The organism is Vibrio sp. HA2012, assembly GCF_002812955.1.
Lineage (GTDB): Bacteria > Pseudomonadota > Gammaproteobacteria > Enterobacterales > Vibrionaceae > Vibrio.
On record NZ_PFXK01000009.1, the window covers coordinates 1 to 115343 of the forward strand.

Below are 115343 nucleotides of genomic sequence, written 5' to 3' on the forward strand. Positions count from 1 at the left end.
GCAGTAGTGAATTGACCTACTTCATAGAAGAAAGGTGCGTTCCAGATGTGGTGCAGACCGAATGGGATCAGAGAACGTTCAACGATACCGTAGATACCGAACGCCACTTCAGGAGACTGGTAAGCCGCCCACTCAGAGAATGCAGCGATACCGGCACCGATTGGTTGCCAGATAACAGCCAGAATACCAGCAACCACACACGCAGCCAGAGAGGTCACGATAGGAACGAAACGTTTACCACCGAAGAAACCAAGATAGGTTGGCAACTGGATAGTGTGGTATTTATTGAACAGCTGAGCGGCAACCAGACCCATGATAACGCCACCGAAAACACCCGTTTCAGTACCCGGAGCGACAACGCCCAGAACACGAACCATGGTCAGGTAACCCAGACCAGCAGCAAGAGCGGCTACCCCATCGTTTTTAGTAAAACCAAGTGCCACACCGATAGCGAACAGCAGTGACATGTTAGCAAATACACCCAGACCAGCTTCGCTCATAACCTGAGCGACAATATCAGGCAGGAATTTAGCGACTTCTGAGTTACCACCGATACCCAGCAGGATACCAGCAGCAGGCATACAGGCAACAGGAAGCATCAGGCTGCGTCCCATTTTCTGCATAGTACCAAATATGTTCATACGAACCTCCGATAATTAATCTTACTATTGACTAATAAGTAATATTTTAAGGATTTTTAAATAGGTTATTTTTAATTATCAGTGTGCTTAAATAAATTGCTTAGAGGGGGTACTAAGGAATAAAAATGTTCAATCACACCGAAAATAAATGAATTTAAATTAATGTCTTCTTGACGATAAGTATATTAATAGCTAGTGAGAAATTTTTTCGGGTTCCTCGTCACGTCGAACGTAACATAACGTAACATAGCGCAAGTCTTGCGTAAGAACATGGTAAAGTGCCTGTAAATTTCTATATTTGCTACCTATGAAAGCCTTACCAATGTTGGGTTTATATACTCAGGTAACCTCAGGATACTTATACAGGTAAGATTATTCTTTCTCGGGCAAGAAATCGGGCTCAGATCACAAAAAGAATTGTCTATCTCATTATTCGGAAACGAAATGAGTGAAAAATGGTGCCATTTATTAGATTCTTGACCCCATTGTAATCATTCAAGAAGTAATCAGGATGAACGGAAATATACATACCAATAAACGCATTCTTGTGGTTGATGATGATCAGGAGATCAGAGAGCTGCTGGATGAGTATCTGACCAAAGCAGGTTATACTGTGGTACTGGCATCAGAAGGCGAAGAGATGAAGCAGCGTCTGCTGGAAGGTGAACCGGATCTTATCCTGCTGGATGTGATGATGCCGGGGGATGACGGTTTTACACTATGCCAGTATGTTCGTAAATCTTCGAATGTTCCGATTATGATGCTGACCGCTGTGTCAGAAGAGACGGATCAGATTGTCGGTCTGGAAATCGGTGCGGATGACTATGTTGCAAAACCTTTTAGTCCACGCCAGTTAACTGCACGGATAAAGGCTCTTCTGCGTCGTACACAGGTGACGGAAGTGCCACAAAGCCGCCCTCAGATCATAAAGTTTGCCAATTGGCAGTTACATGTCCAGTCACATACGCTGAAAAATATGGATGATGGAGAAGAATTTGAGCTCTCTGGTAAGGATTTTACTCTGTTGATGCTGTTTCTGGAGCATCCGAATGAAATACTGGATCGGGATTCTATTTCACAGGTAATGAAAGGTCGTGATGCACTGCCGATGGAACGTGGTATCGATGTCCAGCTAAGTCGCTTGCGTAACCGGCTGGGAGACAGTGGTAAAAGTCCTAAACTGATCAAAACCATGCGTGGCGACGGATATATTCTGGCGGCTGATGTCACCTATGAAAATTGAGGATTATACCGAATGGTATCCAGAGGGATGGCGGCTGATAAAGGAACAGCTGGCACCGCTGATTCCCCGTTCTCTGGTCTCCCGAACCTTATGGCTGACACTGTTATCTGTGATCTTAGCTCAGTTGATCGCTACCGGGATCTGGTATACCCAGACCAAATACCGCGAACTGGAGGGCTTACGTTCGACTTCTGCCAGTATGGCGAACAACTTTGCTTCGACGGTTAACTATTTTCAGTCCCTGCCGACGGAATACCGGCATATTATTCTGGAACAGTTGCGTAATATGGGCGGTACCCGTTTTTTCGTCTCCTTTAATAAAGAGGAGATCGATATTGAGCCTATACCCAATAATGAGATGAAGCAGGCGGCTATTGAAGTATTTCAGGATGTACTGCAGGAAAAACTGCCCCGCCTGAAACATATCAATGTGGAATTTTCTCTTCCGGAAAGTCTGCATGTTCTTAGTAACGATATCTTGTTGAGTGACCTGCCTAAATCCTGGGCGCATTATACTCTGAGCCTTGAGCCACTTAATCCGCCGATATTGGTGGTACAGATTGAGCTGGCTAAGGATGAATGGTTTTATATTGCAGCCCTGTTACCGTCTCCTTATGTGATGATGGAAGATGAAGTTATTTCCAACCAACAGATCTTCTTTATTCTGTTTATTACCGCGTTGTTGATGATCTTTACCTATACTACGGTACGCAATCAGATTAAGCCGCTGAAACGTCTGGCTCAGGCAGCCAATGCGTTGAGTATGGATATCGATCAGCCGCCACTGAAAGAAGAAGGCGCTTCCGAGCTGATCACCGCAACCCAGGCTTTTAACCGGATGCAGATGCGCTTACGGCGTTATATCGAAGACAGAGAACGGCTATTCAGTTCAATTTCACATGACCTGAAAACCCCTATTACCCGTTTACGGATCCGGGCGGAGCTGATTGAAGATGAACAGCGGGCCGTGAAATTTAACCGGGATCTGGATGAACTGGAAATGATGGTTAAAGGGGCTCTTCAGGCAGTGAAAGATACGGATATCCACGAAAATATAGAAGAAGTCGATGTAATGGAACTGCTCTCTGGTATTGCCGAATTGCATAATCGTGAACAACCGAGAGTTCATGTTCATCCGGCTCTGCTTTTTCCATTCAGTTGTAAGCCATTGGCTCTGAAGCGCTGTTTATCTAATCTGATTGATAACGGTGTGAAATATGGCTACTACGTTACCGTGATCCCGTACGATACTCCGGAAGCTCTGGAACTGGTTATTAATGATGAAGGTCCAGGGATACCACAGGAGCAGATGGAGGATGTATTCAAGCCACATTTCCGTATAGCCACAGATAAAGATGGCCATGGCTTAGGGATGGGAATTGCAAAAAGTATAGTGCATGCTCATGGCGGTGAACTGACGATCCAGAACCGTAAGGAAGGTGGTCTGCAGGTTAGAGTCAGCCTGCCGAGGGCGGCATTAAGTTAATTTTTTTATTTTTTTTCAGGTAAGTTGAGTATGTTTGTCAGATTATTATTCCGGTTAGGTATCACACTGTTCAGCCTTTCCGTTTCAGCCAGTGAGCTGGAGGTTCTGCACTGGTGGACCTCCGGAGGGGAGGCTCGCTCGGCGCAGTTACTTAAGAGCACGATGGAGGCTCAGGGACATGTATGGAAAGATTTCGCTGTTGCCGGGGGCGGGGGTGAAAGCGCCATGTTGGTATTAAAAGCCCGGGCTGTTTCCGGTAACCCTCCGACAGCAGCACAGATCAAAGGGCATGATATTCAGGAGTGGGCAAAACTGGGTTTTTTAACCAGCCTGAATGATATGGCTCAGACTGATCAGTGGGACAGCCTGTTACCTGAAGTCGTGTCCTCTACGATGAAATACCAGAATAAATATGTGGCAGTTCCGGTCAATATTCACCGAACCAACTGGCTGTGGGCAAATCCGGAGATATTTCGCAAAGTCGGTGTCTCTCTTCCCCGTTCACTGGATGAATTCTTTGCTGTTGCCGATGCGATTAAGGCGGCCGGTTATCTTCCTCTGGCTCACGGCAGTGAGTCCTGGCAGGATGTGACTCTGTTTGAAGGTGTCGCTCTGGCGGTATTGGGAAAAGAAGGATACCGGAAGGCTTTTGTTGATCTGGATATGGAAACGCTCTCCAGTCAGAAAATGACGGAGGTATTTCGTTATTTTCTAAAGTTTCGTGACTATATCGATCCACAGGCACACGGCAGAGACTGGTCTGTTGCAACCAATATGGTTGGCAGTGGTCAGGCAGCCATGCAACTTATGGGAGACTGGGCCAAAGGTGAATTTACTGCCACCGGAAAAATAGCCGGTAAGGATTATGTTTGTATTGCGGCTCCGGGAACCGAGGGACTGTTTAGTTATAACATTGACAGTTTTGTCTTCTTTAAATCCCCGGAAGGGATCCAGAAAGAGGGGCAGGAGGCGTTGGCTCAGTCGATTATGGCACAGCCTTTTCAACGGGAGTTTAGTGCAGCTAAAGGTTCTCTTCCGGCCAGAACAGATGTTCCGGAAGAAAGCTTTGATCTTTGTTCCCGATCTTCTGTTTCCGCATTTCAGCAGGCATATCAGCATGATGGTCTATTGCCCAGCCTGTCTCAGAGTATGGCAACCACCAGTTACGTGCTGAGTGCCATTTCTGATGTGGTAACGAATTTTTTCCACGATGCAGATGCGGATCCGGAAAAAGCGGCAGATCGCCTGGCTCGTGCCATTAAAGCCGCTTTGTAAAAAAGCGTAATGTTGGAAACTGCAATTGCTGAACCACCAGTCCGCTAATAATCAGAAATAGTCCGCTAATGGTGGACGGGTGAATCGTTTCCCCGATGATCTGTGCCAGCAGAAACAGGGAGATAAAAGGCGATACAAAAATCAGATTACTGATCCGGGATGTATTTCTGGTTGATTTTAATGCGGTCAGCCAAAGCACAAAAGTGATGCCCATTTCGAACAATCCAACATAACTGACGGCTGCCCATTTGCTTAATGCGGATGGCCAGCCTGCCCCTTCATACAGGGTTAGTGCTACCGCAAACGGCAGTGCCAGACTGAACCCCAGCAATACGCTTACCAGCGGATCCGCCGTGTTTTTAGCATTGAGGATCCAGTAACCGGCCCATAGCAGGGTAGAAAGCAGAGCGAGTCCGACACCTAACGGGTTGTCGAAATGTAATGACAGAAGATGGCCTTTTGTTGCAATAATGACAACACCAGAATAGCCCAACAGGCAGGCCAGCCAGTCCTGTTTACGGATTTTTTGTCCCAGAAACAGCGCTGCCATGATGGTAAGGGTAACGGCCCAGCTGTAATTGATGGGCTGGGCCAGTGAAGCAGGAAGCAGCGTATAGGCTTTAAACAGGATCAGGTAGTAAGCTAACGGATTAATTAGGCCCAGCAACAGAAAATACAGAGGTCTGGCGGTGAATGTGGGAACTACCTGTTTCAGTTTTCCCTGCATGAAACAGAGTATCCCCAGTGTGAGAACCGATAGGGTACTGGCGACGGTCAGCATCTGAACCGGTGTGAACGCTGTCAGTGTGAGTTTAAATGCTGTCGCAACAGTTGACCACAGCAGTACTGCTGTAAGCGCAAAGCCGAATGCCCGGCGTTCATTGATCATCGATTTCTCCTTATGTGGATAAATCAGTTTAACGCTTTGATTCAAACAGTCTAGCATCCGTACTGAAGACACTCTGGTATAGACTCGATAAAAACTGGACATCCATCCAGTACATTAATACCATCAAACCAGTAACAACAGATGCAGGCTTAAATGATGCAATGGATGAGTGAATATCAGGACATCGTTCTGAGTGTACTGGCAGGCGGAGTTTTTTCTGCACTGTCCGTAGGATGGTGGATAAAACAGAAAATGCGCTTTCAGTATCAGTTGCTGGAGCAGCAGGCCGAGGCTGAGCAAAGGCTACTGCTCAGCAAAGTGACCACACTGGAGACATCTTTAGCGGAAGCTGAGGCAGAGCTGCATCAATTGGATGAAGAAAGGGATAGATCTGCCTTTGAGTTAAAGCAGTCACACGGCAACCTGATGGCTGCAATGGAAAAACTGCGCCATTTTGAGAATGTAGCTCAGGAACGCAGACAATTGTCAGAGCTGCTGGATATCGCCAGAGAGGATATCGGTCAGCTAAAAGCGGATCTTCGTGAGCAGGAAGCCCGACATCAGGAAGAAGCTAAAGCCAGCAGGGAAAAGTTGCAACTATTGGAGCAGGCGGAACAACGGCTGAAACAGGAGTTTGAGCAACTGGCAAATCAACTGTTTGAAGCGAAGACAGCCCGGGTTGATGAGCAGAATAAACTGAGTCTGGAACGCTTGTTGTCCCCCCTGAAAGAACAGTTGGAAGGGTTTAAAAAGCAGGTTAGTGATAGTTTCGGGACAGAGGCAAAAGAACGTCATACTTTGGTACATGAGATCCGTAACCTGCAAAAACTGAATGAACAGATGACTCAGGAAGCGCTGAATCTGACACAGGCACTGAAAGGTGATAATAAGCAGCAGGGTAACTGGGGTGAGGTGGTACTTGCTCGTGTGTTGGCCGAGTCCGGCTTGCGTGAAGGGCACGAATATGAAACTCAGGTCAGTTTACAAAACGAGGCTGGTAAACGTTATCAGCCGGATGTTATTGTTCATTTACCGGATAATAAGCAGGTCGTGGTCGATTCTAAAATGGCGTTGGTCGCGTACGAACGTTATTTTCATGCTGAAAATGATACCGAACGACAGCAGGCGTTGAGTGCTCATCTTAGTGCATTGCGGGCACATATCAAGGGTCTGAGCCTGAAAGATTATCAGCAGTTGAAGGGGATCCGCAGCCTGGATTATGTGCTGATGTTTATTCCGGTAGAGCCGGCTTTTCAGCTTGCGATTGAAGCAGACCCGAGCCTTGTTCGGGATGCGATGGACAGCAATATTATACTGGTCAGCCCAACGACTCTGTTAGTGGCTCTGCGTACGATCGATAATCTGTGGCGTAATGAGCGGCAGAATCAGAATGCTCAGTTGATTGCGGAACGAGCCGCCCGTTTGTATGACAAACTGCGTCTGTTTCTGACGGATATGGAGCAGATGGGAACGGCTTTGGATAAAGCCGGGCAGTATTATCAGGGAGCGATGAATAAATTGTCCACCGGACGGGGTAATGTGCTACGTCAGGCGGAAGGTTTCAAAGAACTTGGTGTGGAGATTAAACGTCCTATCCCGGATAATTTATTCCGGGAAGAAAGGGCTCAGTCTCGGCCACCGGCATTAAATCCTGTGCTTGCAGAAAGACATCCGGATGAGGATACAGTAAACTGAATACGCAATCCTTTGATGTCGCTGAAACAAAGGCAAAGGGATTTTAGTGAGGATAAAAATGACGGATATAAGTTTAGATTCAGGGGTCGTAGTTCAGACTGAGGAAACGACTCACTTTGGGTTTCAGACCGTAGCAAAAGATAAAAAAGCAGAAAAAGTGGCGGATGTATTTCATTCTGTTGCCGGTAAATATGATCTGATGAATGATCTGATGTCTGGTGGAATCCATCGGATCTGGAAGCGTTTCACTATTGATTGCAGTGGAGCCAGACCCGGTCAGCGGATGTTGGATCTTGGTGGTGGAACCGGGGACTTGACCGCTAAATTTTCCCGTATTGTCGGAGAAAAAGGACAGGTTATTCTGGCTGATATTAATAATTCGATGCTGAATGTCGGGCGTGACAAGTTGCGGGACAGCGGTATCGTGGGTAATGTGCATTATGTGCAGGCAAATGCGGAAGAGCTGCCTTTTCCGGATGACTATTTTGACTGCATTACGATTAGTTTCTGCCTGCGCAATGTGACGGATAAGGAAAAGGCGCTGCGTTCTATGTTCCGGGTATTGAAACCGGGTGGTCGCCTGCTGGTTCTGGAATTCTCCAAACCAAAATTTAAAACCTTATCTAAAATTTATGATGCCTACTCTTTTCATTTATTACCGAAAATAGGCAAACTGGTTGCCAACGACTCAGACAGTTACCGTTATCTGGCGGAGTCAATCCGCATGCATCCGGATCAGGAGACACTGAAAAATATGATGGATGAAGTCGGGTTTGAAAATACTAGCTATTACAACCTTACGGGTGGTATTGTCGCCCTGCACCGCGGCTTTAAATTCTGAGATTAACAGCCAGAGAGCACCTTATGCCTATAGAGCCCTTTGCAACCGGAATAATTGAGACAGCACTGAATACGCTGATTAATGACAATCCTGAATATCGCAGGCGGCTCTTGCGGCTGAAAGGACAGGTGTTGCAATTGTACATCCAGGACCTGAACCGGACTTTGACCTTTGTTTTCAGTCATCAGGTAGATGTACTATCCCGTTATGAGGGAGAGGCGGACTGCGTACTGTCTCTGAGTATGACGGTGTTGCCGGAATTTCGTCAGCGACCGGATATTACCCGTTTGATCAAAGAAGATAAGCTGGATTTACAGGGTGATCATCAGTTAGCCCAGCAGTTTGCTCAACTGATGGCTGACTGCAAACCGGATCCGGAAGAGTGGTTGTCGCGGGTAACGGGTGATGTGGTTGCCCATACTCTGGTGCGGGGAGTGAAAGATATAAATTGTTGGGTAAAACAACAGGCAGAAAAAAAGCAGGCGCATCTGGCAAAGGCATTGACTGAGGAGTGGAAACTTGCTCCGGCTCCACTTGAGATTGCTTATTTCTGTGAGCAGGTGGATGAGCTTGGTAAAGCCGTCCGGCAGGCTGAAGAGCATCTGAAGGCATTATCAGATCTGGCCGGCAAACAAGCATTAAAACCACAGAGTAACCAAAGACAATGACGCTTACAGAATTTCGTCGCTTATGTCGCATTATCAATGTTCAGCTTGAATACGGGCTGGATGAACTATTGCCACAGCATCAGTTAACTAAAACCCCCTTACTGCTCCGAAAAGCCCTGTTCTGGATAAAAAACCGGCATCAGGATAAACCCTTAGGGGTTCGCCTGCGTCTTGCCTTACAGGCTTTAGGTCCTGTCTGGATCAAATTTGGCCAGATGATGTCTACGCGGCGCGATCTGTTTCCTCCGCATTTGGCTGATCAACTGGCGTTGTTGCAGGATCAGGTCGAAGCATTTGACGGTGAACTGGCCAGACAGTACATGGAATCCGCGTTAGGGGGAAAGCTGGAGAACTGGTTTACCGATTTTAACATAATTCCGCTGGCATCGGCTTCGATTGCACAGGTTCATACAGCCCGTCTGAAAGAAAATGGTCGGGAAGTGGTATTGAAAGTGATCCGCCCGGATATTCGTCCGGTGATTGATGCCGATATTAAGCTGATGTATCGTCTGGCTCGTATCGTTTCCAGAGTCTTACCTGCCAGCCGGCGTCTGAAACCGGTTGAGGTGGTGTATGAATATGAAAAGACTCTGCTCGATGAGCTGGATCTGCGCCGGGAGGCGGCCAATGCAATTCAGCTGCGCCGTAATTTTACCGGTAGTGAAGAGCTCTATGTGCCGGAAGTGATTTCTGAATTCAGCAGTGAAACCCTGATGGTTTCAGAACGTATTTACGGGATTCAGGTATCGGATATCGAGGGGCTGAAGGCCAACGGTATCGATATGAAGCTGCTGGCAGAACGAGGTGTTTCCGTTTTCTTTACTCAGGTATTTCGCGACAGTTTTTTTCATGCAGATATGCATCCGGGTAATGTTTTTGTTAATCCGGCGAATCCGGATAATCCGCAGTGGATTGGTCTGGACTGCGGTATTGTCGGTACCCTGAACAGGGAAGATAAACGATATCTGGCAGAGAACCTGCTGGGATTTTTTAATCGCGATTACCGAAAGGTTGCACAGCTGCACGTTGATTCCGGATGGGTGCCGGCTGAGACTAATATTGACGAATTTGAAGCGGCTTTACGGATCGTTTGTGAACCTGTTTTTGCCAAACCTCTGGGCGAAATATCCTTTGGCCATGTTTTGCTGAATTTATTCAGTGTGGCTCGTCGCTTCAATATGGAAGTTCAGCCACAATTGGTGCTGCTGCAAAAAACATTACTATACATTGAGGGACTGGGACGACAGCTGTATCCAGAGCTGGATTTATGGGAGACCGCTAAACCTTTTCTGGAAAAATGGATGGCAGATCAGGTCGGTCCGCAGGCTGTACTCCGGGCGATCCGGGAGAAGGCTCCTTTCTGGGCTGAGCAGTTGCCTGAGTTGCCGGAATTGCTCTATGACAGCCTGAAACAGAGTACTGTCATTAATCAGAAGATGGCAGAGTTCTATCATGGATATCGGGAAACAAAAAAACAACAGGCGACGGGTAAGCTGTTGGCAGGAATGGGGTCAACGTTAGTTATCTGTTCTGCAATATTGGCAACAACCTCTTATAGTCAGTTTACTCTGGGCTGTGGTATTGTCGGGCTCACACTTTGGCTATTTAGCTGGCGGATACTCAGGAAATAGTCGTAAGATAATGGTTACTAATGGATAAATAAATTCTCAGAGGTGAATGACATGGGTGGGATCGGTATTTGGCAGCTTCTTATTATTGCCGTCATTGTTGTATTGCTCTTTGGCACTAAAAAATTGCGTAATATTGGTGGTGATCTGGGATCTGCTGTAAAAGGATTCAAGGATGCGATGAGTGATGATAATGAGGATAAAAAAGACGCAGATTTCGGTCAGAGTCATATTGAGACAAAAAAAGTATCCACATCTGAAACTGAAAGTAAGAAAGACAAAGAACAGGGCTAATCCGTGTTTGACATCGGTTTTTGGGAGCTGGTACTGATATCTGTTATTGGACTGGTCGTGCTGGGACCGGAACGTCTTCCGGTGGCAATTCGTACTGTTGTGCGTTTTATTCATGCTGCACGAACAATGGCAAACGGAGTCAAAGATGAGCTGTCCCATGAATTGAAAATTCAGGAATTACAGGACAAGCTGAAACAGGCACAAAAAGAGGCTACAGAGCTTGATCCTGAGCTGCAGTCTTCTGTTGATGAAGTGAAGCAGGTTGTTCTCCGTGCAGAAGATACACTCCATCATCCAACTGTTTTTAAGCCGAAAGAAGAAGGAGAAAAGGTTCGTGCTGAGGAAGACGTGGATAACAAACCGGGATCATTCTGATCAGACCGCCATGCGATGTTGTGTATTATGAGGTTCTAATATGTCGTCCGTTGAACAGACACAACCATTGATCAGCCATTTGCTGGAATTGCGTAACCGTCTGCTTAAAGCTCTGGTAGCGATTCTGGTGGTATTTCTCGGGCTGATTTATTTTGCCACGGATATCTATGACTTTATTTCCGCACCTCTGGTTGAACGGTTGCCGGAAGGGGCAACCATGATTGCAACCAATGTTGCTTCACCTTTCTTTACTCCATTGAAACTGACGCTGGTAACCTCTGTTTTTGTTGCTGTGCCGGTTATTCTCTATCAGGTATGGGCATTTGTCGCTCCCGGGTTGTATAAGCATGAGCGCAGACTGATTATGCCGTTAATGTTTTCCAGTTCGCTGCTGTTTTATTGCGGCGTCGCTTTTGCTTATTTTGTGGTTTTTCCACTGGTGTTCAGTTTCTTTACGGCTATTTCTTTGGGGGGGGTGGAATTTGCTACTGATATCACCAGTTATCTGGATTTTGTACTGGCTTTGTTTCTGGCTTTTGGTATCGCTTTTGAAGTTCCGGTGGCTATTATACTGCTGTGCTGGACAGGTGCAACAGAACCGAAAAGCCTGGCGGAAAAACGGCCGTATATTATTGTCGGAGCCTTTGTTGTCGGTATGATGCTGACACCTCCGGATATCATTTCTCAGACGCTTCTGGCTGTTCCTATGTGCCTGTTGTTTGAAGTCGGGCTGTTTTTCTCCCGTTTTTATGTGCGCAAAGATAACAGAGAGGCAGTTTAAAGACGGAATAAGCGTTTCGCATTCTCCGTTGTGATCTTATCGACTTCTTCCGGACTGATTTCTTTCAGCTCAGCAACCCTGTGTTGTACCAGTGCTGTATAGGCTGGTTCATTGCGTTTGCCTCTGTGTGGAGTCGGAGCCAGATAAGGGCTGTCGGTTTCCAGGATAATATTGCGCATATCCAGATGAGGAATGACCTTATCCATACCGCCGTTTTTAAATGTAGTCACTCCTCCCAGCCCAAGATGAAAGCCAAGATCTGTAATGGCTTTTGCTTCTTCTGTACTGCCGCCAAAGCAGTGAAACACACCGGTTAATTGCCCGTTTTGTTCCTGACGGAGCAGAGACAGGGTTGCATCAATAGAATCCCTAGTGTGGATCACAACAGGAAGACCCATATCTTTAGCCCAGTTCAACTGGGCAATAAATGCTTCTTTCTGTTCGGAAAAATAGGTCTTATCCCAGTAAAGATCGATACCAATTTCACCGACTGCAATAAATGTATGTCGCTCAAACCATAGATGCATTTCTGATAGTGTTTTTTGGTAATCAGCATTTACATCACAGGGATGCAACCCCATCATGGAATAACAGATCCCCGGGTATTGTGTTTCCACATCCAGCATGGGATGGATTGAGTCCAGATCGATATTGGGCATCAAAATCTTTTCTATACCGGTGGCTAAAGCGCGCTGTATGACTTCGTCTCTGTCATTGTCGAACTTATGGTTATAAATATGAGCATGGGTATCGATCATTGTGCTTTCCGTTATTTCCAGAGAGAGGACAGAGCGGAGTATATCGGATTTTGTGCTCTGAAACCTCGAATATGCTCAAGGTGGTGATATGATTAATTCAAATCAAAAGAAAGATTAGGAGAAAGATTGTGACAGTATCTGTTCAGGGACAATTCCCGGCACGCCGTATGCGCCGGATGCGTAAACATGATTTTAGCCGCAGACTGATGGCAGAAAACCAGTTGTCGGTCAGTGATTTGATCTATCCGATGTTTGTCCTGATGGGAAAAAATCGTCGTGAAAAGGTAGACTCTATGCCTGGTATTGAACGTCTTTCTATCGATCTGGTGATAGAAGAGGCACAATTGCTGGCTAAGTTGGGTGTACCGGCAATCGCACTATTTCCGGTGGTAAATCAGGATGCTAAAACCGTGGATGCGGAAGAAGCATATAATCCGGAAGGATTAGTGCAGCGTGCTGTTCGGGGTTTGAAAGAGCATGTGCCGGAAATGGGGGTAATTACAGATGTAGCGCTGGATCCATATACAACCCATGGTCAGGACGGCATTATTGATGAAAATGGTTATGTGCGGAATGATGAAACGACCGCCGTATTGATTAAACAAGCGCTGTCGCATGCGCAAGCCGGTGCCGATGTGGTTGCACCGTCCGATATGATGGATGGCCGTATTGGTAAAATTCGCGAGGCTCTGGAAGATGCGGGTTATATTCATACACAAATTATGGCGTATTCTGCTAAGTATGCTTCGCATTACTATGGTCCTTTCCGGGATGCAGTCGGTTCCGCCTCTAATCTGAAAGGTGGAGATAAGAAAAGCTATCAGATGGATCCGGCTAATAGCGATGAAGCCATTCATGAAGTTGCCATGGATATCAGTGAAGGTGCTGATATGGTAATGGTGAAACCAGGTATGCCGTATCTGGATGTGGTTCGTCGGGTGAAAACAGAGCTGCAAGTGCCGACGTTTGCTTATCAGGTGTCCGGAGAATATGCAATGCATAAGGCTGCGATTCAGCACGGCTGGCTGAAAGAGAAGGAGACAGTACTGGAGTCATTACTCTGTTTTAAGCGTGCCGGAGCCGATGGTATCCTGACGTATTTTGCTAAAGAGGTAGCACTCTGGCTGGCAGAGGATGCCGCCCAGAATAAAGAAACCGAAGAGTAAGAAAATTAAATGAGAAAAAGTCTCATTTAATGCTTGACCCGCAAATGAGAATTGTTATTATTAATCCGTCTTAGGGAATCAGTGAAAGGTTCAGAAGATAGCTTTTTCGGTTTCTTTTTACCTGACACGGTATTCTTGAATGACACGACATTGCTCACATTGCTTCCAGTGTAATTTAATAGCTTACCAGGCTAGCTGATACATTCTCCGATGTTTCAGTGATTGCCATTCTGCTAGGCGACATCGAAAGATGTCGCTTTCTTTTATCTGGTGATTTGATTCCTGTTGATGTTATTAGCTTTAGGATCATTATAATCTTTTCCACATCACCAGATCGTTAACAGATCTTTTCAAAAAGGATCCTTGTTTGTTTAACTCATTGTATTTAAATGGCTTTGTTTTTAGATTTCTCTCTTTTTTTCTGTTTAATAATTAGACGATCATAAAATACAAACAGACTTATCCACAGATGGCCGATGACTTTTTCTTTATCTGTGCAGGGTTTGTGACTCATCTGATGTAAGCTTGCATGGAATCAAAACCGGGTTCATGGCATCCTAAACAGAATTTTTATAGCATCGGATAGCAACACCCATGGCAAGTATTCCTGAAAATCCACTTATTCTTATCGATGGTTCATCATATCTGTATCGTGCATTTCATGCCTACCCCGGAACGATGAGTAACGGCGACATTCCAACCAATGCTGTGTATGGTGTGGTGAATATGATTCGCAGTATGATGCGCCAGTTTCCGGTTGAACGTATCGCGGTTATTTTTGATGCCAAAGGCAAGACTTTTCGTGATGACCTCTATCCTGCCTATAAGGCTCATCGTCCTCCGATGCCCGATGATTTGCGCTGCCAGATAGAACCTCTGTATCAGGTCATTAAGGCAATGGGACTGCCTTTGATTTCTGTTCCGGGTGTTGAAGCTGATGATGTGATTGGCACGCTGGCGACACAGGCGTCAAAAGCGGGTATACCCGTTCTGATCAGTACTGGCGATAAAGATATGGCTCAGTTGGTGGATGAGAATATTACCCTGATCAATACCATGACTAATGTTGTAATGGATCGGGAAGGTGTAGTGGAAAAATTTGGTATTCCTCCCGAGCTGATTATTGATTACCTGGCTTTGATGGGGGATAAAGTCGATAACATTCCTGGTGTGCCGGGGGTGGGTGATAAAACAGCAACAGCACTGTTGCAGGGGATTGGCGGACTGGATCGGCTTTATGAGAATCTGGATGATATCGCTCCGCTTGGTTTCCGTGGTTCCAAAACCATGGCAAAGAAACTGCAGGATAACCGGGAAAATGCTTTTCTTTCCTATCAACTGGCAACCATTAAATTGGATGTGGTGCTGGAAGAAACCCCACAGTCATTGCTGAAAGCTCAGCCGGACAGAGATGAGTTGATTAAACTCTATGGACAACTGGTGTTTAAATCCTGGCTGAACGAATTACTGGAGGGGGGCGATGGCAGAGTGCAGGCAGATGAACAATCCGGGCGTACAATTTCTTCTGTTGTATCTTCATCATCAGTCGCGGTTGCCGATACCTCGGCTGTGACGATTGATCGCAGCCGGTATGTTACCATTCTGGACAAAGATACCTTTAATCAGTGGCTGGATAAACTCATAACAGCAGAGCTGTTTGCCTTTGATACCGAAACCGACAGCCTGGATTATATGGTTGCGAATCTGGTTGGTGTTTCGTTTGCTACGGAAGAAGGAGAGGCCGCTTATGTTCCTGTGGCTCATGATTATTTGGGGGCACCTGAACAACTAGACAGAGACTGGGTACTGGAGCTGCTGAAGCCTCTGCTGGAAGATGAGCAGAAAGCCAAAGTCGGACAAAATCTGAAATATGATGCCAGTATCGTCGCCCGCTATGGTATAGAGATGCGTGGTATGCGGCATGACACGATGCTGGCTTCTTACGTTTATAATAGTGTTGGCGGAAAACATGATATGGACAGTCTGGCACTGCGTTTTCTGCAGCACAGCTGTATTTCCTTTGAATCTGTTGCCGGAAAAGGTAAGCAACAACTGACGTTCAATCAGATTGACCTGGAACAGGCCGGACCATATGCTGCTGAAGATGCGGATGTGACCTTACGTCTGCATCATCGTTTGTTCAGTAATATTGAGCAGGATGAGAAGCTGCAAACTGTCTATAAAGAGATAGAAATGCCTTTAGTGCCGGTACTTTCCCGAATGGAGCGTAATGGTGTTCTGATCAATGATATGCTGTTGGGCGCTCAGTCTCAGGAAATTGCAGTTCGTCTGGATGAGCTGGAACAGAAAGCGTATGACATTGCCGGTCAGGAGTTTAACCTGAGCTCACCGAAACAGTTACAGGCTATTCTGTTTGAACAGATGGGGCTGCCTGTGATCAAGAAAACCCCTTCCGGAGCACCGTCGACCAATGAAGAAGTTTTGCAGGAACTGGCACTGGACTATCCGTTACCCAAGTGTATTCTGGAATATCGCGGGCTGGCAAAACTGAAATCTACCTATACGGATAAATTACCGAAGATGATCAATCCGGAAACTGGCCGGGTGCACACCTCGTATCATCAGGCAGTAACGGCTACGGGACGTCTTTCATCAACCGATCCTAACCTGCAGAATATCCCGATCCGCAATGAAGAAGGACGCCGTATTCGTCAGGCATTTGTTGCTCCTCACGGCTGGAAGATTTTGGCGGTGGATTATTCGCAGATTGAGCTGCGTATTATGGCACATTTATCCGGTGATAAAGCTTTGCTGGATGCCTTCAGGGAAGGAAAAGACATTCACGCCGCGACAGCAGCAGAGGTTCTGGGGCTGGGTATTGAACAGATCAGTAGTGAACAGCGCCGCCGGGCAAAAGCGATTAACTTCGGACTGATTTATGGAATGAGTGCATTTGGACTGGCCAAACAGTTGGGTATTCCTCGAAGTGAAGCCCAGTCTTATATGGAGACCTATTTTGAACGGTATCCGGGAGTGATGCAGTATATGGAAGATACCCGCTCTCAGGCATCAGAGCAGGGATATGTTGAAACCTTGTTTGGTCGTCGCTTGTATCTACCTGAAATTCAATCCCGTAATGGTATACGCAGAAAGGCGGCTGAAAGGGCAGCCATCAATGCCCCTATGCAGGGCACCGCTGCTGATATTATTAAAAAAGCCATGCTACTGGTAGATGAGTGGATTCAGACCGAAGGTGACGGGCGTGTTCGTTTGTTGATGCAGGTGCACGATGAACTGGTTTTTGAAGTGGAGGCTTCGGCACTGGCTGAAGTTGAAATAAAAGTACAGAAACTGATGGAGTCAGCTGCTTCATTGAACGTACCGTTGGTGGCCGATGCCGGACATGGTGATAACTGGGATCAGGCACACTAGACATTTTTGAACTTAAAATTGCAAAATAATATGAGCCAGCGCACAGTCGCTGGCTTTTTATTGTAAAAAATAAAGTCTCTTTTTCTTCAGTTGGTTATGTATTTTTTGATTAAAAGTGTGAAAAAAAATTACAAAAAGCCTTTGCAACATCGGGTAATTGTTGTACATTAACTCTCGTAGGGTACAGAGGTAAGATGTTCTATCTTTCAGACCTTTTGTTTCACGTTATTGGATTAGGCTGATTCAGCCGCCCCGGTCAGTTTTTGACCGGGGCGTTTTTTATTGGGCGAAAGAAAAAGTTTTATTCCAAAAAAACATTTCAACTCATTGTTTTTAAATAATTTTATATTAAATTCTTTTCTATTTTTTCTTTATCTTCTTTCTGCAACCATGCTGTCTTCGGCATATTTATCGTGGTAAAAGAAATATCTTCAGACATTATCTCTGCTTGTGTACGACATAGCGTACGAAATCCACACAAAATACCATCTGAAATTTTCATACAGAAAACAGATAATAATTTACACAGAAAAACAAGTAACAAAGTGTAACTACAGGTAAGTTATAACAGCCGAAAGAAGTTGAGAGCAGATCTGGACAGAAAAAAAGATTTAAGATGCATCAGACTTGAGTTTTGATCGTAAATGATGAATGATTCACCACATAACAATAATAATATCTCTTAATTCTCTCCCGTTGCCCCACCTGGATGGTGGGGATTTTTGTTTTTCAGGACGACAAGAACTGGCGTAGAAAGTGGATCACGCCTCACTTTCTGGTGTGTCGTTCTGTTGAGTATCTTCTGTTTCTGCGGCTAACCGGGCTTCTATCGCCGGTGTAAACCATTCGTCCAGCTTGTTGCGTAGTTGATCCACACCAATACCTTTGAGAGATGAGAACACATCAACACGAACATCCCCGCAGAAAGCCAGAGCCGCTTCACGGATTTTCAACAGCTGGGCTTTACGGGCTCCGCTTTTGAGCTTATCCGCTTTGGTTAACAGTACCTGTACCGGAATATTGCTTTCTACAGCCCAGTAGATGAGCTGCTGATCCAGATCTTTCATCGGGTGGCGGATATCCATTAATACCACCAGTCCTTTCAGGCACTCACGCTTTTGCAGGTATTCGCCCAGAGATTTTTGCCATTTAAGCTTCATTTCGACGGGAACCTGAGCGAATCCATATCCCGGCAGATCCACAATATGACAGTCTTCTTCTACTTTAAACAGGTTAATCAACTGAGTCCGTCCCGGCGTTTTACTGGTTTTGGCCAAATTACGCTGGTTGGTCAGACGGTTTAGCGCACTGGATTTACCGGCATTAGAACGCCCTGCGAATGCAACCTCAATTCCGGCATCTTCCGGAAGATGACGGATATCAGGGGCACTGGTTATAAAGTGGGTATTCTGATAATGAATTTTTACGCTCAAAGTGTACTCCGCTTGACTTGAGTTGATACTTTTCGATGCTTTCGGGTGGAAAATAACCACGCCGGTCAATTAAGGGCGCTGATTATAGCACGACAGCCGCGTTTATCTTTTACTCTATTTGCCGTATCTGGTAAATTTCTCCTCCCAGTCAGAGGATGTCATTATGCACTCGTGTCCCTTATGCAAAGCGGCTCATGCCGATTTTTACTTTGAAGATAAGCGCCGGCAGTATTACCAGTGCAATCATTGTAGTCTGGTGTTTGTACCGCCAGATATGCGGCTGAATGCTAGAGAAGAAAAAGCGATGTATGATCTGCATGATAACTGTCCGGATGATCCTGGCTATCGCCGGTTCCTTTCCCGGATGGCTGCGCCTATGCTGGAAAGGATCGCTCCTGCATCCGATGGATTAGATTTTGGTTGCGGTCCTGGTCCAACGTTGTCACTGATGTTGGAAGACGCAGGGCATACGATGGCGTTGTATGACGTCTACTACTATCCTGAGCAGAAGGCTTTGGAAAGACAGTACGATTTTGTAACGGCCACTGAAGTGATAGAACATCTCTATCAGCCGGATATGGTGTGGCAGCAATGGTTGAATTTAGTTAAGCCGGGTGGCTGGCTTGGTATTATGACTAAGCAGGTCAGAGATGCAGAAGCATTTGCTGGATGGCACTATAAAAATGATATTACCCATGTCTGTTTTTATAGTCGTGCTACGTTTCAGTATCTGGCAGAGCGGGATAAGCTCCAACTTGAATTTATTGGCAATGATGTAATTTTACTGAGGAAACCCCAGTAATGAGTCGAAATAAGAAATCCAGAAAACCGGGATCAACGGGAGATGTTGATCTGATAATTACCCGCAACCGCTCGCAGTCGGATGTGGATGGCCGTTTGCGCAAGAAAGAAAAGAAGCGTAAGGGGCTGAAAACTGGCAGTCGCCATTCAGAAGGGGTAGAAGCCAGACAAAAAGGCACAGCTCAGGTGAAAGATCCACGTTTGGGCAGTAAGAAAAAGATCCCGCTGGTGGTGGAAGTAAAATCGAAAAACACTAAGCAGCAACGTCGCTTATCAGCAGAAAAAGAGCTGGAAATGCTGGAGAATGATGCACAATTGAATGTCTTGCTGGATCGGATTGAAAATGGTGAGAAGCTGGGTGCTGGCCTGCAGAGTTATGTGGATCAGAAACTAGACCGGATTGAACTTCTGATGAAGCAACTTGGGTTGTATGAAGCGGAAGAAGAACCGGAAGATATTGAGCCACAACTTCCGACCGTTAAAAGCAAACTTCAAAAAACGTCTTCAGATGACGAGCTGCTTGCTCAGTTTGAAGATATTAATCTGGATGACTTTAAAGGATAGCTGCAATGAATGTAACCCTATATATCTTTGCTGGTGGTGTGATCATTCTGATACTGGCGATGTATGCGGGTTATTTATGGCGGCAGGTAAAAAAACAGCATGACCTGAGACAGACGGCTCAGGCCATCGCTATTGATAAACGCAATGCAAACATTTTTAATCATGTGGATACCCTTTGCATGGTCGGTATCCGGCAGCAGTGCGATTTAGCTGAAATCAGTATCCGTCTTTGTTGCATGCTGGAGTTTGTTCAGGGAACGTCTCGAATTGATGTTGAGCAGCAGTATCCGGCGACGTTTGAGCTGTATACGACAGTGAAAAATATGGCTCGTGGAGATGTGAGACAATTACTGAGCCGACAGGAACGGATGAAACAGAATCGGATCCGATATCAGGCTGAATCACGGTTGGCTTCAGTTATTACAACTGAGCTGGAGCAACTAAGAAACCAGATCCAGCCTTTGATGCAGGCTCCGGAACAGACGTTATCTGTTGTCAGGCAGACATAGCCCTGATTTTGAGTGAATAAAATCATAAAAATACGATTAATTCAGGTGGGTTAGTGATCACGCTAGCACTTCTGAATGTTTTTTATTCAAAATCATTTGACGACTCTGCTGCTATCATATTGATATGGCAAAATATCTATACACACAATAATAATTTATACCAGTCAGCACAAAAGTAGTAAGTAAAAATGGGACAAACACTATGTCTAGTGAGCAAATAGTCTGGGATCAGGCTGTTTTAGATAAATACAATTATTCGGGACCCAGATACACGTCTTATCCGACGGCTTTGGAGTTCCATGAAGCGTTCACCATCGCTGAGTTCGATATGGCATGTACTCAGTACCCAGAGCGCCCGTTGTCCATCTATATCCATATTCCTTTTTGTCACAAGCTCTGCTATTTCTGTGGCTGTAATAAGGTGATTACCCGCCATTCGCATAAGGCGGATGAGTATCTTGATTCTCTGGAACATGAGATTCGTCAGAGGGCATTCTTACTGAATGAGCGCCGGGTAACGCAACTGCATTTTGGTGGTGGTACGCCAACATTTCTGTCAAAGAAGCAGTTCAGCCGTCTGATGGCGATCCTGCGAGGTGAATTTTATTTTGAGCCGGATGCTGAAATCAGTATCGAGGTTGATCCACGAGAAATCGAACTGGATATGCTGGACCATCTGCGCTCAGAAGGTTTTAACCGGCTAAGTATCGGTGTTCAGGATTTTAGTAAAGAGGTTCAACAAACGGTTAATCGAGAACAGGATGAGGATTTTATCTTTGCGATGGTTGAGCGAGCCCGTGATCTGGGGTTCCGCTCGACTAATCTGGATCTGATTTATGGTTTGCCGAAACAGACAAAGTCATCGTTTGCACAAACTCTTGCGAGGGTTCTGGAGATGAAGCCAGGCAGGCTGTCGGTCTTTAACTATGCGCATATGCCTCAGTTGTTTGCTGCTCAACGGAAGCTGAGAGAAGAAGATATGCCCCCGGCGGAAGAGAAGATGGCTATTTTACAGCTGACTATTTCAATGCTGACCGAGGCCGGTTATCAGTTCATCGGTATGGATCATTTTGCTCTGCCGGATGATGAGCTGGCGGTGGCACAACGAAAGGGTGTTCTGCACCGTAATTTTCAGGGCTATACAACACAGGGTGACTGTGATCTGGTTGGATTCGGTGTGTCAGCGATTTCTATGATCGGTGACTCTTATGCTCAGAATCAGAAAGATCTGAAACAGTATTACAATCAGGTTGATGAGATGCGTCATGCGTTATGGAAAGGCCTGTCTCTGGATGATGATGATTTGTTACGGCGAAAGGTGATCAAATCACTGATCTGTAATTTTAGTCTGAATAAGCAAGTGATCGAAAAGCAGACCGGTATCCGGTTTGATCAATATTTTGCTGAGGATCTGACTCTGCTGAAAACCTTTATTGACGACAAACTGGTAGAAGTGACTGAGCAGGACATTAAGGTGACAGCCAGAGGACGGTTGCTAATCCGCAATATTTGTATGTGTTTTGATAAATATTTGCGCGACAGAGCAAGACAACAACAATTTTCCCGGGTGATCTAAGCCAAGGAGGAAAACCGACTGTGCCGTAGAGGCGCAGCCGGGTATATGGAAAGGCTTTTCTTAATAGTAAGAGTGCTCACCTCGGGCATGTTCGGTTATATCCCGTACCGCTGTCAGTTCATCCTCAAACATTTGCAGCAGTTCTTTTTCCACACCATCTTTCAAAGTCATATCCACCATCGAACAACCATTACAGCCCCCGCCGAACTGAATAACGGCAACACCTTCATCAGTAATTTCGTGCAAGCTGATAAAGCCGCCATGACTGGCTAGTTGTGGATTGATCTGGCTCTGAATTGCATAGTCAACTCGTTCCATAAGTGGTGCATCGTCGGCGACTTTGCGTGTTTTTGCATTCGGTGCTTTCAGTGTTAACTGAGAGCCCATTTTATCCGTTATATAATCGATCTCTGCTTCTTCCAGAAAAGGTAGGCTGAGTTCATCGACAAAAGCAGAAAAGGCATCATACTGCATTTCTGTATCACTGCTTTCTACCGCTTCTTTCGGACAATAAGATACACCGCATTCCGCATTGGGTGTGCCCGGATTAACAACAAATACGCGGATGTTTGTTCCTTCAGGCTGTTGCTCCAGCAATTTGCTGAAGTGAGCCTGTGCTGCTTCACTGATAGTAATAATATTTGATTCTGACACGATAAATACCCGACTGTTTTCGTAGGTTATTAGATTTTATTTTACTCTTGCCACGCTTGGTTTCCAGCTTTTTTTGAGCCATCATCGTTCCGATGATGGCTCGGGTGTGCGGCAGACACAATAAATATCGATGGTTTTTACTCCGACATCAAGCAGTTGGGAACACAAATGTCGTATTGTACTGCCTGTTGTCACAACATCATCCACAATTGCGACATGCGAATAAAGGGGGCTGTGGCGCAGAACAAATGCGTCTTTCAGGTTGCTCTCTCTTTCTTTTTTATCCAGCCCCTGTTGTGGAGGTGTTGCCTTGATGCGCTTAAAAAGACGGCTATCCAACCGGGTTGGATAGCCGGAGCGGATCAATTCTCGGGAGAGATAGTAGCTAAGCCGTTCACTCTGGTTGAATCCCCGTTTCAGTTGTCGTTTCCAGTGCAGGGGAACACAGGTAATTAACGGTGCTGGCTGACTGATACGAGGTGCGAGCAGGTAAGCCAGATCCCGGGATAGCTCTGGTTTTTGCTGATGTTTTAACTGATGAATATAACCGGAAAGCGGGAACTGGTAATCCCCGACACAGAAAAGACGCTGCCAGGGCGGAGGGCTGCTAAGGCACTGGCCGCATAGAGACGTTTCAGCCAGCGTCGGCAGCCCGCAGCGCAGACAGCGTGGGGAAGGCTGAAAGTAATTCAGACAATGAGGGCACCAGATGGTCTGATTGAGTGACGGGAGTGGGAGACCACAAAGATGGCAGAGTGAGGTACAATGGTGGTGAATACAATGTCGGAACATAAGTGTTGTCGTGTTATATCTGCTGAACAGGCAACCAGAATACGGCAGTTTTTTATCGCAGCAGCATGAACAAAGTCGTAGAGGTTTAGAACATGAGCTCATCTTTATACTGGCAGAGAGAAGGAGCTGGCGAAGATTTGGTTCTGGTTCATGGCTGGGGCATGAACGGAGCTGTCTGGCAGCAGACCGTTGATGTCCTTTCTTCTTGTTTTCAGGTGCATGTTGTTGATCTGCCGGGTTATGGCTACAGTGCCGGATGTCATGCCGGCAGCCTGCAGGAGATTGTTGAACAGCTTCTGGCAGAAGCCCCTGAGCAGGCGATCTGGGTTGGCTGGTCCTTGGGGGGACTGATTGCTACGCATATTGCTTTGAATTATCCGCAAAGAATAAAAAAACTGGTGACGGTTGCCAGCTCCCCGAAATTCTCTGCGGAAAAGCCGTGGCGAGGGATCCAACCGAAGGTACTGGCTGCTTTTACTGACCTGCTGTCACAGGACTTTGCTGTCACTGTTGAACGTTTTATGGTCTTACAGGCGATGGGAAGTCCCACTGCAAAGCAGGATATCAAGGCGCTGAAACAAGCGGTGCTGTCACGTCCGGAACCGAATCCGGGTGCATTGCAGCTGGGGTTGGGTTTGCTGGCGGATATCGACTTACGCTCTCAGTTGAAGGGGATTTGTCAGCCTTTTCTGCGTTTATATGGTCGGTTAGATGGACTGGTGCCGGTTAGCGTTGCAGAAGACGTCACTGTACTACATCCGGATAGCAAACCGTTTACGTTCGCAAAATCGTCACATGCGCCGTTTATGACAGAGTTGGATGAATTTTGTGCACAACTGCTGCTTTTTAGTGGTAAATAATTGAGCGATCCGGCCGATAAAGAATCTGACCGGCCCGGTAGTTTTCTGTCTTCAGAAAAGTGTCCGGTTCCGGTGGTATCAGGCGGTGAGAGGACGGACATATATCTGTCAGCTTAACGACTGATTGAAAATGAAGGAGGTTTGTCATGATTGTGTCGCCGACCAATGTGAACGTGCCACTGATTGCCCCTTCGGTCAATGTTCCTACTGAGCAGGTTGCCCGGGATAACCGTATTCGGGAACCCGTAAGACCGCCAGTTGAACTGACGAAAACCGCGGCAGAAAAAAAGGTCAAGGCAGAAGATAAACGCCGGAGACAAACTGTCTGGGATCCGTCTGACCACCCTGATTATGAACTGGACAATGAGCGAAGCACGTCATCGGATTATCATGAGGAACCGAAAGACCGGCTGGCTCGGCTGTTTGAGCTGATAGCTCTGCAAACATATGCCGAGAAACAGGGGATGGGTTACACCATACGATTCCGCTTACCGCGAAGTTTATTATTGTCGGCGATTATACAGGGCAAGATGGAGCGACGCCGTACAGTGATCAAATATCACTATGGTCATGCTGTCGCACCAAATACACCTTCTGAGGTGATAGCGGTGCTGTAGAGAGCTGAATCTCAGGATTTAGTCAATAAAAAGCCTGCAGAATTGGATTCTGCAGGCTTTTGTTTTATCGACTAACTTATTGTGTGCTCACCGATAAGTTATTTTTTAGCTTTAGCAAATGCTGCAGCAAAAGCACCACCCATTGCGCTGTTATTCTGCGGTTCAGTACGTTGACTTTGCTGTTTGCGGGATGTTTCTTTTGGCCTGCTGTTCTGGTTATTACGGGCAGGACGGTTATCTTGTCCTGGTTCGTCAGTCAGACGCATGGATAGGCTGATCCGTTTGCGTTGAATATCTACTTCCATCACTTTGACTTTGACGATATCTCCGGCTTTTACGACGTCTCTCGGGTCGGCAATAAAACGATCCGTCAATGCTGAAATATGTACCAGCCCGTCCTGATGTACGCCAATATCTACGAAAGCTCCAAAGTTGGCTACATTGGAGACGACACCTTCCAGAACCATGCCGGGTTCCAGGTCGGAAACTTCATTGATACCGTCGGCAAAGGTAGCGGTTCTGAACTCCGGACGTGGGTCTCGTCCCGGTTTGTCCAGTTCTCTGATAATATCGCTGACTGTCGGTATACCAAAGGTCGTATCGGTATAATCGGCGGCTTTCAGACTTTGCAGGAAGTCGCTGTTACCGATCAGTGCCTTAATGTCTTTGTTGTTTTTTTCTGCAATAGCTTTTACGACCGGGTAGGCTTCCGGGTGAACGGCTGAAGCATCCAGTGGATTTTTTCCGTCCATAATCCGCAGAAAACCGGCACACTGTTCGTAGGCCTTCGGGCCGAGACGAGCTACTTTTTTCAGTGCTGTCCGGGTTGCAAAACGTCCGTTTTCATCTCTGTGGTTAACAATATTCTGAGCAATAGTCGCAGACAGTCCGGCAACACGAGTCAGCAGAGCTGGGGAGGCGGTATTGACGTCCACGCCTACGGCATTAACACAGTCTTCAACAATGGCATCCAGACGCTTCGCCAGCATACTCTGACTGACATCATGTTGGTACTGGCCCACACCGATGGATTTGGGGTCAATTTTTACCAGTTCTGCCAGTGGATCCTGAAGTCGGCGAGCGATGGAAACCGCACCACGTAAGGAAACATCCAGATTCGGAAATTCGTTGGCTGCCAGTTCAGAAGCTGAGTAGACGGAAGCCCCAGCTTCGCTCACGACAACAGTCTGTATATTTAGCCCCGCTTTTTTCAGAGTATCTGCTATAAAAGCGTCGGTTTCTCGGGAAGCCGTTCCATTACCTATTGCTATCAGATCGACATTGTGGCGACGGATTAATTGCTCAACGATATGGGCAGATTTTTCAATCTGCTTATGCGGTGGGTTTGGATAGATAGTCTCTGTTGCCAGCAGTTTACCGGTTGAGTCCACAACGGCGATTTTCGAGCCGGTACGCAGGCCGGGATCCAGCCCCAATGTTGCCCGTGGTCCTGCAGGCGCGGCCATCAGAAGGTCTTTCAGATTGGTTGCAAATACTTCAATGGCCTCAATCTCGGCGCGTTCTTTCATTACTCCCATCAGTTCTGTTTCCATATGCATAGAGACTTTGATCCGCCATGCCCAACTGATTACTTGTTTACGCCAGTTATCTGCAGCAGCTTCGCTCAGGTGAACAGCGTAATGATCGGCGATAATGGTTTCACAATAGGAGTGACGGCTCTGCTCTTCTTGTTGTGGATCAGCATTTAGGGAAAGCTGAAGAAAGCCTTCATTGCGTCCGCGCAGCATCGCCAGAGCCCGATGAGAGGGTACGTGACTGATGCGTTCGTGATGTTCGAAATAATCTTTAAATTTTTCGCCTTCCTGCTCTTTACCCGTAATAACGCGAGAACAGATTTCAGCATGGCTGTTCAGATAACGGCGGATTTTTTCCAGCAGATCGGCATCTTCTCCGATGCGCTCCATAATAATAGCCCGGGCTCCATCCAGAGCGGCTTTGGTATCGGAAATGCCTTTATCGGTATTGATATAGTGAGCGGCTTCTGATTCTGGCTCTGTCTGCGGCTGATGCCACAGGGCGTCAGCCAAAGGTTCCAGTCCGGCTTCAATAGCAATCTGACCCTTCGTTCGGCGTTTGGGTTTATAAGGCAAATACAGGTCTTCCAGACGGGTTTTACTGTCGGCCTGTTGAATGGCCTGTTCCAGTTCAGCGGTCAGTTTACCCTGATCCTGAATTGATTTTAGAATGGTCTGACGGCGCTCATCCATTTCTCTCAGGTAGCTGAGACGACTATCCAGCGTCCGGAGTTGGGTATCATCCAACCCGCCAGTCACTTCTTTACGGTAACGGGCGATAAAAGGTACTGTGTTGCCGTCATCAATCAGGGTGACGGCTGCATTCACCTGCTCTGGACGAACATTCAGCTCCTGTGCGAGCTGGTGGCAAATTGTTTTCTGGGCGGAGATCGCTTGGCTCATCCGTTTTCTCTTTCATTTACTCATATCTTATTCCTGTAAATGGGGGCAAATATGCCAATTTCCAGCACCGGGATAACATAATAGCAAGAGAATTATTTTTACATATTGAGCTGTAAAATAAAATATTGTTACTTTCTTTTAATTATCTTTAATTATTTATCTTTTCCATTCATTAATGAAGATTAATTTTGATAAAAATATTCTTTAATGTAATTGATTATTATGTAGAATACGTTCACCTTTTATGTAACTGATTGACTAGTACGGAAAACATTATGACATCCTCTGTCAATACATACAGAGTTTTTACGGATATTGCCAAGGCAGTAATTATATTAGGCTTATTGAGTGTGATATTTGCGCATTTCGATACCTTTGAATTCTTGCTGAGATTTGTTGATCGCCATGAAGCGTGGGAGTTAGATGAACTGTTTCTTATCTCATTGTTCAGCCCGGTAGTCTTGCTGTGGTTTGCATACCGGCGTTGGCGGGATTACATGGCGGAAATGAGAAATCGACAACAATATGAACAGGCACTGTTGCAGCAGATGAAATACGATACATTGACCAAACTTTTTAATCGTTCTTCATTGGAAAAAGCACTGGAAGAAGCAATACAGGAAAGTATTTCTGGAGCTGAAAGATTAGTTTTAGTGCTTATTAATGTTGACCGTTTTAAACATATTACCAGCCGATATCCTGAGAAAACGGCTGATATTGTATTGAAGAGTCTTGCAAGGCAGCTTCGTTTTTCTGCGCGTGATGGTGATATTCTTGCTCGTGTTGGCGTCGATGAATTTGCGCTGATTATGAAAAAACATACCTCAGATAACTTACATCAGCAGCTGGAAAATATACGTAATAATGCCTGTATTCAGGTATTAGGGGAAGGGGAGTTGATACAGATAAACTGCAGTCTTGGTGTTTCTATCTATTCTTATGCAGAAGACTATACGATCAGCGCACTGAATCTGCTGCGTCAGGCTGAGCTGGCTTTGTTCCAGTGCCGTCAGCATGAGGGAACCTATTACCGCATATACAACAGGCAGGCTCAGGTAGCGATTAAGCGTGAACAATATATTCGTGCAGATATTGAACGGGCGATCAGTGAAGGTGAGCTGGAATTGTTTTTTCAGCCTCAGCTTGATTTACTCTCAAATCAGACCGTTGGTGCTGAAGCATTAATTCGTTGGAATCACCCTGAAAAAGGTTTCCTGACCCCGGATAAATTTCTTGATGCTATTGAAGGGCATCCGGTGTCTGTTCGCCTTGGTGAGTGGGTTATGGAGAGCGCGTTACAGGTTTTGTCAGGACTGAAAAATCTGGATCCGGATTTGACGGTAAGTGTCAATGTTTCTCCCTATCATCTGCAGCAGAAAAATTATCCGGAGCGTTTAGAGCAACTGCTACAAAAATACGCGGATGTTTCTCCTGAGTCACTCAAGATAGAGATAACTGAAACCGGGAAGATGACTGACTACCATCAGGTTCGTCAGTCAATGGCCGCTTGCTGTGAGCGAGGAACGAGTTTTTCTCTTGACGATTTCGGTACAGGATTCTCCGCTCTGAATCAGTTGCGGGTATTGCCGGTAGCACAACTGAAGATCGACCGTTCTTTTGTATCTAACTTTTTAGTGGATGATAATGATTTTAAGATGGTAAGCAGCATCATCGGGCTGGCAAAAAGTTTTGGTCTGGATTTGGTGGCTGAGGGCATAGAAACCTTAGAACAGTGTGAAAAATTAAAAGAGCTTGGGTGTAAAAAAGTACAAGGGTATTATTTCTCAAAACCGATTCCCGGAGAGGCTTTCCGTGATTGGGTAGAAGCCGAGAAACAATACAATTGAGATAAATACGTGAAAACCAAATTAATCACCCGAGAAGGTTACAACAAGCTGAAGCAGGAGCATGATTATCTGTGGAATGAACGACGCCCCGAAGTCACAAAAATAGTGACATGGGCCGCCAGTCTGGGAGATCGTTCGGAAAATGCTGATTATACTTTTAATAAACGTCTGTTGCGGCAGATTGACCGTAGGGTGCGGTTCTTAAGAAAATACTTTTCTGAGGTGACGATTGTTGACTACTCTCCTCAGCAGGAAGGAAAGGTCTTTTTTGGAGCCTGGGTTGAAATAGAGAATGTTGCGGGTGACGTAAAAATATTTCGTATCGTTGGTCCGGAGGAAATTTACGGTGATGCCAAAGATTATATCTCTATCGATTCGCCAATGGCTCGTGCGCTGCTGAAAAAAAGTGTGGATGATGAAGTGTATGTCAGAACACCGGAAGGTGATAAAGAGTGGTTTATTAATTCGATCGAATACCGTAAAAATATGGAATCTTAGTGGTTTTTTAGGTTAATTAGCTTGAGTTTTTAGAGGTTGTTAGATTAATCAGCTGATGAATAAGTGAAATAAACCTTAACAATTCTTTTCATGATTTCTATAACGATAATGATAAATTTATCAGTTCTTTTTTACGCAATAGTATCGGAACCTGATTATGCATGAAAACTTTAAAATTTTAGTGGTTGATGATGATGTTCGTCTGCGTTCATTATTAGAACGTTATCTGTCCGAGCAGGGCTTTCAGGTGCGCAGTGTCGCGAACGGTGAACAAATGGATCGGCTGCTCAAGCGGGAAAATTTTCACCTGATGGTGTTGGATTTGATGTTACCCGGAGAAGACGGGTTATCGATTTGTCGCCGTCTGCGTCGTGCAGAAAATAGCTTACCTATTCTTATGCTGACGGCGAAAGGTGATGAGATTGATCGTATTGTTGGGCTGGAAGTGGGAGCTGATGATTACTTGCCTAAGCCGTTCAATCCCAGAGAGCTTCTGGCTCGAATTAAAGCCGTGCTGCGTCGTCAGACTATCGAAGCCCCGGGGGCACCAAGTAGTCAGGAATCTCTGGTTGAATTTGGAGGATTCACGCTTAACCTTGGTACCCGGGAAATGTTTCGGGGTGAAGAGGTTCTGCCTCTTACTTCTGGTGAATTTGCGGTACTGAAAGCTCTTGTGACCAACCCCAGAGAGCCGATGTCACGCGATAAGCTGATGAATATGGCCCGTGGGCGCGAGTATTCTGCAATGGAACGTTCCATTGATGTGCAGGTTTCCAGATTACGACGGATGCTGGAGGAGGATCCTGGTCATCCGCGTTATATCCAGACAGTTTGGGGTCTTGGATATGTCTTTGTGCCGGATGGAAGGAAAAGCTGAGGGTGTTAAAACTCCGTCGTTCGCGAACTCAGACCATCCTGTTGCTTATTCTGGTTCTTGTTGCCAGTCAGGGTTTCGTTTTTTACGCGGTATTCCACTATGCTTTGCTCCCCGGTCTGCAGCAGTTTAACCGTATTTTGGCCTATGAAGTTGATTTGATGCTGGATCAGGCGGAAGTTCAGGAACAAGCTTTGGCGCTTTCTCCTTCCTTGCAAAGACATTTGCTAAAGCAGTTGGGACTGACTTTACATCATAGTGATGAACCTTTGGCTGCCGAATTTGAACACGCGACTCAGATTGATTTTCTCAGTGATGATATGAGCCGGGATCTGGGCACTCCGGCAGAAGTCCGGCTGATCCTGGGTCACGAAAGCTATGTACTCTGGATCCGAATTGAAGCTTTTCCGCATATGCTGTTGCGGATCCCATTGTCTGAATTACAAGAAGAGGATTTTGCCCCTCTGTTCTATAACAGTATTCTGATGGCGCTGCTCATTATCGGCTGTAGCTGGGTTTATATTCGCCTGCGCAACCGGCCGCTTATTGCACTGGAGCAGGCTGCATTGAAAGTTGGGCGCGGAGAAACACCATCTCCTCTGCCAGTGAGCGGAGCAACAGAAATCCGGGCAGTCACCAAGGCATTTAATCAGATGTCGAAAGGTATTCAGGCTCTGGAAGACGACAGAACACTTCTGATGGCGGGGGTGAGTCATGATCTGCGTACCCCTTTAACCCGCATTCGTCTTGCAACGGAAATGATGTCTCCGGAGGAAGGTTTTCTGGCCGAAAGTATTATTCAGGATACGGAAGAGTGTAATGAAATTATCGGTCAGTTTATGGATTACCTGCGGCCGGCAGAACCGGATAAATATGAGCCGGTTAACCTGAACCGGATCGTTGAAGGAATCGTCAACTCCGAACAAACAGAGCAGGCGGTGCAGATGGAAGCTTTTCTTTATGATGAACTGAAACCATTTCCGGGAAATCCGGTAGCCATCCGGCGTGCCGTCACCAACTTGGTGATCAATGCGATACGCTATGGTCATGGTTGGGTATTACTCACTACCGGGCTGAGTGCTGATAAAAAACAGGTCTGGATTTGTGTGGAAGACAATGGTCCGGGGATTGACGCTGAGCAGTTAAATAAGCTGTTTGAACCCTTTGTCAGGGGGGATGCTGCCAGAGGCAGTGAAGGAACCGGGCTTGGGTTGGCCATTGTGAAGCGCATCGTTGTTCAGCATGGTGGTGCTGTTTCTGTTAATAACCGTTCTGAGGGAGGACTGAAAGTGCAGGTCAGTTTCCCTGTGTGATCATCGGTTATTATTAAGCTTTTGCGTATAGATCCCGTTCACCGAGCCAGCGTTGAATAATTGCCTGAGCATTGTCAGGATAACGCTCATGGACGTGACGGGCGAGGCGCTGCACTTCTGGGATCAGGCGCTGATCACGGATCAGATCGGCAATCTTAAAATCAGCCAGACCGGTCTGTTTGGTTCCCAGTAGTTCACCGGGTCCCCGGATCTCCAGATCTTTCTGGGCTATAACAAACCCATCACTGCTTTCCCTTAATACGCCAAGCCTTTTCTGGGCTGTTTTTGATAGAGGAGCATGATAAAGCAGTACACAGTGACTGGCTACGGAGCCCCGTCCGACCCGTCCGCGTAGCTGATGAAGCTGCGCCAGCCCCAGACGTTCCGGGTTTTCTATAATCATCAGACTGGCATTCGGTACATCAACTCCGACTTCAATTACCGTAGTTGCAACCAGCAGGTGCAGTTGGTTGTCCTTGAATTGCTGCATGACGGTTTGTTTTTCATCCGGCTTCATCCTGCCATGTACCAGACCAATGTTCAGATCCGGCAACTGGCGTTGCAGTTCTTGTGCGGTATCTGCTGCTGCCTGAGCTTCCAGAACTTCTGATTCATCGATCAGGGTACAAACCCAATAGGCTTGTTTGTTCTCATTCAGGCAGGCATGGCGTACCCGTTGGATAATTTCATCCCGTTTACTGTCCGGAATAGCAACGGTGGTAACCGGTGTTCGTCCCGGAGGTAATTCATCAATGATCGATGTTTCTAGATCTGCATAGGCGGTCATTGCCAGTGTGCGGGGAATCGGAGTTGCTGTCATGATCAACTGATGAGGGAATGCTCCCTGAGCTTCTCCTTTTTCCCGTAATTTCAGGCGCTGGTGGACACCAAAACGGTGCTGTTCGTCAATAATGATTAGCGCCAGATGATGGAAATGTACCTGCTCCTGAAACAGAGCGTGGGTTCCGACAACCATCTGTGATTTACCTGAAGCAATGTTCTCCAGCTCGGCTTCGCGTGCTTTTCCTTTGAGTTTTCCAGCCAGCCATCCGGTGTTAATGCCTAAAGGCTTCAGCCAGCCGGAAAAGTTAATTGCATGTTGTTCTGCCAATAGTTCTGTTGGAGCCATCAGTGCAACCTGATAACCGTGTTCTATGGCTCTTAGCGCTGCTAAAGCTGCGACCAGCGTTTTTCCAGAGCCGACATCACCCTGTACCAACCGCATCATAGGGTGAGGTTTGGCGAGATCGGTTTCAATCTCACGGACAACCCTGTTTTGGGCTGTAGTAGGAGAAAAGGGAAGCTGATGTAGCAACTGGTCTTTTAATCGATGGGTTGGTGCTAAAGGAAGAGCAGTATCCTGCTGGCCTTTACTGCGTACTGCCAGCATGGAGAGGTTCTGTGCCAGCAGCTCTTCCAGAATCAGGCGTTGCTGCGCTGGGTGCTGTCCCAGCTCGAACTCTTCCGGATGGATATTCGCAGGTGGCCTATGGATGATATGCAGCGCCTGCCCCATGCTCATTTGATTCGGATAAAGTCCGTCTGGGAGTAACTCTTCTACCGCAGCGTTGTCCAGTAAAGCCAGTGCCTGGTCGGTAAGGTTGCGCAGGGTATTTTGGCGTAGACCTTCCGTTGTCGGATAGACGGGGGTAAGGGTTTGTTGTGTATCAGGTTTTTGAGTGGTGGTGAAAAACTGGTAGTCCGGGTGGATAATTTCCAACCCATAACTACCGCGCTTTATTTCTCCGTAGGCATAAACAATACGACCCTCAGTAAAGTTGTTCTTCATTCCTGCAGTGAAGTTAAAAAAGCGCAGGGTGAGAGTGCCATTACCATCACTTAGCTTAACGGTCAGCATCTTTTTCCGGCCGAAAACGGTATCTGTATTCATGACTTTACCCTGTACCGCTCCCCAGAGTCCGGCATGTACTTTTGCCATGGGGTAAATTCGGGTGCGGTCTTCGTAACGCAGAGGAAGATGAAACAGTATGTCCTGAATGGTATGCAGTCCCACTTTGGCCAGTTTTTCTGCAACTTTGGCTCCTACACCGGATAAGGCGGTCACAGGAACAGCAGATAAGAGTTGGGACATGGGGGCTCTCTCTATATATAAAATCGTCAGTGCTTTCGCAGGGATGACGAATTTATTCTTTTTTCACACTATCACTTACGCTGCATTTCTTCCCACCATTGAAGGTCAGCAATGATTTGGCCTTCATTATCCAGCGGTGGATAGGGTAGCCCTTTACGCTTGGCGACATTTGCCAGTACAGGGTGTCCGCGTTCAAAAAGAATACGTCGGATGGTTTCTTCAGGCAAGGCAGATACCGGATTATCGTACATACCTGCGAGCTGCCTCTGTCTCTGCGCTTCAAACAGGATCAGTGCGCTGGCAACAGAGACATTCAGTGATTGCACCATGCCGACCATCGGGATAACGATATCCTGGTCCGCCAGTTGCAGTGCAGTACCGGTAATACCGTGCTTTTCTCCGCCAAGAATAATCGCTGTCGGTCTGGTGTAGTCAATATCGCGAAAATCTACGGCTGTATCGGAGAGGTTGGTAGCCAGTATCTGCATCCCCTGTTTTTTCAGGGCAGAAATCGCCAGTTCTGTCGTCGCATGGGTATCCACTTCTACCCAGTTCCGGGCTCCTGCTGAGGTATGTACAAGGGTTCGCATTTTCTCGTCCGGCCAGACGGCATGGATTTTATGCAACCCAACAGCATCGGCGGTACGAATAACGGCTGATACATTGTTGGGTTTATGTACTTCTTCCAGACACAGCGTCAGATCGGGCTGACGTGCTTTCAGTACAGTCTGAATACGCTGATAACGTTCTGAATTCATTTTATTTATTTCGTCGGCGGACTTTAAGTACCTGAGGCATGACGCGGATTTTTTTCATTATTCCGGCCAGATGCACCCGGTCTTTGGTGGTCAGAGCAACCGCAACGGTATACAGACGCCCGTCTTTTTCTTCAGTTGCAATACCGTGAATATTCGAACCGGTTCGCGAAATGACATTCGTCAGTGCAGCCAGTGCCCCTTGCTGGTTATGCATATCAATCTTCAGTTCCGATATAAACTCATGATCATGTTCATCTGACCATTCGACATTCATATATTTATCCGGTTCTTTTTGATAGCCACGAATGTTTGGACAGCTTTCTCGGTGAACTACCAGTCCACGACCGGGAGAGACATGAGCGATAACGTGATCGCCCGGAATCGGGTAGCAGCACTTAGCGTATGTCAGAAGAATACCATCAGCTCCTTTGATCGAGAGTTTTTGTTCGGATGTTCTGCTGACTGAACTGGTTTCAGTCAGTTCACCAGTATCACCCAGCAGGCGTCTGGCGATAACAATACTCATCAGTTCACCCAGACCGATTGCTGCCAGCAGATCATCAACTGACTTCATCCGTAATCCGTCCAGAACTTTGGTGACATTTTCCGGATAGATGGTATCGATAGAATGGCGCCCAAGAGCGTGATTTAACAGACGTCGGCCAAGTGCTACAGACTCTTCACGTCGCATGGTTTTCAGCACCTGACGGATCTTAGTCCGGGCTCGGGAGGTAACCACATAGTTCAGCCATGCTGCGTTCGGTCTGGCTCCTGGTGCACTGATAATTTCAATAGCTTGACCGTTTTTCAGTGACTTACTCAAAGGATAAGGCTGGCGATCCACTCTTGCTCCTACACAGGAGTTCCCGATATCGGTATGCACGGCGTAGGCAAAATCGACAGGAGTTGCCCCGGCCGGAAGTTCGACAATCCTGCCTTTTGGAGTAAAGACAAAAATCTCATCCGGGAACAGATCGGATTTTACGTTTTCGATAAATTCGAATGAGTTGCCGGCACTCTGCTGTAGTTCCAGCAGGCTTTGCATCCAGCGTTGTGCTTTAATCTGAGCGGTTGTCCCGGTTGTATCACTGCCGGATTTATAAGACCAGTGTGCAGCAACACCTTTATCTGCCATCTGATCCATATCTTCAGTCCGGATCTGGACTTCAACCGGAACTCCGTGAGGACCGACCATAGAAGTATGTAATGATTGGTAGCCGTTGGCTTTGGGTACGGCAATGTAATCTTTCATACGACCCGGACGTGGTTTATACAGACTGTGTACCTGACCCAGAACTCGATAGCAGGTATCAGCAGTATCGACGATCACCCTGAAAGCATAGATATCCATAATGGTATGGAAACGCTGCTCTTTACCACGCATCTTGTTGTAAATGGAATAGAGGTTTTTTTCCCGTCCCAGAACCCGGGCTTTTAGTCCGGCGTCTTCAAGTCGTCCTTCTATCTCAGAATGGATGCGCTGAATCATCTCTTTACGGTTACCGCGGGCAGAACGAACCACCTCTTTCAGCACCCGATAACGGTTAGGGTAAAGGGCTTCAAACCCCAGTTCTTCCAGCTCAGTTTTTATATTATGGATACCCAGACGGTGTGCCAGTGGAGAATAGATTTCCAGAGTTTCCCTGGCAATTCGGCGGCGTTTATCCGGACGCAGTGCACCCAGCGTACGCATATTATGGGTACGGTCAGACAATTTGATCAGGATAACCCGGATATCCTGTACCATTGCCAGAACCATTTTACGGAAGTTTTCTGCCTGAGCTTCTTTCCTGTCCCGGAATTTCAGCTTATCCAGCTTAGAGACTCCGTCAACCAGCTCTGCGACAGTATCGCCAAACTGATTAGCAAGATCTTCCTTGGACACTTCAGTATCTTCGATAACATCATGCAGTAGTGCTGCCATTAAGGTTTCATGGTCAAGACGCATTTCAGCCAGAATTCGTGCTACGGCGACTGGATGGATGATATACGGTTCACCACTTGAACGGGTTTGCCCTTCGTGAGCATTTTTTGCTACCACGTAAGATTGACGCAGAGCCTCTAACTGAGGCTCTGTGAGATATTCCTGGGCAACGTCCCTGAGACTATCGAATAGATACAAATTTCTGTCCCTGAAACCGGAATTAACGGTTGTGAGCGATACTGCTGACAGCGGCCAGTTCAGCAGCTTCTTGTTCTTGCTGCTCCTGACGTTCACGTGCGTCCAGCACTTCTTTGTTGATCAAACCTTCTTCGATTTCGCGCAGAGCGATAACCGTTGGCTTATCATTCTCTTCCGGCACTAGTGAATCTTTGCCGCCAGTTTGCATTTGACGTGCGCGGCGAGCCGCAATAAGAACAAGGTCGAAACGGTTGCCAACTTTTTCAACAGCATCTTGAACAGTTACGCGTGCCATGAGGACTCCAAATTAATTAAATAAAATTTAAACGACGGGAAATTATACAAGCTGAACCGGCAAAGATAAACATATCCCCGGCTTTTATTACGCTAGTAAGGCAGTCAGCATACCATTATATTTGGCAGCTTGTTTATCCTGTTTCAGTCTTTCTGCCCGGATAATGGCTTTGAAGTCCATTAATGCGGCATCAAAGTCATCATTTACGATAAGATAATCGTACTCATCATAGTGGGATATTTCTGATTTTGCTTCACTCATTCGCTTGGCAATGACTTCTTCACTGTCCTGTCCACGGGCATTCAAGCGGCGTTCGAGCTCTCCGTTCGATGGCGGAAGAATAAAAACACTTTTGGCCAGTGGCATCTGAGTACGGATTTGTTGAGCACCTTGCCAGTCGATATCCAGAAAGACATCGATCCCTTTCTGCAAGTTTTCTTCAATCCATACCCGGGATGTTCCGTAGTAGTTACCAAAAACTTCAGCATATTCCAGGAATTCACCTTTTTCGATTAACGTTTCGAAGAGGGCCTTCTGTACGAAATGGTAATGTACACCGTCTTGTTCTCCCGGGCGCATGCTGCGAGTTGTGTGAGAAACGGAGACTTTCATTGCGTAAGCCGGATTGGATTCCAGCAGAGCCGAAATCAAGCTGGATTTACCTGCTCCGCTCGGTGCAGATACGATGTAAAGAGTACCTTGAGCCATGTCGTTTAGTTCCTACTCAGAAAAAGAGTGAAATATCTGATAATCAGAATAGTACTGTTATCTGTTTCAGTTCGCTACAGGCAGCGAAAAAAAGGGAGACGAAGATTAGCACGATACGGGGTTGTTTAACAACTGTTCGTATTAGTTTGTTTGATAAAGTTAGAACGGGAAGTATTAGATTTTTATGGTATATGAAGGTTACATGTTTTATTTTTCATATGTACTAATATTACATTAGTGTTAATATACTAAAATAACACAATAATGTTAATAGGTTGTTAATATGCATATTCGGTTAGAAGATAAGTTTCACCTTGCATCTGGTGGTGCCAGAGATGTTTATTTTCATCCTGAAAATGAAAGACTTTGTATAAAAATACAAAGAGTAAATGGAACTCAAAATCTGAATGAAGAGTTTTTTTATAAAAAACAAAGAGAAGGTATAAATATACTTCCCAAGTATATTGGAAATATCAAGACCAATTTAGGAGTTGGTCTTGTAGTTGAGCTAATTAGAGATTTTGATGGGGAAGTATCTAAACCATTGAGCTATTATATAAATAACAATATTATTACTCTTGATGCAGCAAAAAGTTATATTCAGGAAATAGCCAATGAGGTGATTGATAAGAAAATTTTGCTTCATGATGGTGGATTGCAAAATATTCTTTTGAAAAAAACAGGAAAAGATTTATTTCAGCCGATGCTTGTTGATGGATTTGGTGCCAAAAATAATAGCCTTAAATATATGTTAAGAACAATGTTACCTATATTATCTGTGAAGAAAAGTAAAAAACAGATAAAAATAATGATGAATGATAAGTGCTTTAGGGATGTCTAATTATCATTAAATATGATTTATTTCGTTAGAATGTTGAATAATAACGGATATATAATCTAATCGTATTATTTAACCTTTTGATAGGATTGAGCCACTACCGATTTTTTCTTGAATAGTTTTTAATGCTAACGCCTAAGCGTTGTGCAGTATCAGCATCAGCATATTCGTGGACAGTTATTTGATTAATAGCTTCTTGCTTAAATTCGGTTACATAGGCTCTAGTTCATTTATAGGGAGTTTTCTGGTTTGAGCTTCTAGTGGAAAGCCCACCTTGTCTCGGTGGGCTTTTATTTTCTAACGGTTACGACACTGCCCTCACAAACTCATGATCTTTTTGAACTCTTCTTCAGAGTATTTTTTCTCAGTGCTCTTAGTTAAGTCAGTCATCATTTTGTAACGGATGTCCGTTGCCATGTTTAACGTACGCTTAAGCTGTCCGTAAGAATAGTCCGCGGCCATATCTAGTGCGGCTTGTTTATCCTCTTTGTACATCGTCGCTAGTGTTTTATCTAAACTCGCGACTTGCTTATACAAGCGTGTTTCTTCCTTATCCCAAGTGTCCTTAAGTAGGGGTAGATACTTGTCTGGATTAGCCGCTGCTAATGCGGTTAAGCTTCGGAACTGCCAGTATGCAGAGTCATCGCTGTAGGTATCATCGCCAATTTGGTACGTTTTTGGATAGTCGGTCAACGTAGAGTAAAGCGGCACAAGTACAGACTCAGGGAGTACACCAAAGCTTTGCCAGATAACGCCCTGAAGTTCTTTCGGCATTTGCTCTCTTAGCTGGATAATATGCGATTCTAACTGACGTTCCACTCGGATTGGGCGCTTGCTCTTTCCTTCCAAAGCGGTGCCTTTGTAGGTTGCACTCAGTAACTCTGCGACATCTTCAACTGAGATTTTTTCGTCTGGCTCCATAAACAGTGGGTATTGAGCCATGCGGCTTTGCTGATGTTTTGAAGGCGTTAGCATCTTTTGTCCTAACCATTCTCGGTCGATATTGTACTCATCGCCAACGACACCAAACGCTTTTGCGAAGTTAAATGACTTCTTGTCAGTTTTGTCGAGTAACTTGTTATCAACAACAAACTCAAACATGTCTTTTGAGTGCAGGACATCTTTACTAGATAAATCCACACCATGAACACGTAAGCCGTTAGCAATCATTGCGTAGCTATCATCAGGTACTTTTACTGCGATCCAATGGTGACCTGAACCGATCTCAAACAGCCAAGCTTCATTGATATCGGCAATGTACAGGCTGTTTCCTTCACCAGCACCATAGGTTTCAATGTAGTTGCCAAGCAGTTCAACCGCTTGCTTAGCACTGGTAGCTTGAGGGAGAAGTAGGGTAGGAATGATTGCTTCGATTACGCCATTTTCGACCAGAGGATCGACTTTTGCGACTTTCTCGTTGATCTCTGCGCTGGTTGTCGCCGAAATAGCGACATTGTGCTCATTGATGCCGCGTTCTTCGTAAAACTTACCGTCACTATCGACGGTTTTTGCATCCCAATCTGGTATTGCTGAGTAGGCGAAGAAGTGTTTAGGCATAGGGACAACAAGTCCGTTACCTAGCTTCCAATCTTCCTCTTCGTTGTCCTGTGCTGGACGATACTCTAGATACTTGTTCCAGTTATTGATACTAAAGTCTTCGTTGCGGGCAATCATAATACTGCCGTCGGTTGACGCTCCTTTACCGACTATGATTCCGGTACAAGCGAGTGCGTTTCCACTTAGCGCAACGGCCACTGTGCTGGCTAAAAAAGTTACAGACCAAGTTTTCATCTTTATTCTCCGCATATCAAATGTGAAAGAACCGAAGTTCATGTCCGTTGTATTTGCAGCATTTATTGTTGTTATCTCTACCGGGTTAGCTGGTTCCCAAGGGTAAGATAAGGAATATTGAGAGCCAAACTCGAGTAGTGGTATTCATCAGAATGTTGTATTTGGAGTGTAACTGCCAAGAAGAACAAATATTCGTCAATTGATCACATAAATAGCATTCGTTTTTATGAATAATTATTTGAAAAATATGCGTTTTTTGCATAATTTGATAAGGGAATTTACGCATTGAAAGTCAGTGGAAACGTTTGTCTTCAGCAAAATTTGACCGTCGATGACACTGACTTTACCGAGTGTCATTTCGCGGCGCTTTTTGTTCGATGTGAAACGCAACATCCAACTAGGATAGCCAGAATGGGGAACAACCAAATACAAACCACCATCATGCTCTGACGATAGTGTAACGTGCCCACCACTTTAACCACCAGTTGGTGGTGGTTAAAGGTAGTTATTTATGGACTGGTATGGAAGCTATTTTAATTTAAGCTCTTGATATTTATTAATTTAAATAACGATATGGAAGTGTGTGGAGATTACTCAATATTCTGAATCTGTTCCCGCATCTGCTCTATTAATACTTTAAGTTCAACTCCGGATGCGGTTACATCGGTGCTGATAGATTTTGAAGCCAGTGTGTTAGATTCACGGTTGAATTCCTGCATCATAAAATCCAGCCTGCGGCCACACGAACCACCTTTGTTCAGTATATTAATGGTTTCTTTAACGTGTGAATCCAAACGATCCAACTCTTCTGCCACATCAGATTTTTGCGCTAACAGAATGAGTTCTTGTTCAACACGGCCTGCTTCCAGCTCAACTTTTGCTTCTTCAAATTTAAAAAGAAGACGCTCACGTTGCCATTGCAGGATTTCGGGCATACGGGCCCGGACTTTTATCACTTCATTAGTGATAGCTGAAAGACGCTGTTCAATTAAGGCTTTCATATTATCACCTTCACGCCCTCTGGCTTCGATAAATTCGGTTAAGGCTTCATCAAACCCGATCAGCAGATCCTGATTGACGATATCCATATCCTGCTCTGGTGTTTCCATTACTCCTGGCCACTGCATCACCTGAAAAGGATTAATCCGGCTAAGTTCACCTGTCATATGCATGATCTGGTTCGCTGCTTTAATAACCTGATCAGCCAGTGTCTTATTGATGGTTAGTTCTGCTTGTGCTGCTGGATTCGCTTCGAAACGCAGATGACATTCAACTTTACCCCGGGCCAGTCGTTTACGAAAACGTTCACGAAGTAACGGCTCTAAAGAGCGGAACTGTTCTGGAAGACGAAAATAGGTTTCGAGATAACGCTGGTTTACGGAACGGATTTCCCAGACCGCACTTCCCCAGTCGCCTTTGACTTCTTTACGCGCATAAGCGGTCATGCTGTAGATCATTGACAGTACCTTAATCACATACGTGAAAACAATTGATTACCCTTAATGCTAACACATAAACAGAAAAAGACCTGTCTGGAAATACAAGTTTTCCTGGCTTGCCTCTCGCTCCTGACAATGTATTCCGTTATAATTTCCGGCCAATTCTATTCCCATTTTCAGGTGAGATTTCATGCGACCAAACGATAGAAAGCTGGAACAAGTTCGTCCAATCAAGATTACCCGTCACTATACAGCGTATGCTGAAGGTTCTGTGCTGGTAGAGTTTGGTAATACCAAAGTTCTGTGTAATGCAACGGTGGAAGAGAATGTTCCTCGCTGGCTGAAAGGGCAAGGTAAAGGCTGGGTAACCGCAGAGTATGGCATGCTGCCACGTGCAACACACTCCCGCACCCGTCGTGAAGCGGCGAGTGGTAAACAGGGTGGTCGTACTATGGAAATTCAGCGTCTGATCGCTCGCAGCCTGCGAGCGGTTGTGGAGCTGGAAGCCATGGGTGAAATAATGATTACTGTGGATTGTGATGTGATTCAGGCTGATGGCGGTACGCGTACGGCTTCTATTTCCGGAGCCAGCGTGGCCATGGCTGATGCATTTGAGTCTCTGGTTAAAGAGGGTAAGCTGAAAGTGAACCCAATGAAAGGTCATGTAGCCGCAGTATCGGTGGGGATTGTGGATAAGGAAGCCCGCTGTGATTTGGAATATGTAGAAGATTCTGCGGCTGATACCGATATGAATGTCGTAATGACAGAAGATGGCCGTATGATTGAAATTCAGGGAACGGCTGAGGGGGAACCTTTCTCCCATGAAGAGTTGATGGATTTGCTGGCTTTGGCGAAGCAGGGCATCACCGATATTGTTAAGGCTCAGAAAGCGGCCTTAGCCGAATAGTTTTTATTAATGGCTCCTGTAAAGGGGCTATTTTTTTGTATGTAAAATGGATAAGAGACAGAAGATGAAAGCATACCAGCGAGAGTTTATTGAGTTTGCCTTAGAAAAAGAGGTACTTAAGTTTGGTGAGTTTACATTAAAATCAGGCCGTAAGAGCCCATACTTTTTTAATGCTGGCTTGTTTAATACGGGGCGTGATTTGGCTCGTCTAGGACGTTTTTATGCTGCAGCGTTGGTTGACTCTGGTATTCAATATGATGTGTTATTTGGGCCCGCATATAAAGGTATTCCCATTGCAACGACTACTGCGGTAGCTCTGGCAGATCACCATGATGTAGATACCCCATATTGCTTTAATCGTAAGGAAGCCAAAGACCACGGCGAAGGTGGCAACCTTGTGGGTAGCACATTGGAAGGCCGTATTATGTTGGTGGATGATGTGATTACCGCCGGCACGGCAATCCGTGAGTCCATGGAAATTATCAAAGTGAATGGAGCTGATCTGGCTGGTGTGCTGGTGGCTATCGATCGTCAGGAAAAAGGCAAGGGTGAGCTGTCCGCTATTCAGGAAGTAGAACGTGATTTCGACTGTTCAGTGGTGTCTATCGTGAGCCTGAGCGATTTGATCACTTATCTTGAAGAAAAAAGCGATAACCAGAAACAACTGGAAGCGGTAAAAGCATATCGCACAGAGTTTGGAGTGTGAGTTAACCACAGAATAAAAACAGGGTACAGAAACACGCTGGAATTTTTCTGTACCCTGTTTTTCAATAAAAATTGAACAGATATTAGCGTTTATACCTGCTACCTTTCGGCATTGATCTGTCTTCCATGGTTTTAAACCGTTTGTGCAGCCACATCCACTGTTCCGGCGCTCGCAATATTACTTTTTCCATTTGTTTGTTCATAAAGGCGGCGGCGGCTGTTTCATCTTTTTGCGGGTATTCTGGCTGAATATCATCACTAATGATTAATTCATATTTTCCCTGCTCATTTCTGAAGCTGGATCCGGTCACCATGGCACATTTACTGGTGTAAGCCAGAATACTGGTGCCTGTGGTAGTACAGGCATTTGGGACAGCAAAGAAAGGCACAAAGACAGATTTTCGGCGGCCATAATCCTGGTCTGGTAGATACCAGAGTCGGTTACCTTGTCGTAAAACCCGGATCATTTTCTTTAGATCTTTTCTGTCGATAAGCTGATTGCCGGTCCGGGTACGTCCCCAGTGCTGAATAAAGTTATAGGCTGGGTTATTGTGTGGCCGGTAAATACCGTATCCGGACTTACCTATTGTGGAAAATGCACGCGCTGTAATTTCCAGATTCAGTGCATGTACGCAACATAACATCACCCCTTTTCCCTGTTGTTCCAGCATATCCAAATGGGATGTATCCTGAGAAATTATCAGCCGCTTAAAGCGCCAGTTTGGCCAGAACCAGGCAATGGCTGTTTCGATAACGGCAAGGCCTGTATTTTTGAAATTTTCATTGGTTAGAGTTTCGATTTCCTGAGCTGTTTTTTCAGGAAAAGCAAGTTCAAGATTGCGTTTAGTGATATGGATTCGTTGTGAGCCAAATCGTCTTCCTAATGCACCGAACCCTCTCCCGATTTTATAAAGCAGAGAATAAGGTAGCAGATTAACTACCAGTGCCAGCAGACCAAATCCGAGCCATACCGCCCAGTATTTTGGAACTAGCAAAGTGGTGGTAAATTCAGGAGTTTTGTGGTTACTCATTCGTGTATATGGTCACTGAATCTGTGCACTTAACAGTGCCCAGTATTCCTCAAAGTTCTCGGTTGGACGGTATTTAAAATCGGAACGGACGAAACGGTTCAGGCTGCCTTCAACCTGCCCAAGAAGCTGGGCGGCGAGGATATTCTCTTCCACCGGAAAGGCTTTCCCTTCACGTAGTTTACGCTCTCTCAGTATCTGTCGGATCTGGGTTTCAATACGTTCAAATAACTGATTTATCCGGTCTCGAAGACGTTCATTTTCAAACATCAGAGCATGACCGGATAAGATCCTGGTTAATCCGGGATTTCTTTCCGAGAACGCTAGAATTAACTGCAGAACCATACGAATCCGCAGTAGTGTGTCTTTTTCATCGTCCATAATACGGTTGATACGGGATACTATAGCTTCTTCGATAAATTCAATTAATCCTTCGAACATACGAGCCTTGCTGGGGAAGTGACGATATAGCGCCGCTTCCGAAACACCGACCTGTTTAGCCAGTTTAGCTGTAGTGATACGTGAAGCACCTTCGTTAGACTCCAGCATATGGGCAAGAGCCTGCAGTATTTCTTCACGGCGATTGGATTTTTTTGTACCCGTCATCGTTCCGATCCTTTTAGACAACCTTTAGTTTGTTTTATTATCTTTTTATATTCAGTGAGTACCCTATTCTGCGAGTCGAATAGGGTACCCGGGGGGAGATATTCTATTGTTTACCTGAGTGACCGAATCCACCCTCGCCACGTTGTGTCGCTTCGAAATCTTCAACAATACTGAATTCTGCCTGTACTACCGGTACAAATACCAGTTGTGCGATCCGGTCTCCCGGCTCGATAGTAAAAATATCATGCCCACGGTTCCATACGGACACCATCAGTTGTCCCTGATAGTCAGAATCGATCAGTCCGACCAGATTTCCCAGAACGATGCCGTGTTTGTGGCCTAAGCCTGAACGAGGCAGAATGGTTGCTGCCAGTTTCCGGTCAGCAATATGAATAGCGAGGCCTGTTGGGATCAAGTGTGTCTGTCCCGGTTCCACCGTTAATGCTTCATCCAGGCAAGCGCGCAAATCAAGTCCGGCAGAACCTTCCGTCGCATAAGCGGGTAGTGGGAATTCGTTACCGATACGTTTGTCTAAGATTTTTAAGTCAATTTGTTTCATAAGTTCTATTAATTCGGTTGTGGTTGAAAATAATAAGTTTCTGGTTACAGAAATGAGATCCCTGACTTCGCAGGGATGACAGATTTTTTTCTGTAACCTGTATCCTCTCTAGTCTCTAGTCTCTAGTCTCTAGTCTCTAGTCTCTAGTCTCTAGTCTCTTGCTCACTGCCGTCAGGATCTCGCGACTTAATGCCAACTTACTATCCAAAGGCAGGCTCTTTTTACCGTCTTTCCAGTATAGAGTCAGCGCGTTGTCGTTGCTGTTGAACCCCTGTCCGCTGACGGATACATTGTTTGCACAAATCATATCCAGATTTTTGCGTTCCAGTTTGCTTAAAGCGTATTGTTCTACATTTTGGGTTTCTGCCGCAAATCCTACCGAAAATGGGCGGTCTGTTTTGAGAGCTGCAACCGACGCAATGATATCCGGATTCTTTATCATGTGGATAGTGATAGTATCATTGTCAGTTGTTTTCTTGATCTTGTGCTCTGCAACTGTGTCAGGCCGGTAATCGGCTACGGCAGCACAGCCAATAAATATGTCGTTATCTGTGACTCGCGACATAACTTCCAGATACATCTGTTGCGCGGTTTCTATTGGGATAACCTTAATTCCGGCCGGAGCCTGAAGTGCCACAGGTCCGCTGATAAGGGTTACTTCTGCTCCCATCGCGGCCGCGGCCTGTGCCAGCGCATAGCCCATTTTCCCTGAGCTGTGATTTGTAATATAGCGTACAGGATCCAAGGCTTCTCGCGTTGGTCCTGCGGTCAGCAGTAAGGACTTACCTTTCAGCAGCTTAGGAAGGTGTTGTCCCCGAAAAAATGCTTCACAACGCTCAACCAGATCCATCGGCTGTAACATGCGACCTGGTCCGATATCACCACATGCCTGCTCTCCAGAATCCGGCCCCCAGATATGCATACCACGACGCTTTAGTGTGGCAATATTTTCTTGAGTAGCCATATTCTGATACATCTGCTGGTTCATGGCCGGAGCCACGGCAATAGGTGCATCCGTCGCCAGAACAGCGGTAGAGACCAGATCATTACCCATTCCGGCAGCAATCCGGGCTATCAGGTCAGCTGTGGCTGGAGCCAACAGTACTATATCGGCCCATTTGGCCAGTTCGATATGGCTCATAGAGGCTTCTGCCCGTGGATCAAGCAGGCTTTCTGCGACCGGATTACCGGATATAGCCTGCATAGTCAGAGGTGTGATAAATTCTTTTGCTGCCTCGGTCATTACCACGTGCACCTCGGCCCCTCTTTCTATCAGGCGTCGGGTCAGTTCTGCACATTTATAAGCAGCGATGCCCCCGCTGATCCCCAGAAGGATATGTTTCCCTGTCAGAGTTTGCATTGTCTGGTTCTCCAAAGTTTCTGCGCAAACCATATCACATTTTTCGTCGTGAACAATACAATGATAAGTAAGTGGTTACTCGCATAGTATGCTCTGTGTGTGCGATAAGTAGGAAATGGCTTTAGTAACCTGAAGTACATCCAGAAATAGATTATCAAATTTGATATTCAATGCTTCTGGTTTTCTTATTGCAAGGAAACAGGAGTATGCCTATGACGATCAAATCTTTGCCTTTAGAATCCCGGCCAAGGGAAAAGTTACTGCTTCGTGGTGCTAAAGCTTTATCCGATGCGGAATTGCTGGCTATTTTTCTGCGTACCGGTATTTCTGGAATGAATGCCATAGAGCTTGCCGATTATCTGTTGACTGATTTTGGTTCGTTGAGAAAGTTGTTCGCCAGTTCCAGAGATGAGTTTTGCCGTCACAGGGGGCTTGGGGACGCTAAATTTGTTCAGCTGCAGGCAGTGATAGAAATGACGCAGCGTTATCTGGCGGAAACCTTAGACAGAGGAGAGGGGCTAAGCAGTTCACAGCAGACGAAACAGTATCTCTCCAGCATGCTCAGAGATCGGCCCCGAGAGGCTTTTTATGTTTTGTTTCTGGATAATCAGCACCGGGTGCTCAGCGATGAAATTTTGTTTGAAGGTACTATTGATTCTGCAAATGTTTATCCCCGAGAAGTGGTAAAACGAGCGCTGGAGCATAACTCAGCGGCTGTTATTCTGGCTCATAATCATCCATCAGGTATTGCAGAACCGAGCCAGTGTGACAGACGTATTACCCACAGAATCATTGATGCTTTATCGTTGGTGGATATCAGAGTGCTGGATCATTTTGTTATCGGTGATGGTGAGGTTGTCTCTTTTGCAGAAAGAGGATGGATATAATTCGCGTATAGCCGGATTTTTTTGTTGTGAGCCGTGCAAATTCTGGTATGATTCGCGCACTATTTTTGAACACAATTCAGCTTCCGACTCAAAAAAGATCTGCAAATTCTGTAAAAAGGATCTGTTCGGGTCTTGAGCAATGCATATCAAGTTAGTATAATGCGCGACCTTTGATAGCCTTGTGTGGATTTTCCATAGCGGTTTTTACCTCCGTTCTTTTAGAACAAAAGGGGGGCAACCAGCAAGGTTGATATCGAGCTGAAACGATTTGGAGAAGACATTCATGTCCCGAGTATGCCAAGTAACTGGTAAGCGTCCAGTAACGGGTAACAACCGTTCACACGCACGAAATGCTACTAAGCGTCGTTTTCTGCCGAACCTACAAACACATCGTTTCTGGGTAGAGAGCGAAAAACGTTTTGTTAAACTACGTCTAACTGCTAAAGGCATGCGTATTATTGATAAGAAAGGCATCGATGCTGTTCTTGTTGATATCCGTGCTCGTGGCGAGAACGTATAAGAGGAATTGAGCAATGGCTAAAGGCATTCGTGAGAAAATTCGTCTGGTATCTTCTGCTGGTACTGGTCACTTCTACACAACTGACAAAAACAAGCGTAACATGCCAGGCAAATTCGAGATCAAAAAATTTGATCCAGTAGTACGCCAGCATGTTGTGTACAAAGAAGCAAAAATCAAGTAATTGATTTCTGGCTTTTAGAATAGTAAAAACCCGGCCTGTAGCCGGGTTTTTTTATACATGTTTTTAGATGTTCAGGTAAATATCATATGCTATATAACTAATATGAACATGTTTGTTTGCTCTTTATAATAGTCACAATGTATATTCTGACGGATAGAGAATAGGGCAGAAATCAATTTTGACTACGGGAACAATGATGTTTAAGTGGATAAAGCGAAAATTAACTAAAAGAGCGAAGGAAAAAAAAACGATCACTCGTAATATAAGGTCTATACAGAGAATAATCGATACTTCTGTAAAGGCTGAACGGCTTCAATATTTGGCGGTTAATTCGGAAAAGTCACTAATCAGTGAAGAAAAATGTTTAGAGTTCGAACTGGTCGTTAGTCTCACCACCTATTCTAAACGTATTCATGATGTTCATTTGGTTATCGAATCAATCGGACAGCAGTCTGTTTTGGCTAATAGGATTATTCTCTGGTTAGATGAGAATGAATTCACTTTGTCATCGTTACCAAGAGAGTTGCACAATCAAATAGCTCGTGGTTTAGAAGTCCGATTTTGTCCCAATTATAAGTCATTTAAGAAAATTATCCCCGCTTTACAGGAAATGCCTGATGCGGGCATTGTTACCATTGATGATGATGTCCTATATGCTGCTAATACATTGGATATTTTGATCCGAGAACATCGGGTGAATCCGGGATATGTGATTGGTCACAGAGGGCATCGTATCCGATTTGATTCAGCAGATAAGCCTCTTCCGTATAAGCAATGGGATTATGCGATTACAGAAGGTGAAGCTTCTCACCAAATCGTCTTAACGGGTTCTGGTGGTATTCTGTATCCTCCGGGTTCTTTACATAAAGATGTTACAGATATCAAAACGTTCAGTAACTTGTGCCCCCACGCTGATGATTTGTGGCTTAAAGTTATGGCTTATAGGCAAGGATCTATTTGCAAAAAAACGGACTTCAGCAGCGGGGGATTGGCTTTGATGGCAAATCGGGATTCGGGGCTGGCTAAAATAAATGTAAGGAAAGGCGGTAACGACAAACAGTTTGCCAAACTTGTTGAACATTATTGCCTTAAGCTGAAGTAAATAGTGATGTAAAGGTTATAAATGAAACTATCCCGACGTGGCTGGAATAACCTGCTGATCCTGGCGCTGATTGTATTTATGGCGGTGCTGAATCTGCCGAACGTGATTAAATCACATCTGAAAGAAAAACAGCAGGTATCATATCCTCATCTGCTAAACCCTGAAGCAGATGTTGAGCAGCTTCATTTTGCCCAATGGTCGCTGGAACGCAAAGGGTCTGATTGGGTGATCAACCGGCAGAGTCAGATCCCGGCAGATGAGTTAGCCTCCCGATGGATATCTTTGATCGGAACGAAGGTTGACGAGGCGACTTTTACCCAGCTAACCGGAACCCTTTCCAGTGCGAATACGCTGGAGGTATGGTATCAGGATCTGGAAGAGCCTCAGCGGGTGACTTATTACCAGACGCCTAATTTTTGGTTACTGAAGAACTGGCAGGATGAATGGATTGCCGTCTCTGTCGAAGATCATTATCTGTTTCCTTTTTGAATGGTCAGACATTGAGGAGAAGACATGCCAGAGTTACCCGAAGTTGAAGTCAGCCGGATGGGCATTGAACCGCATCTTCTGAATCAAACTATTCAGCAGATTGTGATTCGTCAGCCAAAATTACGCTGGCTCGTATCCGAAGAGCTGAATGGTTTACAGGGACAGATGATAACCGCAATACAGCGGCGGGCAAAATATCTGTTGCTGGAAACAGAACAGGGAAGCGTCATTATTCATCTTGGAATGTCCGGATCTCTCAGGGTGCTGGGTTCAGATGTACCTCACGGCAAACATGACCATATCGATCTGGTTCTGACGAATGGTAAGCGGCTGCGGTATAACGATCCACGTCGTTTTGGTGCATGGCTATGGCAGGATAAGGATACGATACATGAACTGCTGGGGCACCTTGGTCCCGAGCCGCTGCAAGATAAATTTACAGCCGTTTATATGCAGAAAAAAGCTAAAGGCAAACGGGTTGCTATCAAGCAATTTATTATGGATAGCAAGATAGTGGTTGGTGTTGGCAATATTTATGCGAACGAATCTTTGTTCAATTCCGGTATTCTTCCATCCACACCCGCGGGAAAACTGACATCAGAACAGTGGGTTATTCTGGTCACGGCTATTAAGGCTGTTCTGGCCGATGCGATTAAACAAGGGGGAACGACCCTGAAGGATTTTTCTCAGGCAGACGGTAAACCGGGTTATTTTGTGCTCCAGCTACAAGTTTACGGTAAAGCAGGTGAAGAGTGCCCGGTTTGTGGTGATACTATTCAGCAACAGAAAATTGGTCAGAGAAACAGTTATTTCTGCCCGAATTGTCAGCATTAAACCGATGTAATTTACGATGAACTTCCAGAAGAATTTTTATCAACTGGCAGGAATGGTCAGCTTGATGCTGTGTCTTTCTGCTGCACTTTTGTTTATTAGCCGCATGATTTTCTTTTATCTGCAGGTTGATTCCGGAATGTTATCTGGACGGGAAGAAGATCTGTTCCGGGCATTTTGGGTCGGCAGCCGTTTTGATTTGAAAGTAGCGACTATCGGCTTAGCGCCACTATTTTTATCTGGTCTTCTTTTGGCTGCTTTTCGGGGTGGTTTCGGTAAGCTCAGAACGGTATTTCTTTATTATGCAGCCGTACTTTTCTTCCTTCTGATAACGTTTAGTATCGGTAATTACTACTATTACACAACATTCGGCAATTATATTGATGTGTTTGTCTTCGGCTTGTTTGATGATGACACCGGAGCGGTGCTGACGAGTGTCTGGAGTGATTATCCTGTTCTGGCTGCTTTATTGGCTGTGGCAGTTATTACTTTCCTGATGACGTATATTGTATCGCGTTTTCTGCGTCAGTCTGAATACTGGAATATAAAGCCAATGCATTGGTCTTTGTTCGCGGTCATTGTCGTTATCACTGTTTTTACCTATGCCGCTCTTGCCCGGGGCTCACTTTCTACATTACCTCTTAAACGTTACCATGCCAGTGTGTCGGATTATGATGTGCTGAATAAGATCACGCCCAATGCGTTTGTTGCTCTTGAATGGGCCCGAGCTGATTATAATAAGCAGGCGACATTTGAGCCGGTGACGGAAGAACAGGTAGTTACTCAGATGCAGAAAGTGCTGCATCAGCCAACGCCTGAATACACAACGCCGGAAAATGCCTATCTTGCTGAGCACAAACCTCATGTGGTGATGGCTCTGATGGAAGGTTTTGGTACTAATGTGCTGATGGAAGATGATGCGAAAGCAAATGACTTATTAGGTTCCTTACGTCCCGCCTTCAATGAAGATTTCGTTTTTAAACGTTTTCTGGCGGGGACCACGGCGACTATCGATACCATGGCTATGATGCTGTTTCATAGTAATTCACCCAATATCAGCCGTTCCAGTGCACAAAAGGTGAAGCTGGAAAGCTCGGCTGTTCTACCATACAAACAGGCAGGGTATGAGGTAGTATATATCACGGCCGGTAATGCTATGTGGCGCAATCTGGCGAACTATCTGCCGCTGCAGGGCTTTGACCGTATCGTGGATGAAAACACGCTGATGCGGGAATATCCGGAGTCTGCAGCCTATTATGGAACCTGGGGTGTACCGGATGAGTTTGCCTTTCAGTACGCAGAAAAGTTGATGGAGGAATCGGACAAGCCATTGATGATTTATCTGTTGACCGTGACCAACCACTCTCCTTTTATGGTTCCGGTGAACTATCAGCCTAAGCCTGTACAGCCCGGTGAACGCCTGAATACATTGCTCGGGCCAATGGTTGAGCATGGGGCAGCGTTGCTGGGAGCTTATCAGTATGCGAATAATGCATTAGGGAATTTTATTGCATCGGTGAAATCCAGTACCTTAAAAGAACGCACGATTATCGCTGCAACAGGGGATCACCGGATGCGGTATCTGGAAGCTAATAAACCGGATGAGCTGGCTATCAGCTACAGTGTGCCCTTCTACCTGTATGTACCCGAAGTGATCCTTAATCATACGGATCACCGTTATGATGCGCAGCGTATTGGCTCACATAAGGATATTTTCCCGACCTTGTATCACTACAGTTTGTCAGATGAGGATTATATTTCTCTGGGAGGAAAGAACCTTTTATCGGCAGGGTCAATAGACAACTTTGGTTATAATAACGGCCGGGTTATCTCAGAGAAAGGAGTGTCTATTCCGTCTAAATCTGAACAAATTTACCCGTGGGCGGATGATGGCCTGCATAACCTTATTCAACCGGAACACAATCCGGATCCGGAACTGGCGGCAGAATACCATAAACTGCAGGATTACTATCTGCGTTGGCAGATTTCTATAAAAAATCAGTAAAAATAAAATGAGTATTTAATGTTAAATTTATTCATCAAATCTTGTTCTCGGTGTACACCCAATAAAAAAGTAAAATATGACATTCAAATTATGAACTCTCTCCACTCAAAGGGATTTCGTCGACTATCAACTCATTGGCAACGCCGTATCTATTATCGGTATGGTTGTGAAATTGTAAAAGGTGTACAATTAGACTTAGAGACTATTAAATTCCCTCATTTGGTTGGAATCGTTATTGGTCCCTATACGAAAATTGGCAAAAATGTCACCATATTTCAGAATGTAACATTAGGATCCAATAACAAGGATAAACGAGCAATGCCCATCATCGGAGATGATGTAATGATTTTTAGTGGTGCAATCGTAGCCGGAAATATTAAAATCGGTAACGGTTCAATTATTGCGGCGAATGCAGTTGTTACAAAAGATGTTCCTTCGAATAGCTTGGTTACTGGTGCAAATGTCATTTCAACTATTAGTTAAGGCACTTATCTTTTAGTCGGTTCTCTACATTGTTTGGTACAAATTGCGACACATCACCACCATGCAGAGCAACTTCCCGAACAATTGTTGATGACAGAAACGTGTATTCTTCTGACGGCGTCAGAAATACACTTTCCAGTTCAGGTAACAGCTTTCTATACATATTGGTCAGGCCGAATTCATATTCAAAATCAACCGTGGTCCTTAGTCCGCGGACTAATAAGTTGGCGTTTTGTTGTCTGGCGAAGTCAACCAGCAGGCCGGAAAAGCCCACCGCAGAGATATTGTTGTGTTCACTGAATACCTCTTCGATCATCATGACCCTTTCTTCCAGCGTAAACATGGTCTTTTTACTTGGGCTGGCTGCCACGCCAATAATGACATGACCAAACATTTTGGCAGCTCGCAGGATCAGATCGATATGGCCGTTAGTGATAGGATCGAAGGTGCCGGGGTAGATGACTTTTATGGCCATGGTTTAACTGTCCTTTGACTGAATAGAGTTGTAGATATTCTGGTACAAATCACTGGTATAGACGATGTCAAACTGTTGAAGTTTGGCTGCCCCACCGGAAATTAAATGTTCTCGCAGGGCTTTATCATTGGCTAATCTGGCAATATTTTCGGCCAAAGTGCTGGCATTACCCGGTGGAATTAATAAACCTGATTCACCGTCATCAATGATATCCGGTATACCGCCAGCATGAGTGGCAATGACCGGCAGTCTTGCTCCGATGGCTTCCAGAATCACGGAGCCCAGTCCTTCACTATAAGATGGATGCACTAATAGATCGGCGGCAGCGAACCAGTCCCCCATGTTGGACTGTTTTCCGGCAAATGTAATATTGCCTAAGTCTGTCGAGAGAGCCTCAAGGCTGGCTCTTTCCGGACCATCACCCAGTAATACAAAATGTATATCGGGATTTGTGGAGGCAAGAATACGTGCAGCACCAAGGGTAACATCAAATCCCTTATGTTTGAGCATGTTGGCACCATGAATCACAAGGCATTTATTCGGGTACTGAGTTTTTATCTCACTGACGATATCGGTATTGATCGGGTAGGAGACCGGAGAGCTTGGGATCTTATAGACAGTGGCATCAGGGTGTCTGATTTTGATCTTATCCACGATTTCACTGCTCAGTCCGACAAGAGCCGATGCCTTTTTATATGCCAGATTTGACAGCCATTTGTTCTTTAACGGGTTATCAATACGTCTGGTGACGATATAAGGTACCTGATAAAGCAAATGCTGAATCAGTGCCCAGTAGATAGCCCGTCCTTCATGGACATGAATTGCTTTGCAGCCTTCGGTAATGGATTTCGCGTGCTGTTTGGTAAAATGCGAAGCAAGTACTAACTGACAAGGCAGCTTCCTAATTTCATCAACGAACGGGCTTTTGGGGTTAGCAACTACAGTCAGTTGATATCCTTCCTGTACCTGCTGTTTTATCAACTGCAGTGTCTGTCTTTCACCACCGCTGAACCCGGAAGCCAGGTTTACATGGCAAATACGCATCTGTTTACCACACCTTATCAAAATCTTCTTTTTCCAGAACCTTAGGGTCGCGCTGGTATTCCAGTAATTTGGCGTATTTCAGGTAACTGTTGACGCCAGAGCTTAACGCTACCGTCATGCCGTCCACGCCGCTTAAGAAGCCGCGCTGGAAAATATATTTACGGATGAACGCATTCAGACCATGGGTAAAGGGAGAGAAAGCATTTGCACGTTTGCCTTTCTGGTACATGATCTTAGCGGCACGGCCACTAAAGTTACGTCCCGGCTTTGCGAATAGTTGACCGATATTCTCAAAAGAGTAATGCTGTAGGTCAGCATCCAGACGCTGTGGATTTTTTGCCTGTACAACTGCGTGTTGTTTGACTTCGGCAAAGCGAGTCAGTTGCTTATTGTACAAACGGATACAGTAGTCTGGATACCAGCCACAATGTTTGATCCAACGGCTGCCGATATAGTTACGCCGTCTTAGAGCAAAAGCATCATGCTGAGTATTATTCAGATCAAGTTGTTTGATTGCTTCAACGGCTTCAGGTGTCAGCCGTTCATCGGCATCAATACTGAGTATCCAATTATTGTCTGTATGTGGCAGCCCCACATTTTTTTGCAAACCATCGCCGATATAAGGCTGAGAGACTGTTTTTGCTCCCAGGGATTTTGCAATGTTAAGGGTGTTATCCGTACTGAGAGAGTCAACGATGACCACCTCACTGCACACCTGCATAAGCGATTCAATACACTCTTTAATGTTATCTTCTTCATTAAGGGTGATAACGACACCAGTGATCATAGGGTTACCTTCTGATGATTTAATTGTTGCCTGACAGCAATAAATGACTGTTTCACCGCTTCAAGCGTAATACTACCCATAATATGAGCGCCTTTTACCCGGCAACTCCATGGCAATTGTTCTGCTGGTTTGCTATGTTGTTCCTGAGCATACTGTTCGTAAACGCTGACGACGTATTGCTGGCTGTTATAGGGGCCGGTTCGCTTAGGGTTGCTGTGGCCATACAGGCCGATAACCGGCGTTCCCTGAGTGGTCGCAATATGTGCCGGGCCGGAATCGGGTGCCAGAACGATGTCGGCTTGTCTTAATACGGCAGCAAGCTGCTTCAGTGTGGTTTTTCCCACCAGATCAATGGCCTGATATTGCATCTGATTCAGGATTGTGGCTGATAGTGCCTTTTCTCTTTCTGTGGGGGAGCCACAAAGTACCACCTGATAACCTTGCTCTGTTACCCAATCGGCAAATTGTGCGTATCGTTCCGGCAACCAATTACGTTCATCTTTACTGGCAGCGGGACAGATAGCAACTGTTTGCTGAGGAATATGTTGTTTAGCGAAATGAAGATCATCTTTTCCGAGAGGAAGCTGCCATCCAGGTGTTGAACGCGGGACACCAAGATATTCAGTAAAAGAGAAAAAACTATCCAGCACATGCTGAGATTGCGTATCCGGAATTCTGCGATTGGTGAATAGCCATTGTGCTTCTTTGGCTCGTTTAAAGTTAAACCCAACCTTGTATCTCGCCTTTATTCCTAATGTTAGCAAGCTGGCTCGTAGTGCGATCTGCATATGGATCAAGGCATCAAACTGGCGGCCTTTTAGCTGATTCCATACGGCTTGCATTCCTTTAAAACCGGCTTTTTTATCAAATACGATCAGTTCAATACCTTCAATGCCTTCCAGTAACTGGGCCTCTACCTTACCGATAATCCAGGTGATTTTAGTCTCTGGCCAGTGTTTTTGTAGTGCCTGCACGGCCGCGACTGCATGACAGATATCTCCGATAGCGGATAACCGTAAAAAGCAGACGGCTTTGGGCTGGGTGGAAAATAAAGGCGGTACAGAAAAAAGCGACATCGGTATGATTCATCATTTATTTTGTTAGCAGGAATTATGCAGTTAAGGGGAATAAATGTAAAATGACGCCTGTTTATTTCCTGCTTTTAAATGTAATTGAGATTATGACATCAGACAATCCAGGTAAACCGGGTAATACCGGAATAAAAAGAATTATCAAAGCGGGTGGATATTCGGTTCAGGGGTTAAGGGCTGGCTGGAAAAATGAAGCGGCTATCCGTCAGGAACTGACTCTGTTTATCGTATCTTTACCTGTTATTATTTTTGTTGATATTACTATGATCGAGAAAATACTGATGCTGGGTGTCGGGGTTTTAGTCATCGTTACCGAATTATTGAATTCGGCAGTAGAGGCGGTTGTTGATCGTGTTGGTATTGAACATCATGAATTAAGTGGCCGGGCGAAGGATATGGGGTCGGCAGCGGTGATGATTTCGCTTATTTTTGCTGGTATAACCTGGCTGCTTATCCTAGGTAACAGGTACTGGTTCTGACATGAATGCTGCACAGTATAAGCAGATTTGCAAAAAGAATGAGTGCATCTGGTATGATGATACACTTCTGTCTGAATCCCCGGAAGACTGTTTTGAACTCTATTATTGGCAGAGTTCAGGCAAGGTGATTGGGTCTGCTCAGGGAAGAGGAACAACCTGGTTTGTCCAACTGGAAAAACTGCAGGGGGCGTTACGTCATTATCGGCGTGGTGGATTGTTTGGTAAATTAATTAACGATCATTACCTGTTTTCCGGTTGGGAGCAGACCCGCAGTTATCAGGAATTTCAGTTGCTGAAACATTTGGCTGATGCTGGGGTCCGTGTTCCCAGACCACTTGCTGCTAAAGTAAGGCGAGGTTTATTTACCTATCAGGCTGATCTGCTGAGTGAAAGAATTCAGGATGCCCGGGATCTGGTATCCATCTTAAAGACTGAGCCTTTATCTGCTGATAGGTATCAGAGTATCGGTCGGGAAATTCGGAAAATGCACAATGCCGGAGTGAATCATACCGATCTGAATATCCATAATTTGTTATGTGACAGCCATGAAAAAGTATGGATTATTGATTTTGATAAATGCTGTCAGCAGGCCGGAGAACGCTGGAAAAGTGCGAACCTAGATCGCCTGCTTCGATCCTTCCGAAAGGAAAAAGACAAACACGATATTTTTTGGGAAGAGAATGATTTTAACGCTCTTCTTGCTGGTTATCAGGAGTAAACCTTGTATTTCCCAACATTTAAACAAAAGTTACACGCTCATGGCTGGTTAATCTTAATCAACGCCATATTGGCGATGCTGATTTCTGTCCGTTATTTCCAGTTCTTGCCTGAGTTTCCCCGCGAGCCGATGGCTCAGATTTTTATGGTGGCGGGAATTTGGGGGCAAATGACCCTGTTTGCTGCTCTGATTGGCCTTATTTCGATTCCTTTTTTGCTGCTACCAGCGGTTTCCCGGCGCAGTACTCAGGCGCTGTTTGCTTCTGTCGGTATCATAGTTCTGTTTATTGATACGATTGTATTTGCCCAGTACCGCTTTCACATCAATTTCGTGGTGGTGAATATGATTCTGGCCGGGCAGATTGTCAGTTTTCCTCTGATTACCTGGCTGATGGTGATAGGTGGAGTTGTTTTGCTGTTTGTGGCTCAGTGGTTGACAGTTCGCTGGCTGGAAAACATACCGCCAGTTATGAAGCTTAAATTAGGTAAGAAGTTTGCATGGCTTACATTTATTGCTTTGTTAGCAACCCATGGTATTCATATCTGGGCGGCGGCGAACGATTATCAGCCTGTCACGGTAATGAAACGCTATTTGCCGCTGTTTGAGCCGGCAACATCGACGAAATTGATGCGTCAATATGGCTGGGTGGATGAAGCCGCTATTCAGCGTCGGAAAGCAATGCAAGTAGATCAGAAAAGTGATTTGAATTATCCCCTAAAACCGTTGGAAACTGTTACGGTTAAAAAGCCATTGAATATTATGTTAATTGCTATTGATTCATGGCGTTTTGATACATTCGGTCCGGATATGTCACCGAATATCTGGAACATGGTACATAAAAAAGACAGTGTCATTTTTAATAATCATCTTTCCACTGGGAACTCGACCCGTACCGGTATTTTTGGTCTGTTTTATGGGGTTCCGGGGACTTACTGGCACGCATTTCTGGCTAACCGCAAAGCTCCGGTAATGATGGAGCGTCTGCAGGAACTGAATTATGAACTGGGTATATTTACGGCTGCTCAGCTTCGAGCCCCTGAGTTTAACCAGACTGTGTTTGTGAACGTACCGGATTTGCGTATGGGGTCTGAGGGGCGACGTCCCGCAGAACTGGATCAGGATCTGACCGAAGACTGGCTGCAGTGGTACGATAGCAGAGATACCTCTAAGCCAACGTTTTCATTTTTATTCTTTGACTCACCACATGGCTATGATTTTCCTGATGATTACTCACACCGGTTCGAGCCTATGCTGGACACACTGAATTATCTGGAGCTGAACAATGATACGGATACGACAGCCTTTTTTAACCGCTATAAAACCAGTGTTCATTATGTTGATAGCTTAGTAAAACAGGTGTTTAATAAGCTGGAACAGAACGGAGATCTGGATAATACGCTGGTTATTGTTACTGGTGATCATGCTCAGGAACTGAATGATAATAAACTGAATTTCTGGGGACATAACGGTAACTTTACCAATGCCCAGATTCAGGTACCGTTTATGATGTTTGGTCCAGGCGTGAATTCTCATGATGTCACCTGGCCACGGGATATGATCTCCAGTCATGAAGACGTGGCTCCTACTATTGTGAAAAATTATCTGGGTGTGGCAAATGATGTGAAGGACTATTCTACTGGCGAAGATCTGCTGGGTGAACCGGTCAAGCGTGACTGGGTACTTTCATCCAGCTATGGTAGTTATGCTGTTGTTACGGAGAATACTATTCTGGAAGTGATGAATAGTGGTGATTACGCTTATATGGATAAAACCAATCACAAGTTGGATACAGAGTTAGATTACTCTCAACTAACCGAAGCATTGAAGCAGATTAGCCGGTTTAATCGATAAGGATTTTTTTGAATCTTGTACCTTGATGTCACTTGAGTATAACAAAAGCGGATAGAATATCCGCTTTTGTTATTGCTGGTTTAGAATACTCTTCAGATATTTTACTCTTTCCTGATAGATATCCCCGTCCTGATAGTCTTTTTTGTATGTTTGTTTTGATACATAGGACTGTCTAAAGGTATCAAAGTCGTCGTTATTAATAGAATGATTGTTAGTTTTGTTTTGTAAACAATCCCACACTGTTCTTGATTCTGGTTGGTTTAAGGATGAATTAAAAAAATATCCAACAGAAAAATAGGGCATAAAATATTTTTTTTCAGCAATATTGACTATATCAGAAAAAAAACGCTCTCTTTCATTATCCCTATGACCTATTCTTTTTATTCTGTTTGATATATACAACGTTATATTTCTATCCTTGAATAGATGGTTTAAGAAAAGGCTAAGAGTATGCTTTGTAATCGGAGAACCTTTTGGGGATGCAATAAACCATGCTTCGATTGGTCTGGTGTGGTTATTTCGGTGTCTGAAAGTAAAGAAATTCGTTTGTTTCGTTGCTTCTGGCAACCATTTATTTAATGGAGTTAGGCAAAATGTTGTCGTGTCGGCCCATATACCGCCAAATTTACTAAGCAGGTATAGCCTAAGAATATCCGCTTTCATGGCAAAACCAAGATTAACACTGGCAAGCTGGAATACGGAGTTAAAGTTAAATCCCAATACTTCATTCAGATTGTTGTCATTAAGGAAGCAAATTTGATAATCCGGGTTCATCATTTTCCATGAAAGCAAGCTGTGTTTCACCACATCAGGGGCTGTTTCAAGAGAAGAATTCCAATATAACCAGATTGTTTTAGGTATTTCCGGTGAAATATCTTCTATATAAGTTGCAGATTTTATTTTTTGCAGGGCTTCTTCTGCCTCTGCAATTATTTCTTCAATATTGCAGTGCTCTTTTTTAGTCTGTGTTTTGAAGTTGATGTTATGCAGATAATTATAACGCCGATTAATAAATGGGATGTATTTACGAAGAAAGAAAAAATTCCGGTCAAAATTCTTTGAAAGAATAAATGAATCAAGCATGTTCTACCTCTTTTTCTGTGATGTATCGAATGGTGTTGTTTATTGCGCCACGATTATTCTCTACATAGTGCTCGGCATTTTCCCCTAGTTCGGTTCGTTGTTGCTTATTTGAAAACAGCTGTTTCAGTGTTTCTGCCAACTGAAATTGGTCGGCTACAATTATACAGGCATTATTGGCTTGCAACTCGTTTACAATCTGATGGAAATTAAAGTAGCTGCAACCTGTTATGGTTGCTTTTCCTAGTGCGGCAGGTTCTAACACATTATGTCCGCCAACTTTTTCTCCTATGAGGCTACCCCCCATAAAACAGATATCTGCAGCTCCAATCAGCAGCAACATCTCTCCCATGGTATCTCCAACATAAACCTGAATTTCAGAGGTGACGGGGTGATGACTGGTTCTGGAAACCGTCACCAAATTATTTTTTCTGGCCAGTTCCGTTACCGGAATAAAACGTTCAGGATGACGGGGAACCACAATCAGAAGAGCATCGGGAAAGTGTTTCAGTAATGTATTATGGGCAGCAAAGATCTGTTCATCTTCACCCGCATGCGTACTGGCTGCAATCCAGACCGGGCGGTCGAGACCTATATCCTGACGTAACCTGAGAGCGTCTTTTTTTATTTTTGGGGAGATGGTGATATCAAATTTGACTGAACCCGTGACAGCAACTTTTTTATCCGGCAGACCCAGCCGTTTAAAACGTTCTGCATCGGAAACATGCTGACATAGTACCAGATCCAGATGCCTGCTCAGAAGGTTAAAAACAGGCTGTATTTTCTTATAGTTAAGGCATGATTTTTCGGAGAGACGGGCGTTGATCACCCTGATAGGGATTCCTGAAGCTGATACAATATGCAGTGTATTTGGCCATAGCTCCGTTTCCATGATAAGAAATGCCCGGGGATGGATTTTTCTTAAAAATCGTTTTATAGCAAAAGGAAAATCCAAAGGCATATAGCGATGTTCGACTAAATTTCCCAGTCGGGCTATTTGTTCTGCTCCGGTACTGGTGGTCGTGGTAACCAGAATAGGTAATTCAGGAAACTGTTCCTTCAATGCCTTGATAATCGGAATAGCTGCAATTGATTCTCCGACAGAAACGGCATGGATCCATAAGGGGCGTTCCTGTGCATTCAGTTCTGGTGTGTGCCCAAAGTGTTCTTTCCAGCGAGAACCGAAAGAGGGTTTGCCTTCTTTTTTTCGGTACAGGCCAAATAGCAGAAAGGGCGCCAGAAGTATTAATAGGATTGTGTACAGAAGACGGATCATTGCTCAGTCCTGACAAAATGCTCCAGATATTGACTGACTATGGTCTGAGTATCAAATCTGAGCAGAGTTGAGTCGACATAGCGATTAAATGCATCATCCCAGGGCTGCTGTAATGCCTTGTAGATCACTTCAGCCAGAGCAACTGGCGTTTCCTGAGCGAGGAAAGGTTCCAGATCCCCTTGCATGATTTGTCTGACTCCCCCTCTGCTGTCTGTTGACACGACTTTGGTTTTACAGGCTAAGGCTTCGATAAGTACCATTCCCAGCCCTTCAAATTTAGAACTCAACACAAAAAGATCGGCCTGCTTGTACCATGGGAAAGGGTTATTCTGCTGACCTTTAAAGAATACCTTATCAGCTAGTCCTGCCTCTGCTACCTTGGTTTCCAGGTTTTGGCGTTCCTTTCCATCACCGACAATCAGCAAATCATGCTCTATAGAATATTGGCTGATAGCATAGGCATAGGCATCAATCAGCAGTGAAAAATTTTTCTGTGGTACTAAACGTCCGAGTCCAAGAATATAAGGTTTATGGTGAAGATTGTCTGGAATAGAGTCAGCATCTACGCGAATTTTATGGAAGTCATTCGGGTTGCTGATGGTCAGCATTGTTTTTGGTGTTAACTGATGGGTTGTCACCATATCCTTAAAACTTTCCAGAGCACCATCAGAAACGCAGACAACATTTCTGTCGTTAAATAAACGGGAGAAGATCCATCTGGACAGCCCTTTATACATGGATTTATTTTGTATATTTTCACAAACATATACGAACCTTGGATCCTGAATTGGCCAGATATGCTCGAATGTACCCTGACCCCGAAAAATGATCAGATCAAACGTTCCATTCTGCTGTTCCAGCTTTTCCAGTCTGGATTTAAATATTCTGGCCTCGGCGTAGGCAAACCAGAGTGGAAATGTTTTTTTAAAAAGAATATTTAGCAGTTTACTGATGATAAACCAGAGCATACCGATACCCGTCTGTAGTACACCTCTTTTTAGGTTAAACAGGTGTACAGGAAGTTTTGTATTACGGGGTTCAATGGCTTTTTTTCTGTTTTTCAGGTAAATAAGCTCGGTAGAGTGGCCGGCTTCAAAGAAGGCATCAGACAGGTTAACGGCGACACGTTCCATTCCGCCCATTTTCAGGCAATTAACAACAACGGCAACTCTCACAATATCATTCCTTTTTCTTGGATTGCAGGGAGTGGGTCAGATAGAAAGTATAACAGCACCCCAAAATGATGTTATGGGTAAAGACACCATAAGCTCTGGCATTAAATGTTTCAAAGCAATTGATGATAAACCAGAAACAGCAAAATACGGTCGCAAGTAAAAGGAAAGGACGTGACTCGGGGAGCTGCTGTTTAATCTGAATTAATGACTTAATAAGCCATCCGTACATCGCATAGATAGAAAGCAGACCAAGAAGGCCATAGGCAACCAGTGTTTCAATGTGGTAGTTATGCAGATGACGAAATCCTTTTGTATTGGGGGAGGACTGAAATTTCTCAGATCGAAGCAAAACCTGAGAGATAGCTTCAGGGCTGGCCCCTACGATTGGATTTTCTTTGATCCATCCTGATGCTTCCAGCCAGGAGTTAACTCTGATCCCAGCGCTGGTCATTGGAAGATTATCTACCTCTCCTTTTAGGATCTGTTCTGCGACAGATGATGCTGCGATAAAGCGTTTTTTTACTATGTCAGAACTGAAGCCGGAGAACATTACTATGCCCAGAACGATATAAAAAATAATGACCTTTTTCGTGTCTATCCGACCAAATGCTATTTTCGTAAAAAAGGGTAGTGACAATAATGAAACGATAAGTGCAACCCATGTTTGTCTTGCCTGCGCAGCAGCGGTAATCACTATTAAAAATAATGCAGTAAGACATAATCCGGATATTAGCAGTGTTTTTTTATCTGATTTTGATGAAATCACCTGATAAGCAAAAAATGCACATATGATTATGCCAACGGCACTAAACATTGCTGTGAATTGTGCATTCTTTACTGAAAAATCAACTCTGTATCCTTGTAGTCCACGGCTTAATTCATTGACGAAATCCGGGGAAGTCAACACGCCAAGAATAACCCCTGAGAGAAAACAGCCTAATAATAAATAGATATTTTTTGTTTTTGCTTTAAGCCAGTAAGCGATAAAGATGAACAGAAAAAGTTTAGCTAGTCGATCTAGTTTTGGTGAGCTTTCAGCAAATTCTGGATAGTGAAATGTAGCATTTAACCAGCTTATCAATTGAACAACTAATACTATACCTAACAGAATAACCATAGGGTCTTTGAATATTTTTTTCTTTTCTATGAACAGAATCGGAATAGATAGTAGCAAAAACATTATATGAGAAATATGACTTATCTTCTCAAAAGAAATGAGTGTTAAAGCATAAGTACACAGTGAAAACATGACTAGGGTGTAATACTTTTTTGAGTAAAATATATCATATAATTTACTATTCATTTTCTTCTGCTCTTAAAAAATTATTATTTTTAACTAAAAATAGATAACCTAAATATTTTGAACCAAGATAATTTAGGTGATTACTGTCTTGATAAAATGCTATACCATCATTAGATGGTTTGCATACATTCTCATTGCAAAAATATTCATGAAAATTAATATAGGTTACATGCTCAAATTTATTTGGTAGATCACTCAAGAAATTTTCTATAGGAAGAAGTCTTTTATGTATAAATGATGCTTCTTCATAACATTTCTGTTCAGTATTAGTTGCTTTTTGTAATGCATCACACCTGGAAAGGTCACTGTTAAATTCAGGTAAAGGACCCAGTATAATCACTTTTTTACCAGCATTGGTTATATAGTGGATACTTTTAATTAAAGAAGATTTGTAATCAATATCTTTAGATTTAATATCAATGCTATCATTATACTTTTCACTCACAATGATATTAGACTGTGAGCTTGGTTCGTTTCGTCCATACAGATATAGGCCATATCGATTAGATATAATTACTGTGTTACCATTAAACTCATCGACTGCTTGCTTGATGTTTTTAATATCATTGGTTATTTTCTGTCGGAAAATGGCTCTATTCTCACCATCATAATATTCAAAAGCATTATTATTGAATGATAGAGGTGTACCATTTTTGTAATATACCACTCCTGTTTTATTCGCATCATTTGCCAGAACATTAATAAAACCTTGCATCGCATGGGCATGAGAATCACCAATAACAAGAAAATCGGAATAATCTAATGTTCCGTTTAATTTGTCAGAATAATTCAGGTCACAGGTATCGGTTTTGCAAGGGGAATAATACTCAGAATTAATATTGTTTATCATGGCTTGTACATCTTTGTTGAATCGATGAGGAAAGCCTTGTCTTGCAGAAGATATAGCTATAAAAGAAGATAAGATAACAAATGGTATTAACAATAAAAATATAATACTTTTTTTACTTGTTAATATTTTGCTGTAACGAAACTTCTGTTCGACAGCATAATAACTTGCGACAGAAACACAGAATGTACCCATTAAGATAGCACATTGTGTTAAAAATGTTTTTTCTATATGCAGATAATTTGTAAATGCAATTATAGGCCAGTGCCATAAATAAAGAGAATATGAGATCAATCCAATGAAGACTATTGGTTTTGTCGTCAAAATAGTATTGACGAAACCACATTGGGCTTCATCTTTTCCAGTGTATATTATCAAACAGGTGACTAGACATATAATAAGTGCATTACTTCCTGGGAATGTCGAATTTTTATCTAGAAAAAATGCCATTATAAATATAATAAATAAAGCCATTCCTGATATTAAATGGTTTATTCTTTTTCCTGATATAGGTAATTGTTTCCAGAATAAGGCAAGAGTGGCTCCACTAAGGAGTTCAAATGCTCTGGCATGAATAAGATAATAACTCGATACTTTTGATTCTCTAGCCGCTACCTCTGATACTATTGCCAATATTGTAACAATAAATGCAGTATAGTAAGGGGGATATTTTTTACTTATTTTATAAAAGCCTAATAAGATAGGGGGCCAAAGTAGATAGAATTGTTCTTCAATACCCAGTGACCAAGTATGAAGCAGAATTTGCATGTTTGTATCATCAGCAAAGTATCCACTGGATATATTTCTGAAATATATGTTACTGATGGATAAAAAAGTCATTCCTACACTATTTAACATGCTGTTAAATGCTTTTGGAAGAAGAATAAAACATCCAGCCACTATAGTGGTTGTAATTACAGTTAAGAGTAGAGGATATATTCTCTTTAATCTTCGTAAATAAAAATCCCTATATGTGAAATTATCATCATATATTTTATTATTTATAACTGACGTAATCAAAAATCCAGAAATGACAAAAAATATATCTACGCCAATAAATCCACCATGAATTAAAGGTGCTTGAATATGAAATAGTAAGACTAAAGTAACAGCAAAAGCTCTTAATCCATCAATATCTTTTCTGTAAGAAATCATTTTTCAGCCGTTACTATATAATGGATAACTGATTTTGCTTCCAGTTCCCTTAAACACTTCAAATGTCCAAGTGGACATTCTCGCTTAAAGCAAGGCCTGCACTCAATATTGGTATGTACTATTTTCACTTGCTCAGCAAGTGGCGGTGTGTACTCTGGTGATGTTGAGCCGTAAATCGCTATTACTTTGCATCCTACAGCCGCAGATACATGCATCAGACCGGAATCATTGCTGACAACGGTTTCACAGGCACCAAGCAGATCGACCGCTTCAATCAGGCTGGTTTGCCCGGCTAATACACAGATATTACTCTGCAGCTTTTCCGGTACCCTGTTTTTTATATGATTGCAGGTGTCCAGATCTTTTTGCGAACCAAACAGCCACACCTGATACCCTTGTTCGGCAACAGCATGGGCAACTTCTGCATAATGCTCTTCCGGCCACTTTTTGGCTGGTCCGAATTCGGCTCCGGGACACAGGCCGATAATTGTGCTGTCTGTATTCAGACCAAACTTTTGCAGTGTGGCCTGCTGTGCTGATGAATCTATGGTGAGTTTGGGTTTTGGAAGTGTTTCTAATCCACCCAGAGAAGATGAATCAACCATTCTATATTTTGGGTAAGCCAGCGCGACATAACGTTCGACCATATACTGGAACGCTTTTTTGTTGGGTCGCAGATCATTCAGCAAACCATAGCGCATTTCGCCTTTCCAGCCGGTTCTGACGGGGATACCGGCGAACCATGGAATTAATGCCGATTTAGCTGAATTGGGCAGAATATAAGCCTGATCATAGTGAGCATTTTTTAGCTCTTTACCGAGTGCCCGACGGCCAAAAAAGTTAAACTCACCATGACCCAGAGGCATCTCTATTGCCTGATGGATCTCTGGCATTCTTTCCAGAATAGGTTTGCACCAGCCGGGAGCAATAACATCAATAAGAGCATCTGGGTGCAATTGTTTCAGAGTGATATACAGTGACTGTGACATCACCATATCTCCAACCCAAGAGGGACCTATGATTAAAATCTTATGCATTACTTCCGAACCTTTTTCTGGTATTTCTTGTCTCTGTAGGGGCTGGGTTCATTAGGATCTGGCCGGTGTCTCAGTAACTGGAAAATCCACATATACTGTTCAGGATACTGGCTAATCTGTTCTTCAATGTATTTATTCAGGCAGCGGGCGTCAGTCAGTTCTTCACCTGTGGGGAAATTATCCCATGCAGGATAGATTGTCACTTCATATTTACCGGTTTGCAGATTAAAACGGGTAAATGAGGGGACAATTTTAGCGCGGCTGACTTTGGCCAGTTTACCTAAACCCGGCAGTGTGGCTTTTTTTACACCAAAGAAATTCACAAAGACACTCTGTTCACGACCATGATCTTGATCCGGCAGGTAGTAACCAATATAGCCTTCGCGAATGGATTTCATATAAGGTTTAATTCCGGCACTACGCTCATAGATCCGTCCGCCAAATTGCATACGCTGACGATGCATCAGCCAGTCACCAATAGGATTTTTTTGTTGCTTAACCATGGCAACAACCGGCTGACTTTTTGAAGCAAGCAGGACGGGAATAATGTCAATAGCCCAGGTGTGAGGTGCCAGTAAGATGATGTTATCACCATGTCTGCGTACTGCATCCAGATGCTCCAGTCCCTTGATTTCCGTATTTTTTTCAAGATAGCGGCGGCCGAACAGAGTTATAAGAGGAAAGCTCAGGAAAAATGTACCAGCAGTGGTCAGACATTCTGTCAGTATCTGTTCTTTTTCTTCATCTGATTTATGTGGAAAGCACAGCGATAGATTGACCCAGATATTAAGCACCGTTCCCTGACGCTTCTTAGCCAGCCAGCGGGCAACAAAACAAGCTGCTTTTACATGTATGCTTTTGGGCAGGAGTGAGAATGGAAGTGCAAAAATAATAGCCAACCAGGTCCCCCAGTATTTAGGAGCGAGAAAACCCCACCGGAAGGTGGGGCTGTAAGCCTTCGGGTCAAAATCATTACGTTCTTGCATTAGCTGTTGATGATAGCCATATAGTCCGCAACACCTTCAGCAACGGTTTTAAACGTCACATCACAACCGACGGCGCGGAGTTTTGTCAGATCGGCCTGAGTGTATTCCTGATAAGCTCCTTTCAGATGTTCAGGGAACGGAATGGTTTCAATTTCGCCTTCACCGTGGTGCTTGATAACGGCTTTCGCTACTTCCTGAAAGGATTCCGCACTACCCGTGCCACAGTTAAAGATACCGGATACACCATTCTGCATAAACCACAGGTTCACTTTACATACATCACCAACGTATACAAAATCACGTCGGAAATGTTCACTGCCAGCAAACAGTTTTGGGTTCTCTCCAGCATTCATTTGATTGTTCAGATGGAAAGCAACAGAAGCCATGCTGCCTTTATGGTCTTCACGTGGTCCGTAGACATTAAAATAACGGAAGCCGGTGATCTGAGACAGGCGTTCCCCATGTTCTTCTGCATCTGCCCATAGGCGGCGAACATAATTATCAAACTGTTGTTTGGAATAACCGTATACGTTCAGTGCGCCTTCGTATTCCTTTTCTTCAACAAAGGTGTCGGTATCTCCATAGGTGGCCGCTGAAGATGCATAGAGAAACGGGATTTCCCTCTCCAGACAGTAATGCAGCAGCTCTTTCGAATACTCATAGTTATTGAGCATCATGTACTTGCCGTCCCACTCAGTGGTTGCTGAACAGGCACCTTCATGGAAAACAGCGTCAATTGGACCAAAATCATCACCAGCCATCACCTGAGTAAGAAAGTCATCGCGATCCATGTAATCAGTAATATCCAGATCAACCAGATTTTTAAACTTTTTGCCATTTTTCAGATGGTCTACGACCAGAATATCGTTATAGCCCGCTTCATTCAGTGCTTTGACAATATTGCTGCCAATCATGCCAGCACCGCCAGTGACAATAATCATGCTGTTTTTCTCAAATTCAATAAATTGGCCTGAGTATAGCAAGGAGGCCGCAGGAATTCGAGTTGTGTGTCATGCTCTTGTGTCTGCTTTAAGAATCAGATTATTGGACGTATACTTGAGCTTATATACTAATGAGAAATGCTAATGAAAACACGCGACAAGATTGTTTACGCCGCACTGGAACTGTTTAATGAGAAGGGTGAGCGCAATATCACCACTAACCATATTGCGGCACATATTGATATCAGTCCGGGGAACTTGTATTACCATTTCCGGAACAAGCAGGAAATTGTCCGGGAAATTTTTGACGGTTATCTGGCGGAATTGTTGGAGCGTTTTCCTCCTGTGCAGGCAGAAGAAGATAGTCTGGTGATACTAAAACGCTATCTTGATTCGGTGTTTACTCTGATGTGGAAGTATCGCTTTTTCTATGCCAATCTGCCGGAAATTTTACAGCGAGATCCTATTTTGCATGAGCGGTATCTGGAAGTGCAGGAAAAATTGCAGAAAAATCTTTTGGGGATCTTTCGTAGTTTTATCGAACTGGATCTGATTGAGATTGCAGAAGAAGATCTTATCTCTGTCGTCACTTCTATGCATCTGGTCGTTTCCGGATGGCTGGGCTATCAGTCGGCAATGACTCCTGATACGGAGATCACTGAGGCGGTAGTTCATCAGGGAATGTTACAGATGATTTCAATCCTTAAACCTTACACCACGGAGCTGGGACGGATGCAGGTTTATACGCTGGAAGCAGGAATCAAAGCGCGCAGTGACACCCACAATGAATAACTTACTGCAGCCACTGCTTTGGATTTTGTGTCTTACTGTTTCTGCGGACTTCAAAGTAAAGTGATGGCTGGGGTTGCCCACCGGTATCCCCGGCCAGAGCGATAGTTTCTCCGGCTTTAACCTTGTTTCCCTCTGTTTTCAGCAGTGTCTGGTTATAGCCGTACAGGGTCATATCACCTTTACCATGGTCCAGCAGGATCACCATGCCGTAGCCTCGCAGATAATCGGCAAATACGACAGTACCCGAATAGACGGCTTTTACCGGTTGTTCATAACCGGTACTGATCACCATTCCTTTCCAGTTTACCTGTCCGTTCTGCTTCGTTCCGTAACTGTGCAGTACTTTTCCTTTAACTGGCCAGAGGAGTTTACCTCGCTGTCGTTCCAGCCCATCCATCGGTACGGTATTACGTTTGGCCGCTTTGGCTATCTCTGATTTTAGCCGTACCTCGTTGCGTTGCAGTTCGGCAAGGTACTGCTGATCACTGCTTATGCTGTTCTGAATCTTATTGACGGTTTTTTTGCGCTGTTGCTGAGAACCGGTCAATTGTTTCTTTGCCTGCTGTTGCTGGTTTAATAATGCTGTTATTTGTTGTTTTTGCGCGAGCAGTTGCTGGTTTTTCAGTGTCAATTGCTGTTCTGTCTGCGTCAATTCTGCAATAGCCTCTGTTCTTGCTTTTGCCAGATGCTGAAAATACTGACTGATTCTATCCTGCTCTTCACCGGAGGGATTCAGAATGGATCTGGCATCGTTCTGACGCTTAGTCATATAGTAAGCTTTGAGCAGATCCTGAAGGGTCTGGCTTTGCTGCTGTTGCTGTTGCTGTAATGCTGCCTGCTGGCTCCGGAACTGTTTCAGATGGGTGTTGGCATTATTCAGTTTATCTTGTGTCTGCCTGATGTCTTTACTTAATGTGGCAATAGACACTTCCTGCTGTTTAAGATCATTTTGCAGATTATCCAGTTCTTTTTTTTGCTGTGACAGCAGGGATTGTTGACGGGATATTTCATTTTTGACGCCGTTAAGGGCTTCCTGATTACCTTGCGCCGGAAAGATGAAAAGCAGACAGAACAGTCCCGCAACAGGGATGCTCTTTTTGCGGAATCCAGGACTGATGAGTGAAAAGATATGCATCGATGTTTCTCATGTTCGCCAGTAAGCTACGGCAGTATATATCCAAATAACCTCAAGATGTTGGTTCATTGAGGTTAGCTGAGTATACAAGTTCTCCGCACAAAAAGAAAAACGCCGCTACACAGGCAGCGGCGTTCATAGTATCAAGCAGACTCAATCCGATTTATTTAACCAGTACCTGACCAGTCATTTCTGCCGGAATGTCCATACCACTTAATGACAGCATAGTCGGAGCCAGATCAGACAGCTTGCCGTCTTCTTTGAACTCTACATCTTTGCTGCCCACATAAACCAGACGTACAGGCAGATTGGTGTGAGCAGTGTGAGTACCCCCGGTTTCAGGGTTTACCATCATTTCGGCATTACCATGGTCAGCTGTCAGAAGCAACTGGCCGTCCACTTCTTTGATGGCTTCCACGACTTTACCCACACATTCATCGATAGCTTCGCATGCCTGAATGGCTGCATCGTAAATACCGGTGTGACCGACCATATCCAGGTTTGGATAGTTACAGATGATCGCATCGTATTTACCGGATTTGATCGCCGCAACCAGTCGTTCAGTCAGCTCAGGAGCACTCATTTCAGGCTGCAGGTCGTAAGTTGCTACTTTTGGTGAAGCAACCAGACTGCGTTCTTCTCCATCAAATTCGGTCTCAACACCTCCGTTGAAGAAGAAAGTAACGTGTGCGTACTTTTCAGTTTCAGAAATACGTAGTTGAGTTTTACCTGCTTTTGATAGCCATTCACCGTAAGTATTTTCCAGAGATGCTGGTGGGAATGCACACTTCAGTGGGATATCGGCCGCATACTGAGTCAGCATCACAAAATCGATAGCCGGGAATTTAGCACGGTCGAAGCCTGTAAAATCAGGTACAAATGCACGGGTGATCTGACGGGCACGGTCAGCACGGAAGTTCATAAAGATAACGGCATCGCCATCTTCAATAGCAGCAGACTCCTGACCTTCAGCCTTGATTTCAGTTGCCTTAACGAACTCATCATTTTCGTCACGGGCATAAGCAGCCTGCAGACCTTCAACTGCAGAAGCAAAGGTGAATTCGCCTTTGGCCTCACTGAGCAGGTTATAAGCTTTTTCAACGCGTTCCCAGTTGTTGTCACGATCCATCGCGTAGTAACGGCCAACCAGAGATGCAACGCGGCCTTTACCCAGTTCAGCGAACAGTTCGTCAAAGCGTTTTAGAGAATCTTCGGCACTACGTGGTGGTGTATCACGTCCATCCAGGAAACAGTGCAGGTAGATTTTTTCTGCGCCACGTTCAGCTGCCATTTTTACTGCAGCGTAGATGTGGTCTTCGTGGCTGTGTACGCCGCCTGGAGACATCAGACCCATCAGATGAACCGCTTTACCTGAATTGATGGCTTTGTCCATCGCCGTAACCAGAGTGTCATTCTGCTGGAATTCACCGTCAGAAATTGCTTTAGCGATACGGGTCAGATCCTGATAAACCACACGGCCAGCGCCGATATTTGTGTGGCCGACTTCTGAGTTGCCCATTTGACCGTCAGGAAGGCCAACATCCATGCCAGATGCAGAGATCAGAGTATTTGGCTGGTTAGCGATCAGACCATTCAGTACAGGAGTATTTGCGTTTGCAACCGCATTGTTTGCGTGGTCTTCACGGTATCCCCAACCGTCAAGAATCACCAGAGCCATAGGCTTCTTAGCTGACATAGTATTAACCTCTTAGATTCAAAATAACTGTCGAAAATTAAATTAGCGTAATTTTACTACATTTTTAAGCGAAAACTGTAGGAGAAGATCAAAGATGCGTCTCGATTTGTTGTTACTCACTTTCAATGCAGTCGGACATTTTATGTGTATATTGTCCTATTGTTGCGAATTATTCCTATTAAATAAAATACTTTTTATTCATAAAGAGCAAAAACAGGACTGATTATATCCCATTTCTGTTGAAGAAATGAGTTCAGCTCTCGCCTAGCGTGATTATCCCCGTTATACTCGTTTTTTCTTTTCACTCAGGGGCTGTTGAGCCCGGAACATGGTAAGAGCGCAGGACATGCAAGAGTACATCGAATTTTTCCAGAGCAATATGATCCTATCACTGGCATGGGCTGGTCTGGTTGTAGCGGTTATTATGAATTTTGTTAAGGCCAGTACCGCAGGCTATAAAGAAATATCACCGGCAGAAGCTACCCATTTTATTAACCGGGAAGACGGTGTGGTGGTCGATACCCGTACAAGAGAGGAATACCGACAAGGCCACATTGCTGGTTCAGTTCACGTTTTGGCATCAGAAATCAAATCCGGCACAGTGCCAAACCTTGAAAAACATAAAGCAAACCCAATGATACTGGTATGCAATAACGGTCAGTCAGTAAAAGAGAGCGCTAATTTGCTGGCAAAAGGCGGGTTTGAAAAAGTCTATGTGCTTAAAAACGGTCTTTCTGGCTGGAGTGAAGCAAAAATGCCACTTGTGCGTGGTAAAAAGTAAACAGATGAATCAGGAAGCGACAAGGCTTCTTATATGTATAAGAAAGGATTAATCAACATGGCTGAAGCAGCACCTCAAGAAAACCAACAGAATTTTGCTATTCAACGTATCTTTTTGAAAGATGTATCTTTCGAAACTCCGAACTCTCCACAGATCTTCCAGAAAGAATGGAACCCAGACGTAAAACTGGATCTGGATACTCAGAGTCGTGAACTGGGTGAGGGAGTGTACGAAGTGGTTCTTCGTCTGACTGTGACTGTTAAAAATGCTGAAGAAACGGCATTCCTGTGCGAAGTTCAGCAAGCGGGCATCTTCACAGCCGAGCAGATGGAAGCCGGGCAATTGGCACATTGTCTGGGTGCGTTCTGCCCGAATATTCTGTTCCCGTATGCACGTGAAACGATTTCCGGCCTTGTGGTTAAAGGGACTTTCCCTCAACTGAACCTGGCTCCGGTTAACTTTGATGCTCTGTTTATGAATTACCTGCAAAATCAGGCTCAGGCAGAAGCTGCAACTCAGGCTGAATCTTAATCGCAGATTTGCCTGCAATAAAAGAATGCACAAAACGTCGGCAGAGAGTTGATGTGATGTGCATTTTTTTATTTATACTTAGTCGCAGGGATCGGTCTGTGACGCAGATTGATTGAGAATATGTGTAATGACAGTGAATTGGCCGAGAGTATGACATCTTCATCAGGTAATGAGATCTACGGTAAAGAGATCGACATGACAGTAATCGGAGCGGGATCGTATGGAACTTCGCTGGCGATTGCGCTCTCCCGAAACGGGGCGAATGTGGTTTTGTGGGGGCATGAAATTGACCACATGCAACGTCTGGAATCAGATCGTTCTAATCAGGAATTTTTACCTGGAGTTGATTTTCCACCTTCTCTGATTGTTGAATCTGAGCTAAAAAAAGCAGTACAGTCATGCCGTGATTTGCTGGTGGTCGTGCCCAGTCATGTATTTGGTATCGTACTGGAAAGTCTGCAACCTTTTCTGCAGGAAGACAGCCGTATCTGCTGGGCAACTAAGGGGCTGGAACCGGAAACAGGACGTTTGCTGAAAGACGTGGCTGAAGATATTCTGGGGCGGGAGCGTTCATTGGCGGTATTGTCCGGGCCAACCTTTGCCAGAGAGTTGGCCGTTGGTATGCCGACCGCCATTTCTGTTGCCTCACCGGATTCGGACTTTGTACATGATTTGCAGGAAAAAATTCATTGCAGTAAGAGTTTCCGGGTATACGCTAATAGTGATTTTATTGGTATGCAGCTTGGCGGTGCGGTGAAAAATGTCATTGCAATCGGAGCCGGAATGTCAGATGGCATTGGTTTCGGTGCTAATGCAAGAACTGCGTTGATCACCCGGGGACTAGCAGAAATGTCTCGTCTAGGTATTGCTCTTGGAGCACAACCTGAAACCTTTATGGGGATGGCGACGCTGGGGGATCTTGTGTTGACCTGCACGGATAATCAGTCCCGTAATCGTCGTTTCGGACTGGCACTGGGACAGGGAAAAGACGTTGATACTGCTCAGGAAGAAATCGGTCAGGTGGTAGAAGGCTACCGTAATACGAAAGAAGTCTGGTTGCTTGCCCGGCGTATGGAAGTAGAAATGCCGATTGTTGAACAGATATATCAGGTTCTGTATCAGGGAAAAGATGCACGGCTTGCGGCACAGGATCTGCTGGCTCGGGATAAAAAAGCTGAGGGATAGAGATAAGCGATGAAAAAATGTGCGCAGTGCAGACAGGTTGACGTCTGGAATAAAATTGTCCGGGAAGCCAGAGAACAGGCTGAGCAGGAGCCGATGCTGGCCAGTTTTTACCATGCAACCATTATCAAACACGACAGCTTGGCTGCTGCACTCAGTTATATTCTGGCAAATAAACTGAAAACGTCATCCATGCCTGCAATGGCGGTGCGTGAAGTTGTTGAAGAGGCTTACCGGTCAGATCCGGAAATTACTGAATCTGCTGCCTGCGATATTTGTGCTACGGTAAGCCGGGATCCGGCTGTCGGACTTTATTCTACCCCGTTATTGTACCTGAAAGGTTTTCATGCTCTTCAGGGATATCGGGTGGCTAACTGGCTGTGGAAGCAGGGGCGTGTTGCTCTGGCTACTTACCTGCAAAATCAGATCTCAGTTGCCTGTCAGGTGGATGCTCACCCAGCGGCGCGAATCGGTAAAGGGATCATGCTGGACCATGCTACCGGTATTGTTATCGGTGAAACGGCGGTCGTTGAAAATGATGTTTCCATTTTGCAGAATGTGACTCTGGGTGGTACAGGCAAAGAGTGTGGTGACCGTCATCCTAAGATCCGGGAAGGCGTCATGATTGGAGCTGGTGCCAAGGTGTTGGGGAACATCGAAGTTGGTGTCGGAGCAAAGATCGGTTCCGGTTCGGTTGTTTTGCAGGAAGTGCCAGCTCATACCACAGTGGCTGGTATTCCGGCGAAGATCGTCGGTCACCCCAATTCAGAAAAGCCGTCGGAAGAGATGGATCAGAACTTTAACGGCAGGAAATAATCTTGTTCCTAACCGTGATTCCGTACCTGTAGGCAAGTAGTCCGCCGCCGATGTTACCGGCGGCAATACCAATAAACAGCCCCTGTACTCCGTAAACAGAACTGCCAGCAGCTGCGAACGGTAAAGTAAAGAGAAACAGCCGCATAAAACTCCACAGAAAAGCAGTCAGAGGCTGATGCATCGCATTCAGAGCACTGACCAGTACCATGACAACCCCCTGAAATCCATAGCAGAAAGGTACAATGACCAGATAGAGCCAGATCAGTTCTCTGACGGCTGTCTCTTTACTGAACATGGCCGCGAGTGGGATGCTGAGTGGTACCATCATGATAAAAATCAGTAACTGAAATAAAATGGCAAATCGCATACAGAGAAACATACCGTTAAAGCTACGTTCCGGATTTTTTGCTCCCAGATTCTGAGCCATAAAAGGTGTTAGTGCAGATGTGAGTGAAATCATAACCAGTAGTAATAGTGACTCTACCCGCTGTGCAGCACCGTAAGCGGCTACGGCGGTAGTACCGTGTACCGATAGTAATTTCATCAGTATAGCCGCAGAAATCGGATTCATCGCTGTAGACAATCCTGCTGGTGTGCCTATCTTTATTACCTGTCCCCAGTCATGCAGTAAGGTTCGTACATCCGGTCGAGCCAGTAGTTTTTCCCGGTAATACAGAAGATACAGAGAGCCACCCAGAGCACAGAACCAGCTTATTGCACTGGCAATAGCGGCGCCACGGATGCCCAGTTCCGGAAAGGGGCCATAGCCGAAAATCAGCAGTGGGTCGAGCAGACCATTAAGCACTCCTGACAGCATCATAATTTTTGCTGGAGTTTTTGTGTCACCGGTTGCTCTGATTGCACTATTACCGGCCATAGGAATTACCAGAAGAGGCACCGCCAGAAACCAGATCTGCATATACTGCTTTATCAGAGGCAATTGCTCCGGCTGCGCCCCGATAAGCAGGAAAAAAGGTTCCAGAATAAGCAAACCGAATGCGGAGGCCAGAAGTACCAGTGTAAGAGCAAGCAGTAAACCGTGGGACGTAAAGCGTGCGGCATGTCGCTCTCTACCTTCCCCGAGCAGACGGCCGATACTAATAGATAAGCCTATCCCTATGCCCATAGTGATGCAGTTCACGCCGAACGTGACCGGAAATGTGAAACTGATGGCTGCAAGAGCCTGGGTACCAAGCAACGAAATAAAAAAGGTGTCAGCAAGGTTAAACATCAGGACAGCAACCATTCCGAAGACCGTCGGAATGGTCATCTGACGGAGAACAACGGAGATGGGCGCGGTCAGGAGACCGTGTTTATCTTGCATCTCTTTCCTTACTGAAAATGGTGGTTTTTTTTCAGCATAACGGTTTTCAGCCACTGAAAACAGCGCTGACTGAAGATATTCTGATATTGCTGAGAGATGCAGTGGGCATGTCTCTGAGTTGTACAGAAACATGCCTGAATGATGAGAGGATATTAACAGCCCGGACCACAATCCAGACAATGTTTGACCATTTCCGGACCGAGATGCAGCTTGGCATTCAGATCCCGCAGTGCGGTACGGACACCTTCTTCAATAACCGGATGATAAAAGGGCATATCCAGCATTTCGGAGATCGTCATCTTATTCTGGTGTGCCCATGCCAGCAGGTGCGCCAGATGCTCAGCATTCGGCCCCATCATTTCAGCACCAAGAAAACGTCCGGTTCCCTGTTCACCATAAACGTGTAAAAGCCCCTTATTGCGTAACATAACTCTGGACCGTCCCTGGCCTTCAAAAGAGACTTCACCCGTGGCAAAGCAGCCACAACTGCCCAGACGCTGGGTAAGCTGGCGGTAACTTTCTCCGACCATTGCAATCTGAGGGTCAGAAAATACGGCAGAAATTGATGAGCGTCGCAGACCGGCCCGGATGTCCGGGAAGCGTCCGGCATTGTCTCCTGCAATGCGTCCCTGATCGGCAGCTTCGTGCAGTAGTGGGATCTGATTGCTGGCATCTCCGGCAATAAAGATAGTTTCTACTGATGTCTGCATGGTAAAGCGATCTGCTACCGGCACTCCCCGGTCATCAAGGCTGACATCCGTTCTGTCCAGTGCCAGTTTATCGGTATTTGGCCGACGGCCGGTTGCAGCCAGAAGGTAGTCGACAATAAATATCTCAGACTTACCTGCGTGATTAATAAATCGGATTTCTACTTTATCTGTATCAATGCGCTGTATCGTTTCGATAGTTACATTTGCATCCAGATAAAACTCTTCACTGAAAGCTTTTCCGGCATAGGTCATGACATCGGGATCCGTTAACGGGCCGACCTGTCCGCCAAGGCCAAATACTTTGACATCAACCCCTAGACGGTGCAAAGCCTGACCCAGTTCAAGTCCTATCACTCCGGGACCAAAGACTGCAACGGCATCTGGCAGGTCATCCCATTCGAAAACATCATCGTTTACAACTAAGCGGTCACCCAGATCATTCCAGGCTGACGGATAAGCCGGACGGGAACCTGTGGCGATAACGATCTGTTGAGCGTGAATTTTAGTGTGATCATCTACCATCAGAGTGTGATTATCCAGAAAGTGAGCATAACCGGAAATCTTATCTTCGGCTGGAATGGCATCAACACCTTCCAGTACAAAGCCGACGAAACGGTCTCTTTCGCGTTTGACCCTGCCCATGACTTCTCGACCATTGATGATAGTCTCCCCTTGAGGATGGATGCCAAATCCAGGGGCTTTTTCAATCTGATGGACATTTTCTGCCGCGGCAATCAGTAGTTTGGAGGGCATGCAGCCTACCCGCGCACAAGTTGTACCATAAAGTCCGCCTTCAATCATTACAACACGTTGTGTATGAGATTTTGCTGCGCGGTAAGCACTTAATCCGGCTGTGCCGCCACCAATTACGGCGACATCAACATTCAGTTCTTTCATTATATTGGATCTCTTTTGCATGGTTTTCTGATGAGCAAGGTCTGTGTTTCTGATCGGTTACATGGGAATACTGGTAACCGAATCCTCTGCACCGGTATCGGTGCAGAGTCATTGTTGCCGTTGAGCCTTTATATCTGAGGGTATATATCGGTTTGTTGAGCAGGCCGTATTATTTCAGATAGGCTTCCAGCTCTTCACTGCCACCGATATGTTTGCCACCGATAAATACCTGAGGAACTGTTGTCTTTCCGGTAATTGCTCTCAGACTGACGGATGTGGCATCTTTGCCCAGAACCACTTCTTCATATTGCAGATTATTATCGATCAGGTTTTGTTTGGCTTTCGCACAGAAAGGGCAGCCCGGTTTGGTAAATACAGTGATGGATTCCTGAGTTTTGTAATCCGGAGCAATGTATTTCAGCATAGTATCTGCATCAGAGACTTCGAACGGGTCGCCTGGTTTGTTTGGTTCGATGAACATTTTCTCAACGATGCCATTTTTCACCAGCATACTGTATCGCCATGAGCGTTTGCCAAAGCCCAAATCATTTTTATCGACCAGCAACCCCATGCCGTCCGTAAATTCACCGTTACCATCCGGAATAAAGGTAATATTTTCTGCTTCTTGATCGTCTTTCCAGGCATTCATTACAAAGGTGTCGTTAACGGATACGCACAGAATATCGTCTACTCCCTGCTCTTTGAATACCGGATACAGTTCATTATAACGAGGCAGGTGACTGGAGGAACAGGTCGGAGTGAATGCCCCTGGCAGGCTGAATACGATAACGGTTTTATCTTTGAACAGTTCATCTGTAGTGATATTTACCCACTGGTCGCCCTGACGAGTCGGAAATGTAACTTGTGGTACTGCCTGGCCTTCTTTTGCTGTAAACATATTAGTTTTCCTTTGGGTTATTGTCTGTCAAATTTCAGTGTAGCAGAGTCTGTTTTGGGTATAAGGTAAAGCCTTGTATCGTTTTCTTTACCTGTTTGGTTGAACTCATTATCAGAGAAGTGATTTAATAGTTCTAATCGTTTGATACTATAGAAACAATAGTTTTTACCTATATATTGGGTGGTAAGCATGAATATCCGGGATTTTGAATATCTGGTGGCTCTGGCTGAGCACAAACATTTCCGCAAGGCAGCAGAAGCCTGTTTTGTCAGTCAGCCAACATTGAGCGGCCAGATCCGTAAACTGGAGGATGAATTGGGAACCTCGTTGCTGGAGAGGAGCAGTCGCCGGGTACTGTTTACTGAAGCCGGACTTCAGTTGGTGGAACAGGCCAGAAAAATTTTGAGTGAGATTAAGATCTTTACCGATATGGCCAGTCTGCAGGGTAAAGAGATGAGCGGCCCCTTACATATTGGTTTTATCCCTACGGTAGGGCCTTATCTGTTGCCTAAGATTATGTTTCACCTTAAAGAGCAGTTTCCCGGGCTTGAGCTGTTTTTGCATGAGGCTCAGACCGCTCAGCTTATACGTCAACTGGAAGAGGGGCGGCTGGATTGCCTGATCCTCGCTTCTGTAGCTGAAAGTGAACCTTTTATTGAGCTGGATCTGTATGATGAACCGTTAGTGGTTGCGGTACCCAGTGATCATGAATGGGCTGTAAAAGAATGTCTGGAGATGGATGCCCTGAAAGGGCAAACGGTACTTTCTCTGGGGGATGGACATTGTCTGAGAGATCAAGCTCTGGGATTCTGTTTTGCCGCTGGAGCGAAAGATGATGAGCGTTTTAAAGCCACCAGTCTGGAAACCCTGCGCAATATGGTTGCAGCTGGAAACGGTATTACTCTGATGCCGCAACTGGCTGTCCCTGAACAGAAAGTGAAAGACGGTGTCTGTTATCTTCCTGCAGAACATCCGCAACCAAGTCGGAAAATTGTATTGGTTTACCGTCCAGGATCTCCGCTGAAGAGTCGTTTTCAGGCTTTAGCTAAAGCGATCACCAGTTATCTGTAAGTGATATATGCTCAAGTACTTTGAGGTTACTTGAGCATATTGAGGTTACTTGAGCATAGCTATCCCCGCATCAGATTGTCAGGAACGGCGGTTATATTCAGAACAGAGGTTCAGCCGGGTCGGATTCATTGCTACCGGTCGAGAAAAGATCAACAGGAACGCTATCCTCAACGTACTGAATTGGTTCTGTCCCTTTAATAAAGTATTCAAACATGGTCGAATCGTCAGATTTGTGTGTCAGCAGACCGGTATTCCTGTCAATTCGAACCCGAACAATATCTGCTGGTAGTTCTTTGCGCTGGGTGGGTACACCGTCGAGCGCTACCTGCATAAAATCGACCCATGCCGGCTGAGCTGTTTTGGCTCCTGCTTCACCACCGAATATTTGTTCATCATTACTCAGGTTTGTATTACGGCTGGTTCTGCCCAGCTCCCGGGTATGGCTATCGAAGCCGACCCATGAAATAGCCACAATACCCGGCCCATAACCATTATACCAGGCATCTTTGGCATCATTGGTTGTTCCGGTTTTTCCGCCAATATCACGCCGTTTTAACTGCTGAGCCCGCCATCCGGTACCGTTCCATCCGGTACCGTTCCGCCAGTTGCCTCCTCCCCAGACATTGCTGTACATCAGTTCCCGGACCAGAAAAGCATTTTGCTCAGTGATCACTTGCGGTGCATAATGTGGTGCAGATGCTTCTTCAGTTACAGGGGTAATATCTTCTTCCTGAAAATCAAACAGATCTGGCTGTAATCCGGACAGCCCCGGTTCCTGCTGCAGGCTGCTATCGTCAATACCGCTATTATCTGCCAGCGAGCCGGATTCTGCCGGGCAGTCCATGTGACAGACAATTGTTGGGGTTGCGGTATATTCAATCTTACCGAAAGGGTCTTCTGTCCGGCTGATATAAAATGGTTCTATATAGTAACCACCATTCGCAAAGACTGAATAGCCTCGAGCCATTTGAACCGGAGTCAGGCTTCCGGCTCCCAGAGCAATGGTTTCGGAGTGAGGCAGTTTATCTTTTTCAAATCCAAACCGGGTCAGGTAGTCGATGGTGTTATCCAGACCGATTTCTCTTAGTACACGTACTGCCATCACGTTTTTTGACTGAGCCAGACCGATTCGGAGACGTGCCGGGCCGACATAGGTCGGTGGCGAGTTCTTTGGTCGCCATGCTGTTCCCTGGCTGGCGTCCCATTTATTGATGGGTGCGTCGTTAATCAGGCTGGCAAGGGTCAGTTTCTTATCCAGTGCGGCGGCGTATATAAACGGTTTTATACTGGAACCGACCTGACGCAGTGACTGAGTGGCACGATTAAATTTGTTATGCACGAAATTGAAACCGCCGACCAGAGACAATATAGCTCCGTTTTCCGGATCCATAGCGACAAAGGCTGTATTGGCATTTGGTACCTGAGCCAGTTTCCATGTGTAGCTGATTTGTGGCTCTGTTGTTTCACTGTTGTCGAGATTTTCTGTTACTGTTTTAGTCTGCGGTCTGACCCAGATCTGTTCTCCTTTTGCCAGTACTTCGATTGCCGAGTCAGGAGCCGGTCCCTGTTTCTGATCAGTAATAAAGCGACGAGCCCATTTAATTCCGTCCCATGTCAGGTCGGCATAACCGTGGTCTTTGATATATACCTGAGCGAGCTGTGGCTGCACATCTGTCACTATCGCAGGGGTAAGCTCTCCGTATGTCGGTTGGCTGCTGAGGAATTCAGCCATTTGTTCTTCACTCATACCCGGCTGATTTTCCTGCCATACAACGGATTCGGCTCCACGATATCCATGTCGTTCATCGTAGTCCAGCAGGTTTTTAACGGCTGCTTCATTGGCTGCTTTCTGCAGGCGGGAATCAATGGTTGTAAAGACTTGAGCTCCTGATGTGTAGGCTTCTTCGCCATATTTGTCGACCATCCATGCCCGAGCCATTTCAGCAACATAAGGAGCATCCAGTTCGATCTCCGCTCCGTAGCGGTTCCCCTGCAGTACTTCTGCCCGAGCCGCTGCATATTCTGTCTGAGTGATATATTTTTCATCCAGCATCCGCATCAATACGACATTTCTGCGTTTGGTTGCCCGTTCAACAGAATAAATAGGATTCATTGTAGAAGGAGCTTTAGGCAGGCCTGCTATCGTGGCAATTTCGCCCAGCGTCAGGTCCCGGACCTCTTTACCGAAATAAACCTGAGCTGCGGCTCCGACGCCATAAGAGCGGTGGCCGAGATAGATTTTATTCAGATAAAGCTCAAGAATTTCCTGTTTGCTCAACAGTTGTTCGATGTGAATTGCAATGAACATCTCTTTGATTTTGCGCATAATTTTCTTTTCATTAGATAAAAAGAAGTTACGTGCCAACTGTTGAGTAATTGTACTGGCTCCCTGCTTTGCGGAACCGGACATCGCAACAACAACCGCCGCCCGGATAATACCAATAGGGTCGATACCTTTATGATCATAAAAACGGCTGTCTTCCGTAGCAATAATCGCTTCCAGTAATTCCGGCGGGATTTCTTCTAGCGTCAGAGGAATACGCCGTTTTTCCCCAAACTGGGAAATTAGCTTGCCGTCCCGGCTAAATACCTGCATCGGAGTCTGTAGCTGTACATCTTTTAGTGTGGCGACATCTGGTAGCTCTGGCTTTACGTAATAATAAAAGCCAATGATTGTACTCACTCCCAAAATAATGCAAATCAATGAAAAGATTAGCAAATGCTTTATGAACTTCACCGGATATTCCCTGATTGATTGAGGTTGTCTTGGTATAAACCCTAGTACATTAGGACACTAATTTAGCACAGGAACAGGGGGCATTGCTTCTTAAACTCATATTCCTTTTAGGTTTACTGTCAGTTTTAAGCCTTATGGTCTGATTTTACGCGTCACTTTTTGCAGGAGCCAATTTTTTATGGGCAAATTTGTAGTTACAGGTATCGATATCGGTCACTACAGCATTAAAGCTGTAGTCTTAACGTCAGCAGATCAACATTATTCTCTGGTCACTTATAAAGAACTTCCTGTTATCGGAAGTATTTTCACCGATAACCAGACTCTGGATTATCAGAAACTTGTCAAAAAACTCCGGGAATTGAAAAAAATGTTGCCGGTATTTATCCGCAGCGCTGCGATTTCACTACCAGATAACGCCGTGATCAGTAAAACATTCAGTTTTGATGTGATTCCTGAGATAAGAGAAGAAGAGTTTATGGTTTATCAGGCTTTTTCTCAGCAATCTCATATTCCTGCCGACGAGCTATGTCTTGATTTTATTGATGTTACGGATAAAGACTCGGTACAGAAGCCCGGGAGAACATATCAGGTGTATGCCACCCGTAAATCCATGATGGAGGGGCGGGTCGCGAGTATAAAGAGGGCGGGATTCAGACCTGTACTGGCCGATATGCAGTCTCATTGTTTACAGACTGTCTGTGAATATGCCGGAGAGAAGCAAGACCGGCAGGGGAATTGGATGCTGGTGAATATCGGCTCGACGCACACTTCTTTTTGTGTCGTTTCTGCATCAGGGCAGTTGTTTTATCGTGAAATCGCATTGGATTCGATCCTTCATTCTGATTCGGACGATAATTTTTTTATTTCCGGGGAGGCAACGGATTTTCTTAATGAGCTGAGCCGAAAAATAGAGAAACATGTTCAGTTATATCACACGGTCAGTTCGCCACAGACATTGGATGGTATTTGGTTTTCAGGTAGTGGTGCCGGCTGCAATGATTTGTGCCTGCGGACAGAGAAGTTTTTAGGGATACGTTGTGAGTTATTGAATCCTCTGGAATTGGTAGACCGTGGCTTTTTTCCTCGGGGTAATGATGGTTCAGAGCTGGCTTTTTGCTGTGCAACCGGGCTGGCTATCCGGGGGATTGAATGGATGGAAGAACGTTATGGAGCATAAGGTTAATCTGCTGCCGTGGCGAGAAGAATTGAGGGAGAAGCACAGGAGGCGCTGTGTGGTTGTTCTGCTATCAGCTGTGCTTTGTGGAATGGGGATTCTGGCATTAACGGCTTATTATATTGATGATCAGATTCAGCAGCAGAAAAGTCGTCTGGATCAGCTCGGACAGTATTCAGCTGTACAGGGTGAGCGTATCCGGCTGTTATCTGTGGTCAGGGACGATCTGGGACTGATTCAGCAGAAACTGTCGTATGTTGAAGAGGTTAGGCATGCACGGAATAAAGCCACAGACGTGATGAATCAGCTTTTGCTGCTTGTTCCTCCGGGTGTGTATGCCGACAGTATCAAAATGAAAGGCTCGGAGCTGAAGATATCCGGGTTCAGTGAGAATACGGAACAGCTTGCAGAGATGCTGGATAACCTTGAACATGATCCGCTTATTACAGATGTCGGAATGCATTCTATTGTCCATGACGAAGAGCGTTTTGGACGGATGTTTCAGACATACAGTCTGTCGTTTCGTTTTACCGCCCGGCATAAGTCGGTTCCGGAGGTAAATGATGGACTGGAGTAAGTTTCAGATCAGCGATGACATTACAGAATGGCCTTTTTCTGCACAGGTAATCGTTTCCGTATTATGCACTGTGGTGATACTTCTGGCCGGTAGCTGGTTCTATTTGTGGCCGGAATCCGGGCGGCTGGCTGATTATCGTCAGCAGGAAGTCAGTCTGCAGGCCGCTATTCAGAATAGAGCCGGACAGCTTTCCGTATTACCTCTGCTTCAGACCCGTCTGGATGCATTGCATGGACGTTATGCTTCTCTTTTGCAGCAGCTTCCGAAGCAAAAGGAACTGGCAGATATTCTGGCAGCGGTGAACAGAGCGGGTGTGGATCACCAACTGACTTTTATCCGTATTGGCTGGGGTGAGAGGCAACGGCAGGCATATTTCTACCGTCTACCCCTGAATATAGAGCTGAGTGGGCACTATGATGATGTCGGTCATTTTTTTGCTGCAATTGCCCGGCTTCCGCAGATTATCAGTGTTGATGATGTGGAGTGGCAGAGAAGCGGCAAGGAAAGTGACAGGCTGTCTGTCAGGATCCTGGCTTATATCTATCAGTCTGAGCAAGAAATCAGTCCAAACCAGAACCAGGAATAAATCATGAAACAGAATAAGTGGTTAGAAGCCCTCGTTTTCTGTGGGCTGTCGGGATGTCAGGCGTACGATACACCCCTGGATCGGTTTATTCTTCAGGTGGAACAGCAAACAGCTGTCTTGTCCGATGAGCCGGTGCAGCCGAAGCCGTTTGTCGCCATTACTTATATGCCGCAGGGGGGGCGTTCTCCATTTATGCTGCCTTACAGAACGATGCCTCAGCTACCAGCAGATACCGGAGCAGCCTGCTGGCAGCCGGAAGGTTTTGAGTCTGTCGAACCGCTTGAGCATATTGCGCTGGATAGCCTGCAGTTTAAAGGTGTGATGGGGCCGCATAATGCACTTTCCGGGCTGATACAGACTCCTGATGGTTTTTTACATAAGGTTAGCCCGGGTCAGTATATTGGCCTTAATCATGGGCGGATAGACAGGGTGTTCTCTGATGCACTTCTCATACAGGAAGCCTTGCCTGATGGAAATGGTTGCTGGGTACCACACCATAGCAGGCTGATACTGAAAGAAAACAGAAATGGGGATAAGTGATATGAAATCAGATGTGTGTCTGTGTTGCAGACAATTCCGGCTGATGGCGCTCCTGCTTTTGGTGCTTTTGATGTGTCAGCCAGCTCATAGTACGGAAGCCCGAAGTAAGCCGATTTCCGTCAATTTTCAGGATGTATCGGTACGCCATGTCTTACAAGTGATTGCTGAGGATAATCAGTTTAATCTGGTGATGTCGGATGCGGTGAGCGGTAATCTGACCTTACGGCTGGATAACGTTCCATGGCCGCAGGTATTGGACAGTATTCTGCAAGTTAAAGGGCTGGAAAAACGGATGGATGGTGACATTATTCTTGTTGCTCCTGTGGAAGAATTGGATCTTAGGGAAAAACGGGTACAGGAAAGACGCCGTGCAGAAGAAGAGCAGAAAGGACTGCTCTCAAAAGTCATTCAGGTAAATTATGCCGATGCGGAAGATATTGCTGCGATGCTGAGTGGTAAAGGTGGAAGCGGTATGTTGTCTGAACGAGGTAGTGTCATGGTCGACAAACGTACTAATTCCTTGCTGATACGGGAGTGGCCGGATAAATTGCACATCATCCGGGAACTGATTCAGTCTTTAGATGTACCGGTAAAACAGGTGCAGATTGAAGCACGGATCGTGACCATCAGTGAAGATAATATGGATGAACTGGGTGTCCGCTGGGGATTCAGTTCTCAGCATGGTTCTTTCGGGATCGGCGGTTCGGTTGAAAGCAATCTTGCGGCATCAGGTCGTTACCCGGGGAGCGGGAACGTCGGGCTGTCCGTCGCAGGTGAGACCGTCAATGTTATCGATATTGGTCAGTTTCTGAACGTGAATCTGGGGGTAACGTCCGGCAATGCATCTGGCATTGCTTTCCAGGTAGCCCGGCTGGGATCAGATACGTTACTGGATTTAGAGCTTTCGGCATTGCAGGCTGAATCCAAGGCTGAAATTATCTCCAGTCCCCGTTTAATCACCACTAATAAGAAACCGGCTTATATTGAACAGGGCACTGAGATTCCGTATCTTGAAGCTTCCTCCAGCGGGGCGACATCTGTATCATTTAAAAAAGCGGTGCTCAGTCTGGAAGTGACACCGCAAATTACGCCGGATAACCGTCTGGTACTGGATCTGAGTGTGACTCAGGACAGACCGGGGCAGATAGTTAAGGCCGGAGAGGGTGAAGCGGTTGCGATTCAGACACAGCGAATAGGGACACAGGTACTGGTTAATAATGGTGAGACGATTGTGCTCGGGGGGATCTATCAGAATACTCTGGCAAACCGTATTGATAAGGTTCCTCTGCTGGGTGACCTGCCTTTGTTGGGGCGATTATTCCGACGAACTTATGAGAAATTGGGTAAGAGTGAGCTTCTTATTTTTGTCACACCCAAGGTCGTTCAGCAGCAGAGCTGAAAATAAAGTTGCAATAGTGGCACCATATCACGATAATTTCGGGTCTTATCACGAATTATCTGTGAGGAATTGGTGTCACAAATTTATCTGGTGAATAAATGCCGGAACTGTTTTGTGGCGATGTCATTGAATTAACGTTGTAAATCTTAATGCTAAATATGGCTGATAAACGTAATATTTTCTTAGTGGGACCAATGGGTGCTGGTAAAAGCACGATTGGCCGACACCTTGCACAACAACTGCACATGGAATTTGTCGATTCCGATACGGTTATTGAAGAACGTACCGGTGCTGATATTGCCTGGGTATTTGATGTTGAAGGTGAAGAAGGCTTCCGTAAGCGCGAAGAAGCTGTCATTAATGAACTGACTGAACAGCAGGGTATTGTTCTGGCAACCGGTGGCGGCTCGGTTAAGAGTAAAGAAAACCGTAACCGACTTTCTGCTCGTGGTGTGGTTGTCTATCTGGAAACGACGATCGAGAAACAGTTGGCTCGTACCAACCGCGATAAGAAGCGTCCGCTTCTGCAAACGGATGATCCTCGTGAGGTGTTGGAAAATCTGGCATCGGAACGTAATACTCTGTATGAAGAAGTTGCTGATTATACGGTGCGTACCGATGATCAAAGTGCGAAAGTGGTCGCTAATCAAATTGTAAAAATGCTGGAAGATCACTAAGTTCAAACTAGCGGAGAGTTAACCATGGAACGGATCACTGTTGAACTTGGTGAGCGTAGCTATCCAATTACTATCGGCGCTGGATTATTTAATGATCCGGCGTGTTTTTCTTTCTTATCCCCGAACAAAAAAGTGGTGGTGATCAGTAACGTAACGGTTGCTCCGCTTTACGCCGAAAAAATCTCTGCCCTGATTACTCAAGCGGGCTGTGAGGTCTCCGTTCTTGAGTTGCCGGATGGTGAGCAGCATAAGAATCTGACTGAATTTGAAAAGATCATGAGCTACCTGATTGAAGGCAGTTATAGTCGTGATGTTACTTTAGTCGCTCTGGGGGGAGGGGTTATCGGTGATTTGGTCGGATTTGCGGCGGCATGTTATCAGCGTGGTATCGATTTTATTCAGGTACCGACAACATTGCTTTCTCAGGTGGATTCTTCTGTCGGAGGGAAGACGGCGGTAAATCATCCTCTGGGTAAGAATATGATAGGGGCATTTTACCAGCCTAAATCTGTAATTATTGATACGGACTGTCTGGGTACGCTTCCCGAACGGGAGTTTGCATCAGGTATGGCGGAAGTCATTAAATACGGCATTATCTATGATTATGATTTCTTTGTCTGGCTGGAAGAGCATATGGAGCAGCTGTATGCACTGGATCAGCAGGCACTTGCTTATGCGATAGCTCGTTGTTGCAGTATTAAGGCCGAAGTGGTGGCTCAGGATGAAAAAGAGTCAGGAATTCGTGCATTACTGAACCTTGGTCATACTTTTGGTCATGCGATTGAAGCAGAACTAGGGTATGGTAATTGGTTGCATGGCGAAGCTGTTTCAGCAGGTACAGCAATGGCAGCACGGACTGCGCAACGACAAGGGCTGATCGATGATGTTCAGGCGGAACGTATGATTGCTGTACTGCAGAAAGCTCGTTTGCCTGTACATACGCCTGCTAATATGTCTTTTGATGATTTTATGCCGCATATGATGCGGGATAAAAAAGTGTTATCCGGTAAACTTCGACTGGTACTTCCCAGCAGTATAGGTTCTGCTGATGTGGTAGCAGAGGTTCCGGGAGAACATATCCGTCAGGCTATTGAAGCCTGCCGTCGGTAATATGGGACGGCACTGAAAATAAACCCTATTTGCTGAGGCAAATTGTCAATAGGATTCCCGAATGAGTTTGGCGCATGAGTTACGTGTTCTGGATATCGAATCACAGGTAGAGTTGCTGGATCGTCTGCAACTTCTGACCCGTTTTGGTTCCAATCTGATCAATATCTCCGGTGTCAAAGGTTCGGGAAAGTCCTGGATAGCCCAGCGTTATCTTGAAGCCCGTTCTCAGGATAAAAATCAGTCTCTGCTGATGTGCCATCCTAATCAGAGTGATAAACAGAAGCGGGCCATACTGCTGAATCAGATAGTTTCGGCTCCTCTGTTTAATGAGGAAGATCCTGTTAGTGAAAGTTTTGCTTATCTGGTACAGGACAGAAGCTGTGATGTTGTGGTTGTGGTGGATGATGCTCATCTGCTGAGTGAAACCCTGCTGGCGGAGCTCTGGACTCTGGTTCTGGAAGCACAGACCAATCCTCTCTGGAATATCAATATTCTTCTCTTTACTACTGGTGATGTTCTTGAGCCGGTATTGACCCGGCTCAGTTACGGACAGGAACTAAAGCCCATTTCTCTGGAAATCGAACCGCTGAGAGAGAAAGAAGCTGAAACTTTCTGTGAACTGCTGGTGATCAAATATGCGACGGATGCCGGACTTAAAAAGAAAATCCGTCAGGCGATGAAAAAAACGCCTCCTCTGCCGGGAGCGTTAATGGCCTTGGGAGAAAGTAAGATGGAAAGAAAAATTATTATTCGTTCAATCATAGGTTCACCGGGGATTATCGCGGCTTTTTCCATTTTGTTACTTCTGCTGGTGGCCGGGGGATATTTCTGGTTCTTTAATCAGCCAGTTCCTGAAGTTGTGACAGAAGAATCTGTCACGACAGCAGTGACCGATACGGCGGAGCCAACAGTATTACCGGTGGCCGCGGATACGTCTTCTCCTGCAGAGGAACAGCCAGACCCGGCGGTGGTAGAGGATGATGCTATATCACTTCCTCCGGAGATTCAGGAGAGCATAGAAAGTGTCGGTAAAGCAGATGATGGCCAGCGGGTCGTCGTTCCGGCACAGGTTGTTGATGCTTTGCTGGAAGGCAGTACTGATGTTGATACCCGTGTCATTGATGATGTGGTCAGTGATGTCCGACAACAAGCCGATATGCCTACTGACATTATGGAAGGACAGGGTGAGCCAGTTGAAGCTGCTGAGCAGTCTGCAGAAGTACTTCCTCCTCCGGTGATCACTTTCTCCTTTGCTAAGGATGAGCTCAGAGCCATTCCGGCCAGTCACTATACGTTGCAACTAGCCGCTTTGTTATCGCTGGAAGAGGTAGAGTCATTTATCACGGAGCATCAGATACAGGACAAGGTTCAGGTTTATCCGACTGTCCGTAATGATATTGAGTGGTTTATTGTTACATCCGGAGACTTTTCTTCTATTCAGGCGGCCAGAGATGCCCGCCTTCAGCTTCCGGAAAGTATTCAGGTTCTGGAGCCATGGGCAAAATCCATGCGGCAGGTACACAGCGAAATGGCACTGGCAAATTAACGCTGAGGTCAGTGGAAAAATATGTTACATTCCGCCCCCTTATTTTTGTGCAGTTAGTAGCGCGTGGACAGACAGTAAGAGCAGTAAATGAAAAAGCAGCGTGCCTTCTTAAAATGGGCTGGTGGTAAATACGGATTGGTTGAAGATATTCAGCGTCATCTGCCGCCTGCAAAAAGGCTGATAGAACCATTCGCCGGAGCCGGATCGGTTTTTCTTAATACGGATTACGAAGAGTATCTGCTTGCCGATATCAATCAGGATCTGATTAATCTGTATAACCTGCTGAAAGCAGAACCGGATAAATATATCCACGAAGCACGACGTTTGTTTCAGCCGGATTGTAACCGCAAAGAGTTTTATCTGGACATGCGTGCCCAGTTCAATGCGACCAATGATGTCTGGTTCCGTTCTCTTGCATTTTTGTATATGAACCGTTTTGGCTTTAATGGCTTATGCCGCTATAACAAAAAGGGTGGTTTTAACGTGCCTTTCGGTTCTTACAAAAAACCCTATTTTCCGGAACAGGAGATGCTGGCATTCGCAGAAAAGGCACAGAAGGCCACATTTGTCTGTGAAAGTTATATCGATACTTTTGCCCGTGCTGATAACGACAGTGTTATTTACTGCGATCCGCCTTATGCGCCTTTATCGAATACAGCTAATTTTACTTCTTATGCTACCAGTGGTTTTACACTGGATGATCAGGCCAATCTGGCTGAAATTGCAGAAAATATTTCCTGCCAGAAGGGGATCCCTGTTCTTATATCTAATCATGATACCTTACTGACCCGGCGCCTTTACCATGGAGCTAATCTGAATGTGGTCAGAGTGAAGCGTACCATCAGCCGTAACGGAGCTGGACGCAATAAAGTCGATGAGCTTCTGGCTCTTTTCAGCCATCAGGCTGAATCCGTCTGAAGGGCAGGATTTTTCGGTAAATCTCTGCTACTGGCAATCAGGGAATTAGGGTAAAATACGGGCGAATTTCGTCCGTATTATTATTTTGTGTAATTATTCCTGAGGTCAGGTATGAAAGATTTTCTTATTGCTCCATCCATTTTATCTGCTGATTTTGCCCGTCTTGGTAACGATGTGGAAAAAGTGCTGCAAGCCGGTGCAGATATCATCCACTTTGATGTGATGGATAACCATTTTGTACCTAACCTTTCTTTTGGTGCCCCTATTTGCAAGGCATTGCGTGATTATGGCATTACGGCACCGATTGATGTACATCTGATGGTTAAGCCGGTTGATCGCATTATTCCTGATTTTGCTAAAGCCGGAGCCAGCATTATTACTGTTCATGCTGATGCCACTGATCATCTGGACCGCAGCCTGCAACTGATCAAAGAATGCGGTTGTGAGGCGGGTGTTGTACTAAACCCGGCAACGCCACTGCACCACCTTGATTACATCATGGATAAACTGGACATGATCCTGCTTATGTCGGTTAACCCGGGCTTTGGCGGTCAGTCTTTTATCCCTTCATCTCTGAACAAACTACGTGATATTCGTCAGCGTATCGAAGCCTCAGGCCGCGATATCCGTCTTGAGGTTGACGGCGGCGTGAAGGTAGACAATATCCGTGAAATCGCTGAAGCTGGTGCTGATGTCTTTGTCGCAGGGTCTGCTATTTTCGGTCAGCCGGACTATAAAGTCGTGATTGACGAAATGCGCGCTGAGCTGGCAAAAGTACAGCAATAAGACCGACACTTTTCCTCTCCCTGATGAGAGAGGATGATTGATTATGGAAGAATAATGTCGCTGGAAAAAATTAAACTGATCGCATTCGACCTGGATGGTACGCTGCTGGACAGTGTGCCGGATTTAGCTCTGGCGGTGGATCAGTCAGTACAGGCTCTGGGTTATGATCCCGTGAGTGAAGATCAGGTTCGTGAGTGGGTTGGGAATGGTGCCGATATACTGCTGGGCAGAGCGCTGAGCAGGAGTCTCACGGTTGACCCGGCTATTGATCCGGAAGTACAGAAAAAGGCTCGTGAGCTATTTAATAAGTTTTATGCCGAATGTGGTCATGCCCTGAGCAATCTGTACCCTACGGTAAAGGAAACGCTGGATAAGCTCTATAGTGCTGGTTATAAGCTGGCGGTTGTTACTAATAAGCCGGGGACATTTGTGCCGGAGATTCTGCAACAACATCACTTGTCTGATTTGTTTGTGGATGTGATTGGCGGAGAAGACTTTCCGCTGCGTAAGCCTGATCCTATGGCACTGAACTGGCTGTTGGATAAGCATGGTTTATCTGCAGAAGAGATGCTGATGGTCGGCGACTCTAAAAACGATGTGCTGGCGGCTAAAAACGCCTGTTGTCCCTCTTTTGCCTTAACCTATGGTTACAATCACGGTGAGCCCATCGAAAACTCTGAGCCGGACTATATCGCAGATGAAATGGCGGAACTGTTGACTCTGCTAACTGCGTAAAGGTAAAAGAATTTCAGTTTTATGGCTGGAAAAATACTCGCTAACGAGTACACTGCTTGGGTTGTCTTTCAGACACCTGCGTATTCTTTTTTCAAATATTATTCTAAAGAAGTAAGGAAATCATAATCATGAGCAAACCTATTGTATTAAGTGGCGTACAGCCATCAGGTGAACTAAGTATCGGTAACTACTTAGGTGCTCTTCGTCAGTGGCATCAAATGCAGGACGATTATGATTGCCATTACTGTATTGTTGATCTTCATGCTATTACGGTCCGTCAGGATCCAAAAGCCTTGTATGAAGCAACGCTGGATGCGCTGTCGGTCTGTCTGGCTGTCGGAGTGACCCCGGAGAAAAGTACCCTGTTTGTTCAGTCTCATGTACCAGAGCATGCGCAGCTGGGCTGGGTACTGAACTGCTACACTCAGATGGGTGAACTGAACCGTATGACTCAGTTCAAAGATAAAGCTCAACGTTATGCGAACGATATCAACGTTGGCCTATACGATTATCCGGTGCTGATGGCGGCCGATATTCTGGCTTATCAGGCTGAGCAGGTACCGGTTGGCAGTGATCAGAAGCAGCATCTTGAGCTGGCTCGTGATATCGCACTGCGTTTTAACAATCTGTATGGCGAAACTTTTGTGGTACCTGAACCGTATATTCCACAGGTGAATGCCCGTGTAATGAGCCTGCAGGATGCTACGAAGAAGATGTCTAAGTCAGATGATAACCGCAAGAATGTGATTACCATTCTGGAAGATCCTAAGTCGATTACCAAGAAAATTAAGAGTGCAGTAACAGACCCGGAAGATCCACCTCGTGTTATTTATGATGTGGAGAACAAGCCTGGTATCGCTAACCTGATGGGGCTGATGCATGCCGCGACCGGTCAGAGTTTTGCTGAAATCGAGAAAGAGTTTGAAGGCAAAATGTACGGCCACTTTAAAGTGGCTGTCGCTGAGGCTGTGGTCGCTATGCTGGAACCTGTACAGGCAGAATATAAGCGTATTCGTGCTGATCGTGCATATCTGGATTCAGTGATGAAGAATGGTGCCGAGAAAGCTTCAACACAAGCGGAAGAAACACTCAAGAGAGTCTACAAAGCTGTAGGTTTTGTTGCACGCCCGTAATGTAAATACGACAGAATCAGACGGATTAAGGCCGGCAGTTATTATACTGCTGGCCTTATTTTTTACTTGCCTTTCTCGGACGGTATTGGAAGAATGCCATCCAACGTCTTCTGGTTTAACTGCCATATCTGCAGGAAGTTCAATGTTGCTTATTATCGACAACTACGACTCTTTCACCTACAACTTGTACCAGTATTTCTGTGAACTGGGCGCTGAGGTGAAAGTGGTACGCAATGACGAGATTGACATCCCGGGTATTGAAGCATTGAAGCCGACTCATTTGGTTATTTCACCGGGGCCCTGTACACCGAATGAAGCCGGCATTTCTCTGGATGTAATCAGGCACTTTGCGGGTAAGCTTCCGATTCTTGGTGTCTGTTTGGGACATCAGGCTATTGCTCAGGTTTTTGGCGGTGAGGTTGTGCGTGCCCGCGAGGTCATGCATGGTAAAACGTCGTTAATTACCCATACAGGTAAGAGTGTATTTCATGCATTGAATAATCCTCTGACGGTGACCCGATATCATTCTCTGGTGGTGAAAGCTGACTCTTTGCCTGATTGTTTTGAAGTCACTGCCTGGACCACCCTGGCTAATGGTGAGATGGACGAGATCATGGGCTATCAGCATAAGACATTGCCTATTGAAGCGGTGCAGTTTCATCCTGAATCGATAAAAACAGAACAGGGGCATGCACTTTTGGCGAATTTTCTGCAAAGAAGCCGTGTGTAGTTTCTGTCCGTTTCCCATCTGCCAGTGATCACTTTTCCAGATATTTTTCTGTTCGATACTGATTAATAAATATGAATTTTTTTTCATATTTTGTTTTTTTTATCTGGTAGTATTGCTTTTGTTTGCGTTTTTATGTCTTATTAGTGAATAAATAGTCATTGGTGGCTATTGGGTTCAATAGAACCGTTGTTCTTATCTATTGAAATCGTTATTAAATGGTAAATACTAATTAAGATACACTTATGGCGTATCGGGTCGGGGAGACGTGACAATGGAAAATAAGGTCGAGCGCAGTTGGTTTGATGAGGTGATGGTACCTTGCTATAGCCCGATGGAAATGGTGCCGGTCAGGGGGGAAGGCTCCCGGCTTTGGGATCAGGAAGGTAAAGAGTATATCGATTTTGCTGGTGGTATTGCGGTCAGTTGTCTCGGTCACTGTCATCCAGTAATGGTCAATGCCATCACTGAGCAGGCGAAAAAAATCTGGCATGTCAGTAATGTCATGACTAATGAACCAGCATTACGTTTGGCTCGCAAACTGACAGAGCTGACCTTTGCCGATAAAGTTTTTTTTGCTAACTCTGGTGCAGAGGCAAATGAAGCGGCTTTTAAACTGGCTCGCCGGGTAGCGGCTGACCGATTCGGGGCTGAAAAATCAGAAATTATTGCCTTTAAACAAGGGTTTCATGGCCGGACGTTTTTTACGGTAACCGTTGGAGGGCAGAATGCCTACTCGGATGGTTTTGGCCCTAAACCCGGTGAAGTGACGCATCTTGACTACAATGATATTGAAGCATTAAAAGCGCATATTTCCAATAAAACTTGTGCAGTGGTGATGGAACCACTACAGGGCGAGGGGGGGATCGTATCTCCTGTGCCTGATTTTGCTCTGGCAGTGCGGGAATTGTGTGATCAGTATAATGCTTTGCTGATTTTTGACGAAGTACAGACAGGTAATGGCCGGACGGGAAATCTGTATGCCTATGAAGGTCTGGGGGTGACTCCTGATATACTGAGTACGGCCAAATCGCTGGGTGGCGGTTTTCCTATCGGGGCTATGCTGACGACAACCGAATTGGCTGCTCATTTTAAGGTTGGTACGCATGGCTCTACTTACGGTGGTAATCCGTTGGCGTGTGCAGTGGCAGAAGCTGTTCTGGATGAAATCAGTAAACCTGAAACCCTGAATGGTGTTCTGGAAAGAGAAATTATCTTTCGTGAAGGTCTGGCGGAGATCAACAAAAAATACAGTATTTTCAGTGAGATCCGCGGAGAAGGTCTGTTACTTGGTGCTGCGATGAATAAGGCGTGGCAGGGAAGGGCAAAAGATGTACTGACAGCTGCCGGGAAAGAGGGGCTGATGGTGTTGATTGCCGGTGCTAATGTAGTTCGATTTACGCCGTCATTGGTGATTGCTAAAGAAGATATACAAGAAGGACTGGCGAGACTGGATAAAGCGATTGCTTCGATTGTCTGAGGGTATTATACGCTTTGTCGCTCTCTGAACCTTCTGTAACAAGGAGGCGTTGTGATGCTTGTTGTTCGACCTATAGAGAAAACAGATTACCCGGCTCTGCGGGTGTGTGCTGAAGAGTCCGGGCATGGTTTCACTTCTCTTCCTGTTAATGAAGGGCTGCTTATCAGCCGAATCGAACATTCTGTGGAGAGTTTTGCCAGACAGAATATTACTCAACCGGAGGGAGAAAGCTATCTGATGGTGGGGGTGGATTCGGTGACGGGGGAGGTGGCAGGTACCACGGCTCTTGAATCTGCTGTCGGACTGGATCTGCCTTTCTATACCTACCACATCAGCACAATAGTGCACTCTTCTCAGCCTCTGGGAGTCAATAATAAGGTACAGATACTCACTCTTGGTAATAACTATACCGGTTGTACAGAAGTTTGTACTCTGTTTCTGCGACCTTCTTTTCGTGGGGGACTGAATGGCAAACTGATGTCGAAGTGCCGTTTTCTGATGCTGGCGGAACATCCGGAACGTTTTTCTGCGACAGTTTTTGCGGAAATGCGCGGTGTTTCTGACGCGGATGGTAACTCACCATTCTGGCAATGGTTACAGGAACATTTTTTCTCTATTGACTTCACTATGGCAGATTATCTTACCGGGATCGGGAAAAAAGGTTTTATTGCGGATCTGATGCCGAAGCTTCCTATCTACGTTAATTTGCTCAGTCCTGAAGCGCAGGCTGTTATCGGGCAAGTACATGAAAAAACACTTCCTGCACTTAAGCTACTGGAACAGGAGGGATTTGCCTGTCGGAATCACATTGATATCTTTGATGCCGGACCTACGGTTGAATGCGACACTCAGCAGATCAATTCGGTGCGGAACTCATTCCGGGCCAGAGTGAAAGTCAGTGAACACACCAGTTCTCAGGATTATCTGTTATCCAACACCTCATTTGAACACTTCAGAGCGACGGCAGCTAAAGCCGCATATGATCAGGAGAATCAGACCGTTCTGCTTGCTCAGGAAGTGGCAGATGCACTGCAGGTGACCAATGGTGATTCTGTACGTATGCTTGCGCTATAAACAGGAGGCGGTATGAGTCAGTGGATTGCTGGTCAGTGGGTGGAGGGGCAGGGAGAGCCGATGGTTTCTGTCTGTCCGTATGATGATCTTCCCTTATGGCAGGGAGAAAGTGCGACGCCGGATCAGGTTGAACAGGCCGTACAGGCTGCTCGCCATGCCTTTTTACATTGGAAGCTATGTTGTTTTTCTGAGCGGAAAAGGGTTATACAGGCATTTGCTGCTCAGGTAACACGACACAGTGATGTGCTGGCTGAGGTGATAGCAAAAGAGACGGGTAAGCCCTTATGGGAGAGTCGTACTGAAGCTGCTGCGGTAGCGGCCAAAGTGGATATTTCTATTCGTGCTTATCAGGAAAGAAGTGGGGAGAAATGTCGTGAAGCTGATGGAACGCAGATGTGCTTACGCCACCGGCCTCTTGGTGTGATGGCCATATTCGGGCCTTATAATTTCCCTGCTCACTTGCCTAATGGTCATATGGTACCAGCCCTTTTGGCAGGTAATACTGTTGTGTATAAGCCTTCGGAACAGACTCCATATACTGCCGAGTTCATGATGCAATTGTGGGAATCGGCAGGGATGCCAGCAGGGGTGATTAACTTGCTGCAGGGCGGAACACAAACAGGGATTGCTTTGGCGCAGTCCCGGGAGATTGACGGTTTGCTGTTTACCGGTAGTGCATCTACTGGACATCTTCTGCACAGGCAGTTTTCCGGTCAGCCGGAAAAGATGCTGGCGCTGGAGATGGGAGGAAATAATCCGCTGGTGGTATCCGGGCAGTATGGGAAAGTAGATGCTGCTGTCTATACGATTATTCAGTCTGCTTTTTTGAGTGCCGGACAGCGTTGTACCTGTGCTCGTCGTCTGTATGTACCTGAGGGAAAAAATGGCGATAGACTCGTAGCCAGGCTGGTCGAAGTGATTAAAACGATTCGGGTGGATCAGCCATTTTCCGATCCTCAGCCTTTTATGGGATCTCTGATTTCACAGGCTGCCGTTCAGGGTATTTTAGATGCTCAGGCACATTTGATCGCTCTGGGGGGGATTCCTTTGCTTAAAGCACAGCCAGGAAGAGCTGCATTTATTTCTCCCGGGTTGATTGACATTACATCTGTGTTCTCTCCTCCGGATCAGGAGTATTTTGGGCCTTTGCTGCAGATGGTGCGTTATCCGGTAAACGGTGAGTTTTCTGCCATCGAGTCTGCGGTAGAGATGGCAAATAATACTCGGTTTGGGTTATCTGCCGGATTGATTTCTACTGATGATAATGAATGGAATTATTTTCTGCAGCATATTCGTGCTGGTATAGTAAATCGTAATCGTCAGTTGACCGGAGCCAGTAGTGATATGCCGTTTGGAGGACCCGGTGCATCCGGTAATCTCAGACCGAGCGCCTATTATGCAGCAGACTATTGCGCTTACCCTATGGCTTCAATGGAAGGTGATGCCCCGGTACTGCCTGAAATACTGAGTCCGGGGGTACTGTTTTAGTCGTTTTCCATACCTAGATCCAGAGGGGTTTTGCTTGGCTTTCCACCTTCTTCCCGGGTCAGTCTCGGAACCATATAGCCGGAAACCTGGGTCATCATCTCTCGTACGATGGCCTTTGCTTTTGTATCGCTGACATAAAAATGCGCTGCCCCCTGAACCTTATCCAGCACATGCAGGTAATAAGGCTGAACACCGTTATCAAATAGCGCTTCACTAAGTGCTATTTGTGTTTCGGCACTGTCGTTGACTCCTTTTAGCAGTACGCTCTGGTTCAGTAGGGTAACTCCTGCATTTTTCAGCATCTGCAATGCTTGCACCAGTTGCTGATCCATTTCATTTTTATGATTGATATGAGTAACCAGAATCGTCTTTAACCGGGTATACCTAAGTAATTCACACAGATCCGTTGTGATGCGCGACGGGATCACGACTGGAAGACGAGTGTGAATCCGAAGTCTGCGGATGTGTGGGATCTGTTCCAGCCGTTCCGTCAGCCAACGTAATTCATTATCTTTCGCCATCAGAGGATCTCCTCCGGAGAGTATGATTTCATTCAGTTCTGCATGCTGTTCTATATAGTCCAGACTTCGCTGCCAGACGCTTTTTGAGCCTTTATTGTCATTGTACGGAAAGTGACGTCTGAAACAGTAGCGGCAGTTAATTGCACAGCCTCCTTTCAGGATCAGCAGAGCACGGTTATGGTATTTATGCAGCAACCCGGGCAGCTCATTATCTTGTTCTTCAAGCGGATCCACTGAATAGCCGGGATGATATTCCAGCTCATCATTAATGGGCAGAACCTGACGTAATAAAGGATCATGGATGTTGCCTTTTTCCATCCTGCGGATAAAGCTTTGCGGTACGCGTTGAGCAAATAATTTTCTGGCAGCAAAACGACATCCTTCAACGGGGTGAGGCCACTGTTCCTGTGGAATACCGAGTTGAGTGAGTAGCTTCTCCGGATCAGAGATCGCACTTGCCAGCTCATTGAGCCAGTTTTGCTCAACAGAGACGGATTTTCGGGTTATGATAGGCAACATTAAAATTTAGCTCGAATAATAGTAAGAGGAAACAATGGCTACAGTTAGCACTAATGAATTTAAAAGCGGCCTTAAACTAATGCTTGATAATGAGCCGTGCGTTATTCTGGAAAACGAATATGTTAAACCAGGTAAAGGTCAGGCGTTTAACCGCGTAAAAATTCGTAAACTACTTTCTGGTAAAGTGCTAGAGAAAACCTTTAAGTCTGGTGACACATGTGAAGTTGCAGACGTAATGGATATCGACCTAGATTACCTGTATTCAGACGGCGAATTCTATCACTTTATGAATGCAGAAACATTCGAACAGATTGCAGCAGATGCAAAAGCGGTAGGTGATAACGCTAAGTGGCTGGTAGAAAACAACACTTGTATGCTGACACTGTGGAATGGTAATCCTATCACAGTGACTCCGCCAAACTTTGTTGAGTTAGAAGTTACTGAAACGGATCCGGGTCTGAAAGGCGATACGCAGGGCACGGGCGGCAAGCCAGCGACACTGTCTACCGGTGCTGTTGTGCGTGTTCCTCTGTTCATCCAGATAGGTGAAATTATTAAAGTTGATACCCGTTCAGCGGAATATGTAAGCCGCGTGAAGTAATTTTCAGGTCGTTTATCACGAAAAAAACCGAAAGAGAGGGATTCTTTCGGTTTTTTATGGCTACTGTTTATGATATTGCCAGCTTAAATCATAAAAATAAACACCACTGCCAGCAGAGAAATAAATGCTGCCGTAAAGTAGCAGGCAATTTTGCCTACGATTCCAGTGTGAAGTTTTAAATCGTGCATACCGTGATGAACCCGGTGCATTGCATGCCAGATAGGTAGTGCCAGTGTTGCGATCACAAACAGAGCACCGATAATACTGGTTGCGAATTCGGATACCCGCTCATAGTTCATCGCTTCAGCATCAATTACTCCCAGTGGCACCAGAATGCCCAGTACCAAAATTGTTACCGGAGAGATCATCGCAAACCAGCTTCCGCCGGCTCCGAACAGGCCCCACCATACAGGTTCATCTGAACGTTTTGGATTTTTATCAACCACAATAAGCTCCTTCCTATACAATGATGAGAACAATCAGTGAGATAGCGGCAACAGCAGCCCACTGGCTCAGAACGATGATTTTTGAATCGACCACTTTCCCTTTCAGGCGTACCGGCATCACTTGCGGCATCATGCTGAAGAAGGTGTAGGCGTGGAACAGACTTCCGGCCAGAGCAACAATATTGATTGCAATGACTACCGGATGAGCCATAAACGCCAGCCAGCTTTGCCAGGCTTCAGCACCTTTAACCAGAGCACCCAGACCAAAAGTCAGAAACAGGGTAAACAGTATCAGAGGCAGTACGGTTGCTTCCCGTAGCATATACAGGCGGTAGAAACTGTGTTTCTGCCACCAGGTTGCTTTCATCTTACGAACATAAGGTTTACGGTTACTCATCCTTAGTCCTCCTGTGGTTTTAACATGGCAATGACAAAGTCTTTCGAAGACTCCAGCTTACCCTGGTTGACGGCTGCAGCCGGATCAACATGCTTAGGGCAAACTTCAGAACAGAAGCCAACAAATGTACAACCCCATACCCCATTTTCACCGTTAAGCAGTTTCATACGCTCATTTTTCCCGTTATCCCGGCTGTCCAGGTTATAGCGGTGAGCCAGTGTAATGGCTGCAGGGCCAAGGAAGTCGGGATTCAGGCCGAACTGAGGACAGGCTGCATAGCAGAGGCCACAGTTAATACAGGCTGCAAATTGCTGGTATCTTGCCATCTGTTCTGGTGTCTGGTTATTCGGACCATCTTCCGGTTTACGGTCATTACCAAGAATATAAGGTTTCAGTGCTTCCAGACGCTCGATAAATGGCGTCATATCCACGATCAGATCTTTTTCTATCGGGAAGTTAGCCAGAGGTTCGATGGTGATGCCGTCCGGATAATCACGCATAAAGCTTTTACACGCTAGTTTCGGATAGTTATTGACCATCATGCCGCAGGAACCGCAGATAGCCATCCGGCATGACCAGCGGAATGAAAGATTTTTATCCAGATTGTCTTTTATATACATCAGGGCATCCAGCACTGACATGGTGTCATCAAACGGGACTTCGAAGGTTTGCAGATAAGGCTCTGCATCTTTCTCCGGATCGTAACGCATGATTTTTACTTTCTGAATTCTTTGACCTGACATTACTCTTGCTCCTCTGCTGGTTTCGCTTCTGCAGCTTCTTTGGCAGCGGCTTCTTCAGCGGCAGCACCGTACAGACGGGCTTTGGGCTGAGATTTAGTGATAGTGACATCACGGTAGTCAATGGTTGGTGCTGCATCCGGATTGTAGAAAGCCAGTGAGTGCCTCAGGAAATTCACATCATCACGTTCGGTACAGCCCTCATCCAGACGCTGGTGAGCACCGCGGGATTCCTTACGCATCATGGCTGAGTGAGCCATTGCTTCCGCGACTTCCAGTCCATAGCCTACCTCTATGGCGTACAGTAGGTCAGTATTGAAAACTTTCCCTTTGTCTTTAATGCTGATTTTCTTATAGCGATCTTTTAGCTCTGCAAGTTTATTTATGGTTTCCTGCATGCTATTTTCTTCACGGTAGATGCCACAGCCCGATTCCATGGAATGACCCATCTCGGTACGGATATCCGCCCAGTTTTCATCGCCTTCCTGTTCAAGAAGAGCCTGAATTCGTGCTTCTGCGGCTTCTACCTGTTCAGCAATCGCAGTATCATTCCAGCCCCCGAATTCTGCAGCCCGTTTGGCAGCACCTTCACCGGTTTGACGCCCAAACACCACCAGTTCGGCCAGAGAGTTTGAACCCAGACGGTTTGCGCCATGCAGCCCTACAGAGGAACATTCGCCTACAGCAAAAAGCCCTTTAATACAGGTTTCGTTGTACCGATCGGTTTCTATTCCTCCCATGGTGTAGTGTGCTGTCGGGCGGATAGGAATCGGTTGTTTAGCCGGATCAACATTAACGTAAGCCTTGGCCAGTTCACAAATAAACGGCAGGCGTTCGTTAATGTAATCCTCCCCTAGATGGCGAAGATCCAGATGAACGACATCACCCAGAGGGTGTTTGATGGTATTGCCTTTCTGTTGTTCATGCCAGAATGCCTGAGAGACTTTATCGCGCGGCCCCAGTTCCATATATTTATTTTTGGGCTGGCCGATAGGTGTTTCCGGCCCCATACCGTAGTCCTGCAGGTAGCGGTAGCCGTCTTTGTTGACAATAATACCACCTTCACCGCGGCAGCCTTCTGTCATCAGGATACCGGTACCCGGCAGTCCGGTCGGATGATACTGAACAAATTCCATGTCACGCAGAGGAACACCATGACGATAGGCCATTGCCATGCCATCGCCCGTAACAATACCGCCGTTGGTATTGGTGTGATAAACCCGTCCAGCGCCACCAGTTGCCAATACCACAGATTTGGCTTTGATGGTAACCAGTTCACCTTCGGACATATGAATAGCAATTAAGCCTTGAACTTCTCCGTCAACGACCAGAAGGTCAACAACAAAGTATTCATCAAAACGTTTTATTTGCTCGTATTTGAGGGAGGTCTGGAATAAGGTGTGTAGCATATGAAAGCCGGTTTTGTCGGCAGCAAACCATGTTCGTTCTACTTTCATACCACCAAAACGACGAACATTGACGTCACCATTTTCTTTACGGCTCCAGGGGCATCCCCATTGTTCAAGTTGGGTCATTTCCCTGGTTGCATTTTCAACAAAGTACTCAACAACATCTTGCTCGCATAGCCAATCCCCCCCTCCTACAGTATCGTTGAAGTGGTTATCCAGACTGTCTTCGTCTTTAATAACGGCTGCTGAGCCTCCTTCTGCGGCCACGGTGTGGGAACGCATCGGGTAGACTTTGGAAACCAGAGCTATTTCTAACTCGGGATTAGCTTCAGCCGCAGCGATTGCAGTACGAAGACCGGCACCGCCGGCGCCGATGACTGCGATATCTGTGGTTATCGTCTGCACAGTATCCTCCAGTGTGTAATTGCAAATTCATATGTGATGAAACTACAATCCATCATTCATCCATGATTTGCTTTAAATTGTAATATGTAACTTTAGCTCCTGAAGCTAGTGTATGAGAGCAGGATCGGGAAAAAATTGATGCTGCTAGGCTTTTTCTTCAGAAATATACGGGTAAGCATAGCAAAACTTTATTGTGTGACTAGTATCACCTGAAAGTTTTATAGTGTAATTAATAGTAATCTCAACAATGACTTATATTTATTTATGAATCCAACTGCATGGCAACCATCTGCAACTGTTGAGCGGTTGCAACAACGCGCCGGAATACTGGCATCCATTCGTCATTTTTTTGCTGAAAGAGAAGTTCTGGAGGTCGAGACTCCAGCACTCAGTCATGCAACAGTCACGGATATTCATTTGCATACATTTCATACCCGGTTTATAGGGCCGGATTATGCCAACGGGAAAAAACTGTATCTGATGAGCAGTCCGGAATTTCATATGAAACGTCTGTTGGCTGCCGGAAGCGGTTCTATCTATCAGATAGGTAAGTCTTTCCGTAATGAAGAGAATGGCCGTTATCATAATCCGGAGTTTACTATGCTGGAGTGGTATCGTACGGGCTTTGACCACCATGAACTGATGGATGAAATGGATGAACTGCTGCAAATGACGCTTCACTGTATGCCGGCAGAACGCATGACGTATCAGCAGGCTTTTCTGACAGTACTGAAGGTGTGTCCTTTGCAGGCACCCATGGGGGAGCTGAAACATGCGGCTGCGGAACTTGGCCTGAGTGATATTGCTGATCCTGAGCAGGATAGAGATACCTTGTTACAATTATTGTTCAGTATGGGAGTGGAGCCTATGATTGGTCAGCAGGTGCCGGCTTTTGTCTATGATTTTCCTGCATCTCAGGCCGCGTTAGCCAGAATCAACCGGGATGATTCTCGTGTAGCGGATCGGTTTGAGGTGTACTTTAAAGGTATAGAACTGGCGAACGGATTTCATGAACTGGACAATCCGGATGAACAGTTGGCCCGTTTTGAAACAGATAACCGGCAGCGTGTGGGTATGGGACTGACTCCTCAGCCCATCGATTATCATCTTATTGAAGCATTAAAAGCCGGATTACCTGCGTGTGCCGGTGTCGCTCTGGGCATTGACCGTCTGGTGATGCTGGCGCTGGGCTGTGATCATATTGAGCAGGTCACAGCTTTTGCGTTTCCAAGAGCCTGATATCGGTTATCAGGTAATGATAAGAGCTGCAGTATAAACAATCATCAGTCCGATAACCCCGATAAGTACGCCGGTTTTTGCCATATCTTTACTTTCTATCAGGCCGGTAGAGTAAGCCAGAGAGTTAGGTGGGGTCGATACCGGCAGTATCATTCCCAGTGATGCGGAAAAGGCGACGACAACCAGAAGTCCTTGTATTCCTCCCATGCTGGACAGGCTCTCCATGGATGTTCCAATAGCTGCTGCGATTGGCATTAGCAGGTTGGCTGTTGCTGTATTCGACATAAAGTTAGCCATAATCCAGCACACCAGTGACAGAACGATAACAACCAGAAGAGGGGAGAGGGATTCATAGTCAATTGCGTGAGCCAGAGCCTCCGCGAGCCCGGTTTTATCTAGACCGATACCGATGGCGATACCACCGGCAACCAGCCAGAGAACATCCCAGTTGATTTGTTTAAGTTCCTCTTTACCCATGATACCGGTCAGGGTAAAAACAGCCAGAGGAATGACAGAGACAACGTAGGTGTTCATGCCATGCAATTGAGTTGTCATCCAAAGAAGTATGGTGGCCGCAAAAGTGATGTAAACCACGACAGCACGCCAGCTTTTTTTAAATACACCATCCAGTTTCAGCGTCATGGATGTCTGTGAAGATGGAAACAGTTTCTGCAGCAGAAACCAGGCGATAGTCAGTTGGATAATCACAAATGGTAGTCCCATCATCATCCAGCGAAGAAAGCTGATACTGTTTTCTCCGGTGAGATATTGCAGTGCTATTGCATTTGGCGGAGTACCGATAGGGGTCGCGATCCCCCCTGTATTGGCAGCTATAGGAACACAGAGCACCAGAGCCTTAATGCCTAAATCACCTTTGGGGGCTGACGCAACGATAGGACCGAGCAAAGCGAGCATCATGACAGTGGTTGCTGTGTTAGACATAAACATAGAGAAAGTGGCTGTAATCAGCATTAGTCCCAGCATAATAAAACGCGGCTGTGTTCCGAAAGGGCGCAATAATACTCGAGCCAGATTGTTGTCCAGTTCATACTTGGAGGCTGCAATCGCCAGAGCAAAGCCGCCCATAAACAGAATGATAATGGGTGACGAGAATGCACTGAATATGTCGGTATATTTCATCAAAATACCGAGATCATGTTCTGTCGACGGAGTCCGGAAAAAGAGCAGTCCTTTGTTGGATATCATGACTAGCTCTAAAGCAATAATCAGAATTGAGGTTGCGAAGACAGGAACTGGCTCCAATACCCAAAGCAGAGCTGCCAGCAGGAAAATAGCCAGAAGACGGTGTTGTATTAGGGTCATTCCTTCGATAGGGATAACTTCAATGGGAAGGAAAAGAACAGTAATAGGAATGGTAAAACAGACAAACAACTTGATTAGTGTTCCCGGAGCAATTTTTTTCTTCATACGGAGCAACCCCTGTATCTTCTATATACCAGTACTGTTCAAACATAGCTGATACTTAGCTTAGATTAAGCAGAGTGGGGTTACTAAGATTGAAGTGATGTTTTGTAGGTATGATCGGCTTTTTCGTAAGTGGTTTGTTTTTGGTCAATTTTCATGAGTCAGATGGAATGAAAAAGGTTAAGGAGCCAAACCGTAACCTTCTTCTGACTATATTAGTTCAGGGTCAGTCTGTTTTAGATTTTACATGCGCATATGCGGTTCCCATCCGGGTTGACACTCCGTTCTGCATGCTGTCATCAAATATAACTTTATCTTTAGCAAACAGATTGATCACGGTTGAACCCAGCTTGAAGAGCCCCATTTCCTGTCCTTTTTTTAGTGTGACAGATTTATCCCCTAGTGCTGGATAATCCCAGCGATGAACCGTGTTACCGGTTGGCGGGGTAATGGTTCCTGACCAGATAACGTCGATACTTCCTACAATGGTAGCTCCGACAAGCACCTGAGCCATAGGGCCGTGTTCAGTATCAAAGATACAAACCACACGTTCATTACGAGCAAACAGGTTTGGGACATTTTCTGCTGTTAGAGGATTAACGGAGAACAGGTCACCCGGAATATAGATCATCTGCCGGAGTACGCCATCACATGGCATGTGTACGCGGTGATAGTCGCGCGGAGAAAGATAAATAGTTGCAAAGTTACCATCTTTAAATTCGTTATACAGCGCCGCATCGCCCCCCAGAAGTTCCTGTGCAGAGAAATCGTGGCCTTTAGCCTGGATCAGACGACCATTTTCTATCGGTCCGAACTGACTGACACAGCCATCAGCAGGGTGAGTCAGGACACTTTCTCCTTCGGTAACGGGACGGGCATTTTCTTGTAACTCACGGATGAAAAAATCATTAAACGTTTTAAAATGAGCAGGATCAGAAAACTGTGCTTCATCCATATTTACATGATATTGCTTGATAAACAGGCGGATAATCGCAGTCGTTACACCTCCCAGTTTTGCTGAAGCCAGTTTTCCGACCAGACGAGTCAGGGCATGCTTGGGAATCCAGTACTGGAAGCCTATTTTTATTTTATCAATTACGTTCATATCTCATTTCTTTTATTAATTGCGGCAGGTTAATCGCTGAGTCTGCCAGAAGCGGATGGTACAAAATCCCGGCAGACTTGTCATTGTTATGCTTAAAGATCCGCCTTTTTGTTACGCGAGTATTGTCGGTTTGCTTTATTTTCTGTCATGCTTTCAATGATACGGTGATAGCTATCAAAACGGATCTCACTGATCTCCCCTTTGTTTACGGCTTCCCGCAGCAGGCATCCCGGGTCATCCTGATGTTTGCAGTCTCGGAATTTACAGCCGCCGAGATAAGGACGAAATTCAACAAAGGCTTCTGTTACTTCATCGGGTTCAAGATGCCACAGACCGAATTCACGAATCCCTGGAGAATCGATAAGATCACCGCCGTGAGGAAAATGATATAACCGGGCTGCGGTTGTGGTATGTTGCCCCAGTCCTGATGTTTCAGAAATAGAGCCTTCTTCCGCATTTACGTCTGGTAATAAGGCGTTGACTAGGCTGGATTTTCCTACTCCAGACTGGCCGACAAATACATTGATTTTATCTTTTAGTTCTGTTTCCAGTGCACTGATACCTTCTCTGGATTCTTTACTGACCTGAAGAACCTTATAGCCGATTTTTTCATATTCCTGCAGCCATTCCTGAAACAAGGGGCGCTGGGTAGTATCCAGCAGGTCGATTTTATTTAATACGATCAGCGGCTGAATATGTAACGTTTCCGCTGCAATTAAATAGCGATCAATAATATTGAGTGATAATTCTGGCAAGACGGAAGAAACAATCACCATTTGATCTATATTTGCAGCAACCGGTTTTAGGCCATCATAATAGTCCGGACGGGTAAGAACTGATTTTCTTGGTTCAACGGCTTCAACAACGCCGGATATACCCGCCATGGATTCCAGTCCCGGCCGCCAGAGTACCTGGTCTCCTGAAACCAGCGTTTCTATTCCCCGGCGCAGATTACAGCGATGTATTTCACTTGTTGCACAGTCTTCAATATCGGCATGCTGACCGAAGCGGGTAATGACCAGCCCGGCTTTTGCTGAACCCAGCATATTTTCTTCCCACTGTACGACGGTTTCCTGCTGGAGTTTTTTCTTTTGGTTTCCGCGTACCCGTCGGACCTGACCTTTGCTAAGTTTCTTCTTTTTCGCCACGATATCTTTTTGCCTTGATAGTTGTGAGACTATGGTTATTTGCTGCTATGATACCTTTTTTAAACGCAAAATAGGCAATTCATCTATGTCATTCAGTGATCAAAATTTAATTTGGGTCGATCTTGAGATGACGGGGTTAGACCCTGAAGAACACAAGATCATTGAAATAGCAACAATTGTGACCGATAGTCAGCTCAATATCCTGGCCGAAGGCCCTGTTATCGCGGTTCATCAGTCAGAGGAAGAGCTGCAAAAAATGGATGAATGGTGCACGACCACTCATACTGGAAGCGGGCTTGTCGCCCGGGTCAAAGCCAGTCAGACCGATGAAGAGCAGGCAGTAAAAGAGACAATCAGTTTTCTTGAACAATGGGTGCCGAAAGGTAAGTCCCCAATCTGCGGTAACAGTATTGGTCAGGATCGTCGCTTTTTGTACAAACATATGCCGGAGTTGGAAGAGTATTTCCACTACCGTTATGTCGATGTCAGTACCTTAAAAGAGTTAACCCGTCGTTGGAAACCTGAGGTATTGGATGGATTTCATAAAACTGGCAGTCATTTAGCCTTGGATGATATCCGGGAATCGATCGCTGAGCTGCAGTATTATCGGAAGACAGTATTCTCTATCTGATATGGCTTCACTGCATTTTTCTGAGGAGAAATGATAGTTCTTTCATCAAATAGGTTCTTTTTTCAGCACTTAGTTATAAAAATAAATTTTTTTTGTAGAAAGGCTTGCATCAAAAAAAAATGCTCTTATAATTCGCAGCCCTGAACAGATGAAGACGTTTCAGAATGCGACACTAGCTCAGTTGGTAGAGCGCAACCTTGCCAAGGTTGAGGTCACGAGTTCGAACCTCGTGTGTCGCTCCATTCTCTTTAAGTAGAGAATCACAGTTTTCACTGTACTTAACAGTGACATAATACGGACGCGGGGTGGAGCAGTTTGGTAGCTCGTCGGGCTCATAACCCGAAGGTCGTCGGTTCAAATCCGGCCCCCGCAACCAAATTCAGATTAATTGCAGTAGCAGTTAGTCCATGCGACACTAGCTCAGTTGGTAGAGCGCAACCTTGCCAAGGTTGAGGTCACGAGTTCGAACCTCGTGTGTCGCTCCAGTTAAATTATTGTTACCGTAGTTTACGGTAATAATGCGACACGAGTTCTGTTGTCAGAACGCAACCTTGTTAAGGTTGAGGTCACACTTTTTGTTATAGAAAAGGGAACCTCGTGTGTCGCTCCAGTTAAATAATATTGCCGTAGTTTATGGTGATAATGCGACACTAGCTCAGTTGGTAGAGCGCAACCTTGCCAAGGTTGAGGTCACGAGTTCGAACCTCGTGTGTCGCTCCAGTTAAATAATGTTGCCGTAGCTTACGGTAATAATGCGACACGAGTTCTGTTGTCAGAACACAATCTTGTTAAGGTTGAGGTCACGCTTTTTTGTTATAGGAAAGGGAACCTCGTGTGTTGCATCATTCTCTCTAGGTAGAGAATCACAGTTTCCATCGTACTTAACGGTGACACAATACGGACGCGGGGTGGAGCAGCTTGGTAGCTCGTCGGGCTCATAACCCGAAGGTCGTCGGTTCAAATCCGGCCCCCGCAACCAAATTCTTTCGAAGTAACCGTGTATGCGGTGAAATGGTTTACAGCCACTGCTCTTTATTAATGCCGTGAGGCATTAACCCCAAAAATACTCTTCGTTGCTCACCATTGAGTGAAGTCTATTTTGTAACAATTCAATTTTAGCTGTGTTGTTTCAGCTTCTGTTTTTTCTGATTGTTCTGTATCCTGAACAGTCCGCATTTTGCTTACTTAAAATAAAAGAACTAACAGACTTATCCACATATTGATTTTTGTGGATAACTTGGTTGATAAAATAAAAGTCTTCAAATAGTGAGCTGATTTTGAAAAGATCATTTTCGTAATGATGGTTTTGAAAAATAATACCATTCATCTATCTAGTTGATTACTTTGGCGTTTTTTTATTTTTCTGGTCTATTCATGGATCAATAATAGATCTTTAAGTCACAATTCTTTGATCTTTGTCATTCCATTTGATTGTGTTTAACTTTGTTGGTGTGGTTGAATTTAAGCGACTCCGTTATTGTTTTCCACACAGAGAATTTTGAGAGCAATATCAAAAAACACACATAAAATACGCGCTCGCTTGCATAGTTATTGGCATATTATTCCGTTATGCATCGCGTGGTAGACCTTTCTCTATAATTCTGATCAGACGTTCAGTTCTGATGTTTCCGGATCTCTGTGTATTTTGCTGATGTTCTGCCCACCGAATGTGTTCATCCAGCAATGCACAGTTTCCTTTTCGGTTTGCCAGTGCTGATAGTATGGCAGGAGAGTATGGTGCATTTCCCATTGCGACAGCAATATTCCTCATCCACTGAATATGTCCGATACGACGGATTGGTGAGCCCTCCATTTTTTTGAGGAACTCTTCTTCACTCCATAAAAACAAAGTAACGAGATCCATATTTTCCAGAGCTTTTCTTCGGTGAAAATCAGCCTGTTGAGTAATGTTGGAAAAACGGTTCCATGGACAAACTAACTGGCAGTCATCACAGCCATATATCCGGTTACCTATTGCTTGACGGAGTGTTTCTGGAATGACACCATCATATTCTATGGTCAGATAGGAAATACATTTTCTGGCATCAACGATACCATCGGCCACAATTGCTCCTGTTGGGCAGGAAGTTATGCATGCCCTGCACTGCCCACATTTATTTTGTGCAGGAGTATCGATCGGAAGCGGAATATCAACTAATAATTCACCCAGAAAAAACCAGGATCCGGCTTCCTGATTGAGGATGAGAGAATGTTTTCCGCTCCACCCAAGCCCGGCTTTTTCTGCTAAAGGACGTTCCAGCAAAGGTGCTGAGTCAACAAAAGGGCGGTAACCTAGTTTTCCGACTTCCTGCTCGATCATCTGTCCCAGTTTTTTTAACTGATTGCGAACTAATTTATGGTAGTCGCGTCCAAGGGCATAGCGGCTGATATAAGCTTTGGTCGGATCTTTCAGGTTGCTGGCAAATGCAGCATGTGGAGGAAGATAGTCCATACGAACGCTGATAACACGCATGGTTCCGGGAAGAAGCTCAGCAGGGCGTGCGCGCATCCCGCCGTGACGAGCCATCCAGTCCATTTCTCCGTGGTAGCCGGAATCGAGCCAGCGTTGTAGCTCGGCCTCATGAAGGGAGAGATCGATATCGCAGATCCCTACTTGCTGGAAGCCGAGCTGGGATCCCCAGAGTTTGATCTGTTTTGCCAGAGCCTGATAGTCCATAAAACATGATAGAATGAGTGGTTGAGCCGGAAATTTTAACAGATGAAGCCTTGTCTCTCAAAACCAACCCGGTTTACTATTTGAACTCTTTTAGTTTTGATTGATATCCGGATCGTGTCTGGTGACAGGAGTCAGCTGATCCGGGGATATTTGATGGTCGGTATGTAAAACATGGGCTTTATGAGTACAAAAGAATTCACCCTAAAAAATGAACAAGCTACGGTAGATATGGGTGCAAAGCTGGCATATTTGTGTTCTCAGCAAACCACGATTTATCTGCACGGTGACCTGGGCGCTGGAAAAACCACGTTCAGTCGTGGTTTTGTGCGAGCTTTGGGTCATCAGGGAAATGTTAAAAGCCCGACATATACTTTGGTTGAACCCTATAAACTGGCAGATTGGCAGGTATATCATTTTGATCTGTATCGTCTGGCCGATCCGGAGGAGTTAGAGTTTATGGGAATCCGGGATTATTTTTCACCGGATGCGATTTGTTTGGTGGAGTGGCCGGAAAAGGGAGTCGGTTTGCTGCCGGAAGCGGATTTGGATATTGATATGCGTTATCTGGGGGAGCAGAGAATAGCGCAACTTACAGCCAATAGTCCGTATGGATGCTCTTTGCTTGAACAGTTGGAGTTGTAATTGATTCTTAAGCCAATTCAGACGCTGAGTCTGCTCATTATCAGTCTGTTGTGCTGGTTTTCTTCTCCGGTGTCGGCTAACACATTGGAAGGTCTGCGTGTCTGGCCGTCACCGGATGAAACCCGGGTTGTTATTGATCTTAAAAATGAAGTGGAGTTCAGTTATTTCACACTGAGTAGTCCGGACAGAATCGTGGTGGATCTGAAGCATACGGCTTTAAAGACCAAGTTGCCAGTTACCGTTTCAGATAGCAAGGTCTTGACTAAGATCCGTAATAGCTCACCACCTGAACAAGATACTTACAGGCTGGTTTTTGAACTGAAGACCAAGATTGCACCGAATATTTTTAAGCTGAAACCCACTCCGGGCGGGCAATATGGGCACCGTCTGGTTGTCGATTTACCCCATTCGCCTTCTTCTGCTGACTCCTCTGACAGCACAACAGTCGCTGTCAGTCGAGATGCTTCCCAGTTAGCGGGCAGCGCTGACATTGTGATAGCGATTGATGCCGGGCATGGAGGTGAAGATCCTGGCTCTATCGGACCTAAGCGGAATTATGAAAAAACGATTACTTTGGCTGTCTCGCGTAAGATTACAGCTCAGCTGAATCAGGTTCCGGGGATTAAGGCTGTTATGACCCGTACGGGTGATTATTATGTGAATCTGAATAAACGTTCAGCTATTGCCCGGAAAAATAAGGCACATATGTTAGTTTCGATCCATGCTGACAGCTTTCGTTCACCTCAGCCGCGTGGCGCTTCAGTCTTTGTTCTGAATACTCGCAGGGCAAACTCAGAGATAGCCCGCTGGGTTGAAAAACATGAAGAACAGTCTGAATTGTTGGGTGGTGCAGGAGAGGTTCTGGCAAAAAATAATGATGATAAAAATGTCAGCCAGACATTGCTGGATCTCCAGTTCAGTCATTCCCAGAAGGAAGGTTTTAAGGTTGCACAGAATATTTTACGGGAGATGGGGAGAGTTACCCGGTTGCATAAAAAAGAGCCGGAACATGCTAGCTTGGCAGTACTGAAATCTCCCGATATACCTTCTGTGCTGGT

At 45.4% G+C, this 115343-nt stretch carries 109 protein-coding genes, 5 tRNA genes and 1 pseudogene (1 of these 115 running past the window's edge); 69 read left to right on the forward strand and 46 right to left on the reverse strand.

Features of this window, described 5'->3' with window-relative positions; all coding sequences use genetic code 11:
* A partial coding sequence (locus tag CSW98_RS15090; RefSeq protein WP_198517348.1) for a PTS transporter subunit EIIC occupies window positions 1–641 on the reverse strand: 641 nt, incomplete at its 3' end.
* A gap of 523 nt (window positions 642–1164) precedes the next feature.
* On the opposite strand from CSW98_RS15090, the gene CSW98_RS15095 reads away from it, so the two are divergent.
* From CSW98_RS15095 to CSW98_RS15105, 3 genes are read left to right on the forward strand one after another with little or no spacing between them, the layout of a single operon-like run.
* Complete coding sequence (locus CSW98_RS15095) at window positions 1165–1884, forward strand: response regulator (RefSeq protein WP_100801474.1); 720 nt, start codon at window positions 1165–1167, stop codon at window positions 1882–1884.
* Window positions 1874–3370, forward strand: a complete 1497-nt coding sequence (locus CSW98_RS15100) for an ATP-binding protein (RefSeq protein WP_100801316.1) — start codon at window positions 1874–1876, stop codon at window positions 3368–3370. Before CSW98_RS15095 ends, CSW98_RS15100 begins: the two co-directional genes overlap by 11 nt.
* 30 nt (window positions 3371–3400) lie before the next feature.
* Window positions 3401–4645, forward strand: a complete 1245-nt coding sequence (locus tag CSW98_RS15105) for an ABC transporter substrate-binding protein (protein ID WP_100801317.1) — start codon at window positions 3401–3403, stop codon at window positions 4643–4645.
* Here the strand turns inward: CSW98_RS15105 and CSW98_RS15110 are convergent.
* On the reverse strand, window positions 4629–5531 hold the full coding sequence (locus CSW98_RS15110; RefSeq protein ID WP_100801475.1) for a DMT family transporter: 903 nt from the start codon (window positions 5529–5531) through the stop codon (window positions 4629–4631). The genes CSW98_RS15105 and CSW98_RS15110 overlap by 17 nt on opposite strands.
* A gap of 159 nt (window positions 5532–5690) precedes the next feature.
* On the opposite strand from CSW98_RS15110, the gene rmuC reads away from it, so the two are divergent.
* Genes rmuC through tatC form a run of 7 tightly spaced genes read left to right on the forward strand, consistent with a single transcriptional unit; the run spans window position 5691 to window position 11816 of the window.
* The gene (gene rmuC, locus CSW98_RS15115; protein ID WP_100801318.1) at window positions 5691–7229 is read left to right on the forward strand and encodes a DNA recombination protein RmuC; all 1539 of its coding nucleotides are present in this window, start codon (window positions 5691–5693) and stop codon (window positions 7227–7229) included.
* 58 nt (window positions 7230–7287) lie between these two features.
* Complete coding sequence (gene ubiE / locus CSW98_RS15120; protein ID WP_100801319.1) at window positions 7288–8070, forward strand: bifunctional demethylmenaquinone methyltransferase/2-methoxy-6-polyprenyl-1,4-benzoquinol methylase UbiE; 783 nt, start codon at window positions 7288–7290, stop codon at window positions 8068–8070.
* A gap of 23 nt (window positions 8071–8093) precedes the next feature.
* Window positions 8094–8738, forward strand: a complete 645-nt coding sequence (locus CSW98_RS15125; protein WP_100801320.1) for a ubiquinone biosynthesis accessory factor UbiJ — start codon at window positions 8094–8096, stop codon at window positions 8736–8738.
* Entirely contained in the window at window positions 8735–10369 is a 1635-nt protein-coding gene (gene ubiB, locus CSW98_RS15130; RefSeq protein ID WP_100801321.1) for a ubiquinone biosynthesis regulatory protein kinase UbiB, read from the forward strand. Before CSW98_RS15125 ends, ubiB begins: the two co-directional genes overlap by 4 nt.
* Window positions 10370–10420: 51 nt before the next feature.
* Window positions 10421–10660, forward strand: coding sequence for a Sec-independent protein translocase subunit TatA (gene tatA, locus CSW98_RS15135; protein WP_100801322.1), 240 nt, complete (start codon window positions 10421–10423; stop codon window positions 10658–10660).
* A gap of 3 nt (window positions 10661–10663) precedes the next feature.
* Window positions 10664–11035, forward strand: a complete 372-nt coding sequence (gene tatB / locus CSW98_RS15140; RefSeq protein ID WP_100801323.1) for a Sec-independent protein translocase protein TatB — start codon at window positions 10664–10666, stop codon at window positions 11033–11035.
* A 40-nt stretch (window positions 11036–11075) separates the two neighbouring features.
* A complete protein-coding gene (gene tatC, locus CSW98_RS15145) occupies window positions 11076–11816 on the forward strand; it encodes a twin-arginine translocase subunit TatC (protein ID WP_100801324.1) in 741 nt (246 codons plus the stop codon).
* Here the strand turns inward: tatC and CSW98_RS15150 are convergent.
* Window positions 11813–12574, reverse strand: a complete 762-nt coding sequence (locus CSW98_RS15150) for a TatD family hydrolase (RefSeq protein WP_100801325.1) — start codon at window positions 12572–12574, stop codon at window positions 11813–11815. The two genes, tatC and CSW98_RS15150, sit on opposite strands and share 4 nt — an antisense overlap.
* Window positions 12575–12702: 128 nt before the next feature.
* Between CSW98_RS15150 and hemB the strand changes: the two genes are divergently transcribed.
* From hemB to spfP, 3 genes are all read left to right on the forward strand, one after another.
* Entirely contained in the window at window positions 12703–13740 is a 1038-nt protein-coding gene (gene hemB, locus CSW98_RS15155) for a porphobilinogen synthase (protein ID WP_100801326.1), read from the forward strand.
* A gap of 594 nt (window positions 13741–14334) precedes the next feature.
* On the forward strand, window positions 14335–17133 hold the full coding sequence (gene polA / locus CSW98_RS15160; protein ID WP_100801327.1) for a DNA polymerase I: 2799 nt from the start codon (window positions 14335–14337) through the stop codon (window positions 17131–17133).
* 194 nt (window positions 17134–17327) lie between these two features.
* Window positions 17328–17375: a small protein SpfP gene (spfP, locus tag CSW98_RS17900; protein WP_438356636.1), complete on the forward strand. Its 48-nt coding sequence runs from the start codon at window positions 17328–17330 to the stop codon at window positions 17373–17375.
* A gap of 519 nt (window positions 17376–17894) precedes the next feature.
* Here the strand turns inward: spfP and yihA are convergent.
* Window positions 17895–18566: a ribosome biogenesis GTP-binding protein YihA/YsxC gene (yihA, locus tag CSW98_RS15165; RefSeq protein WP_100801328.1), complete on the reverse strand. Its 672-nt coding sequence runs from the start codon at window positions 18564–18566 to the stop codon at window positions 17895–17897.
* Window positions 18567–18729: 163 nt separating this feature from the next.
* Between yihA and CSW98_RS15170 the strand changes: the two genes are divergently transcribed.
* The 4 genes from CSW98_RS15170 to hemN all read left to right on the forward strand — a co-directional run bounded on the left by CSW98_RS15170 (window position 18730) and on the right by hemN (window position 22016).
* Entirely contained in the window at window positions 18730–19368 is a 639-nt protein-coding gene (locus tag CSW98_RS15170; protein ID WP_100801329.1) for a methyltransferase domain-containing protein, read from the forward strand.
* Complete coding sequence (gene yihI, locus CSW98_RS15175) at window positions 19368–19931, forward strand: Der GTPase-activating protein YihI (protein WP_100801330.1); 564 nt, start codon at window positions 19368–19370, stop codon at window positions 19929–19931. The genes CSW98_RS15170 and yihI overlap by 1 nt, the downstream gene beginning before the upstream one ends.
* 5 nt (window positions 19932–19936) lie before the next feature.
* On the forward strand, window positions 19937–20440 hold the full coding sequence (locus CSW98_RS15180; RefSeq protein ID WP_100801331.1) for a DUF2489 domain-containing protein: 504 nt from the start codon (window positions 19937–19939) through the stop codon (window positions 20438–20440).
* Window positions 20441–20642: 202 nt separating this feature from the next.
* Entirely contained in the window at window positions 20643–22016 is a 1374-nt protein-coding gene (gene hemN / locus CSW98_RS15185) for an oxygen-independent coproporphyrinogen III oxidase (protein WP_100801332.1), read from the forward strand.
* 60 nt (window positions 22017–22076) lie between these two features.
* Here the strand turns inward: hemN and nfuA are convergent, their stop codons facing one another.
* On the reverse strand, window positions 22077–22670 hold the full coding sequence (gene nfuA / locus CSW98_RS15190; protein ID WP_269799027.1) for a Fe-S biogenesis protein NfuA: 594 nt from the start codon (window positions 22668–22670) through the stop codon (window positions 22077–22079).
* An 81-nt stretch (window positions 22671–22751) separates the two neighbouring features.
* A complete protein-coding gene (locus CSW98_RS15195) occupies window positions 22752–23462 on the reverse strand; it encodes a ComF family protein (RefSeq protein WP_100801333.1) in 711 nt (236 codons plus the stop codon).
* Window positions 23463–23554: 92 nt separating this feature from the next.
* Between CSW98_RS15195 and bioH the strand changes: the two genes are divergently transcribed.
* Together bioH and CSW98_RS15205 are read left to right on the forward strand one after the other, a co-directional pair.
* A complete protein-coding gene (bioH, locus tag CSW98_RS15200) occupies window positions 23555–24322 on the forward strand; it encodes a pimeloyl-ACP methyl ester esterase BioH (RefSeq protein WP_100801334.1) in 768 nt (255 codons plus the stop codon).
* A 146-nt stretch (window positions 24323–24468) separates the two neighbouring features.
* The gene (locus CSW98_RS15205; RefSeq protein WP_100801335.1) at window positions 24469–24939 is read left to right on the forward strand and encodes an ATP-dependent Lon protease; all 471 of its coding nucleotides are present in this window, start codon (window positions 24469–24471) and stop codon (window positions 24937–24939) included.
* A 98-nt stretch (window positions 24940–25037) separates the two neighbouring features.
* Here CSW98_RS15205 and CSW98_RS15210 read toward each other — a convergent pair whose 3' ends face one another.
* Window positions 25038–27377, reverse strand: coding sequence for a Tex family protein (locus CSW98_RS15210; protein ID WP_100801336.1), 2340 nt, complete (start codon window positions 27375–27377; stop codon window positions 25038–25040).
* Between the two features lie 275 nt (window positions 27378–27652).
* On the opposite strand from CSW98_RS15210, the gene CSW98_RS15215 reads away from it, so the two are divergent.
* The 4 genes from CSW98_RS15215 to envZ all read left to right on the forward strand — a co-directional run bounded on the left by CSW98_RS15215 (window position 27653) and on the right by envZ (window position 31909).
* Window positions 27653–29224: a putative bifunctional diguanylate cyclase/phosphodiesterase gene (locus CSW98_RS15215; protein WP_100801337.1), complete on the forward strand. Its 1572-nt coding sequence runs from the start codon at window positions 27653–27655 to the stop codon at window positions 29222–29224.
* A gap of 9 nt (window positions 29225–29233) precedes the next feature.
* On the forward strand, window positions 29234–29722 hold the full coding sequence (greB, locus tag CSW98_RS15220; protein ID WP_100801338.1) for a transcription elongation factor GreB: 489 nt from the start codon (window positions 29234–29236) through the stop codon (window positions 29720–29722).
* Window positions 29723–29879: 157 nt separating this feature from the next.
* Window positions 29880–30599 carry an osmolarity response regulator transcription factor OmpR gene (ompR, locus tag CSW98_RS15225; protein ID WP_100801339.1) on the forward strand — a complete coding sequence of 240 codons (720 nt, stop codon included), beginning with the start codon at window positions 29880–29882 and terminating at the stop codon, window positions 30597–30599.
* Window positions 30600–30601: 2 nt separating this feature from the next.
* A complete protein-coding gene (envZ, locus tag CSW98_RS15230) occupies window positions 30602–31909 on the forward strand; it encodes a two-component system sensor histidine kinase EnvZ (RefSeq protein WP_100801340.1) in 1308 nt (435 codons plus the stop codon).
* Between the two features lie 13 nt (window positions 31910–31922).
* Here the strand turns inward: envZ and recG are convergent, their stop codons facing one another.
* The 5 genes from recG to gmk all read right to left on the reverse strand — a co-directional run bounded on the left by recG (window position 31923) and on the right by gmk (window position 37884).
* The gene (gene recG / locus CSW98_RS15235) at window positions 31923–34001 is read right to left on the reverse strand and encodes an ATP-dependent DNA helicase RecG (protein ID WP_100801341.1); all 2079 of its coding nucleotides are present in this window, start codon (window positions 33999–34001) and stop codon (window positions 31923–31925) included.
* Between the two features lie 71 nt (window positions 34002–34072).
* On the reverse strand, window positions 34073–34759 hold the full coding sequence (gene trmH / locus CSW98_RS15240) for a tRNA (guanosine(18)-2'-O)-methyltransferase TrmH (RefSeq protein ID WP_100801342.1): 687 nt from the start codon (window positions 34757–34759) through the stop codon (window positions 34073–34075).
* A 1-nt stretch (window position 34760) separates the two neighbouring features.
* Complete coding sequence (gene spoT / locus CSW98_RS15245) at window positions 34761–36881, reverse strand: bifunctional GTP diphosphokinase/guanosine-3',5'-bis pyrophosphate 3'-pyrophosphohydrolase (protein WP_100801343.1); 2121 nt, start codon at window positions 36879–36881, stop codon at window positions 34761–34763.
* 22 nt (window positions 36882–36903) lie between these two features.
* On the reverse strand, window positions 36904–37176 hold the full coding sequence (gene rpoZ, locus CSW98_RS15250; protein ID WP_100801344.1) for a DNA-directed RNA polymerase subunit omega: 273 nt from the start codon (window positions 37174–37176) through the stop codon (window positions 36904–36906).
* 87 nt (window positions 37177–37263) lie between these two features.
* Window positions 37264–37884, reverse strand: coding sequence for a guanylate kinase (gene gmk, locus CSW98_RS15255; protein WP_100801345.1), 621 nt, complete (start codon window positions 37882–37884; stop codon window positions 37264–37266).
* 283 nt (window positions 37885–38167) lie between these two features.
* Between gmk and CSW98_RS15260 the strand changes: the two genes are divergently transcribed.
* Complete coding sequence (locus CSW98_RS15260; RefSeq protein ID WP_100801346.1) at window positions 38168–38725, forward strand: YrbL family protein; 558 nt, start codon at window positions 38168–38170, stop codon at window positions 38723–38725.
* A 315-nt stretch (window positions 38726–39040) separates the two neighbouring features.
* Here the strand turns inward: CSW98_RS15260 and CSW98_RS15265 are convergent, their stop codons facing one another.
* The 3 genes and pseudogenes from CSW98_RS15265 to CSW98_RS15275 form a co-directional block, all read right to left on the reverse strand.
* Complete coding sequence (locus CSW98_RS15265; protein WP_100801347.1) at window positions 39041–40513, reverse strand: C69 family dipeptidase; 1473 nt, start codon at window positions 40511–40513, stop codon at window positions 39041–39043.
* A gap of 336 nt (window positions 40514–40849) precedes the next feature.
* Window positions 40850–40951: pseudogene (locus CSW98_RS17905) on the reverse strand (Arm DNA-binding domain-containing protein); the annotation flags it as partial.
* Between the two features lie 152 nt (window positions 40952–41103).
* Entirely contained in the window at window positions 41104–41970 is an 867-nt protein-coding gene (locus CSW98_RS15275; protein ID WP_100801349.1) for a YicC/YloC family endoribonuclease, read from the reverse strand.
* A 172-nt stretch (window positions 41971–42142) separates the two neighbouring features.
* Here CSW98_RS15275 and rph point away from each other — a divergent pair, with 172 nt between their 5' ends.
* Complete coding sequence (gene rph / locus CSW98_RS15280) at window positions 42143–42859, forward strand: ribonuclease PH (protein ID WP_100801350.1); 717 nt, start codon at window positions 42143–42145, stop codon at window positions 42857–42859.
* Window positions 42860–42923: 64 nt separating this feature from the next.
* Window positions 42924–43565 (forward strand): orotate phosphoribosyltransferase, encoded by a 642-nt coding sequence (gene pyrE / locus CSW98_RS15285; protein ID WP_100801477.1) that lies wholly within the window; start codon window positions 42924–42926, stop codon window positions 43563–43565.
* A gap of 82 nt (window positions 43566–43647) precedes the next feature.
* Here pyrE and lpxL read toward each other — a convergent pair whose 3' ends face one another.
* From lpxL to coaBC, 4 genes are all read right to left on the reverse strand, one after another.
* Window positions 43648–44595, reverse strand: coding sequence for an LpxL/LpxP family Kdo(2)-lipid IV(A) lauroyl/palmitoleoyl acyltransferase (lpxL, locus tag CSW98_RS15290; protein WP_100801351.1), 948 nt, complete (start codon window positions 44593–44595; stop codon window positions 43648–43650).
* Window positions 44596–44607: 12 nt separating this feature from the next.
* Window positions 44608–45198, reverse strand: coding sequence for a nucleoid occlusion factor SlmA (slmA, locus tag CSW98_RS15295; protein WP_100801352.1), 591 nt, complete (start codon window positions 45196–45198; stop codon window positions 44608–44610).
* A 103-nt stretch (window positions 45199–45301) separates the two neighbouring features.
* Window positions 45302–45757: a dUTP diphosphatase gene (dut, locus tag CSW98_RS15300; RefSeq protein WP_100801353.1), complete on the reverse strand. Its 456-nt coding sequence runs from the start codon at window positions 45755–45757 to the stop codon at window positions 45302–45304.
* Between the two features lie 136 nt (window positions 45758–45893).
* A complete protein-coding gene (coaBC, locus tag CSW98_RS15305; protein ID WP_100801478.1) occupies window positions 45894–47117 on the reverse strand; it encodes a bifunctional phosphopantothenoylcysteine decarboxylase/phosphopantothenate--cysteine ligase CoaBC in 1224 nt (407 codons plus the stop codon).
* Between the two features lie 212 nt (window positions 47118–47329).
* Between coaBC and radC the strand changes: the two genes are divergently transcribed.
* From radC to CSW98_RS17800, 8 genes are all read left to right on the forward strand, one after another.
* The gene (radC, locus tag CSW98_RS15310; RefSeq protein ID WP_100801354.1) at window positions 47330–48004 is read left to right on the forward strand and encodes a RadC family protein; all 675 of its coding nucleotides are present in this window, start codon (window positions 47330–47332) and stop codon (window positions 48002–48004) included.
* Between the two features lie 283 nt (window positions 48005–48287).
* On the forward strand, window positions 48288–48524 hold the full coding sequence (rpmB, locus tag CSW98_RS15315; protein ID WP_004728407.1) for a 50S ribosomal protein L28: 237 nt from the start codon (window positions 48288–48290) through the stop codon (window positions 48522–48524).
* 13 nt (window positions 48525–48537) lie between these two features.
* Window positions 48538–48705, forward strand: a complete 168-nt coding sequence (rpmG, locus tag CSW98_RS15320; RefSeq protein ID WP_004728408.1) for a 50S ribosomal protein L33 — start codon at window positions 48538–48540, stop codon at window positions 48703–48705.
* Between the two features lie 196 nt (window positions 48706–48901).
* Window positions 48902–49807: a glycosyl transferase gene (locus CSW98_RS15325; RefSeq protein ID WP_100801355.1), complete on the forward strand. Its 906-nt coding sequence runs from the start codon at window positions 48902–48904 to the stop codon at window positions 49805–49807.
* A 21-nt stretch (window positions 49808–49828) separates the two neighbouring features.
* Window positions 49829–50296 carry a hypothetical protein gene (locus tag CSW98_RS15330; RefSeq protein WP_100801356.1) on the forward strand — a complete coding sequence of 156 codons (468 nt, stop codon included), beginning with the start codon at window positions 49829–49831 and terminating at the stop codon, window positions 50294–50296.
* A gap of 24 nt (window positions 50297–50320) precedes the next feature.
* The gene (mutM, locus tag CSW98_RS15335; protein ID WP_100801357.1) at window positions 50321–51130 is read left to right on the forward strand and encodes a bifunctional DNA-formamidopyrimidine glycosylase/DNA-(apurinic or apyrimidinic site) lyase; all 810 of its coding nucleotides are present in this window, start codon (window positions 50321–50323) and stop codon (window positions 51128–51130) included.
* A gap of 16 nt (window positions 51131–51146) precedes the next feature.
* On the forward strand, window positions 51147–53132 hold the full coding sequence (locus CSW98_RS15340; RefSeq protein ID WP_100801358.1) for an LTA synthase family protein: 1986 nt from the start codon (window positions 51147–51149) through the stop codon (window positions 53130–53132).
* Between the two features lie 18 nt (window positions 53133–53150).
* Entirely contained in the window at window positions 53151–53615 is a 465-nt protein-coding gene (locus CSW98_RS17800; protein ID WP_100801359.1) for a serine O-acetyltransferase, read from the forward strand.
* Here CSW98_RS17800 and coaD read toward each other — a convergent pair.
* Genes coaD through CSW98_RS15365 form a run of 4 tightly spaced genes read right to left on the reverse strand, consistent with a single transcriptional unit; the run spans window position 53608 to window position 56997 of the window.
* Window positions 53608–54090, reverse strand: a complete 483-nt coding sequence (gene coaD / locus CSW98_RS15350) for a pantetheine-phosphate adenylyltransferase (RefSeq protein WP_100801360.1) — start codon at window positions 54088–54090, stop codon at window positions 53608–53610. The genes CSW98_RS17800 and coaD overlap by 8 nt on opposite strands.
* A gap of 3 nt (window positions 54091–54093) precedes the next feature.
* On the reverse strand, window positions 54094–55134 hold the full coding sequence (locus CSW98_RS15355) for a glycosyltransferase family 4 protein (protein ID WP_100801361.1): 1041 nt from the start codon (window positions 55132–55134) through the stop codon (window positions 54094–54096).
* Window positions 55135–55138: 4 nt separating this feature from the next.
* Window positions 55139–55921, reverse strand: coding sequence for a glycosyltransferase family 2 protein (locus CSW98_RS15360; protein ID WP_100801362.1), 783 nt, complete (start codon window positions 55919–55921; stop codon window positions 55139–55141).
* Window positions 55918–56997 (reverse strand): glycosyltransferase family 9 protein, encoded by a 1080-nt coding sequence (locus CSW98_RS15365; protein ID WP_100801363.1) that lies wholly within the window; start codon window positions 56995–56997, stop codon window positions 55918–55920. Before CSW98_RS15365 ends, CSW98_RS15360 begins: the two co-directional genes overlap by 4 nt.
* 104 nt (window positions 56998–57101) lie before the next feature.
* Here CSW98_RS15365 and CSW98_RS15370 point away from each other — a divergent pair, with 104 nt between their 5' ends.
* From CSW98_RS15370 to CSW98_RS15380, 3 genes are read left to right on the forward strand one after another with little or no spacing between them, the layout of a single operon-like run.
* Window positions 57102–57491, forward strand: coding sequence for a diacylglycerol kinase (locus CSW98_RS15370; protein WP_100801479.1), 390 nt, complete (start codon window positions 57102–57104; stop codon window positions 57489–57491).
* A 1-nt stretch (window position 57492) separates the two neighbouring features.
* The gene (locus tag CSW98_RS15375; protein ID WP_100801364.1) at window positions 57493–58209 is read left to right on the forward strand and encodes a 3-deoxy-D-manno-octulosonic acid kinase; all 717 of its coding nucleotides are present in this window, start codon (window positions 57493–57495) and stop codon (window positions 58207–58209) included.
* A gap of 3 nt (window positions 58210–58212) precedes the next feature.
* Entirely contained in the window at window positions 58213–60060 is a 1848-nt protein-coding gene (locus CSW98_RS15380) for a DUF3413 domain-containing protein (RefSeq protein WP_100801365.1), read from the forward strand.
* Window positions 60061–60129: 69 nt separating this feature from the next.
* Here CSW98_RS15380 and CSW98_RS15385 read toward each other — a convergent pair whose 3' ends face one another.
* From CSW98_RS15385 to rfaD, 8 genes are read right to left on the reverse strand one after another with little or no spacing between them, the layout of a single operon-like run.
* Window positions 60130–61143, reverse strand: coding sequence for a glycosyltransferase family 32 protein (locus CSW98_RS15385; protein ID WP_100801366.1), 1014 nt, complete (start codon window positions 61141–61143; stop codon window positions 60130–60132).
* Window positions 61136–62416, reverse strand: coding sequence for a lipid IV(A) 3-deoxy-D-manno-octulosonic acid transferase (gene waaA / locus CSW98_RS15390; RefSeq protein WP_100801367.1), 1281 nt, complete (start codon window positions 62414–62416; stop codon window positions 61136–61138). The genes CSW98_RS15385 and waaA overlap by 8 nt, the downstream gene beginning before the upstream one ends.
* A complete protein-coding gene (locus CSW98_RS15395) occupies window positions 62413–63591 on the reverse strand; it encodes a glycosyltransferase (RefSeq protein WP_100801368.1) in 1179 nt (392 codons plus the stop codon). Before CSW98_RS15395 ends, waaA begins: the two co-directional genes overlap by 4 nt.
* Window positions 63592–63595: 4 nt before the next feature.
* Complete coding sequence (locus CSW98_RS15400) at window positions 63596–64894, reverse strand: O-antigen ligase family protein (RefSeq protein WP_100801369.1); 1299 nt, start codon at window positions 64892–64894, stop codon at window positions 63596–63598.
* Window positions 64887–66896, reverse strand: a complete 2010-nt coding sequence (locus tag CSW98_RS15405) for an acyltransferase family protein (protein ID WP_100801370.1) — start codon at window positions 66894–66896, stop codon at window positions 64887–64889. The genes CSW98_RS15400 and CSW98_RS15405 overlap by 8 nt, the downstream gene beginning before the upstream one ends.
* A complete protein-coding gene (waaF, locus tag CSW98_RS15410; RefSeq protein WP_100801371.1) occupies window positions 66893–67933 on the reverse strand; it encodes a lipopolysaccharide heptosyltransferase II in 1041 nt (346 codons plus the stop codon). The genes CSW98_RS15405 and waaF overlap by 4 nt, the downstream gene beginning before the upstream one ends.
* Window positions 67933–68919: a lauroyl-Kdo(2)-lipid IV(A) myristoyltransferase gene (lpxM, locus tag CSW98_RS15415; protein ID WP_100801372.1), complete on the reverse strand. Its 987-nt coding sequence runs from the start codon at window positions 68917–68919 to the stop codon at window positions 67933–67935. The genes waaF and lpxM overlap by 1 nt, the downstream gene beginning before the upstream one ends.
* Window positions 68919–69860 (reverse strand): ADP-glyceromanno-heptose 6-epimerase, encoded by a 942-nt coding sequence (gene rfaD, locus CSW98_RS15420; protein ID WP_100801373.1) that lies wholly within the window; start codon window positions 69858–69860, stop codon window positions 68919–68921. The genes lpxM and rfaD overlap by 1 nt, the downstream gene beginning before the upstream one ends.
* A gap of 144 nt (window positions 69861–70004) precedes the next feature.
* On the opposite strand from rfaD, the gene CSW98_RS15425 reads away from it, so the two are divergent.
* Window positions 70005–70652, forward strand: a complete 648-nt coding sequence (locus tag CSW98_RS15425; protein ID WP_100801374.1) for a TetR/AcrR family transcriptional regulator — start codon at window positions 70005–70007, stop codon at window positions 70650–70652.
* A gap of 1 nt (window position 70653) precedes the next feature.
* On the opposite strand, the gene CSW98_RS15430 is transcribed toward CSW98_RS15425, so the two are convergent.
* Window positions 70654–71787, reverse strand: coding sequence for a murein hydrolase activator EnvC family protein (locus CSW98_RS15430; protein WP_100801375.1), 1134 nt, complete (start codon window positions 71785–71787; stop codon window positions 70654–70656).
* 163 nt (window positions 71788–71950) lie between these two features.
* The gene (gene gpmM, locus CSW98_RS15435) at window positions 71951–73483 is read right to left on the reverse strand and encodes a 2,3-bisphosphoglycerate-independent phosphoglycerate mutase (protein ID WP_100801376.1); all 1533 of its coding nucleotides are present in this window, start codon (window positions 73481–73483) and stop codon (window positions 71951–71953) included.
* A 346-nt stretch (window positions 73484–73829) separates the two neighbouring features.
* Here gpmM and CSW98_RS15440 point away from each other — a divergent pair, with 346 nt between their 5' ends.
* The 4 genes from CSW98_RS15440 to cysE all read left to right on the forward strand — a co-directional run bounded on the left by CSW98_RS15440 (window position 73830) and on the right by cysE (window position 76793).
* On the forward strand, window positions 73830–74264 hold the full coding sequence (locus CSW98_RS15440; RefSeq protein ID WP_100801377.1) for a rhodanese-like domain-containing protein: 435 nt from the start codon (window positions 73830–73832) through the stop codon (window positions 74262–74264).
* A 57-nt stretch (window positions 74265–74321) separates the two neighbouring features.
* The gene (secB, locus tag CSW98_RS15445) at window positions 74322–74795 is read left to right on the forward strand and encodes a protein-export chaperone SecB (RefSeq protein WP_100801480.1); all 474 of its coding nucleotides are present in this window, start codon (window positions 74322–74324) and stop codon (window positions 74793–74795) included.
* A gap of 150 nt (window positions 74796–74945) precedes the next feature.
* Window positions 74946–75980, forward strand: a complete 1035-nt coding sequence (gpsA, locus tag CSW98_RS15450; RefSeq protein WP_100801481.1) for an NAD(P)H-dependent glycerol-3-phosphate dehydrogenase — start codon at window positions 74946–74948, stop codon at window positions 75978–75980.
* A gap of 9 nt (window positions 75981–75989) precedes the next feature.
* On the forward strand, window positions 75990–76793 hold the full coding sequence (gene cysE, locus CSW98_RS15455; protein ID WP_100801378.1) for a serine O-acetyltransferase: 804 nt from the start codon (window positions 75990–75992) through the stop codon (window positions 76791–76793).
* Here cysE and CSW98_RS15460 read toward each other — a convergent pair.
* The 3 genes from CSW98_RS15460 to CSW98_RS15470 all read right to left on the reverse strand — a co-directional run bounded on the left by CSW98_RS15460 (window position 76777) and on the right by CSW98_RS15470 (window position 80622).
* Window positions 76777–78117, reverse strand: coding sequence for an MATE family efflux transporter (locus tag CSW98_RS15460; RefSeq protein WP_100801482.1), 1341 nt, complete (start codon window positions 78115–78117; stop codon window positions 76777–76779). The genes cysE and CSW98_RS15460 overlap by 17 nt on opposite strands.
* A gap of 152 nt (window positions 78118–78269) precedes the next feature.
* Window positions 78270–79724 (reverse strand): dihydrolipoyl dehydrogenase, encoded by a 1455-nt coding sequence (locus CSW98_RS15465; protein WP_100801379.1) that lies wholly within the window; start codon window positions 79722–79724, stop codon window positions 78270–78272.
* A 169-nt stretch (window positions 79725–79893) separates the two neighbouring features.
* Window positions 79894–80622: a glutathione peroxidase gene (locus CSW98_RS15470; protein ID WP_100801380.1), complete on the reverse strand. Its 729-nt coding sequence runs from the start codon at window positions 80620–80622 to the stop codon at window positions 79894–79896.
* Window positions 80623–80811: 189 nt separating this feature from the next.
* Between CSW98_RS15470 and oxyR the strand changes: the two genes are divergently transcribed.
* On the forward strand, window positions 80812–81693 hold the full coding sequence (oxyR, locus tag CSW98_RS15475) for a DNA-binding transcriptional regulator OxyR (RefSeq protein WP_100801381.1): 882 nt from the start codon (window positions 80812–80814) through the stop codon (window positions 81691–81693).
* Between the two features lie 97 nt (window positions 81694–81790).
* Here the strand turns inward: oxyR and CSW98_RS15480 are convergent, their stop codons facing one another.
* Complete coding sequence (locus CSW98_RS15480; RefSeq protein ID WP_100801382.1) at window positions 81791–84430, reverse strand: penicillin-binding protein 1A; 2640 nt, start codon at window positions 84428–84430, stop codon at window positions 81791–81793.
* 178 nt (window positions 84431–84608) lie between these two features.
* Here CSW98_RS15480 and pilM point away from each other — a divergent pair, with 178 nt between their 5' ends.
* From pilM to astD, 16 genes are all read left to right on the forward strand, one after another.
* On the forward strand, window positions 84609–85607 hold the full coding sequence (pilM, locus tag CSW98_RS15485) for a type IV pilus assembly protein PilM (RefSeq protein ID WP_100801383.1): 999 nt from the start codon (window positions 84609–84611) through the stop codon (window positions 85605–85607).
* On the forward strand, window positions 85597–86181 hold the full coding sequence (locus tag CSW98_RS15490; RefSeq protein WP_157810398.1) for a PilN domain-containing protein: 585 nt from the start codon (window positions 85597–85599) through the stop codon (window positions 86179–86181). The genes pilM and CSW98_RS15490 overlap by 11 nt, the downstream gene beginning before the upstream one ends.
* The gene (locus CSW98_RS15495) at window positions 86168–86767 is read left to right on the forward strand and encodes a type IV pilus inner membrane component PilO (protein WP_198517350.1); all 600 of its coding nucleotides are present in this window, start codon (window positions 86168–86170) and stop codon (window positions 86765–86767) included. Before CSW98_RS15490 ends, CSW98_RS15495 begins: the two co-directional genes overlap by 14 nt.
* 3 nt (window positions 86768–86770) lie before the next feature.
* Window positions 86771–87307 (forward strand): pilus assembly protein PilP, encoded by a 537-nt coding sequence (locus CSW98_RS15500; protein WP_100801386.1) that lies wholly within the window; start codon window positions 86771–86773, stop codon window positions 87305–87307.
* 43 nt (window positions 87308–87350) lie between these two features.
* Window positions 87351–88706 (forward strand): type IV pilus secretin PilQ, encoded by a 1356-nt coding sequence (locus CSW98_RS15505; RefSeq protein ID WP_443083669.1) that lies wholly within the window; start codon window positions 87351–87353, stop codon window positions 88704–88706.
* A 158-nt stretch (window positions 88707–88864) separates the two neighbouring features.
* Window positions 88865–89383, forward strand: coding sequence for a shikimate kinase AroK (gene aroK / locus CSW98_RS15510; RefSeq protein WP_100801483.1), 519 nt, complete (start codon window positions 88865–88867; stop codon window positions 89381–89383).
* A gap of 24 nt (window positions 89384–89407) precedes the next feature.
* Window positions 89408–90493, forward strand: a complete 1086-nt coding sequence (gene aroB, locus CSW98_RS15515) for a 3-dehydroquinate synthase (RefSeq protein WP_100801388.1) — start codon at window positions 89408–89410, stop codon at window positions 90491–90493.
* Window positions 90494–90554: 61 nt separating this feature from the next.
* Complete coding sequence (locus tag CSW98_RS15520) at window positions 90555–92039, forward strand: SPOR domain-containing protein (protein ID WP_100801389.1); 1485 nt, start codon at window positions 90555–90557, stop codon at window positions 92037–92039.
* A gap of 87 nt (window positions 92040–92126) precedes the next feature.
* Window positions 92127–92957 carry a Dam family site-specific DNA-(adenine-N6)-methyltransferase gene (locus CSW98_RS15525; RefSeq protein ID WP_100801390.1) on the forward strand — a complete coding sequence of 277 codons (831 nt, stop codon included), beginning with the start codon at window positions 92127–92129 and terminating at the stop codon, window positions 92955–92957.
* Window positions 92958–93068: 111 nt separating this feature from the next.
* Complete coding sequence (rpe, locus tag CSW98_RS15530; protein ID WP_100801391.1) at window positions 93069–93743, forward strand: ribulose-phosphate 3-epimerase; 675 nt, start codon at window positions 93069–93071, stop codon at window positions 93741–93743.
* A 54-nt stretch (window positions 93744–93797) separates the two neighbouring features.
* On the forward strand, window positions 93798–94478 hold the full coding sequence (locus tag CSW98_RS15535; RefSeq protein ID WP_100801392.1) for a phosphoglycolate phosphatase: 681 nt from the start codon (window positions 93798–93800) through the stop codon (window positions 94476–94478).
* A gap of 128 nt (window positions 94479–94606) precedes the next feature.
* Entirely contained in the window at window positions 94607–95611 is a 1005-nt protein-coding gene (trpS, locus tag CSW98_RS15540; protein WP_100801393.1) for a tryptophan--tRNA ligase, read from the forward strand.
* A gap of 142 nt (window positions 95612–95753) precedes the next feature.
* Window positions 95754–96341: an aminodeoxychorismate/anthranilate synthase component II gene (locus tag CSW98_RS15545; RefSeq protein ID WP_100801394.1), complete on the forward strand. Its 588-nt coding sequence runs from the start codon at window positions 95754–95756 to the stop codon at window positions 96339–96341.
* A 265-nt stretch (window positions 96342–96606) separates the two neighbouring features.
* Window positions 96607–97818, forward strand: a complete 1212-nt coding sequence (locus CSW98_RS15550) for an aspartate aminotransferase family protein (RefSeq protein WP_100801395.1) — start codon at window positions 96607–96609, stop codon at window positions 97816–97818.
* A gap of 54 nt (window positions 97819–97872) precedes the next feature.
* Window positions 97873–98892: an arginine N-succinyltransferase gene (gene astA, locus CSW98_RS15555; RefSeq protein WP_100801396.1), complete on the forward strand. Its 1020-nt coding sequence runs from the start codon at window positions 97873–97875 to the stop codon at window positions 98890–98892.
* A gap of 12 nt (window positions 98893–98904) precedes the next feature.
* Complete coding sequence (astD, locus tag CSW98_RS15560) at window positions 98905–100380, forward strand: succinylglutamate-semialdehyde dehydrogenase (protein ID WP_100801397.1); 1476 nt, start codon at window positions 98905–98907, stop codon at window positions 100378–100380.
* Here astD and epmB read toward each other — a convergent pair.
* A complete protein-coding gene (gene epmB, locus CSW98_RS15565; RefSeq protein WP_100801398.1) occupies window positions 100377–101420 on the reverse strand; it encodes an EF-P beta-lysylation protein EpmB in 1044 nt (347 codons plus the stop codon). The genes astD and epmB overlap by 4 nt on opposite strands.
* Before the next feature lie 34 nt (window positions 101421–101454).
* Here epmB and efp point away from each other — a divergent pair, with 34 nt between their 5' ends.
* Entirely contained in the window at window positions 101455–102021 is a 567-nt protein-coding gene (gene efp / locus CSW98_RS15570) for an elongation factor P (protein ID WP_100801399.1), read from the forward strand.
* An 83-nt stretch (window positions 102022–102104) separates the two neighbouring features.
* Here efp and frdD read toward each other — a convergent pair whose 3' ends face one another.
* From frdD to frdA, 4 genes are read right to left on the reverse strand one after another with little or no spacing between them, the layout of a single operon-like run.
* Window positions 102105–102467 (reverse strand): fumarate reductase subunit FrdD, encoded by a 363-nt coding sequence (gene frdD, locus CSW98_RS15575; protein ID WP_100801400.1) that lies wholly within the window; start codon window positions 102465–102467, stop codon window positions 102105–102107.
* Between the two features lie 13 nt (window positions 102468–102480).
* Complete coding sequence (frdC, locus tag CSW98_RS15580; RefSeq protein ID WP_100801401.1) at window positions 102481–102864, reverse strand: fumarate reductase subunit FrdC; 384 nt, start codon at window positions 102862–102864, stop codon at window positions 102481–102483.
* A 2-nt stretch (window positions 102865–102866) separates the two neighbouring features.
* On the reverse strand, window positions 102867–103607 hold the full coding sequence (locus CSW98_RS15585) for a succinate dehydrogenase/fumarate reductase iron-sulfur subunit (protein ID WP_100801402.1): 741 nt from the start codon (window positions 103605–103607) through the stop codon (window positions 102867–102869).
* Complete coding sequence (frdA, locus tag CSW98_RS15590) at window positions 103607–105418, reverse strand: fumarate reductase (quinol) flavoprotein subunit (RefSeq protein WP_100801403.1); 1812 nt, start codon at window positions 105416–105418, stop codon at window positions 103607–103609. Before frdA ends, CSW98_RS15585 begins: the two co-directional genes overlap by 1 nt.
* A 264-nt stretch (window positions 105419–105682) precedes the next feature.
* Between frdA and epmA the strand changes: the two genes are divergently transcribed.
* Window positions 105683–106657 (forward strand): elongation factor P--(R)-beta-lysine ligase, encoded by a 975-nt coding sequence (epmA, locus tag CSW98_RS15595; RefSeq protein WP_100801404.1) that lies wholly within the window; start codon window positions 105683–105685, stop codon window positions 106655–106657.
* Between the two features lie 9 nt (window positions 106658–106666).
* Here epmA and CSW98_RS15600 read toward each other — a convergent pair whose 3' ends face one another.
* The 3 genes from CSW98_RS15600 to rsgA all read right to left on the reverse strand — a co-directional run bounded on the left by CSW98_RS15600 (window position 106667) and on the right by rsgA (window position 110335).
* Window positions 106667–108085, reverse strand: coding sequence for an SLC13 family permease (locus tag CSW98_RS15600; RefSeq protein ID WP_100801405.1), 1419 nt, complete (start codon window positions 108083–108085; stop codon window positions 106667–106669).
* A 223-nt stretch (window positions 108086–108308) separates the two neighbouring features.
* The gene (asd, locus tag CSW98_RS15605; protein ID WP_100801484.1) at window positions 108309–109178 is read right to left on the reverse strand and encodes an archaetidylserine decarboxylase; all 870 of its coding nucleotides are present in this window, start codon (window positions 109176–109178) and stop codon (window positions 108309–108311) included.
* A 101-nt stretch (window positions 109179–109279) separates the two neighbouring features.
* The gene (rsgA, locus tag CSW98_RS15610; protein ID WP_100801406.1) at window positions 109280–110335 is read right to left on the reverse strand and encodes a small ribosomal subunit biogenesis GTPase RsgA; all 1056 of its coding nucleotides are present in this window, start codon (window positions 110333–110335) and stop codon (window positions 109280–109282) included.
* A gap of 85 nt (window positions 110336–110420) precedes the next feature.
* On the opposite strand from rsgA, the gene orn reads away from it, so the two are divergent.
* The 6 genes from orn to CSW98_RS15640 all read left to right on the forward strand — a co-directional run bounded on the left by orn (window position 110421) and on the right by CSW98_RS15640 (window position 111945).
* A complete protein-coding gene (orn, locus tag CSW98_RS15615; protein WP_100801407.1) occupies window positions 110421–110966 on the forward strand; it encodes an oligoribonuclease in 546 nt (181 codons plus the stop codon).
* Between the two features lie 166 nt (window positions 110967–111132).
* Window positions 111133–111208 (forward strand) — tRNA-Gly (locus CSW98_RS15620).
* 57 nt (window positions 111209–111265) lie between these two features.
* Window positions 111266–111342 (forward strand) — tRNA-Met (locus tag CSW98_RS15625).
* Window positions 111343–111375: 33 nt separating this feature from the next.
* A tRNA-Gly gene (locus tag CSW98_RS15630) sits at window positions 111376–111451 on the forward strand.
* 159 nt (window positions 111452–111610) lie between these two features.
* Window positions 111611–111686: transfer RNA gene (locus CSW98_RS15635), tRNA-Gly, on the forward strand.
* A 182-nt stretch (window positions 111687–111868) separates the two neighbouring features.
* Window positions 111869–111945: transfer RNA gene (locus CSW98_RS15640), tRNA-Met, on the forward strand.
* Window positions 111946–112533: 588 nt separating this feature from the next.
* On the opposite strand, the gene queG is transcribed toward CSW98_RS15640, so the two are convergent.
* The gene (gene queG, locus CSW98_RS15650) at window positions 112534–113643 is read right to left on the reverse strand and encodes a tRNA epoxyqueuosine(34) reductase QueG (RefSeq protein WP_100801409.1); all 1110 of its coding nucleotides are present in this window, start codon (window positions 113641–113643) and stop codon (window positions 112534–112536) included.
* Window positions 113644–113823: 180 nt separating this feature from the next.
* Between queG and tsaE the strand changes: the two genes are divergently transcribed.
* Window positions 113824–114285 (forward strand): tRNA (adenosine(37)-N6)-threonylcarbamoyltransferase complex ATPase subunit type 1 TsaE, encoded by a 462-nt coding sequence (tsaE, locus tag CSW98_RS15655; RefSeq protein ID WP_100801485.1) that lies wholly within the window; start codon window positions 113824–113826, stop codon window positions 114283–114285.
* A gap of 3 nt (window positions 114286–114288) precedes the next feature.
* A protein-coding gene (locus CSW98_RS15660) for an N-acetylmuramoyl-L-alanine amidase (RefSeq protein WP_443083670.1) crosses the window boundary here: on the forward strand, window positions 114289–115343 show its 5' portion. 646 nt of this gene lie beyond the right edge of the window; 1055 of the gene's 1701 nt are visible here — the first part of the coding sequence; the start codon lies at window positions 114289–114291; its stop codon lies beyond the right edge, outside the window.

What these genes read in the sequence shown, in the direction of transcription:
- CSW98_RS15100 (WP_100801316.1), top strand. Translation starts at nt 1,874, where the DNA reads ATGAAAATTGAGGATTATACCGAATGGTATCCAGAGGGATGGCGGCTG.
- CSW98_RS15105 (WP_100801317.1), top strand. Translation starts at nt 3,401, where the DNA reads ATGTTTGTCAGATTATTATTCCGGTTAGGTATCACACTGTTCAGCCTT.
- rmuC (WP_100801318.1), top strand. Translation starts at nt 5,691, where the DNA reads ATGCAATGGATGAGTGAATATCAGGACATCGTTCTGAGTGTACTGGCA.
- ubiE (WP_100801319.1), top strand. Translation starts at nt 7,288, where the DNA reads ATGACGGATATAAGTTTAGATTCAGGGGTCGTAGTTCAGACTGAGGAA.
- CSW98_RS15125 (WP_100801320.1), top strand. Translation starts at nt 8,094, where the DNA reads ATGCCTATAGAGCCCTTTGCAACCGGAATAATTGAGACAGCACTGAAT.
- ubiB (WP_100801321.1), top strand. Translation starts at nt 8,735, where the DNA reads ATGACGCTTACAGAATTTCGTCGCTTATGTCGCATTATCAATGTTCAG.
- tatA (WP_100801322.1), top strand. Translation starts at nt 10,421, where the DNA reads ATGGGTGGGATCGGTATTTGGCAGCTTCTTATTATTGCCGTCATTGTT.
- tatC (WP_100801324.1), top strand. Translation starts at nt 11,076, where the DNA reads ATGTCGTCCGTTGAACAGACACAACCATTGATCAGCCATTTGCTGGAA.
- CSW98_RS15150 (WP_100801325.1), bottom strand. Translation starts at nt 12,574, where the DNA reads ATGATCGATACCCATGCTCATATTTATAACCATAAGTTCGACAATGAC.
- polA (WP_100801327.1), top strand. Translation starts at nt 14,335, where the DNA reads ATGGCAAGTATTCCTGAAAATCCACTTATTCTTATCGATGGTTCATCA.
- CSW98_RS15170 (WP_100801329.1), top strand. Translation starts at nt 18,730, where the DNA reads ATGCACTCGTGTCCCTTATGCAAAGCGGCTCATGCCGATTTTTACTTT.
- yihI (WP_100801330.1), top strand. Translation starts at nt 19,368, where the DNA reads ATGAGTCGAAATAAGAAATCCAGAAAACCGGGATCAACGGGAGATGTT.
- CSW98_RS15180 (WP_100801331.1), top strand. Translation starts at nt 19,937, where the DNA reads ATGAATGTAACCCTATATATCTTTGCTGGTGGTGTGATCATTCTGATA.
- hemN (WP_100801332.1), top strand. Translation starts at nt 20,643, where the DNA reads ATGTCTAGTGAGCAAATAGTCTGGGATCAGGCTGTTTTAGATAAATAC.
- CSW98_RS15195 (WP_100801333.1), bottom strand. Translation starts at nt 23,462, where the DNA reads ATGTTCCGACATTGTATTCACCACCATTGTACCTCACTCTGCCATCTT.
- bioH (WP_100801334.1), top strand. Translation starts at nt 23,555, where the DNA reads ATGAGCTCATCTTTATACTGGCAGAGAGAAGGAGCTGGCGAAGATTTG.
- CSW98_RS15205 (WP_100801335.1), top strand. Translation starts at nt 24,469, where the DNA reads ATGATTGTGTCGCCGACCAATGTGAACGTGCCACTGATTGCCCCTTCG.
- CSW98_RS15210 (WP_100801336.1), bottom strand. Translation starts at nt 27,377, where the DNA reads ATGAGCCAAGCGATCTCCGCCCAGAAAACAATTTGCCACCAGCTCGCA.
- CSW98_RS15215 (WP_100801337.1), top strand. Translation starts at nt 27,653, where the DNA reads ATGACATCCTCTGTCAATACATACAGAGTTTTTACGGATATTGCCAAG.
- ompR (WP_100801339.1), top strand. Translation starts at nt 29,880, where the DNA reads ATGCATGAAAACTTTAAAATTTTAGTGGTTGATGATGATGTTCGTCTG.
- recG (WP_100801341.1), bottom strand. Translation starts at nt 34,001, where the DNA reads ATGTCCCAACTCTTATCTGCTGTTCCTGTGACCGCCTTATCCGGTGTA.
- trmH (WP_100801342.1), bottom strand. Translation starts at nt 34,759, where the DNA reads ATGAATTCAGAACGTTATCAGCGTATTCAGACTGTACTGAAAGCACGT.
- rpoZ (WP_100801344.1), bottom strand. Translation starts at nt 37,176, where the DNA reads ATGGCACGCGTAACTGTTCAAGATGCTGTTGAAAAAGTTGGCAACCGT.
- gmk (WP_100801345.1), bottom strand. Translation starts at nt 37,884, where the DNA reads ATGGCTCAAGGTACTCTTTACATCGTATCTGCACCGAGCGGAGCAGGT.
- CSW98_RS15260 (WP_100801346.1), top strand. Translation starts at nt 38,168, where the DNA reads ATGCATATTCGGTTAGAAGATAAGTTTCACCTTGCATCTGGTGGTGCC.
- CSW98_RS15265 (WP_100801347.1), bottom strand. Translation starts at nt 40,513, where the DNA reads ATGAAAACTTGGTCTGTAACTTTTTTAGCCAGCACAGTGGCCGTTGCG.
- CSW98_RS15275 (WP_100801349.1), bottom strand. Translation starts at nt 41,970, where the DNA reads ATGATCTACAGCATGACCGCTTATGCGCGTAAAGAAGTCAAAGGCGAC.
- rph (WP_100801350.1), top strand. Translation starts at nt 42,143, where the DNA reads ATGCGACCAAACGATAGAAAGCTGGAACAAGTTCGTCCAATCAAGATT.
- pyrE (WP_100801477.1), top strand. Translation starts at nt 42,924, where the DNA reads ATGAAAGCATACCAGCGAGAGTTTATTGAGTTTGCCTTAGAAAAAGAG.
- lpxL (WP_100801351.1), bottom strand. Translation starts at nt 44,595, where the DNA reads ATGAGTAACCACAAAACTCCTGAATTTACCACCACTTTGCTAGTTCCA.
- slmA (WP_100801352.1), bottom strand. Translation starts at nt 45,198, where the DNA reads ATGACGGGTACAAAAAAATCCAATCGCCGTGAAGAAATACTGCAGGCT.
- dut (WP_100801353.1), bottom strand. Translation starts at nt 45,757, where the DNA reads ATGAAACAAATTGACTTAAAAATCTTAGACAAACGTATCGGTAACGAA.
- coaBC (WP_100801478.1), bottom strand. Translation starts at nt 47,117, where the DNA reads ATGCAAACTCTGACAGGGAAACATATCCTTCTGGGGATCAGCGGGGGC.
- radC (WP_100801354.1), top strand. Translation starts at nt 47,330, where the DNA reads ATGACGATCAAATCTTTGCCTTTAGAATCCCGGCCAAGGGAAAAGTTA.
- rpmB (WP_004728407.1), top strand. Translation starts at nt 48,288, where the DNA reads ATGTCCCGAGTATGCCAAGTAACTGGTAAGCGTCCAGTAACGGGTAAC.
- rpmG (WP_004728408.1), top strand. Translation starts at nt 48,538, where the DNA reads ATGGCTAAAGGCATTCGTGAGAAAATTCGTCTGGTATCTTCTGCTGGT.
- CSW98_RS15325 (WP_100801355.1), top strand. Translation starts at nt 48,902, where the DNA reads ATGTTTAAGTGGATAAAGCGAAAATTAACTAAAAGAGCGAAGGAAAAA.
- CSW98_RS15330 (WP_100801356.1), top strand. Translation starts at nt 49,829, where the DNA reads ATGAAACTATCCCGACGTGGCTGGAATAACCTGCTGATCCTGGCGCTG.
- mutM (WP_100801357.1), top strand. Translation starts at nt 50,321, where the DNA reads ATGCCAGAGTTACCCGAAGTTGAAGTCAGCCGGATGGGCATTGAACCG.
- CSW98_RS15340 (WP_100801358.1), top strand. Translation starts at nt 51,147, where the DNA reads ATGAACTTCCAGAAGAATTTTTATCAACTGGCAGGAATGGTCAGCTTG.
- CSW98_RS17800 (WP_100801359.1), top strand. Translation starts at nt 53,151, where the DNA reads ATGTTAAATTTATTCATCAAATCTTGTTCTCGGTGTACACCCAATAAA.
- coaD (WP_100801360.1), bottom strand. Translation starts at nt 54,090, where the DNA reads ATGGCCATAAAAGTCATCTACCCCGGCACCTTCGATCCTATCACTAAC.
- CSW98_RS15355 (WP_100801361.1), bottom strand. Translation starts at nt 55,134, where the DNA reads ATGCGTATTTGCCATGTAAACCTGGCTTCCGGGTTCAGCGGTGGTGAA.
- CSW98_RS15360 (WP_100801362.1), bottom strand. Translation starts at nt 55,921, where the DNA reads ATGATCACTGGTGTCGTTATCACCCTTAATGAAGAAGATAACATTAAA.
- CSW98_RS15365 (WP_100801363.1), bottom strand. Translation starts at nt 56,997, where the DNA reads ATGTCGCTTTTTTCTGTACCGCCTTTATTTTCCACCCAGCCCAAAGCC.
- CSW98_RS15370 (WP_100801479.1), top strand. Translation starts at nt 57,102, where the DNA reads ATGACATCAGACAATCCAGGTAAACCGGGTAATACCGGAATAAAAAGA.
- CSW98_RS15375 (WP_100801364.1), top strand. Translation starts at nt 57,493, where the DNA reads ATGAATGCTGCACAGTATAAGCAGATTTGCAAAAAGAATGAGTGCATC.
- CSW98_RS15385 (WP_100801366.1), bottom strand. Translation starts at nt 61,143, where the DNA reads ATGCTTGATTCATTTATTCTTTCAAAGAATTTTGACCGGAATTTTTTC.
- waaA (WP_100801367.1), bottom strand. Translation starts at nt 62,416, where the DNA reads ATGATCCGTCTTCTGTACACAATCCTATTAATACTTCTGGCGCCCTTT.
- CSW98_RS15400 (WP_100801369.1), bottom strand. Translation starts at nt 64,894, where the DNA reads ATGAATAGTAAATTATATGATATATTTTACTCAAAAAAGTATTACACC.
- CSW98_RS15405 (WP_100801370.1), bottom strand. Translation starts at nt 66,896, where the DNA reads ATGATTTCTTACAGAAAAGATATTGATGGATTAAGAGCTTTTGCTGTT.
- waaF (WP_100801371.1), bottom strand. Translation starts at nt 67,933, where the DNA reads ATGCATAAGATTTTAATCATAGGTCCCTCTTGGGTTGGAGATATGGTG.
- lpxM (WP_100801372.1), bottom strand. Translation starts at nt 68,919, where the DNA reads ATGCAAGAACGTAATGATTTTGACCCGAAGGCTTACAGCCCCACCTTC.
- rfaD (WP_100801373.1), bottom strand. Translation starts at nt 69,860, where the DNA reads ATGATTATTGTCACTGGCGGTGCTGGCATGATTGGCAGCAATATTGTC.
- CSW98_RS15425 (WP_100801374.1), top strand. Translation starts at nt 70,005, where the DNA reads ATGAAAACACGCGACAAGATTGTTTACGCCGCACTGGAACTGTTTAAT.
- CSW98_RS15430 (WP_100801375.1), bottom strand. Translation starts at nt 71,787, where the DNA reads ATGCATATCTTTTCACTCATCAGTCCTGGATTCCGCAAAAAGAGCATC.
- gpmM (WP_100801376.1), bottom strand. Translation starts at nt 73,483, where the DNA reads ATGTCAGCTAAGAAGCCTATGGCTCTGGTGATTCTTGACGGTTGGGGA.
- CSW98_RS15440 (WP_100801377.1), top strand. Translation starts at nt 73,830, where the DNA reads ATGCAAGAGTACATCGAATTTTTCCAGAGCAATATGATCCTATCACTG.
- secB (WP_100801480.1), top strand. Translation starts at nt 74,322, where the DNA reads ATGGCTGAAGCAGCACCTCAAGAAAACCAACAGAATTTTGCTATTCAA.
- gpsA (WP_100801481.1), top strand. Translation starts at nt 74,946, where the DNA reads ATGACATCTTCATCAGGTAATGAGATCTACGGTAAAGAGATCGACATG.
- cysE (WP_100801378.1), top strand. Translation starts at nt 75,990, where the DNA reads ATGAAAAAATGTGCGCAGTGCAGACAGGTTGACGTCTGGAATAAAATT.
- CSW98_RS15460 (WP_100801482.1), bottom strand. Translation starts at nt 78,117, where the DNA reads ATGCAAGATAAACACGGTCTCCTGACCGCGCCCATCTCCGTTGTTCTC.
- CSW98_RS15465 (WP_100801379.1), bottom strand. Translation starts at nt 79,724, where the DNA reads ATGAAAGAACTGAATGTTGATGTCGCCGTAATTGGTGGCGGCACAGCC.
- CSW98_RS15470 (WP_100801380.1), bottom strand. Translation starts at nt 80,622, where the DNA reads ATGTTTACAGCAAAAGAAGGCCAGGCAGTACCACAAGTTACATTTCCG.
- oxyR (WP_100801381.1), top strand. Translation starts at nt 80,812, where the DNA reads ATGAATATCCGGGATTTTGAATATCTGGTGGCTCTGGCTGAGCACAAA.
- pilM (WP_100801383.1), top strand. Translation starts at nt 84,609, where the DNA reads ATGGGCAAATTTGTAGTTACAGGTATCGATATCGGTCACTACAGCATT.
- CSW98_RS15490 (WP_157810398.1), top strand. Translation starts at nt 85,597, where the DNA reads ATGGAGCATAAGGTTAATCTGCTGCCGTGGCGAGAAGAATTGAGGGAG.
- CSW98_RS15495 (WP_198517350.1), top strand. Translation starts at nt 86,168, where the DNA reads ATGGACTGGAGTAAGTTTCAGATCAGCGATGACATTACAGAATGGCCT.
- CSW98_RS15500 (WP_100801386.1), top strand. Translation starts at nt 86,771, where the DNA reads ATGAAACAGAATAAGTGGTTAGAAGCCCTCGTTTTCTGTGGGCTGTCG.
- CSW98_RS15505 (WP_443083669.1), top strand. Translation starts at nt 87,351, where the DNA reads ATGGCGCTCCTGCTTTTGGTGCTTTTGATGTGTCAGCCAGCTCATAGT.
- aroK (WP_100801483.1), top strand. Translation starts at nt 88,865, where the DNA reads ATGGCTGATAAACGTAATATTTTCTTAGTGGGACCAATGGGTGCTGGT.
- aroB (WP_100801388.1), top strand. Translation starts at nt 89,408, where the DNA reads ATGGAACGGATCACTGTTGAACTTGGTGAGCGTAGCTATCCAATTACT.
- CSW98_RS15520 (WP_100801389.1), top strand. Translation starts at nt 90,555, where the DNA reads ATGAGTTTGGCGCATGAGTTACGTGTTCTGGATATCGAATCACAGGTA.
- CSW98_RS15525 (WP_100801390.1), top strand. Translation starts at nt 92,127, where the DNA reads ATGAAAAAGCAGCGTGCCTTCTTAAAATGGGCTGGTGGTAAATACGGA.
- rpe (WP_100801391.1), top strand. Translation starts at nt 93,069, where the DNA reads ATGAAAGATTTTCTTATTGCTCCATCCATTTTATCTGCTGATTTTGCC.
- CSW98_RS15535 (WP_100801392.1), top strand. Translation starts at nt 93,798, where the DNA reads ATGTCGCTGGAAAAAATTAAACTGATCGCATTCGACCTGGATGGTACG.
- trpS (WP_100801393.1), top strand. Translation starts at nt 94,607, where the DNA reads ATGAGCAAACCTATTGTATTAAGTGGCGTACAGCCATCAGGTGAACTA.
- CSW98_RS15545 (WP_100801394.1), top strand. Translation starts at nt 95,754, where the DNA reads ATGTTGCTTATTATCGACAACTACGACTCTTTCACCTACAACTTGTAC.
- astA (WP_100801396.1), top strand. Translation starts at nt 97,873, where the DNA reads ATGCTTGTTGTTCGACCTATAGAGAAAACAGATTACCCGGCTCTGCGG.
- astD (WP_100801397.1), top strand. Translation starts at nt 98,905, where the DNA reads ATGAGTCAGTGGATTGCTGGTCAGTGGGTGGAGGGGCAGGGAGAGCCG.
- epmB (WP_100801398.1), bottom strand. Translation starts at nt 101,420, where the DNA reads ATGTTGCCTATCATAACCCGAAAATCCGTCTCTGTTGAGCAAAACTGG.
- efp (WP_100801399.1), top strand. Translation starts at nt 101,455, where the DNA reads ATGGCTACAGTTAGCACTAATGAATTTAAAAGCGGCCTTAAACTAATG.
- frdC (WP_100801401.1), bottom strand. Translation starts at nt 102,864, where the DNA reads ATGAGTAACCGTAAACCTTATGTTCGTAAGATGAAAGCAACCTGGTGG.
- CSW98_RS15585 (WP_100801402.1), bottom strand. Translation starts at nt 103,607, where the DNA reads ATGTCAGGTCAAAGAATTCAGAAAGTAAAAATCATGCGTTACGATCCG.
- epmA (WP_100801404.1), top strand. Translation starts at nt 105,683, where the DNA reads ATGAATCCAACTGCATGGCAACCATCTGCAACTGTTGAGCGGTTGCAA.
- CSW98_RS15600 (WP_100801405.1), bottom strand. Translation starts at nt 108,085, where the DNA reads ATGAAGAAAAAAATTGCTCCGGGAACACTAATCAAGTTGTTTGTCTGT.
- orn (WP_100801407.1), top strand. Translation starts at nt 110,421, where the DNA reads ATGTCATTCAGTGATCAAAATTTAATTTGGGTCGATCTTGAGATGACG.
- queG (WP_100801409.1), bottom strand. Translation starts at nt 113,643, where the DNA reads ATGGACTATCAGGCTCTGGCAAAACAGATCAAACTCTGGGGATCCCAG.
- tsaE (WP_100801485.1), top strand. Translation starts at nt 113,824, where the DNA reads ATGAGTACAAAAGAATTCACCCTAAAAAATGAACAAGCTACGGTAGAT.